Genomic DNA, 113242 nt, shown 5'->3' with positions numbered 1-113242 from the left:
GGCTCGACCTGTGTTGCGGCTCGGCCCGCGCTCTCTTCGAGGTATCTCGCCACCTGGGGGACGAGGCGGAGATCGTCGGTGTCGACCTGGTCGACTTCTTCGCCGGGCCGTCGCGCCCGCCGAGGCTGCGGCTGGTCACCGCTTCGATCACCGGCTGGGAGCCTGAGGAGCCGTTCGACCTGATCACTTGTGTCCACGGTCTGCACTACGTGGGCGACAAACTCGGTGTCCTGTCCCGGGCCGCCGGCTGGCTGGCCGAGGACGGCCTGTTCGTCGGCAACCTCGACACCCGGAGCGTCCTCATGGAGGACGGCGTGCCGGCGGGGCGCCGGCTGGCCTCGGCGCTGCGGGAGGCCGGGCTGGACTACGACCCCCGGCGCCGCCGGATCACCTGCCGGGGCCGGCGCGTCGTCGACCTTCCCTACCGCTATCTCGGCTCCGACGACCGCGCCGGGCCCAACTACACCGGCCAGCCCGCGGTCGACTCCTACTACGCCCACGGTTCGTGAAACCGGGCTCGGGCGCCATGGTCCGAACGGGTAGCGTCTGATCTTCAGGCGTACACGGCCTTGCGTGAGCCGCTGTCTTGGCCGTCAGAACCCGAGTTCGTCCAATTTTGGATCATGGGGCCGAAGGCGATCAAGCACGAAGGAGGGGTTTTCCAGCGCTGAATCTCCTTCAGTCGAGGCAGCCTCCAGCGGTCACTCGTCGAGCTACGTTCGACCTCGACGCCCGGTTAACCAGGCCATTCGGTGAGTCCGTAAACGTCCAAGGCTGCTGATGTCGCCGCCTCGACATCGCGCTTCTGGAAAGCATCGATCAGCTGTTCTTTTTGTGCCTCGGTAAGTGCCGCAGGATCCGGAACGGGGATGCGTCGGAGGTATTGAGCTTGAAAGCGGAGTGTCTTGCCGCGCATCTTCACCGCGTATGCTTCCACGAAAGATTCCGCCACTTTGGACAACAGGAGCCCGCCAAGGGCTTCCAGGTCCCAGACATCGGAAGTGATGAAGTAGAGATTATGGTGTGGGTAATAGCCATCCTCGCCGCCTTTGTCAAGAACTGGATGGCTACTGAGCTTCATGTCGGGAAATAGAAGCTTTGGTCGCTGCCTGAGGCCAGGCTCAACCTTATCAATTGTTTTGTACCATTTATCCGGGCTCTTTCTGGCGACATAGCGACTTCTAAGGTCAATGGCGTTCCGTGTGAGGTACCTGCGAAGCTTCGGATACTGCTCAAGATCCACTAGATTGCCGGTGGCATCCCACGGGTTGACCAGATAATGCCCGGACCACTCAAGCCGACCGCTGGTCGTGTCGCGGACCATCGACATCCGAAGAAGCCGATCAGTCTCGACGAGATCGGGATCACGGGTGATGAAAACCTTGTCGGCTCCGGTCGCGATGCCGATTCCCACTCGCACCCCAGGCGTTTGACCGAGGGTCGTGAATCGCTCCGTAAGATCTTCGAGGACCGCGAGGCGCGCGGGCGAGCCCGACGGCCACATGTCATCACCTGAGAACCAATGGGGCATCCTCGCAACCTCGAAAGTCTCCTTTCTGAGGGGCTGATCTTCTCGGCGGTCGATCCATGAGAGGAGATCCTGAGCCGCAGCCTCTCCGAAGCGGCTTGTCGTATCAGCGACCACCGCAGAATTTTGAACGCCTCGACGCAGAATCGTCACAGCCGGGTACGCCGAGACCTGTTCCTCGAAGGCGTCGACGTCGTGCATGGTGATGCAGGCGTCCAGCGCGAACTCATCACCTACGAGCCTGCGGAGCTCCCTGCCGTACTGGTTGCGCATCCACCGGTCCGCGCAGATGAAGCCGAGCCGGCCCCCGGCGCGGAGGGAGCGGAGAGCGGCCTCGAAGAAGCCGACATAGATGTCCGCCCGCCCCACCATCGTGGGCCAGAGAGCTCGGTAGAGATTCATCCGCTCCTCGGGGAGATCCTCCAGACGGATGTAGGGCGGATTGCCGACGACGACGTCCACCTGAGTGTCCAGAGGTTGTTCAAGCAGGTAGTCGGCTCGTCGCACCCAGGTTTGAGCCACATGGGAAGCGCTGTCAGATGCCCAGCCTTCCGCTGTGAGGACACGCTCGACGAGAGCTCGGGACGCCGCCACGTTCCGAGGAAGAAGGTCGGATGCCATGACGGCCTCAAGAGCGTCTGTGATGTCTCGCTCATGCTTGTGGCATGAGTCGCTGACGCGCTGGGCGATCATGCCGAGGAACGCCCCGGTACCGCATGCGGGCTCGACGAGCCGTAACAAGGAAAGATCTTGATCGGGGCGATAGCCGACGAGGTCAAGGATCAACCCGACGATCCAATCGCGAGTGAACACCTCTCCGTGCTCCACCGCCTCGTCTGGTATGTCGGCCAGTGCGGCGCGAGGTACGGGGTTGATGGCCAGGGCAGGAGTTCTCACGATGTCACCTTACGGGGGTGTGGTGATCCACGGTCGCGCACGTGACCGTGGTTGGCCGGAGTGCGACCGAGAGCGGATCGGGACGAGTGGACGAACCGCCGCGATGCGGAGCTTCTCCCTGTTACCTTGATCGGATTCAAGCCCCCGACCAGGAGTAAGGAGAGCGCCGGCGGTGCGCGAGGAAGAAGTCCGGAAGGCGGTCGAGGAGTTCTGGTCACAGAGGAAGGATCAGATAGAAAAACTCGAAGATCAAGGAAAGTCCGGTGGAGGTGCTCGCGCTAACGGCCACATGGGGGGCTTCACGAAACTGGTCGCTCAAGAATTCATCAATGCCGGAATCCCCGTGGATTGCATTAAAATGGGACAACCCTACTTGCCCGGCTACTATCGGGTCCGCAAGCAGTGGGATCTGGTGGTCGTGCGGGAAGGTGTTCTTGTTGCGGCGATCGAGCTCAAGTCGCAGGTCGGCAGTGTCGCGAAGAACATCAACAATCGATTCGAAGAAGCTCTCGGGACCGCGACGGACACTCATGCGGCACAGGCCAAGAACGAAACCTACGGCGAGGTTCCGCCCTGGCTAGGGTACGTGTTCGTGTTGCAGGAAACAGCCGAGACCGAGCAGAAGGGTCGCTCGACAAAGGCCCTTTTCCCAGCTGATCCGATATTTGATGGAATGTCCTACAGTGAGCGCTATCAGGAGATGGTCAGGCGATTCATCGGGGAGCGTGTCTACCAAGCCAGCTGGTTCGTCACCACCAAAGTAACTGACAATGGAATCGTATATAACGAGCCCTTGGCCACGGCCACGGCAGCGGCATTCGCCGTACAGATCAGAGGGCAGGTCGAATACGTGAAGACCGTTCTCGACGCGATGCGCTGAGTCTCGGATACGACGGTCCGCGGCCTACGGATGGGAATTGGGACTCATGGTGAAGAAGCTGCTCGTCCCGCTCTGGAGGCTGACCAGCGGCTCACTCCAGTGGCGCGTCAACTGGCTTCGGCACGCCACGTTCATGGTCGGGGTGACCGGCATAGTGCGCGACCAGGACGGCAACGTCCTCCTGCTGAAGCACCGCTTCTGGCCGGAGGGCAGGCAGTGGGGTCTCCCGACCGGCTATGCGAACCGGTCGGAGACCTTCGAGGACACGGTCCGCCGCGAGGTGTGGGAGGAAACCGGGCTGAAGGTCCACGTCGGAGAGCTGGTCCGGCTGAAGAGCGGCTACCGGCTGCGCCTGGAGGTGGCCTACGAGGCCGAGTTCGCCGGCGGCACGCTCAAACTCGACGATTTCGAGATCTTGGAGGCGGGGTGGTTCACCCCGGACGACCTGCCGGTAGAGCTTCAGGAGTCACACCGCCTTCTCATCCAGCGCGAGTACGTCTAGCCTCCTCCGCGGAAAGCCCCCCGGACCAGGCGTGGCACGAGGCGTCCCCGCGCTGGATGAATGCCGTGGCCGGTTCGTAGAGGCGCTGACGCGTTCGCACGAGTTGTCAGACGTGCAGGACACCGTTCGGGTTCCTGGCATCCCGTTCGCCGCCGGATGGACATATCGCCGAGGCCGGGCCGACGCGTGCCGGGATGAGCGTCCCGGGTTCCCGGTCGACGGCTTCGAATGACGGGCAACCGCGGCCAATTCGTGTCGGTATATGCAGACAAGTCTACTTTGTTGGGATATTGCTAACCCTGGCCCCGATAATCGGATTCACATTGCCGTGTTGCCTTTCCGGGTGACCGTGTGCCATTTACATTCGAACACGACGCACCGAATAGCCAGCATGAATAGCTGTCAAAAGATTGCATTCACTGGCAAATCGGGCGCGACATGGAGATGTGAACGGGTGGCGCGCTGTAGCGGATGAGCAGGGAGTCCACGTTGAGTTGGACGGCGGCGCGAACCGGCGCGCGAGAGGTACGGAAAACATGCGGCGGGTAGCGGGCGCACAAGATTTATCGAACGCAAAGAATCCCTGCCCACGGCTCCGGAAAGCGTGACGTGAATCAGAGATGTCGAATGACAGGGAGAGGGAAATGCAGCAGGAAATCGGAACAGAATCGCGTCGGGGAGTCGAGCGTGACGCCGTACGGCGGTTGCGCCTCCTCGCGGCGGGGCTCGGCACGGCCCTGCCTCTGATCGCCTTTGTCTCGGCACCGGCCGGGGCCGCCGCGACACCCGGGGAACCCGCCCCCACCCCCGCCAACAACTGCGTCGTCGACGTGATCGGAGGATTGAACAAACCGGGGACGGAGCACTGCTTCCCCACGTTCACCGAGGCGATCCGGTTCGCCACCGACGGCGCCGTCACCGACGCTCCGCCCACCGCCGTCGAAGGTGTGGACGACCCCGTCCTCGACGCGCTGCTCGGTAGCAGTGAGAAGTCGGTCAGCGCCAAAGCGGCTCCCGCCGCCAACGGGGCTCTGATGATAATCGGGATCGAGTATGAGCACATAAACTACCGGGGCGCCTCATACACCTTCCGAGGCTCCCGGACATGCACCGGCTCGACCGCTGACATCGACTACTCGTTCAATCTTCCGCGGCACTGGTGGGACCGCATCTCCTCTTTCAAGAACTACTCCAACTGCTTCACCAACCACTATGCCTATACGAATTTCCTCCCCCCGGCGACCGGTTACCTGAATGACCGGGCGGTCATGCCGGTCATCAACGGCCGCAACTTCAACGACGACGCGCGATCGATCAGGTGGAGCTGACCGGCAGTGCCTTGCCGGCCCGAGCAGCGGTCCGCACAGGCCGCCGCTCGGGCCCGGCCGTGTTCCTGGAAAAGGTCCTCCCACCGGGAACACCGGGAACACCGGGAACACCGGGAACACCGGGAACACCGGGAACACCGGGAACACCGGAAACGCGGAGCACAGGGGGTAAAGGGAGCACCGGGAAAGCGTCTCGGATCCAGGCGGGTGGCTACTCGATGACGATGGAGTCGACCCGGTCGGGATAGAAGGCGACGTGGTCCTTGATCTCGGCGACGGCCGGGTGCGGCGACTCGTAGAACCACACCGCGTCCACCGCCTGCTTCCCGTCCACCGTGACGGTGTAGTAGCTCGCGTCGCCCTTGAACGGGCAGTAGGTGGCGGTGTCGGTCCGCTCCAGCAGCGAGCGGTCGACGTCGTCGATCGGGACGTACTGCACCGGCGGGTACGCCGCCTCCCGCAGCGTCAGCGCGCGCCGCGAGTCGGCGACCACCTTGCCCCCTATCGAGACGACGACCCGGGCCGGGTTCGCCGTGATCGTGATCGGATGACTGGGGCTGGGCTGCAGGATGGGCTTGTCGGTCATGGCAGGACCCCTTTCTGTCATGTCCAGTCTGCCGGACCGGTGTGCCCGCGCCCTCGCGCCCCCCGCGCCCTCAAGTCCCCAGGGTGAACATGGGCCGGACACTTCCGCGCATCGTTCACAGATCACGCAACAGGCTCCAGTATCCGACGTCCGGCACCATGCCGAGTGCCTTGTTGGCGCGGATGATCGGCGTGTTGGATTCGTCGTTGTGGGTGGTGACGCTTTCGGCCCCGGTCCGCTGGGCGTACAGAAGTGAACCCGCCTTCACGGCCGTTGCCACTCCCCGCCCCCGGAAGTCGGGATCGGTGCCGGTGAAACGCACGTACCAACTTCGCCCCTGCGGTATCAGGATGCTCATGCCCTTGTGCCGGACGGACCCGGCATCGGGTGAATCGGCAAGCAGATACACGCTCCCGGGCGGGAATTGCAGAAGTCGTGCGCGAACGTCGACAGGGCGGTTTCCGTACGGGAGGGGAAGCCCGATCCTGCAACGTGTGAAGCACTCAAGGATCAGGTCCTCTTCGGAGGCCATGGTCGCTCTCCGGATGCGTACCCCGGCCCGCTCGGCCGTCTCGGCCGCCCGCGCGGCCAGCGAGTACCCGGAGCCGGTCAGGTCGAAGCGGAAACCCAGGCTGTGATGCGCGACCGTGAAACCATGACGTTCCGCGAACGCGCGCCCGCGAGGCAGGTCGTCCCGGATCGAGCAGGTCGCCGTTCCGCCCCTCAGGAGTCGCAGCCCGGCCTCCACCCGCTCGGCGAGTGCCGAGCCGACACCGAGACCCCTGGCGCCCGCGTCGACGGAGATCAAAGCCGAGACGGTTTCGGGAAACACGGGATCCGCCGTGAGTTTCGCCGCGCCCACGACGGCATCCGCTCTTGTGGCGACAATCGCGAGAAGAGGCGCGGCGGCCGAATCCCCGGTCAGCTCCGACAGGAGAACGTGGCGGACATCGTGGGCGCTCGTCTCGTTCAACAATTCGACGGCACGGGAAAGGTCCTGCGGGCCCATGGGGCGTATCCGGTATTTCTGATCACTCACGGGAAATTCTCTGTTCAGTCTCGATATGGAGACTCGCCGCAGGGGGAGCCCTGGTCGCGACAGCCCTTCCGAGGGGCTTCCCCGGGCATGCGGCAGAACCTTCCGAGGGGAAAGCGAGTCGAGGGGTGAGGCCGTGGCAGGCGGCCACGATCCAGCACATCACCCCGAGCTTCGTTCACGGGGCTCGAAACAGGTCCTGAGCGGGCAGGTACCGGCAGGGCCACCCAGGAGAAGGCGCGCCCGCAGGGCGTGTGCTCGAACGCCGGACATGGGATCGGCGGGCCGTCGCCGAGGCGACAACATGGACACCCCTCAACCTGTCGCCGAGGTGGCCATACGCACACCCCTCAACACGCGCGGCCGACTCGCGCCTGAAGCGTTTACCTGCTCTGAAGCGTCTACCTGCCGCGGTCCGCCGGGCGGCGGAAGACGCCGTACCACCAGGTCAGTGCCATCTCGCGGGCGAACGCGGCGTCGCCGCCGGGATCTCCGGCGGTCACGTGGTCGACGAGGGCCCGTTCGCCGCCCATGACGATCACCCGGGTGGCGCTCACCGGGTCGAGGTCGGCGGGGGCGCGGCCCGCGTCCTGCTCGGCGCGGAGCACTGCGATCGTCCAGTCCGTGAACTGGTTGACCTCCTTGCCCCAGAAGTCACGCACGGTCGCGTCGTAGGTGGCGACCTCGGCGATCGCCTGCCGTACGGCGGCGTGTTTCCGGTAGACCTTCACCACCCGCAGGAAGGCGTCCGCGAGACGTTCGGCGCCGTCCGACGGATCCCACGCCGAGGTGAGGTCGAACGAAGAGGCCATGAGCTCGGTGGCCAGACGCATGAGCAGGTCGATCTTGTCGCGGAAGTGGCTGTAGAAGGTCGAGCGGGCGACGCCGGCCTCGGTGGAGATCTGTTGCACGCCGAGCTCGGTGAAGTTCGCGCCGTTGATCAGAAGACGCTGCGTCGCGGCCAGGATCTCCGCCTCGGCCGAGGTGGGACGGCCGACGCCCGCGGTGCGTCGTCGGGTAATCGAAGGCATATCCGGATCCTAGGTCGTCGCTCGGCGGCGAACGGCGCGCTACACCTCGTCCGGACATCGTGTAGCGTAATTTTCGGACACGATGTCCGGACGCAGTGACCGAAAGGGCGCGAGACGCCCGGCCGCCTGCCGTGGACCGGACGTACACGCGAAGGAGTAGCTGGTGAAATATCGTCTGCTGGGACGTACCGGGGTCTGGGTCTCGGAGATCTCCCTGGGCGCGATGACGTTCGGCGGCAAGGATCACCCGGTGTTCCACAACCTCGGGGCACTCGGGCAGGAGGAAGCGGATCGGATCGTCGGCACGGCACTCGACGCCGGGATCAACTTCGTCGACACCGCCGACATCTACGCCGACGGCGAGAGCGAGGAGATGCTCGGCCGGGCGATCGGGCAGCGCCGGCGGGACGTGGTGCTCGCCACCAAGCTGTTCGCTCCGGTCGGGCCGGGGCCCAACGACCAGGGGCTTTCCCGTCTGCACGTGATGCGGGCCCTGGAGGACAGCCTGCGCCGGCTGCGGACCGATTACATCGACCTCTATCAGATCCACAACTACGACCGCCTGACGCCGCTCGAGGAGACGCTGAGCGCGCTCGACGACGCGGTACGACAGGGCAAGGTCCGCTACATCGGCTGTTCCAACCTCGCCGCCTGGCAGGTCAGCAAGGCGCTGGGCATCTCCGCGCTGCACGACCAGGCGAGGTTCGTCTCCAACCAGATTCAGTACTCGCCGGCGACGCGCGACGTCGAGCGCGAGCTGGTGCCGTTGGCGGAGGACGCGGGGCTGAGCCTGACGGTGTGGCAACCGCTTCTCGGCGGATTCCTCACGGGCAAGTTCGACCGCGGCGGGGTGACCACCGAACAGGACTCCCGCCGGGCCCGGAACGGCTTCGACTTCGTGCCGTTCGACGAGGAGAAGGGTTTCAAGGTGCTCGACGTGCTGCGGACCGTCGCCGCGCGGCACGAGGTGAGCCCCGCCCGGGTCGCGATCGCCTGGCTGCTCGCCCAGCGCGCCGTCACCAGCGTCATCGTCGGCGCGCGCAAGCTGGAACAGCTCACGGACAACATCGCTGCCAGTGACCTGACGCTCACCGAGCAGGATCTCGCTGAACTCGACGAGGCCGGCCGGCCGCCGGTCGCCTACCCGAACTGGATCCAGGAGTGGTCCGCCCAGGGACGGATCCCGGCCGGAAGCCTGGCCTGACGCGGCGCCTCGGGTGACAGGCGCGGGGGAACGGTCCGGCCTGACACCCGGAGCCCGCTCCCGGGTCGCCCGGCGACCGGGAGAGCGGTCAGGCCGGTCGCGCCGGTACGGAACCCCGGGGCGTCCGCATCATACGGACGGCGAGGAGGCTGGCCCAGAAGAAGCCGGTCGTGATCGAGATCCGCTGGAACAGGCCGCCAAGCTCGACGAATCCCTCGGTCTGGGAGAACCCCAGGCCGGCGACGACGAACGTGCCGATGAACACCAGGCCGCTGATCCCCGAGTAGACCGCCCAGCCGGGCTCGCCCCAGCCGGCGAAGCGCCGGGCGAACACGAAGCACGCGGCGGTCAGCGCGGCGAAGACGAGCAACGAGAACGGGAGGTCGTGAAGCCGGCCCTGCCAGGTGTGCTCTCCCTGCGCGGGCGAGCCGGGCGGGTAACCGCTGACCGGGTCGGTCGGGAAGACACCGGCGCCGATCAGCCCGATCGCGTACAGCCCGATCAGCAACGGCCCCCAGGTCGAGTGCCGTCCCGAGGCGGACAGGCCCCGGCGCAGGCCGACGGCGAAGACGAGCATCAGCAGGCCGGTGACGACGAAGTTGGCGACCTGCGCCCACCCGGACGGGCCGAGGGCCAGGGAGCTGACCGGATGACGCATCGGGTCGTAGTCGGGGCGGACGGCCCCCTGGACCAGGAAGGCGATGACGAACAGCGGTCCGCCCACCGCCCCGCACAGGTAGGAGAGATTGACTCGCGGCGCTTTCGGGGTGTTCGCCGGGGTATGCATCGCACCTTTCTAGCAGGGATCCCCCGTTTCCAGCAGGGATCTCCCGGCTGTCCGGATGAAGACGCCGGCGTTCGTACGGGGGAGGAGCCCGCCGGGTCAGGCGGGGCCGACACCGGAGATCTGGTAGCGCGCCACCTCGGCGTCGCGGATCACCGCCTCCTGGTCGTCGCCCGGCCCGGAACCCCGGAAGGCGTCGAGGGCCTTCTCCGACTCCCACCGCTCGTAGACGTTGATCCGGCCGGCGTCGACGAGGTCGGCGCCGAGCGTGAAGTCGAGGCAACCGGACGAGGCGCGAGCCTGCTCGACCACGCTCACGCACCCCCGGAGGTAGCCGTCACGAGCATCGGGGTCGACCCGGATCCAGCCTGAGACAATGATCATGACGTCAGGGTACGGTCCGCCACCGACAGAACCGCCGCCACGCGCGACCGGGTGATCGGCAGGCGCCGATCTTTCCGTGCCGTTCGCGCATATCAGGCGTCCGCCGGGCACGTAGGATTCGACGGCCGGGCAGGCGAGGCGAGAACGAGGACACGAGGACGTGGTGTGAGCTTTGATCTCGGAGTCTGGTTCGGGACCGAACCGATCACCGCGCGGGAGGCCCTTCTCCGGTATCTCGCCTGGGACGAGAGCGGAGCCGCCCCCGGTGAGCCGCGCCCGGAGGTGGCGGCCTTCTACGAGGAGCTGACGGCGCTCTTCCCTGACCTGACCGCCGAGAACTACGGCACCTCGCCCTGGTCGGAGCCGCTCACCGTGGGTGAGGACTTCGTGCTGATGAACGCCGTCTTCCCCCGGGCCGGAGAGGTGTGCCGAGCGGTCCTGGAAATGGTGCGTCGCCACCCCCTGGTGCTCTTCGAACGGTAGGACCGCGTCCTCATCCTTCGGCGCTCTGTTGCCGAGCAGGCGGACCGGTTGGTCGACTCGCAGTGACCGCCGCGTGCGCCGGTCAGCGGCTGACCGTGTCGACCGCGTCGGCCGGGCGCAGCAGGTCCAGGTCGGAGCGGCGGGGCAGGCTCTCCCAGTCGCCGTCGGCGGTGACGGCGAAGGCTCCCGCGGCGCCGGCCGTGGCCAGGCGCCGCTCGGGGGCCGCCCCGGCGAGGGTCTCGGCGATCCAGCCCGCGGCGAAGGCGTCCCCGGCGCCCACCGGGTCGAGCTCGACGACCCGGTGGGGCTCCGCGCGCCGTACGGCGCCGTCGGAGAGCTCGATCGCGCCGAGGGCGCCGCGCTTGATGAGGACGTGACGCGGGCCGAGGGCCGACAGGGCTCCGGCCAGGGTGAGCGGGTCGTCCCCCTCGACGACCAGCCGGGCCTCGGCCTCGGTCGCGAACAGGACGTCCACGGAGGCGACGGTCTCGCGCAGCGCGGCGGACGCCTCGGCGGGCGTCCACAGGGCGCGGCGGTAGTTGACGTCCATCGACACGATCGCGCCCGCGTCGCGGGCCTCGGCGATCGCGGCCCGCACCGCCTCGGCGGCGGACGCCGACAGCGCGAGCGTGATGCCCGTGACGTGCAGCACGCGTGCCGAGCGGATCAGCGAGACGTCCAGGTCGGAGGGGCGCAGCCGGGATCCGGCGCTCGCCGAGCGGTAGTAGCGCACGTCGACCGTCTCGGCCGTGCGCCTGCTCTTGATCATCAGGCCGGTGGGCGCCTCGGGGTCGACCCGCATCCCCCGCACGTCGACCCCCTCGCCGGCCAGCGTCGAGCGCAGCAGCTCGCCGAACTCGTCGGCGCCCACCCTGCCGATCCAGGCCGCGCGCCCGCCGAGGCGGGCGACGCCGATGGCCACGTTCGACTCCGCGCCGCCCACGCCGAGCCCGAAGTCGCGGGCGTGCCTGAGCGGGCCGGTGCGCCGCGCGGTGAACAGCGCCATGCTCTCACCGAGCGTTACCAGATCAGTCATGGAAAACGGGTCCTTAGGGAGTCGGCGGGCGGACTTCGTCGATCATCGGGTCGACCCGAGCTTACGGCGGTGCGGTGGACGGGGTTGCGGCTGCCGATGCGCGAGGCCATGCGCACGTTGGTCTCGTTCTCGACGAAGGACGGGCACCCACCTGGTTCCGTTTCTCCTCACTACCGATAATTTTTGCCTGGACCAGGGCAGAACTGTCCCTCGGGATGGTTGACAGGCCAAAATTGGTCCGTGGTCAGGATCGGATCGGTAGAGATGAGCGATTGTGAGAGTGAGCGACTTCCGCCAGTTCTGGGCCAGCTGTTCGCCGACGGAGCCGACGGGAGCGAGGGCGGCGACGGAACCGGCGGGGGCAGGGGCAGGAGGCTCTCGGTGGAGCTGCCGCCGGGGGACGTGGTGTGGCCCGACCCCGGTTACGCCCAGCTCGCCGTCCGTCGCCGTCCGGCGTTCTGGCTCAGCGAGGTGGCGGTCTCCGGCGAGTACTGGGCGCGGCTGAGGGCCCAGCACGAGCGGTCGGGCCTGTGGCCGGTGCTGCTGGAGGACTCCGTCCAGCCCTGGTCGGCCGGCCAGATCGCCCCGGACACGGCCGGTCAGATCGACAATTACCACGCCGCCGCGTTCATGGCCGAGGTGTGGTCCGACTGGATCGCCAAGGCCAACCTCGACCAGCTCGAACTGCTCGAGCCCTTCGGACCCGAGTGTCCCGGCCCGGCCCCCCCGGGCAGGCTCGCCGCCGACCCCGGCGTGGTCGCCGACTGGTACGCCGGGCTGGTGGCCGAGCGCAGGACCCCGCTCGGGCTCGTCGCGGTCGAGCGCGGGGCCGACGCCCTCGCCGTCATGGGCTGGCAGGGCGCCCTGAACCACAACGAGTGGATGGTCCCGCTCGCGGCCGTCGTGCGCAGCTGGGAGGACAGGTTCGGGGTGCGGGTGGTCGGGATGGGTTTCAACACCCTCGACCTCAGCGTCGCCGCGCCCCCGACCACCTCCGAGCACGCCCTGCACGTCGCCGCGGAGCACTGGACGTTCTGCCCCGACAGCATCATCCAGGGGGCGGGGAACCTCATCGACTACGCCGAGCAGATCAAGGGCAGGAACGCCTGGTCGTTCTGGTGGGACTGAGCGGGGCCGGGCGGGACCGATCGGCCGGGGACGACCCGCGAGGCGGGCTCCCCTTGAGCGAACCTTTGCGCAAAGGAACCGGCGGGCCGGGGGAGGGCTCACGGGGCGCGCGTTCTCCCGCGTGGATCTTCCGTGGATCTCCGGACGCGGGGCCTGGAACGGGGACAGGAACGGGGTTCCGGGGCTGGACACCGAGATGGGGGAGACATCCGTGCTGGTAGGACAGGTGTTGGCCTGGCGGGGCGATCGATGAGGCTTCCTTGAAGCTTGTAGGTAGATCTTCTGGGGTTTTCATGGTGTTTGCTTTGCTTTGTCCGGTTTGGGTGGGTAGTGTCCACAGTCATCGGTAGGCGACCTGCCCTTCACAAGAGGGAGCGGCCGGCCGACGTCGAATCCCGAGGGCCCCACAGGGGCCCCGGAGCCGGGGAACCACTTTTCCGGGGTGAATCCGCCGCGACCACGCGGCGGTAGGGCAACTCCACCGCCCGAACCCGTCAGCTAACCCGGTAGACGAGATGGAGAGGAGATCCCCTCATGGATCACCGCGTTACCACGTCGGTGCAGCCCTTGTCCGTGCCGACCACCTGAACTTTTCCCCCCTTCCGCCGACATCCCCCGTTCCCCCCGGACCTTCTCGCCGCGCCTGATCGCGGCACCTTCCAGATCGTGCTCCGCGTAGCGATTGCCCGAGATTCCGGCTACGCCCCCTTTTCCGACGAGCGCGTCCCCGCCCGTGCACCCCTTCGGTGTGTCGCACGTGGCTGCCCCGTTCCCTCGCGAAAGAGCCTTTTCTCCATGCGCCCCTTCTTTGGTTTGCACAAGAACGGCCTGAGCAAGTTCACCTGGCAGAAGAACAAGCCCCGCGGAAGCCGCCTCGCAGCCGCCGCCCTGGTCGGCGCGAGCGTCCTCGCCGCCACCGGTGTCGCGGTGGCGCTGCCCGCCTCCACCTGTTTCGCCGCCACCGCCGACCCCGAGGTCGGGGTGGCGAAGGCCAGCGCCGAGTCCGTCCTCCTCCAGGGCGCGACCACGGCCTCCTACTTCTGGGACGACTCCTCCGGCCGGGCCGGTGACACGGGTCTGCCCGCCAGCGGCCGGCCGATGCAGAAGGGCATGATCGCCAGCCCGAGCTGGCCCCTGCTCACCGAGGGCTACATCATCTACAAGGGCAAGAAGGCCAAGTTCTTCGTCGGCGACCGCGGCCCCGGTTCCCCCTCGAACCAGGGCATTATGATCGACATCGACGCCAAGACCTTCGCCGACCTGACCGGTGGAACGTTCAACGCCGGCACGCTCGGCGTGGACGGCAACGGCGGGATGGGCCACATCGACATCCAGTACGTGGTCACCAAGTGGGGTAACGGTACGGGGATAAAGAACCACCCCGTCGCGTTCTCCACCGGTGCCTGGAGCCGCAGGGACACCAGCCCGGCCAAGCCCCCGACGGTCGTCTTCGCCAAGGCCCAGGAACTGGGGATAGGCGTGCAGACCCAGCTGGTGAGCGCCGCGGCGCGGCCGTGGGCCGGCAAGCCCAAGGTCATGGTCGAGCCCGCCTCCTGGCACGCCCCGGCCGGCGTGGCCGTCGCCGGTGCCCGCGCCGCCGAGATCGGCGCGGGGAAGGGCTGAGCCGGCGCCGCCGCCCTCCGGAGACCCCCGCCGGAGTCCTCCGGGAACGCTCAGAAAAGACGCAGAAAGGACTCCGGTGCGGTCCGTGCCTCCCGGGGCACGGACCGCACCGGAGGATCAGACCTCGAGCTTCTCCTCGATGCCGCGCAGGGTGTGCCGCGCGAGCGCGAGGTTGGCCCGGTTCCGGTCGAGAGCCAGGTAGAGGAACAGCCCTTTGCCACTCCGGCCCGAGATCGGGCGGATCACGTGGTACTGCGTGCCGAGCGTGATGAGGATGTCCTCGATGCCGTCCTTGAGGCCGAGCGACTCCATGGTCCGCATCTTGGCCTTGACGACCTCGGTGTTACCCGCGGCCGCGATCTGGAGGTCGAGGTCCTTGGACCCGCCGAGCGCGCCCAGCGCCATCCCGCTGTTGTAGTCGACGACGACCGCGCCGACGGCACCGTCGATCGCCATCATCTCCTTGAGCGAGATGTCCATGTTGCCCATTGCTGTCTCCGATCACTGGGGTATCGATGTGCGCGAGCCGGCGGCGGCCAGTCTGGCCGCCGTCTTGCGGCCCTCCAGCCGGAGCAGCCCGAGGTTGGTCCCCGGGCGCGCCAGGACTGTGAGGACGATCTTGGGTCCGGCGGCGTAGAACGCCGCGTAGCCGTTGGTGCCGGAGATCAACGTCTCCTCGAAGGTGCCCTTGCCGGCCATGCTCGTCATCCGGCGGCTGAGAGCCAGCACCGCGGAGGAGAGCGCCCCGGTCTGCTCGGTGTCCCTGTCCAGATCGCTCGCTATCGTCAGACCGTCGACGCTGCACGCGATGCTCCCGTTCACGTCGGGTACGCGTTCTCGCAGCGCCGCCATCTCGCGCCGTATCTCCTCACGCAGTTCCACCGGCATCCTCCTTCCGATCAGCTTCAGCGTCCGCAGCCTTATCGGCATGTGACCGGGCTCAAGTCGCTCAAGTCGCTCAAGTCATGGCCTCCAATGCGTTCCTGAGCCGGATGAGCAGGCTGACGTCGGCCGGGTCCCCGTTCGCCCTGGGGAGCCAGTCCGACGTCTCCGGAGAACCCGTGCCGGCCGCCGGGATCTCCGTGGCACCCCTCGTCCGCCTGGGCAGCGGTGCCGGTGCCTCGGGAGTCCCGGGAGTCCCGGGAGTCTCTGCCGGAGCGGGCTCCGGGAGGCGGAGCAGCCCGGACGAGGCGAGCTGCCGTACGGCGAGCAGCACCGAGTACGCGGGACGGCCCAGCTTGCGCGCCAGGTCGGCGGGGGTCGCCGTGGAGTCGGCGCCGACGAGCACCTCCCACTGGAGCGAGCTCAGCACCACCCGCTGGGCGCCGATGCGCCCGAGCGGGACGACCGGGAGCGTGTCCAGCTCCGCGGACGGCCAGGTCTGTTCCAACTGCGCCTTCCTTCGCTCGCACTCCCGGAGCAGGCCGGTCGCGTCGAAGTACCACTGCGGTCCGAGCCAGTGCCGCTCTCCCCGCCGGAACCTGGGCCGGTGCCCGGTGGCCTGCAGCAGGAAGTACGCGGCGTCGAGCACCGCGCTCAGCACGCAGAACTCCAGTTCCCCCCTGGTGAGCAGGCCCCGCGCGACCAGCTGCTCGCCCCCCGACGGCTGGGGGGCCCGCGCGTCAGGTGGCCGGCGGCTGGCGGCCTGCCTGACCTGCCGTACGGCGTGGGCGGATATCCCGCGGCAGGCGCCCAGCAGGTCCTCCAGCCGGGGGGCCGCCGCGCTCTCGGCGTAGGTCACGCGACCGTCGGTGAGGTAGATGACCCCCGCCTTGCCGAGTCGCAGGGAGCCGGTGGCGTGGTCGCCGGCGAGCCCGCTGAGGATGTTCTCGACGTTCGGCATGATTTCACGTCGATATCAGACGGCCGGAAAGGGCCTGGAGTCGGTGGCGGGCCAGTGCCAGGTTCGAGCGTTCGAGATCGAGCCTGACATAAATGACCAGAGGGCCGTCGAAAAGCGTTTCCAGCGGCCGCAGCAAATGGTGGCCGCCGTCCGTGGTGATGATCATGTCGTTGATCCGGACCGTACCGCCGGGCGAGGCGAGGGCGAGCCCGTCGAGCGTCGCGCGCAGGGTCTCGCTCAGCCCCGCGGCCAACCTCTCCACGTCGGCGTGGCGGCTCGCGCCGCCGGTGGCCACCGCGGTCCCGCTGGTCTGATCGATGAGGATCGCGTCCAGGGCGCCGGGGATGGCCATTACCTCGGTGAGGCAGTCTTCGATTCCGAGCACGTGCTCTCCCTCGCCAGCGACTTCAAGCGTCGCCCGGTCAGCGTAGGGACACCTCTCGGTAACCGAACTTCCTGGCTAGGGCTTTGATAGGAGAAGGCGTACGATTCTCCAACCGAGTAGGAAGTTACATACCCTGGGTGGAAATCAACCCGTTGGGTCGTCGGTGATGAGTGCCTTTTCGTCCGGCTTGAAAACAAGAATGTTCTTCACGTAGGAATTCACCGCGGCGGGCAGCCCGACGTCGTTCCCGGCCTCCTCCGACATGTACCAGCGGTGGTCGAGCACCTCGTGGAAGAACTGGGCGGGCTCCAGCTTGCCCCGCAGCTCCTGGGGCACGGCCAGCACCGTGGGCTGGAAGACCTCGGCCAGCCAGCGGTGGGCCACGATCGCCTCGTCCTCGTGGCGGAGGCCGTGCGACACGCGGAAGGAGTCGAGGTCGTTGAGGAGGCGCCTGGCCTGGTTCTCCTCCACGTCCAGGCCGGTCAGCCGCAGCAGCCTGCGCTGGTGGTGCCCGGCGTCCACGACCTTGGGCCGGACGATCAGCCGCCCGGTGCCCGCCTTGCGGCGGACCATCATCTCCGCGACGTCGAACCCCAGGGAGTTCAGCCGGCGGATCCGCTGGTCGATCATGTGCCAGTCGACCTCGTCGATGATGTCGTCGGAGGTGAGCTCGCTCCAGAGACGGTGGTAGCGGCGGACGACCGAGTCGGCGATCTGCTCGGGGTCGATGGAGGGGTGCAGCAGCTCGCCCGCCTCCAGGTCGAGCATCTCGCCGAAGATGTTGGTGTGCGCGACGTCGATGTCGTACAGTCGCTGGCCCTCGCTGAGCATGGGGTGCAGCTCGCCGGTCTCGGCGTCGACCAGGTAGGCGGCGAAGGAGCCCGCGTCCCGGCGGAACAGGACGTTCGACAGCGAGCAGTCGCCCCAGTAGAAGCCGCTGATGTGCAACCGCACGAACAGCACGGCCAGGGCGTCGAGCAGCCGGTTGAGCGTCTCCGGCCGGACCGTCCCGGACATGACCGCGCGGTAGGGCAGGGAGAACTGCAGGTGCTGGGTGACGAGCGCCGAGTCGAGCGGCTCGCCGTTCGCGTCGGTCCGCCCGGTGACCACGGCCACCGGCTCGACGGACGGGGTGTCCATCCGGCTCAGATCCCACAGCAGGCGGTACTCGCGCTTGGCGTAGTACTCGCTGATCTCCTTGATCGCGTACACCTTGCCCGACAGGCGGGCGAAACGCACCACGTGCCGGGAGATGCCGCGGGGCAGGGAGACCAGCCGGTGCTCGGGCCACTGCTCCAGCGGGACGTCCCAGGGCAGGCGGATGAGGTCCGGATCGCTCGGGGCGCCGGTGAGCTGGAGGGGCATGCGGTCAGTCCTCGCGACGGGAAGTCCGGCGGTGTGCCGGTCGGACGGGTGGTCGTGCCGTGGTCAGTCCTCGCGGCGGGGGAAGGCGGGCGGGTCGAAGGCACGCCGGACCACGTCGGCGAGCTGCTCCTCGGTGAGCACGCGGGGCTCGCCGACGCCCTTGGCCCGTACGTAGACCTCGCAGAGCCACTCCAGCAGCCGGGTCGCCTCGAAGGCCCCGTCCAGGTCGTCGCCGATCGTGACCCCGCCGTGGTTGGCCAGCAGCGCGGCACGCCTGTCCTTGAGGGCGGCCCTGACGGAGGCGGCGAGCTCGGGGGTGCCGTAGGTGGCGTACTCGGCGACCCTGACGGTCCCGCCGAGCAGCAGGACGTTGTAGTGGATCGGCGGCAGCTCGCTCATGGTCGTGGCGACCACGGTGCCGAAGACGGAGTGGGTGTGCACGACGGCGCCCGCGCCGGTGGCCGTATAGACCGCCAGGTGCATGGGGGTCTCCGAGGACGGCCGCAGGTCGCCCTCGACGAGGTGGCCCTCGATGTCGACGACCGGGCAGGCCTCGGGCTCCAGCCGGTCGAGGGAGACGCCACCGGGCGTCACTGCGACCAGGTCGCCCGCGCGCACGCTGAGATTTCCCGCGGTCCCGACGACCAGTCCGGTCGCGGCGGCCCGGTGGCCGTACTCACACAGCAGTCGGCGCTGCTCGGCCAGCAACATGTCCCCAAAAGTAGGGGGTTGCGGTATCAGGCGGCAAACCCTCATTATCTGGTCTAGACCGGTTGTTGCTCCTCGATGACCGGGGAGCATGGTTCCTTTACCTTTCCATCGGCCGCGCGTCAACGGTTTGCCGGGAAATATCGGCTACTGTGTGCCGTTCTGTCATTGGATTGTACTTCCCTGGCGTTTGGTTTCTACCGGATATGTCGCGAGGACATCACGGCTCGGTCTAGACCGGATACGAGCTCTTGACGGTGGACTCCGGGGGTACGTACCTTCGGGCAAACGTTTAGGAAACTTTCCTAATTGATCCCCCGTTCAGGAGGGTTACATGTCCAACTCGGCCGGTACGCCCGGAGATATCACCCGGCGGCAGATGCTCCGCCGGATCGGCATGAGCGCTCTGATCGCCGGCCCCGGCGCCGGACTGCTCACCGCCTGCGCCACCAGTGGCGGCGCGGCCCCCGCGGCCCCGGCCTCCGCGGCCCCCTCGGCGGGCGGCGCGGTCTCCGCGGCGAACCCGTTCGGCGTCGCCGCGGACGCGCCGCTTGAGGTCGTCATCTTCAAGGGCGGCCTGGGTGACAGCTACGCGACCGAGGTCCACGAGCCGCTGTACAAGAAGGCGTTCCCGCAGGCGCAGATCAAGCACGTCGCCACCCAGCAGATCGCGCAGACCCTGCAGCCGCGGTTCGCCGGTGGCGACGTCCCCGACATGATCGCCAACTCCGGCACCGACCTGATGGACAACGGCGCCCTGCAGCAGGAGGGCCAGCTCCTGGAGCTCACCGAGCTGTGGGACGCCCCCTCGATCGACGACCCGAGCAAGAAGGTGCGAGACATGGTCGCGCCGGGCACCGTCGAGTCGGGCCTCATCAGCGGCAAGCCCTACCTGATGAACTACGTCTTCTCCGCGTACGGCCTCTGGTACGACTCCGCGCTGTTCGAGAAGAACGGCTGGACCCCGCCGAAGACCTTCGAGGAGTTCAAGGCGTTCGCCGAGAAGGCCAAGGCCGCCGGGATCACCCCCTTCGCGTACGCGGGCAAGAACGCCGCCTACTACGCGTACTGGATGATCCTCATCTCCGCCGCGAAGATCGAGGGTAACCAGATCCTGGTCGACGTCGACAACCTCGTCGACGGTGTCTGGCAGCGCGACGCCATGAAGCAGTCCGCCGCGGCCTGGGCCGAGATCGCCAAGTACATGGACAAGTCCTTCGAGGGCCTGATCCACACCGCGGTTCAGCTCCGCCAGAACGAGGGCAAGGTCGCCTTCTACCCCTCCGGTTCCTGGCTGGAGAACGAGCAGAAGGACCAGACCCCGGAGACCTTCAAGTACGCGCTGGCGCCCACCCCCAGCGTCACCGCCGCCGACAAGATGCCCTACGAGGCCATCCGCGCCGCCGCCGGCGAGGCCTACATCGTCCCCGCCAAGGCCAAGAACCCCAAGGGCGGCCTGGAGTACCTGCGCATCATGCTCTCCAAGGAGGGCGCGCGCGGCTTCACCGAGAAGTCGGGCAACATCACCGTCGTGACCGGTGCCGCCGACGGCCTGGAGCTGTCGCCCGGCAACGCGAGCCTCAGCGCCGCGCAGACCGCCGCCGGCCAGAACATCGTCACCTTCAGCAGCTTCGAGAACTGGTACAAGGAGTTCGAGACCGAGCTGCGCAAGCAGACCAACGCGCTCATGTTCGGCCGCATCTCCGCCGACGAGTTCTGCGAGAAGATGCAGAAGGCCGCCGACAAGACCAAGGCCGACTCGTCCATCACCAAGCAGAACCGGACGGTGTAGCTCCCGATGCGGCAGGGCAAGTATCCGTTCATCGTCGGCTTTCTCGCCGCGCCGGTCCTTCTCTACGTGGTCTTCGTGATCAGCCCGTACATCCAGGCTTTCTACATCTCGATGACCAACTGGAAGGGCATCTCGGCGAACCCTCAGTTCATCGGCCTGGAGAACTTCACCAGGCTCTTTGACGACGAGGTCTTCTGGGCCGCGGTGCGCCACCACGGTGTTCTGTTACTTGTCATGCCGCTGGTCACGATCGTGATCGCCCTGTTCTTCGCCTTCCTGCTCAACCTGAGCGGCGGGCAGCGGGGCGGCCGGATGACCGGGATCTGGGGTTCGAAGGTCTATCGTGTGATCTTCTTCCTGCCCCAGGTCCTGGCCGTGGCCATCGTCGGCGTACTCTTCCAGGCGATCTACAGCCCGGAGCGGGTCGGCGTGGTCAACGGTCTGCTCGACAAGATCGGGGTGGAGCCGGTCGGATGGCTGATCGACCCCGACCTCGCCCTGTGGACGATCATCAGCGTGATGGTCTGGCAGGCCGTCGGCTTCTACGTGGTGCTCTTCTCCGCCGGGATGTCCTCCATTCCGGCGGACGTGTTCGAGGCCGCCGCGCTCGACGGCGCGGGCCGGTTCACCCTGTTCTTCAGGATCACGATCCCGCTGCTGTGGGACACCATGCAGGTCGCCTGGGTCTACCTCGGCATCGCCGCCTTCGACGCCTTCGCCCTGGTCCAGGTCCTCTCGGTCGACCGGGGCGGGCCCGACAACTCCACGACGGTGCTGCCGATGGAGATCTGGCGCACGGCGTTCAACTTCTCCAAGTTCGGCTACGCGTCGGCGATGGGCGTGGCGCTGTTCTTCATGACCATCACGTTCGCCGCCCTCACCCTGCGCGTGACCCGGCGCGAGAGGATCGAGTTCTGATGGCCACGGACACGGCGCGCAAGCCCGACGCCACCCGCCCCTCCGCCCCCGCGCGCGCCGGGCGCCGCGTGAAGAACCCGCTCGGGGTCTTCGGCGCGCTGTCCCACGTCGCGCTGCTGGTCTGGGCGATCCTGATCGTCGGCCCGATCGTCTGGACGTTCCTGGCCTCCTTCAAGACCAACGCCGAGATCTTCGGGGACGCCATCACCCTCCCGGCCTCCTTCGGCTGGGACGCCTGGGGCCGGGCCTGGGAGAAGGCGCACATCGGCCAGTACATGCTGAACACCGTCTTCGTGGTGGCGTGCAGCACGGCGGGCACCATGCTCCTGGGCTCGATGGCCGCGTACGTGCTGGCCCGCTACACCTTCCCCGGCAACAGGCTCATCTACTTCCTGTTCGTGTCGGGCATGACGTTCCCCGTCTTCCTCGCACTGGTCCCGCTGTTCTTCGTGGTGAAGAACCTCGGCCTGATCGACACCCACCTCGGCCTGATCCTGGTCTACATCGCCTACTCGCTGCCGTTCACCGTCTTCTTCCTGTCGGCGTTCTTCAAGACGCTGCCCACCTCGGTGGCCGAGGCGGCGATGATGGACGGCTGCTCGCACACCCGGACGTTCTTCCAGGTCATGATGCCGATGGCCAAGCCGGGCCTGATCAGCATCACGATCTTCAACATCCTGGGCCAGTGGAACCAGTATCTTCTGCCGATCGTGCTGCTCTCCGGCAACGTCGAGAACAAGTGGGTGATCACCCAGGGTGTCGCCAACATCTCCACCAGCGCCGGGTACGAGGCCGACTGGCCGGGCCTGTTCGCCGCGCTGAGCATGGCCATCATTCCCGTCATGATCATTTACATCATCTTCCAGCGCCAGATCCAGTCGGGCCTCACCTCCGGCGCCGTCAAATGACCGGATCCGGTCAAAATACGAGCTCCGGCGAGTAATCCCAGGAGTGTCGTCGGGAGTCGTTCATATTCGGAACGACTCCTGTCCCCTCCCCACGGAGAACCCGACACATGGCCCTCCTCGACCAGGACTTCCCCTTCCCCTTCTTCGGCGCGGGGGAGGCGAGCTACTACATGTGGGCCGAGGTGCACGTACGCTTCGCCCGCCAGCCGAGCACCTCCCAGCGCGCGGTCATCGTCGACACCGTCCCGGCGCCCCTGCGCGGGGCGCTCGACTGGTGCGAGGGCCGCCAGCTGATGGTGGCCAGCGGCCTGTTCCTGCACGGCACGGTGGTCCGCTCCTACCCGGTCGCCCCCGGCGAGTCCGACCGCATCGGCGACGACGGCTGGATGTACGCAGCCCCCTCCCGGATCGCCGCGCTCAACGCCGACATCGAGAGATGGCTGCTGCGCATCCACCGGGAGTGCCCGATCCTGGCGGCCTACCGCGCGGAAGACCCCGACAGCGGCGGCACCCGCCTGTCGGACTGGCACGAGTGGAGCCTCGCCCGGATGCCCGGCCTGCTGCCCGAGCTGGAGCCCCTCCTCGACCAGGCCAGCCACGCCACCTCCATGGCCCAGGGCATCATGGCCATGGCCCGCCGCGCCGGAAGCCTGCCCAGGCTTGGCGTCTTCGCCGGAGACATGATCTCCTGGGGGGATGAACCTGCTTGACGACTCCGCGGTGGACGAGCGGCTGACCGGCCTGCCCGAGTGGCGGCGCGAGGGCGACGAGATCCGCCGCACGATCACCGCCACCGACTTCCCCGCCGCGATCCGCATCGTGGACGAGATCGCGGTCGAGGCCGAGAAGCTCGACCACCACCCCGACATCGACATCCGCTGGCGCACCCTCCACCTGGCGCTCAGCACGCACAGCGCGGGTGGCCTGACGGAGCTCGACTTCACCCTGGCCGCCCGCATCGACGAGATAGTCTCGGCCGGCGCCTGAACCGCTCCTCGGCCGATCATGACCGATCCGGGACACGGGCCGCGGGAGTTCGGCCGGACGCCGTCCTCGCCCCTCGCGGAGCTCGACGACCCCCGGCTCGCCCGCGCGGGCGTACGCGTGATCCTGAAGCGCGACGACCTGATCCACCCGCTCCTGCCGGGCAACAAGTGGCGCAAGCTCAAGTACAACCTCGCGCGGGCCGCCGAGCTGGGCCACGAGACCCTGCTCACCTTCGGCGGTGCCTACTCCAACCACGTGCGGGCCGTCGCCGCGTCCGGAGCCCGCTTCGGGTTCCGGAGCGTCGGCGTCATCCGGGGCGAGGAGCACCTGCCGCTCAACGACGTGCTGGCCTTCGCCGCGCGCTCGGGGATGCGGCTCGTCTACATGGATCGCACCACCTACCGCGCGAAGGGCACCGCGCCCGTGGTCGAGGAACTCCACCGCAGGTTCGGCCGGTTCTACCTGCTGCCCGAGGGCGGCAGCAACGAGGAGGCCGTCCGCGGCTGCGCCGAACTCCCCGGGGAGATCGACGTGCCGTTCGACGTCGTGTGCTGCCCCGTCGGCACCGGGGGCACGCTCGCGGGCATCGCCGCGGGGCTGGCCGCCGGGCAGCGGGCCCTGGGCTTCTCCGTCCTGCGGGGAGCGCGGTTCCTGGCCGACGACGTCGCCAGGCTCCAGGTGGCCACCTACGGCGAGGTGTCGGCCAACTGGACGATCGACCACGACTTCCACGCCGGGGGCTACGCCAGGCGCGCTCCCGGACTGGACGCGTTCGCCGACGACTTCGCCCGCCGGCACGGGATGTCGCTCGACCGGATCTACGTGGCGAAGATGATGTGGGGCGTCTTCACCCTGGCGGAACGCGGGGCCTTCCCCAGGAACACCACGGTCGTCGCCGTGGTGACGGGTCCGATGGAGACGGCTCCGTCCTCCCGCCCCGCGCGGGCCGACGACGACGGGCGTCTCCGGCCCCCGCCGTGAGCTCCGCCTTCCCGCGCGGCGCGGGGACCGTCCGGCCCCCGCCGCGGATCTCCGGGACGGCGTGGCCTGGAGTGGTCAATACCGAGCGTGGTCGTATGATCACTAGATATGGTGGGCGCTGCTCTTCTCCGGCCCGGTCAAGGAGATCGTGGATGCGCATTCTGGGAGTTCTCGCCGCCGTCGCCCTGCTCTGCGCGGGCTGCGGCGAGCAGGTCGCCGCGCCCCATCCGGCCGGGCACAGTCCCAGCGCGGGTCCGAGCGCCGAGGGGATCCGCCTCGCCGGGGGCGGCACGTTCACCAGTCCCGCGCCGCGCGCCACCGTCATCGTCTACGACACCGCGCTGGTGCCCCCCGGAGCCTCGGCGCGGGTCACCGTGGAGTCGGGAGCGGTGCTCGCCACCGCCAAGGTCATCGTCAAGGGCATGCTCCACAATCGCACCTACGGGGCGCACCTGCACGTCAACGCGTGCGGTTTCAAACCGGAGGACGCCGGGCCGCACTACCGGCACTCCCACACCCAGGCGAGCGCCGAGAACGAGGTCTGGCTCGATTTCACCACCGACGTCCGGGGCGACGCCATCGCCACCACCACCCAGGACTGGGCGCTCGTCCCGGGCCGGCTGCCCAGGTCGCTCGTGATCCACGCCAAGCCCACCCGCACCACCGGCACCAAGGCAGGCGATGCCGGCCCCCGCGTCGCCTGCGTCACCCTCACCGAACGCTAGGCCCGGCACGGACCCGGCATGAGCCCGGCGGCGGGCCCCGGTGCCGGGGTCATGGCGCCCCCGGCCGCGATGTTCCGATCCGCGCCGGAGGCCGGGCTCCGCATCGGGTCCCGGAGGCCGGGCTCCGCGCCGGATCCCGGCCTCCGGGCCGCGTGTTCCGCGATCAGGCGTGGCCGGCGGGGATGGTGCCGAGACGGCCGGCCTGGTAGTCCTCGAACGCCTTCGCCAGCTCCGCCTGGGTGTTCATCACGAACGGCCCGTAGTGCGCGACCGGCTCGCCGATCGGGCGGCCGCCGAGCACGATGACCTCCAGGTTGGGGCTGCGGCTCTCCTGGGTGCCTGCCGCCGAGAGCGTGATGGTCTCGCCGTCGGTGCCCAGGCCGGGAAGGTTGCCGAAGCCGTCGAAGACGGCCAGCTGGCCCGACTCGATCGGCTGCCGGTCGCCGCCGACGGTGCCGCGTCCCGACAGGACGTACGCGAGCGCGTTGAAATCCTTGCGCCAGGGGAGCGTCAGCCGGGAACCGGGGCTGAGGGAGGCGTGCAGCAGGGTGATCGGCGTCCGGGTGGAGCCGGGGCCGGTGAACTCGCCGACCTCGCCCGCGATGAGGCGGACCAGCGCTCCGCCGTCGTGGCTGCTGAGCAGCACGACGTTGGTCCTGCCGATGTCCTGGTACTTCGGCGCGACCATCTTCTCGCTGCCCGGCAGGTTGACCCAGAGCTGGATCCCGTGAAACAGGCCGCCCTTCTGGACCAGCCACTCCGGGGGAGCCTCCTTGTGCAGGATGCCGCCACCGGCCGTCATCCACTGGGTGTCGCCGTCGGAGATCGTGCCCCCGCCGCCGTGCGAGTCGGCGTGGTCCATCACGCCGTCGATCATGTAGGTGACGGTCTCGAAGCCCCGGTGCGGGTGCCAGGGGGTGCCCTTGGGCTCGCCCGGCGCGTAGTCGACCTCACCCATCTGGTCCATCATGATGAACGGGTCGAGATACTGGGACTTGATCGTCGCGAGTGCCTTGCGGACCGGGAAGCCCTCTCCCTCGAATCCGCTCGGTGCGGTGGTGACGGCCAGCACCTGGCGCTCGCGGGTCGCGTTCAGCGGCTGCGGCAGGCGGGGCAGGGTCAGCGGGTTCTCTACGGTCACGGCCGGCATTGCGGGTTCCTTTCGGCGATGTTCGCCGGTGATAACTCAGTTGATGTTTCAACTATTCCATGACGGACGAGGCCGTGACAACGAAGTGCCACGGCCTCGCCGGCGAAGCCCGCCCGCCTGCCCGCCCACCTGCCCGGCCGCCTGCCCGGGGGCCACCTTCCGGCGGCTGTTCACCGCCGCCCCTGGAAGGGACTACTTTCCGGTGGCCAGCGCGAAGCCGCCCCGGCTCAGCGAGATCAGCTCGGGGGCCGTGACCCGCTCGTCCAGCGCGCCGGCGGGGTCGCTGGTCAGCGCGGTCACGACGTAGGTCCTCCCCCCGGCCGAGCGGGCCAGGTACGACAGGTCGAAGACCCCCATCTCGGAACCGCCCTTGGCCCAGACCAGCGGCCACTTCTTCTCGTCGAGCCCGAGGCCGACGTCGTTGGCGGACATCACCGCGCTCACCTGCTTGCCGCTCAGCTTGAGAAGCCCCGCGTAGGCCCGGCAGACGTCGCGGGGCGAGCCGAACCACTCCAGCGTGTCGATCTCCCTGGGCTTCTGCCAGAGCACGATGTCCGACAGCGACTGCCCGGCGACCGTGTCCTTCAGGTAGGCGCGCTTGCCGGCGGTGTCGAGCGCCAGGTAGGCGCGGGCCTGCGCGGGGTGGTTCACGCCCTTGAGCAGGAAGACCTCGCGCGTGGTGAGGAAGGGGAGGTTCCGCTCGGGATGGCTCGACCACCGCCGCACCTTGGCCTCCACCGCCTTGCGGCCGACCGTGTGGATCAGGACGTCGGTGGCGGTGTTGTCGCTGATCGAGATCATCAGCTTGGCGGCCTCCCTGACCGTGGTGGTGCTGCCGTCGGGGCGGCCCGTCAGCCCGTCCTCGCCCAGGCTCTTCCACTCGGGCTTGATCGTGATCTTGGTGTTCCAGCTCAGCCCGCCGTCGCGGATCTTCTCGGCCACGGCGCCCAGCACGTACAGCTTGAAGATCGAGCCCAGCGGCCGGACCGTGTCCGGCGCCACGGCGTGCGCGACGTCGCACCTGCCCCGCGCGTCGATCTCGGCGGCCAGGAAGCCCACCCGCGGCGCGACCTCGCGGAGCCGGGCGTTGAATTGCTTCCAGCTCTTGGGAGCGGCGGGCACGGAGGGCTCGGGGGGCGTCAGCCCGAGCAGGTTGATCTTCCCGTCGCCGTCCACCCCGAGCTGCAGGGCGAACGCCTGCTCGCCGATCACCCCGGTCCCGGCCAGCGCGGACGGCGTCTCCTTGGTCAGCTTCTCCAGGCGGAACCCCTTCGACGCCTTGAGGAAGGCGTTGACGCCGTTGACCGTGAGCGACGACAGGTAGCCGGAGTTGAGATGCTCCTTGAGCTCGCTCTCCGCCAGCGGTGCCCGGTCCGGCGCGCCGAGGAACCAGCGCAGCTGCCGGCCGGCGGGGCTGTCCGGGATCTCCGGCTCGGCGAAAGGTCTTCCCGCCGTGACCGTCCCAGCCGTGACCGCCCTCGCTGTGACCGCCCCGGTCGTGACCGCCGACGCGGGGACGGCCAGTGGCAGGGCCGCCACCGGAACGGCCGTGACGGCGACGGCGGCGGCGAGCAGGCGCTTCGATCGGAACGGCAACCGCATGAGATGCTCCTTGGGATGTTCTCCGGCGTTGCGGCCATCTCCCCGATGGCCCTCATCCGAAACTAGGAAGCGTTCCCGGCTCGCGACACCCGGCGGTCCTCCGTCCCGCCGGTGCGGTGAACCGCACCGGATGTGCGGACAACCCCCTGGACGGCGGAGCCTGCGGCAGGTCACCCTACGTCCCATGACGTCCACGGCTTCCCGAACCGTTCCGGCACCCGCGTCACCGTCGGGCCCGCCGGGCCCGCCGGGCCCGTCGGCGTCCGCCCTGGTCCGCCCCCTCGCCGTGTCCATGGCCGCGGTGTCGGTGGTCGGGATGGTCGCGGGCGGCGTGCTGGAGGCCGGTATGTCCGTGCCGTTCAGCCAGTGGCTGTTCGTGGTGGCCTGCGCCCTCCTGCCCTCGGTCGGCCTGCTCATCGCGGCCAGGCGCCCCGACAACCCCTACGGCTGGCTGCTACTGGTCACCGCCGCCTGCCTCGGCCTCGGCTGCCTCGGCGTGGGCGTCCTGGTGGCGTACGGCGACGCTCACGGCCCCCTCGCCGTAGCCGGCGCGCTGCTCACCTCGCTGTTCTCCGGCTTCTACGGTCTGAGCTGGGTGTTCATCCCGCTGATCTTCCCCGACGGCAGGTTGCCCTAGCCGCGCTGGCGTCCGGTCGCCCGGATCGCGGGGGCGGCGATCCTCCTGCACTGGCTGGGCATCCTGCTGAGTCCCGACGAGGTCTACGCCTCGACCTTCTCGTACGGCAACCCGCTGGGGCTCGAAGGCACGGCCGGGCTGCTCGCCGCCCTGGTGGGCGGGTTCGGGCAGCTGGTGGTCTTCCTCGTGGCGCTGTCGGTGCTGGCCTCCCTCGTACTGCGCCGGAGGCGCGGCACCCTCGTCGAGCGACGCCGCCTCCGCTGGATGATCCTCGGGATGGTGGCCGCCCTGGGCGGCTCCGTGACAACAATGATCTTCGGGCAGGGTGGCCAGGCGGTGAGCTGGGTCGGCGTCGTGACGGCGGTGGCCGCGCTGCCCGCGGTGATCGCCACCGTCGTGTTCCGCCACAACCTGCTCGACATCCGGATGGCGGTCAGGGGCTCCAGGCTCTTCCTGGTCTTCGACCTCAGGCCGACGGTGGACGAGCTCCTGACGGAACTCGGGCCGGGCCTGGAGGAGGCGGACCCGGTGGAGCAGCTGGGCAGGCTGGCGGAGGCCGTACGGGCGGGCCTGGAGACGCGGTGGGCCGCCGTGACGCTCGCGGACGGCACGCGGGTGGTGGCGGGCAGGGAGGACGGGGCACAGCAGCAGCTCATCGCGCTGATCGCGGGACTGGAGCTGGCCCGCGCCACCGGCGGTGGCCCCGGAAGCCTGGCTCTCCTGCGTGAGCAGGCCCGCCAGACCCTCGCCGACCTGCGGTAACTGGCGGCGGGCATCCACCCGTCCGTGCTCAGCCAGGGCGGCCTGGCGGAGGCGGTCGAGGAGCGTTGCTCGCGGCTGCCGGTGGCCACGACCGTGACGGCCGATCCGGCGCTCCGCTCGCGGCGCTTCCCCGACGAGATCGAGGGAGCCCTGTACTTCACGGTCAGCGAGGCCGTCGCCAACGCGCTCAAGCACGCCGAGGCCTCCAGGATCGAGGTGCGGCTGGCCTGGTCCGGCGGGCGCCTGCGGGCCACGGTCTCCGACGACGGCAGGGGCTTCGAGCGGGGCGATCCCGGCCGCGGGGGGCTGAGCGCGCTGGCCGACCGGATGGCCGCGCTCGGCGGCGGCCTCGACGTCTCCTCGGCGCCCGGCGAGGGCACCCTGGTCGGCGCCTGGGTTCCCGTGCCGGGCTGACCTGCCGGGCTGAGGGGCCGGGCCGGAGGGGCCGGGCTGATCTGCCGGGCCGGAGGGGACGGCGAGTGGGTCAGCCGAAGACCGCGGGCGGGGGGACGGGGATGACCACGGCGTCGCCGTCGTTCAGCGGGCGGGCTCCGGCGATGAAATTGACGATGTCCTCGCCGTGCACGCAGCGGGCCTGCGTGAGCCCGCCCGCGGCCCTCCGGGTCAGGTCGGAGACGGGCAGGGGCACGCGGGAGGCGGCGACGATGAGGTTGCCGAAGCGGCGTCCCCGCATGACGCCGGGCTCGGCGAGCAGCACCACCTGGGGGAAGGTGCCGCGGACGGTGGCGAGCACCCGGCGGGTGAAGGCCAGCCCTTTGCCGTCGGCGACGTTGATCAGCAGGGTGCCGCCCGCGCGCAGGACGCGGGCGACGTCCCCCATGTACTCGGAGGTGGCCAGGTCGATCGGCATCGTGGCACCGCTGAAGGCGTCCAGCACGAGCAGGTCCGCCGAGGCGTCGCCGAGCCCGGCGGTGGCGGTGCGGCCGTCGAGGATCCTGACCTTGAGCCGGGGCACCGACTTCAGCCGGAGCTGGTCCCTGACGAGCTGGACGAGCCCCTCGTCCGGCTCGGCGACGACCTGCCGAGATCCGGGACGGGTCGCCGCGACGTAGCGGGGCAGGGTGCAGGCGCAGCCGCCCACGTGCACGGCGTCCAGCGGACCCTCGTCGAGGAGGTCGATGACGTCGGCCATCAGCCGGACATACTCGAAGTCGAGGTAGGTGGCGTCGTCGAGGTCGACGTACGACTGCGGCACGCCGTCCTTGGAGACGACCCAGCCGGAGGGCCGGTCGAGGTCCTGCAGGAGATCGACCTCGCCGAAGGTCACCGGATATCGTCCCGGCATCGGCTCCCGCGCTTCCCGCCTGCCCATCGGTCCGGTCCTCTTTTCCCTGATGCGAACCCGAAGGGGAAACCATATGCGCAGCCGCGACCGGTTGACGCCATGTAGGACAGTTGACCTTCTCCCCTCCCTGAAGGGAGGGGATTCCCAGGGTCGCCCCAGAGGTTTCCTGTTTCATCGGGCCGTGCCTCCCCGGAAAACTCCGGGACCGGTCTTACCGGCCCTCCGCAGGCGTTTTCTACCTGCTGGTGCCGAAGCGCCTGCTGGAGCGGCACGTTCGACACCTCGCGCAGGAACTCCAGGTGCGGGTCCTGCTTCCACGTGGTCAGCCAGTTGGCGGTTTCCACGTACGAGGTCGAGACGCGCTCGTCGGTGTAGCGGCGGTTGCGTTCGGCCAGTGCCTTGTTCCAGATCAGCCGGACACACCCGAACGTGCGGACCAGCAGATCCGCTTGCTCGGGGGTCGGGTGGAAGCGGTGTTTGAAGGCCCGCTTCACGATCCGGGACACGCTTGACGCGATACCGCATGATCATGTTAAGCGTGCCGGCCGGTTCCGGCCCATCTCCGCCTGAACGGCGGAGCCTGCGGCCTTTATGAACGAGATCACAACCTACGGCTGCGTAACTTACGCTAGCGTAGGTTCATGGCCCCGATCCTTGCCGAAACGCTCGCAGAGTCCGTCAAGCCCCGTCTTCGCGGCTGGTTGCACGCCGGGGCGCTACCCGTGGCGCTCGTCGCGGGATTCGTCCTCGTCGCGCTGGGGCCCACCCTGGAGGCGAGGCTCGCCGCCGCGATCTACGCGATCACCTCCGGCCTGCTCTTCGGCATCTCGGCCACCTACCACCGCGGGACGCTCTCCCCGCGCTCGGAGGAGGTGCTCCGGCGCCTCGACCACGCCAACATCTACCTGATCATCGCGGGCACCTACACGCCGTTCGCGCTGCTCGCCCTGGACGGGGCGGCCGGCGCGGTGGTGCTCGGCGTGATCTGGACCGGCGCGACCGCCGGGGTCCTCTTCCGGGTGCTGTGGACCGCCGCCCCCCGATGGCTCTCGACCGCGTTCTACATCGCCCTCGGCTGGACGGCCGCCTTCGTGCTGCCCCAGCTCGTGGAGGGCGCGGGGGTGGTCGCGGTGGTCCTGCTCTTCCTCGGCGGGGTCCTCTACACGGCGGGCGGGGTCGTGTACGGCATGCGCCGGCCCGACCCCTCTCCCCGCTGGTTCGGCTTCCACGAGGTCTTCCACGCCTTCACCGTCGCCGCCTACCTGGCGCAGTACGTGGCGGTCTCGCTGGTGGTCTACGCGGCGGTGTGACGCGCCAACGGGCCCCGTACCGCCTGGCCCGCCCGGTTCGCTCAGCTCGCGGCGAGGGCGAGGCGGCGGGTCGCGAGCTCGGCGTAGAGCGCGGCCCCGTCGGGCAGCACCGCGTCGTCGAACCTGGCCTCGGGGGCGTGGTTGTAGGCGGCCCTGCCAGGATCGACGTCCGCCGGGCAGGCGCCGAGTGCCACGAAGGCCGACGGCACCTGGTCACAGACGAACGAGAAGTCCTCGGAGCCGGTGAACGGCTGGGGAGCCTCGACGAAGCGCCGCTCGCCGTAGACCTCGCGGATGGCCTCGCCCGCGAAGCGGGCCTCGGCGCCGTCGTTGACCGTGACCGGGTAGCTCACCTCGTAGTCGGCGTCCACCTCCAGCCCGTGTGCCGCCGCGATGCCCCTCACCAGGGTCACCGCCCGTTCCTGGACGCGCGCGTGCGCGGCGGCGGAGAACGACCGGACCGTGGCCTCGAAGCGGGCCTCCTCGGGGATCACGTTGTCGGCGCTGCCCGCGTGGAAGCTGCCGACGGTGACGACCACGGGGTCGAACACGTCGAACCCGCGCGTCACCATGGTCTGCAGCGCGGTGACCATCTCGCACGCCGCGGGGATGGGGTCCTTGGCGCGGTGCGGGGAGGCGCCGTGGCCCCCCGCGCCGCGCACGGTCACCGTGAACCTGTCCACGGCGGCCATGATCGGGCCGCTCCGGGTCACGAAGACGCCCTGGGGGAGTATCGAGCTGATCACGTGCAGGGCGTAGGCCGCGACCGGGCGCTCGCCCGTCACGTCCAGCACGCCATCGTCGATCATGATCTTCGCGCCGCCGGGGCCCTCCTCGCCGGGCTGGAACATGAAGACCACGTTCCCCGCGAGCCGGTCGCGCCCGGCGGCCAGCAGGTGCGCCGCGCCCGCCAGCATGGTGGTGTGCAGATCGTGGCCGCAGGCGTGCATCCGCCCGGCCATCCGGGAGGTGACCGCGGCGTCGCCCCGCTCGGTGACCGGCAGGGCGTCCATGTCACCCCTGAGCAGCACGGTCGGACCCGGCTGGGAGCCGCGCAGCACGGCGGTGATCGAGCTCAGCCTCTCGCCGAGCCGTATCTCCAGGGGCAGGCCCGACAGCGCCGTCAGCACCTTCTCCTGCGTGCGTGGCAGGTCGAGGCCCAGTTCCGGCTCCCGGTGCAGGGCGTGCCGGAGGCGGACCAGCTCGTCCCGCATGTCGGCTGCGGATTCGCGAAGGGACATCGGGCTTCCTCCTGGCAGTCGTACGGCCTTATCGCACGATAGGCCGATTTAACCGGTTTGTGGGCTCGAGAGGGGTGATCTTCGGGAAGGGAAACGGTCATCCGGGGAGGCCGGGTCGCACGGTTCCGGGTCCGGCTCCGGCCCCGGCTCTGGGTCCGGCTCCGGCTCCGGCTCTGGGTCCAGGTCCAGGTCCAGGTCCGGGTCCGGGTCCAGGTCCGGGCGCACGATCCCACGCCCGGGATGCGCTGTCCCGCGCTTGGACATCCGTGCTCTGGCCGCGCGTACGCAAGAAAATCTTCACAAGAATCGGATCTAGCGCGTAATGTCTCCGTGTAGATGTGTCAATGACGGGGGATCATCTTCTCGGACCACCGTGGAGGGTACATGGACGTTCATGGCCGTCTCGCCCGTCATCTGCTCGTCGACGGCTACCGGCTCGTGCTGGACCTCGAACGGAGCCGGGGGTCTCGCCTCGTCGACGCCCACACCGGCCGAAGTTACCTGGACTTCTACACCTTCTTCGCCTCGGCGCCCCTCGGGGTGAACCCGTTCGACGACGATCCGGAGTTCCTGGCGCTGCTCGGCAGGGTCGCCGCGAACAAGCCCGCCAACTCCGATCTCTACACCACCCACCTGGCCGACTTCGCCGAGACGTTCGCCCGGGTGCTCGGCGACCCCGAGCTGCCGCACCTGTTCTTCGTGGAGGGCGGCGCCCTCGCCGTGGAGAACGCGCTGAAGTGCGCCTTCGACTGGAAGAGCCGTCTCAACGCCTCGCGGGGACGCTCCCCGGAGCTCGGGACCAAGGTTCTCCACCTCACCCGCGCCTTCCACGGGCGCAGCGGCTACACGCTCTCGCTGACGAACACCGACCCGATCAAGACCGACCGCTTCCCGAAGTTCGACTGGCCCAGGATCGAGGTGCCCGCGATCCATCTCGGCGACGTCGAGGCGGCCGAGGAGAGATCCCTGGCCGCGGCGCGGGCGGCCTTCGAGCGCCACCCCCACGACATCGCCTGCTTCATCGCCGAGCCCATCCAGGGCGAGGGCGGCGACAACCACATGCGGGCGGAGTTCCTGCTCGGGATGGAACGGCTCTGTCACGAGTACGACGCCCTCCTCGTCATGGACGAGGTGCAGACCGGCGCGGGGACCACCGGCACCCCCTGGGCGTACCAGCAGCTGGGCCTGCGCCCCGATGTAGTGGCCTTCGCCAAGAAGGTGCAGGTGGGCGGGATCATGGCGGGCCGCAGGGTCGACACGGTTCCCGGCAACGTGTTCCAGGTGAGCGGCAGGATCAACTCCACCTGGGGCGGCGGGCTGGTCGACATGGTCCGTTCCCGCCGGATGCTGGAGATCGTGGAGCGCGACGGCCTGATCCCGCGCGCGGGCAGGCTCGGCGCCGAGCTCCTCGCGGCGCTGCGGGAGATCCAGGAGAGCTACCCCGACCTGGCGGAGAACGCGCGCGGGCGCGGCCTGATGTGTGCCTTCGACCTGCCGGACGCGGTGGAGCGCGATCTCCTGGTGGCCCGCCTGCGGGAGGAGGAGGGCGTGCTGGTCCTGCCGTGCGGCGAGCGGTCGGTACGGTTGCGGCCGGCGCTCTCGATCACCTCGGAGGAGCTGGGGGAGGGCACGTCCGCCATCGCCCGCGCCCTGGAGGCCTCCCGCTGCCTGCGCCTGTCCGCCTAGCGGTACCGGGGTTCCCCGCGCCGGGCTAGTGGGGCTGAGGTTCCTCGCGGGCCGCCCGTTCCAGCCACAGGTCGATCGCGGTGACCCGCGAGTCGACGCCGAGCTTGGCGTAGATCCGGTTCACGTGGTTCTTCACGGTCTTCTCGCTCAGGAACAGGTGTTGGGCGATCTGCCCGTTGGAGCGACCCGTCGCGATCAGTTCCATGACCTCGGTCTCACGCCTGCTCAGACCCGTCACGACTCTGGGCTCTGCGTCGAACGGGGCATCGTCGACTCTCATCCGGCCTCCGTGGCTGCAACACGGTCAGGTCGCCGAAACCCCCGATCCTAACGGCGTAGCGATAGCAGCGAGCATAACCTGCAATATCCACTTTTGGTGGGTAATGAGGCTGGAAATGAAGAACGACCGGTCCCTGGGGACCGGCCGTTCTCGTGGGGTGAGCGAGGGGACTTGAACCCCCGGCATCTAGGACCACAACCTAGCGCTCTGCCAACTGAGCTACGCCCACCATCGCCGCCGCAGCAGCACATGAAAAGTGTAGCGGTCTTTGGGAGTCGTTTCGTACCGGGTTTCTCGTGAAACGCTCAAGCTCTGTGCGTGGACACGCCCTCGGCCAGTTCCCTGGCGGTGGCGGAGTCGGGGCCCGGCTGGGGCACGAAGACCGCCGCGCGGTAGTAGCGCAGCTCCCGGATGCTCTCGACGATGTCGGCCAGCGCCCGGTGGCCGCCCTGCTTCTCGGGCGAGGCGAAGTAGACCCGGGGGTACCAGCGCCGGGCCAGCTCCTTCACCGAGGAGACGTCGATCATCCGGTAGTGCAGGAACGCGTCCACGGCCGGCATGTCGCGGGAGAGGAACGACCGGTCCGTGGAGATGGAGTTGCCGCACAGCGGGGCCTTCTTCGGCTCCCGGACGTGGCCCCTGATGTATTCGAGCACCATGGACTCGGCCTCGGCCAGCGTGACACCGCCCTCCAGCGCGTCCAGCAGGCCGGAGGCGGTGTGCATCTCCCGCACCACCTCCGACATCTGCTCAAGGGACTCGGGCGGGGGCTTGATGACCACGTCCACCCCCTCGTCGAGCTGGTTCAGCTCGCCGTCGGTGACCACGCAGGCCACCTCGACAAGCGCGTCACGTCCAAGATCGAGCCCGGTCATCTCACAGTCGATCCAGACCAGCAGGTCACTCATAGCCCTCAGGGTAGTACTCACTTCACGAGAGCTTGAATGACTTGATCACCTTGTCTGCCACGGACAGACCGAGATTGTCCGGTACGGTGACGTAGGCCAGCGCCGGACGCCTGCCCTCGCCACGGTCGACGATCACGAACGCGGCCCGCTCCCGCTTCCACTTCCAGCCGTTGACCTTTGCCTGCTCGGAGAAGTCCAGGTCGAAGACGAACAGCCAGGCGTCCCTGCCGCTGACCTTGACGGCCTTGTCCTCGACGATCTTCCGGCGGTGCGGGGGACTGTAGAAGGCGGGCTCCATGAATTGCAGCAGCGTCGTGGCGACCGAGCGCATACTGCCGACGCCCTGGTAGCCGAACCGGTCGGGAAGCTCGCCGGTCAGCACGTTGCCGAGCCAGTTGCCGCCCCTGCCGTCGAAGTTCTCCTGGGCGACGGCGACGGCCGCGCTGGTCCAGACGAACCCGAGCCCGCCGCCGACGCTGGGGGGCACCTCCCACGGCTCGCCGGGCATCTCGTACGACAGGCCGGTCACCGGGTCCGTGACGCGCCCGTCCACGACCTGGGGCAGCGGCGGCGCGCTCTGTGAGGGCGCGGGCGTCGCCTCGGGGGTCGGCTCCTGGCTGGGCTCCAGGGGTGCGGTGGGAGGCGGCGTGGGGAGCCCGGTGGGCTCGCCCGCGGTGTTCCTGCGCTCGGGGTTGATCAGGTACATCGCGGCGACCACGATCACGACGATCAGGATCAGCGCGCCGCCGCCGCCCAGGATCCACGGCAGAGGGCCGCTCTTGCGCGGCGGCGGCCCGGACGGGTAGCCGTCGTACGGCGGGAGGGGCATCTGCGCCGTGTGGCCGTTCGGCGGCCCGCCCCACTGCGGCTGTCCCGTGCCCGCCGAGACCTGCTGGTGCACGGCCGGACCGGACCACTGGCCGGAGGGGCCGGAGGGGCCGGGGGAACCTGCCCCCGGGGGTCCTTCCGGCGCGGGGCGCGGCCCCATCTGCTGGGGGCCGAGCCCGGCCGGATGCGGCCCTGTCTGCCCGGGGCCGGGTCCTGCGGAGTGCGGCTGGAGGAAGGGGCCGGTCTGTGGTCCCGGCGCCGCGCCCTGCCCCGTGGGAGCGTCCGTCTGATGGGTGGCGTCGGTCCACTCACTGCCGTCCCACCACCGCAACAGCGGTGAGCCGTAGGGGTCGGGGTACCAGCCGGAGGGGGTCTGCGTGGTCATGGCCGCCAGAGTAGTAAGAACGGCTTTGTGCCGCATTGTGGACCTTGGTGATCACTCATGAACATTTGTAGGTGAAGGTGGCTCTGTCCTGAAGCTTCTTCCCCTCGGGGACCGGAGTGAGCAGCATCAGGGTGGCGGTTCCCTTGAAACTTCCCTCGCCCTTGACCGTCCACTCCAGGCTCACCTCGTGCGAGGTGTCCCCGGACGCGATCCGGTCGGTCTGCGCGATCGGCTCCTTGCGGTCGCTCCGCTTCCACTGGTAGCGGACCTCACCGCCCGCGCCGTTGGTGGACAGCACACCGGTGATCTTGACCGTCGTGTCGCACCCCTGCGCCTTCCTTGGGGCGCTGACGTCCACCTTCGTCACCTCCAGCGGTGTCGCCGAGCCCCGGAACAGCCAGATCGCCAGCGCGCCCACGACCATCAGCGCGAGGATCGCCGAGGCGAGGACCGTACGGCCGCGCCTGCGCCGCGCGCGGGGAGCCGCGGCGGCGGCGAGCCTGCCGGACGGCAACTCGGTCTGCTGCTGGTCCCGGCCGGCCCGCCACAGCTGGGCGGCCGTGGTCTCCGACGGCACCCCGGGACCGAACCGCATGACCACGTCCTCGGGCCGGCGCTCGTCACCCCCCGCGCCGCGCCGGTCGCCGGCCCCCGCGGCGCGCGGATCACCGGCCTTCGGGACGTGCAGCAGCGTGACGATGTCCCCCTCGTCGGGGGCGGGCCGCGCGGGGGCCGGATGCCCGCCAGTAGCGGGCGCCTCGTGCCCCGGCCACCGGTGCAGGGTGGCCACGAGCCTGTCGCGGGTGGTGAACCCGGACGGCAGGACGTCCCGCCCGGCGAGCAGCGCGTCGCGCGCGGGAGCGAGCCCCCTGATGGAGGCCGTCGCCGCCGCCCTCTCCAGTAGCCCGGCGGCCCCGCGGTCGGCCGAGGCCCAGGTCGCGGCCAGACCCCGGGCGAGCGACGCCCAGGCCGCCACGTCGCGTTCCGGCGCGGGAGAGCGGCCGAGCAGGGCGTCGGCCAGCCCTCGCTCCGCGAGCAGCGCCGACCCGTCCGAGGCGATCACCACGGTGCCCGGGTGGAGCTCCCCGTGGGCGAGCCCGGAGGCGTGCACGGCCAGCAGCGCCTGCGCGGTCTCCACCAGGACGGTGGCCGCGCTGCCCGCGTCGGGCCGGGGCGACCCGGGCGAGCCGGACGACAGCAGGTCGCCCACCGTCGGGCTGACCGGCTCCGAGGTGATCAGCCAGACCTCGTCCCTGGCCGTGATGAGGTCGGCGATCGGGACCAGCCCGGTCGTGCCGCTCTGCGTGAGCCTGCGGTCGGCGACCACGGCCGCGACCAGCCGCTCGCGCGCCGCGGGATCGGCGACCAGCCGGGGATCGAACCTGAGCGCGCTCCCCGGCCGCCCGTCGGCCGCGACGGCCGACGACCAGATTCCCAGGTCGTCCGCCCAGGTACGGCCGGTCAGCCGGAACCCGGCGGCGCCTCCCCCGGTGCTCATATCGCGATCGTTCCCCTGTCTACCGGCGTTTCCGGTGCCGTCCCGCCATGCCGCGCTTGACGGCCAGTGTGAACGGTATGGCACCGCTCGTCACCAGGCCCAGCGCGAGGAAAGCGGCCGGGGTCGCCTCCGCGGACGGCAGGGGCGAGGCGGTGAGGCGCGGAGGCGGTGAGGAGGCCGAGGGCGAGGTGCCCGGCGACGAGTCATCCGTGCCGGTGGGAGTGGGCTCCGGGTCCGGCGTATGGGTGGGCGTCGCCCGGGGCGGAGTGGGTGTGGGCTGGGTCGGGGCGGCGGTCGGCGAGGCCGGCGGGGTCGACGGCGGCCTGGTCGTGGGGCGGTTGGGGTCGCGGGGGCCGTTCAGGGTGGAGCTGCCCTCCGGGGTGGGGGTCGGAGACGGTTCCTCCTCCGCCGGCTTCCTCGTCGGCCGCGTGGTGGGCCTTCTGGTGGGCGTCGCCGACGGCGTGGGCGTGGCGGCCGCCGACGTCGCGGTGGGCGCCACGGGCGGAAGGCCCGAGGTGGCGGCGGTGCTCGGGACCGGGGTCGGGGTGGGCGTCGGCGTGGCCGCGGACGGCGACTCCTCCACCGGCTCGTCGGTCTCGTCGATCTCGTCCCCGGGAATGAGCGTCTCCAGCTCCGAGGGGGTCGGGCTCTGCGAGGTGACGGAACTCTGCGACTGGATCTCCGTGGAGCCGCCCGAGCCGACCAGCACCGCGGTCAGCCCGCCGATCACCGCGATACAGCCGACGCCGATGAGGATCTTGACGCTCAGCTTGCTGATCGAGGAGGTCTTCTCCCAGCCGTCGCCATCGCCGCCGTCTCCGTCGAGCTCGGTCATGGCCAGCGAGGTGTCGGCTCCGGGGACGGGCACGTCCAGCGGGAACATCGCGGCCAGCAGCCCGGCGACCCCGGCCAGGCGGCGCCGGCCGCGCTCCTGCCAGTCGGGGCCGTAGGCGTCGGCGGCCACCGCCTCCAGCTCGGTGAGGAAGGCGCTGGCGGTCGGCGGCCGGTCGGCGGGGTGCTTGGCCAGGCCGCGCTCGACCAGCCCCTGCAGGGCGGTGGGCACCTCCTCGACCGGCGGAGGCATCACCTGGTGCTGGCGGGCCAGCGCGGCGATGTTCGTGGCCCGGAAGGGACGGGCGCCGGTCAGGCACTCGAAGAACACGACGGTGGCGGCGTAGACGTCGGTGGCGGGCCCGGCGGGGCCGCCCACCCACTGCTCGGGAGCCATGTAGGGCGGCGTGCCCGCGGGGGTGTCGCCGTCGCCGGAGCGGACCGCGATGCCGAAGTCGACGAGCTTGCTCCTCCCGTCGGCCTCCACCATCACGTTCTCGGGCTTGAAGTCGCGGTGCACCACACCCGCCGAGTGCGCGGCGGCCAGTCCCAGGAGCGAGCCCTTGAGCACGAGCAGCGCGGCCTCGGGGCCGGTCGGCCCCTCCGAGCGCAGCAACGCCCGCAGGGCGACGCCGTTGACCAGTTCCATGACGATGGCCGCGCCGTCGCCGGTCTCGACATAGTCGTACAGCCGGACGGAGTGCGGGCTGCTCAGGGTGTTGAGCACTCGCGCCTCGTGCCGGAAGCGGGCCACGAACCCGACGTCGCTCCTGAGCTCGTCGGACAGGTACTTGATCGCCACCATGATGCCGTCGGCGTCGTGCCGAGCCATCACCACACGCCCGGCCGCACCGGCGCCCAACTCGCGGATCTCGGTGTATCCGGGGACTCGCCAGGCCGATGGCGTGCCGTACATAACGGTCTCCTCAGTTGTCTGGGCCCCCACCCATAACAGACGGACCGTAGCCTAGCGATAGATAACCGCATTCCGCTCATTAACCGTGAATCAGTCTCACGGTACGGAGCTGATCAGTGGTTATCCGCTATGCGCGGCTCGATTCCCCCGGTGAGGCCGGCGAGGAAGGTATGACCGAAATACCAATTTTCGGTCTTGCGCTGCGGGCGGCCGACGGTTTCGCGGTGGCCCGCGCGGTGCGGGTGACCGTTACCTGCGGTCCGGGGCGCGCGGTGCGGGTGACCGTCGGCCTCGGAGTGGGCTTCTGCGTGGGCCTGGAGGTGGGCGCGGCCGTTCCGGGCACCGTCGGAGCCGGCCTCGGGGTACGCGTCGGCCCGGCGCACGGGGAGGTCTCACCGCTCGCGCCGCTCGCGCGGCCCGAGGGGAGGCCGGTCACCACCACGTTCCAGGCGGCCCCGCACCCCACCCGGGGAAAGCCGAACCTGACCGTACGCGAGTAGCTCGTCGCGCCCGACAGCGGCACGACCGTCCTCCGTACGGCCTGACCTGCGCGGAAGACCACGCGCAGGCGTACCTGCCGGGCGTTCGCGGTGTCGACCGAGACCGCCACCAGGGCCGCGCCCCGCGCGTTGACACGGGCCCGCACCACCTCCACCCGGCGTACCCCCACTTCGGGCGGCGCGGTGGAGGGACCGGTCGTCGGCGTCGGCGGGGAGGACGGTGGCGCCGTCGGCGCCGTCGGTGGGGAGGACGGCCGGGGTGTCGGCCCGCCGGGCGTGCCGGTGGCGGGGGGAGCGCTCGTCTCCCCGGCGGTGGGGCCGGTGGAGGGGACGCTCTCCCCGGTGGGTCCGGACGACGAGACCGGTTCCGCGGACGCGGGAGGGGAGAAGGTCGCGGAGGAGGGCGCGGGCAGGGACGGCGACACCTGGCCCCGCGTGCCGGGCGAGGGGGGCAGGGGCGGCGTCGCGGCGGCCACGTCGATCGTGCGAGGTCGCTCGGGCCCTCCCGAGGCGAGGGCGTACACGCCGGCGCCGCCCGCGACCAGCATCACCCCCGCGGCGCCCGCCGCCACCCCGGCGGACCTCGACCGCAGCGTGCGCAGCACCGTCCTGAACAGCGTGGTCCCGGCCACCGGGCCGGGGGCGGCGGGCGGGAACAGCAGGGGAAGCAGCGCCACCAGGGCGGCCAGCCGGGCCCGCCCGCGCTCCTCCCAGTCCTGCCCGTAGCCCGCGACCGCGACGCTCTCCAGCTCCGCCAGGAACTCCCCGGCACCGGCCGGCCGGTCACCGGGCCGTTTGGCCATGCCCCTGGCGACCAGGGGCCTGACCGGCTCGGGAACCTCGTCCACCGGGATCGGCGCGGTCATGTGCTGGTGCATCAGCACCACCCGCTCACCGGAGCGGTACGGGCGGTGCCCGGCCAGGCACTCGAAGAAGACCGCCGTCGCGGCGTAGACGTCGCAGGCGGGGGAGGCGGGGGCGCCCGCCCACTGCTCGGGAGCCATGTAGGGCGGGGTGCCCGCGGCCCGGCCGCCTTCTCCCGCCCGCACGGCGATGCCGAAGTCGACCAGCTTGCTGGTGCCCGTGGTCTCGACGAGCACGTTCTCCGGCTTGTAGTCGCGGTGCACCAGCCCGGCCCGGTGAGCGGTGGCCAGCCCCGCCAGCGAGCCCTTGAGCACGGTCAGCGCCGCCTCGGGCCCCGTCGAGCCGTGCTCGCGCAGCAGCTCGCGCAGGGAGACGCCGTTGACGGCCTCCATCACGATGGCGGCGCCGCCGGGCACCTCGATGTATTCGTACAGCCGGGCCACGTTCTCGTCCGCCAGCTCCACCAGGAGCCTGGCCTCCTCGCGGAAGCGGGCGAGGAAGCCCGGGTCGTTTCTGAGCCACTCGGCCAGGTATTTGATCGCCACCTGGGTGCCCGACTCGTCGTGACGGGCGAGGACCACCCGCCCGCCGCCGCCCGCGCCGAGTTCGCGCAGCTCGGTGTAGCCGGGGGGTGTCCAGCCGATGGCCGTCATGGCCGCCTCCATGGTTCGGGCCGGATAGGGGCCTCGGTATGGAGACGCGTGGCGCGTGGGGCGGGTTTGCCGGAGAGGTTTACCGAACGGGCATGATTCGCGACGCGATGTGCTCGGGCACGGCCAGGTCCCAGCTCAGCGCGGGATCGGGCTCGGGCGTGCCCCAGACCTGGTGCAGCGGCAGGACCCCGGCCCAGATCGGCCGCGCGTAGTCCTCCTCGTCGTCGACCGGCGGGCCCTGGCGCACCTTCACCGATGCCTCGGCGAGGGAGAGGGCGAGCACCATGGTCGCGGCGAGCTCCTTGCCGGTGGGCCTGCGGGTGGCGTCCCACTGGCCGGGGGCGAGCTGTTCGGTGATCGCCCGCAGCCCGGCCAGGCGCTCCTCGGCGTCCACCACCCGGCGGGGGCGGCCGTAGACCATGGCGGAACGGTAGTTGAGCGAGTGGTGGAAGGACGAGCGGGCGAGCACGACGCCGTCCACGTGGGTCACCGTGACGCAGACCTCGTCCGCGTTGCGCAGGGAGGTCGCGCCGGTGGAACCGTGCAGGTAGAGGGTGTCGCCGATCCGGCCGTAGCCGGTGGGGACCACCATGGGGGAGCCGCCGGCCAGGATGCCCAGGTGGCAGACCAGCCCGGCGTCCAGCACCGCGTACAGGTCCTCCCGGGAGGTTCGCCCCCTGTCCTTCGCGCGGTTGAGGGTGGTGCGGGGAGTCGAGGAAAGCGTCGAGGGCGTCGAGGGCGTCGAGGGCATGACACTAACCTAGGAAGAAGTGGATACCGGGAACACGTCCACTTTCACACGCTTACAGGAGACCACTTTGCCGCGACCCTCCGTCGACCTGCCCGTATCGGTGGACCGTGAGGCCGGTACGGCGCTCGCCGTCCAGCTCGGCGACCGTCTCAGGGACGCCATGCGCGGCGGCGCCCTCTCCTCCGGAGAGCGCCTGCCCTCCACCCGGGCCCTCGCCCGCCAGCTCGCGGTGAGCCGCACCGTCGTCACCGAGGCCTACCAGCAGCTGTACGCGGAGGGCTGGCTGGAGGGGCGCCACGGCTCGGGCACCTACGTGGCCGACATGGCGGTTCCCGCCGAGGGGAGGGCCCCCGCTCCGGCGGCGCCCGTTCCGTCGCCGGTCGGCGGGCACGGGCACGGGAACGGGCACGGGCACGGGCACGGGCGGAGGATGATCGACCTGCGTCCGGGACAGCCGTGGGTCCACGACTACGACAGGGCGGCCTGGCGCAGGGCCTGGCGAGGGGCGGCCGACCTGCCGCCGGCGAGCGATCCCGACCCCCGAGGCCTGCCGAGGCTGCGTGCCGCGCTGGCCGAGCACCTCCGCAGGACCAGGGTGATCCCCGTCGGGCCGGAGAACATCATGGTCACCCGGGGCACCGGCAACGGGCTCGACCTGGTCGCCGCCACCCTCCTGCGGCCCGGTGACCGGGCGGGCGTCGAGGAGCCCGGCTACCGCGTCGCCAGGAACGTCTTCGCCGGGCGGGGCGCCGAGCTCGTGCCCTGCCCGGTCGACGAGGACGGCGTCGTCGTGGACGGTCTCCCCGACGACCTGCGCGTCCTGTACACCACCCCCGCCCACCAGTACCCCCTCGGCGGGCGCCTGCCCATCCCGCGCAGGGAGCGTCTCCTCGCCTGGGCCCGCCGCACCGGCGCGGTCGTCGTGGAGGACGACTACGACGCCGAGTTCCGCTACGACGTCGCCCCGCTGCCCGCCCTGCACGGTCTCGATCCCGGCCGGGTGGTGCTGCTGGGCAGCCTGAGCAAGGCCCTGTCACCCGACATCGGCGTCGGCTGGCTGGTCGCCCGCCCGAGTTTCGTCGAAGCCCTCGCCGTGACCAGGGACGCCCTGGCCGACCGCACGAGCGGCCCGGCCCAGCAGGCGGTGGCGGTGCTCCTGGAGAAGGGGGACCTGGATCGGCACCTGCGCCGCACGCGCCTGGAGTACGCGCGCCGCCGCGCCGTGGTCGTCGACATCCTCGGCTCCGGCAGGGTCACGGGCGACACCGCGGGCCTGCACGTCATGGTGGAGTTGCCCGAGGACGCGGTCGAGCCCCTGGTCGAGGCGGCCCACGCCCGGGGCGTGCTGCTCGACTCGATGGCCCGCCACTACTACGGGCCGCGGCTGCGGCACGGCCTGGTGATCGGCTACGGCTCCGCGTCGCGGGCCGACCTCAGGCGAGGTGTCTCGGTGGTCGCCGAGTTGATCGGCTGACCGGTCCCCGGGGCCGCCCGGCGCGGTACGGGAACGGCCGCGCGTCCTGCGGGGCGAACGGTCACCGGGTCCGCCGCGGCGTGGGACCGTTCCCACGCCGCGGCGGCGAACCGGCTCACGCCTGCATGGACGTCCGAAGGCGGCCGAACGTCTTGAGGGCGCGGTCGGCGGTGGTGCGCAGCAGCGGGCTGGCCAGGACCGTGCCGCGCGCCTTGCGCACCGGCACGCGCAGCATCCAGTGGACCCCGGCGCCTGGGCTCAGCCGGGCGATCCGGCCCTCCGCGACCTCGTACTCGCCGTTCTTGAGCTTCTCCTTGTACTCCTTCTCGCCGCGGCCCATGTCGATGACCTGGATCCCGGCCTCGGCGGCCTTCTCCGCCATGGCCAGGTGGTGGATCAGACCGGGGGAGTATTTCGCGAAGGCGGTGTCGTAGGCGGGGAACCAGCCCGCGAGGGTGGTCCCGGTGCGCAGCCCGAAGTGCCCGGCGACCGGCTTGCCGTCCGCGTACAGCATGTCGAGGACCCCGCCGAAGTGCTCGGTGTCGGTGGCGAGGAACCGCTCGACCAGCTCCACGATCCACGGCCGGGCGAACCGGTCGGTGCGGCCGGTGCGGCGGTACTGCTCGGTCTTCCAGCCGAGCAGCGTGCGCAGCGGCGCCAGGTCGGTGGTGGCGTAGTCGTGCCGCAGCGGCCCGGCGTCGCGCTGGAGCTTGCGGCTCTTGTACGCCGTCGAGCGGTAGGTCTTGCCGGAGGTCACCTTGATCGTCTCGATGTACGGCTCGTAGCCGTCACGCAGATCGATGATCGGCGAGGGGTATCTGCAGTGCCCCGGCTGGAGCAGCGGCTGCCCGGCGATCAGGTGGTCGAACTCGTAGACGGCCAGGCCGCACTCCCTGATCAGCCGTTGCGCGTCGATCTCCACGTCCTTGGCGTGCACCAGCCCCTGTGCATCGGTCAGGCCCGCGGCGACGGGCATGCCGATGCCCATCGGATGGCGTTCGAAGGGGAAGAATCCGACCACGTCCGACCCGTCGTGCAGCACCGCCACCCGGACGCGTTCCTGGAGCGCGCCAACGGTGACGGTGAACTCAGGAGACAGGAAGGGATTGTCGAAGGCGGGGTCGGCACCCTGGAGGGTTCTCCATCGGTCGATGTCGGCCGGGCCGAGGTCACGGGGCTGAACGATTGAGACGCGCATGAGCTCCTACTGGGATGTGCGGGGTCCCCTACGTCACCCGATGAAGGATGTCGCAGAGCCCAAGCATGCTGGTAGGCACGTAATGTAACGATAAAGGACAGAACAGAGCTCGGGTGGTGTCGACCGCAACGTTTCGGGATCTCATTGGGCGACCCCGGCTGGCGCCGCTGACCCGAGTGACGTTCTAATGGTTGGCCATGAGCACCCCTGGCATCGACTGGCCACGCCTTGTCGGATGGATCGCGGCCAATGTCCCGGGCGTCGGTGAGCCTACCGGGGTCTCCATGATCGCGGGCGGCAGATCCAACCTGACGTACGTCGTCGAGACCTCCGGGCGCCGCCTGGTGCTGCGCCGCCCCCCGCTGGGGCACGTGCTGCCGACCGCCCACGACATGCGGCGCGAGTGGCGGGTGATCTCGGCTCTCGCGCCGACCTCGGTCCCCGTGCCCGAACCGGTCGCCTTCTGCGACGACCAGGACGTGATCGGGGCGCCCTTCTATCTCATGGGACACGTGGACGGCGCGGCCGTGCGGACCCAGGAGGACGCCCTGGAGCTCACCCCCGCCCAGACCCGGCGGCTTTCGGAGCGGCTGGCCGAGGTGCTCGCCGCGATCCACGCGATCGACTACAGGGAGGTGGGGCTGGGGGACTTCGGGCGTCCCGAGGGATACATGGCCCGCCAGCTGGAGCGCTGGGGGCAGCAGTGGGAGCGGTCGAAGACCGCCGAGCTGCCCACGTACGACCGCCTGGTGGCCCGCCTGCGCGAACGCCTGCCCGCGCGCTCCGCCTCGACGCTGGTCCACGGCGACTACCGGCTCGACAACACATTAGTGCGGCTCTCCCCGGATCCCGACATCCTCGCCGTCGTCGACTGGGAGATGTCCACGCTCGGCGACCCGCTGGCCGACCTCGGCCTCACCCTTACCTACTGGCAGGACCCCGGTGACGAGGAGCGCGCCTCGGTCCCGGTCGCGGCGGGCGTCACCGTGGCCCCTGGCTTCCTCACCGCCCGCGAGTTCGCCGCCCACTACGCCAAGGTCTCCGGCGCCGACCTGTCCGACCTGGACTTCTACGTGGCCTTCGGCAACTACAAGCTCGCCGTCATCGTGGAGGGCATCCACGCCAGGTTCAAGCAGGGCAAGACCGTCGGCGAGGGCTTCGAGCACATCGGCGCGGCCGTCCCCACGCTCGTCGACCGGGCACTGAGGGTCCTGGGAGGCTGAACGGCCGCCCGGTGGTCCCCGCGCTCGCGCGGCCGGCGCCGGGATCCGCGGCCGGGGGGCCGGGTGGGCGGGCCGGGTGGGCGGGCGGGGCCAGGCGGGCGCACGGGCGGACGGCAACTACCGTAGAAGTTTCAAGCGTCATGCAAGCCGCCACGGATACGCTGGCGGCGCGGCCGGTAACGCTTGCCTGTGAACCATGCCGGGGCACCGTCACGTCCGACGCCGCTATGGAACGCTACATTCGTTGACCTGCGAGGATCGAGGAAATTCGGTGATACCGACTAACGGACGGCACCAGCGACGGCGCCCGGCCTGGCCGGTCGCACTGGGGGCGTTGGTCGTGACGGCGGCACTCGTGGTCGGCATCATCGCCTATGCCGCCAAGCCGGACGTTCCGCGCGGACAATCCATGACAATGGCCCCAACGCAGGCGGCACCCGTGCTGGAGGCACCCCCCGTCGTCCAGGACTGGCCGCGCTGGGGCATCACCCACACGGAGTTCAGCGCCGACAACGAGGGCAGCGAGGTCACCGAGGCCGCCTCCCACATGCTCAGCCGGGTCCCGATGCTGCAGAACCAGCACATCATGGGCTGGGGGGCGGGCAACCCCGAACCGGCGCCCGGCAGGAACGACTTCCGTGACCTCGACCGCCGGATCAGGTTCATGTCCGGCTCCCAGGCCATCCCGATCATCACGCTGTGCTGCTCGCCGGACTGGATGAAGGGCGGCAGCTCGGGCAGGACCGACTGGACGCAGCTGGAGACCGCGCCGCGGCCCGAGCACTTCGACGACTACGCCAAGCTCGCCGCGACCGTCGCCAGGCGCTATCCCACCGTCAAGCACTTCATGGTGTGGAACGAGCTGAAGGGCTTCTGGAACACGGCCCAGAACCGCTGGGACATCGAGGGCTACACCGAGTTCTACAACAAGGTCTACGACGCGCTGAAGGCCGTCGACAAGGACATCAAGGTCGGCGGGCCCTACGTGTCGGTCGGCAGCACCAGCACCCCCGAGCAGGGGGCGGAGGTCCAGGGACCGTGGGGGAGCATCGTCCAGCGCGACCTGGAGGCGGTCGAGTACTGGATCGAGAACAAGAAGGGCGCCGACTTCATCGTCGTCGACGGCGCCTCGGTGACCAAGGAGGCCGGGGCCTTCCCCGACGAGTTCACCGCCCTGGGCAAGTTCGGCGCCCTCACCCGATGGCTCCGGGAGAAGAGCGGCGACCTGCCGGTCTGGTGGGCCGAGTGGTACGTCGAGCCCATGAACAGCGACTGGGAAGAGGATCACCGCATCGCCGTCCACACGGCCGCGATGATGGAGTTCGCCACCAGCGGCGTCACCACCTCGCTCTTCTGGAACCCCCAGCGCAAGTCCACCGGTGACGATCAGGCCTGCCCCGGCTGCCTGTGGCACCCGACCACCGGTGTCGAGATGCCCATGGCGGGCATCATGAGCGGCTTCACCAAGTGGTTCCCCCTCGGGGTCCCGCTGGAGGCGGTGACCTCCTCCAACGCGCAGGTGCGGGTCCTGGCCCAGGAGCGCCAGCTCGTGATGGTCAACACCACCGCGGCAGACGCCGTCACCGTCGTGGACGGCAAGCAGTTCCAGCTCAAGCCGTACGAGGTCAGGTGGAGCGAGCGCGCCGGAGCCTAGCGGCGCCGGCGACGGCGTCTAGGCGTCGTCGCCCGGGGAGCGGGCGGGCCTGCGCCGGTTGGTGAACCAGCGCAGCAGCCACTCCACCGGCCCGTAGCGGTGGCGGCGCAGCCACCACCGGCTCCAGACGGCCTGCGCCGCGAAGATGCCGACGCCGATCGACACCACATGGAACGGGCTGACCTGGTCGACCAGGCTCAGCCCGTAACCGGTGAAGATCAGCGAGCTGATCAGCGACTGCCCCAGATAGTTCGTCAACGCCAGCCTGCCGGGCGCCGCGAGTGCCCCGGCCAGCCGCGGCGCCGCGGGCAGCAGGCGCAGCAGGGTGGCGGCGTAGGCCGCGGCCAGCAGCGGCGCGGTGACCAGGTTCACCGTCTGGCCGACCATGTGGTACGCGTGCCCGCCCCCCGACCAGGTCGAGTGCGCGTAGACCAGCGCCCCGGCGAGCCCCGCGGTGAACCCCGCCCACTGCAGCCGCCGCAGCGTGGCCGTGTGCCCGGACAGGTCGGTCAGCAGCCGCAGCTTGCCCAGGGCCAGTCCGACCAGGCACGCGGCGAGCACCGTGGGCCCCTGGAAGAAGACCCGCAACACGAAGATCTTGGCGAGCTTGTGCAGGTGCTCGTTGATGATCATTGACGCGGAGCCGTGCAGGGCCCGGTCCGACACGGCGGCCTGCGCCGCGCTCTCCGACACGGCCTCGGAGGCGTCGGTGCCCAGCGCCGCCAGCACGGCCAGCAGCAGCACCCCCACGGCCAGCGCCACCGTCATCGCGAGCGCGGCGATCATCGCGGTGCGCGGGGTGATGTGCCGCACCGTCAGCAGGACCAGCCCCACGATCGCGTACGTCGCCAGGATGTCACCGGGGAAGAGCAGGATCCCGTGGGCCAGGCCGAGCAGGAACAGCCCGCCCAGGCGGCGCAGGAACCGGGGGACGAAAGCCGCCCCCGACCTGTGGGCCGAGTCGATCTGGAGGGTGAAGCTGTAGCCGAACAGGAAGGCGAACAGCAGATAGAACTTGTTCTCGAAGAGCACCGAGACGACCCAGCGCACCTCCCAGTCGAGCGGCGCGGAGAACGACGGCGCCGCCAGCCCCGCCATCCGGTATCCCGAGGCGAGATAGGTGATGTTGACCACCACGATGCCGAACAGCGCGAAACCGCGTAGCGCGTCGACCGCCGCGATCCGCCGCCCTGTGACCTCGGTGGAGGCCCCCGCCCGGCCACGGGGTCCCTCTGCGAGCATCTGACCGTCCTTCGAGCAGTTCGAGACGTGCGCCCCCCGGCGAACGGTGCTCAGTATGGCGCGCGCCGATCGTCCGCCGAGAGACTTTGTCCTTTACTGAGGTCAGGAGCCGATGACGATGAACCTCTCCGCGATCACCCCTACGGCCAGCACGAACGCGGGCACCGCGACGAGCAGGATGCGCCTCCTCGTCCTCCTCGTCCTGGTCGTCTGATCGCGGCCGCGCAGGAGGAACACCTCGTAGCCGAACAGCGCGATCCACGTCACGCCCAGCGCGCCCAGGCCGATCGGCGTCCACGGAGAGGTCGGGTCGCTGCCGCCGGTCGGTACCCCCGGCTCGGGGATCTCGGCCCCCTCGGGGTAGGTCTTGAGCGTGTAGACGGCGGCGTCCTCACCGTTGAAGACCCGTTTGAGCTCCTTGTGGGCGTCGAGCGCGGCGCGGAACCGCGGCGCCCAGTCCGTGGGGAAGCCGTGGTTGAGCTGCAGGTATCCGGCCTGCCCGCGGGTGGCCACCAGATAGGTGTTGGGCGGCGACACCCGGAGCTTGTCGATCACCGAGGAGAGCTGGGCCGGGTTCTTGTCCACCAGCACCTGCTGGTAGGAGATCTTGTCGAAGTCGCGTTCGCCCCACGGGATGCTCGGGGTGACCTCCTCACCGAGCAGCGGGACCAGGTAGAGGACGCGGGCGCTCGGCTTGTCGTGGTCGTAGACGTAGTGCATCGCCGCGACCTCGCTGGCGGAGACCCGCTCGAACTGCTCGTTGCCGTACCGTGCGACCAGGAAGACCATCGCCAGCACCATGGCGCACCCGGCGGCCAGCAGCAGCGAGATCCGCCGCGTCAGCTCCGGGTTGAACCGGATGTTGCGCTTGCGGATCGGCACCGTCTCCTCCGGCGCGTCCTCGGTGCCCGCGGGGAGGTTCGGGAAGAAGGCGTACGCGGCCAGGATGCAGGCGCCGGGCAGCGCGAACAGGTAGATGCGCAGGCCGATCTCGCCGCCGTAGTTCTGCAGGCCGAGGGCGAGCACCGGGATGCACAGCAGCAGCAGGGCCGCGCGGTCGCCGACGCCGCGCCGCAGGCGGCGGAACAGGCCGGCGGCGGCCAGCGTCAGGATGACGCCGCAGATGCCCAGGCGGGCCATCAGGACGAGCGCGTGCTTGGGATCGCTGCCGTCGATCCGGTCGCCGGTGTTGCTCTGGAGGTTCTCCAGGATCCGGCCCAGACCGCCGAAGAGCTGGTCGATGTGCCCGCTCCAGAAGGCGACCGTCTGGTAGCTGATCCACGCCAGCACCATCAGGCCCAGGAAGAAGGGCAGCCCCCAGCTGAGCGAGGAGCGCCGCAGCAGGATCAGGCCGGTCAGCGCGCCGAGCATCATGAACGGCGTGATCTGGTGCGAGGCGGTCGCGGTCGCGAACAGGCCGATCAGCACGATCAGCATGATGGCCCGGTCGTAGACGCCGGTGGAGTGCGGCAGCTCGCCCGGCGTCAGCCCGTCCAGGCGGGCCAGCAGCCGCCGGACGAACCCCTTGGCCGGCATCGGTTTCTCGCGGGGCTCCACCTTGCCGAACCAGCGCAGCACGATCGCCACGAAGGCCAGGTAGATCGCGTACGTGAAGCCCTGGGAGGAGAAGTAGTCCTGGCCGATCCACTGCACGATGACGAACAGCAGCGCGGCGAACCAGCGGGCCCGGGTGGTGGCGACGACCTGGCGCAGGATCAGCACGAACGGCAGGAGGTACAGCAGGTTCGACAGCAGCGGCGTCCACCGCATGATCGTCGTCAGGTCGGTGACCCCGGCGGCCTTCGTGATGAACCCCACCAGCGCGAAGAACCCTGGCCACGCCAGGCGGGCGTCGAGGAGGGCGGAGGACTCGCCGGTGCGGTTGATGTACTCCACGAAGCCCGCGTGGACGTAGGCCGTGTGGAACCTGGCCTCGTCCTCGATCAGGGCGGCCGCCCCGTGCAGGGCGAAGGTGATCGCCGCGATCTGGAAGAGCAGCAGGAACTTGCGGTCGGTGTTCTGCGCGATCGTGACGAAGAACGCGACGAGCATCAGCAGGATCGCGGCGAACGCGGTCGGCGGCATGGCCGAGATCAGGCCCACCCCGTCGATGTCGTTCAGGTCGACGCCCCGCAGCGGGCCCGGCGCGACGCGCAGGGCCAGCACGTACATGATCAGACCCTCGATGGTGAGGACCGGCGGCAGCCACACCATGGCCGACCGCATCACGGCCTGCAGGCGTGAGGGCCTGGCGGCGGGCGTCGCGGACGGGGCCCCGGTGGCGGTCGCCGCGGACGGAGGCATGGCGCTGGTCGCCGGTGCCGCCTTTCCCGCTCCCTTCCCGGCTCCCTCTCCCGCCCCGGAACCGGTCCCCGAGCTCCTCTGCGTGCCCTGTGGGGCCTGGTGGGCCGCTGGGGTTTCTGTGACCTCGGGGAGGGGCTTCGAGACTTCCAGGGGCTGCCTGGGCGCCCCGGCGGACCTTCCCCGCGGCTCTTCGCCAGGAAGCTCGGCGGACTCCCAGGGGTCGGAGGGCCGCGAGGGCGCTGGGGGCGCTGGGGGCGCTGAGGGCGCTGAGGATTCCGCGGCCGGCGGGGGCTCCGAGGGTTCCGAGGGCCTCCGAGTGGTGGAGGCGGGCTTGAGGAGTGGCGCGGCCCGGCCGGGCAGGCGCATCTCCGCCGTGGTCTCGAATCTGTCCTCGTCCTCGTCCTCGGTGGGCGCGGGCGGGACCTCGGCCGTCTCGGCCGACTCGTTTTCGGAAACGCCGGCCGGGGGCGGGGCGACCGGGCGGAGGGGGAGCCTGATGACGGCGGTGACTTCGGGGTCGTCGCCGTAGACGCTGTCATCCGGCGCGTCGCCCGCTTCGTCTGCGGCATCCGCGGCGTCCGCCTCGTCCAGGGCGTTCGCGTCGTCCGTGCCGCCCGCGTCGTCCAGAGCATCCGCGCCGTCTGAGGCGCTCGCGGCATCCGCGATATCCGCCTCGTCTGAGGCGTCCGCGTCGTCCAGAGCATCCGCGTCGTCCGCGTCGTCCGCGTCGCCTGTGGTGTCCGTGGCGTCCGCGGCGTCCGCGTCCGGCGGCGTGCCGTCGTCGTCCGCGTCGTCGCGCGGGTCGCCCCCCGAAGCCTCCTCGCCGTCGGACGTCTCGCCGCCGGGGCTCTCGCCGTACGGGCTCCCGTCGGGCGTCTCGCCGTCCGGAGCCTCGCCCTCGGCGATCTCGTCATCCGGGAGCTCGTCGGGAGCCTCGTCGTCAGGCGCTTCGAAGGGCGCCGTGCCGGTGGGCTCGCCGTCGGACCCGGCCCGGGTTCCGTCCGAAGGCGCGGGGTGGGTGGGATCGATCTCCCCGACCTCGGCGGTCTCCGCCGCCCCCGTCGTCGTCACGTCATTACCTGCCCGTTGCCTCACGTCTAACATCATGGCGGCTACGCGGACCAGGGTGTGACGAGTCACCGCGGAGATCCGTCATGTCCGGGCGCTTCGCGTAGATCGTTGAGAAGCGGTGCGGCGGCCGTTCTCCGGCCGGGCGGCCCCTCTCCCGACGCCTCCGCTCCCGGGAAAGGGGGCGTCGGACGGAGCGAGGACCGCCGGTCACACCGGGTCGGCCACCGGTGCGCGACCCGCCCCGCGGATCGCGCGTCTCCCGGGGCGTGGCCGGTGGCTCACGCCTGGCCGCGTACCTTGCGCAGACCGTATCGTGTGCGCCTGACGACGGCGTATCCCTTCGTCAGCATTCGTTCCCTCATGTAGATCAGCGGGACCTGGTTTCCCTCGACCGCCCGGCTGAACATCTTCATCGACGTGCCCTCGGCGACGGTCAGGCGCGGCAGCGCGAGCACGTCGTGCCGGTCGGCGGCGATGGCGTTGTTCACCGCGCAGGCGGCCCAGTATCCGGCCTTCCTGACCTCGCGCCGCACGCGCACGCTGGAGTAGCCGTACGGGTAGGCCATCGTCGAGACCAGGGAACCGATCTTGTCTTCCAGCAGGGCCTTGTTGCGCCGCAGCTCCTGGCGGAGCTCGTCCTCGGGCAGCTGGTCGAGCTGGGGATGGCTGTGGCTGTGCCCGCCGATCTCCATACCGCACGAGGCGGCCTCGCGGGCCTGGCTCCACGACAGCATCGTGTCGAGGGGCCTGCCCGCCGCGTCCTTGCCCGCGTCGCGGACCCACCCGCTGGTCAGGAAGACCGTCGCGGGGAAGTCGTAGCGTTCGAGCAAGGGCAGCGCCTCGCTGTGGAAGTCGGCGTACCCGTCGTCGAAGGTCACCACGACCGGCCGCTCCGGGATGGAACGGCCGTTGTTGTTGTGCAGCGAGGCGACCAGGTCGGCCACCGTCAGCGGCGTGAAGCCGTTCTCCTTCAGGTAGGCCAGCTGCTCGGCGAAGGCCGAGGGGCGTACCGCCAGCGGCTTCGTCTCGGCGTTGGGCCGGTCGGAGACCGAGTGGTACATCAGGATCGGTACGCGGATCATGACGCACGCACCCGCTTCATTTTCAGTCGAAGGGAGCCGACGATGTAACCCCAGGTCGTCCAGGCGAGGCCGACGACGATCGCCCCGGCCCTGCCGAGGCCGGACAGGTCACCCCGCAGCGCCTCGCCGACCCCGCGCAGCGCGCCCAGCGGCAGCGCCTTCAGCGCGTGGGCCCGCTCGCTCGACAGTCCGTCGCCGGCTCCCACGCTCTGGGCGACCAGCGCCTTGGACAGGCCCTCGGCGAAACAGCGTGAGCGGAAGTAGGCGAACGTCGAGCGCACGGGCGGCACCTTGTGGCCGATCACCGCGGCCGGTTCGAACAGCATTCCCGACCCCGGCATCCGCTGCGAGAGCCGGATGCAGAACTCGGTCTCCTCACAGCCCAGCGGGCGGGGCTTGCGCCCCTGCACGCTGCGCCCGATGCCGGTGTGGAACCCGCCGACACCGCCGATGACCTCCCTGCGGAAGGCCGCGTTGCCGCCCATGACGTTGCGGATCCGGGCTCGTTCCGTGGGCATGCCGAGATAGCTGCACCCCACGGTCCAGTCGAACTCGTGGGGGTACCAGCCGGGCCGGTGCCCGATGCCCCACAGCGGCCTGGTCAGCCCGCCCACCCCCACGATGGTCGGGTCCTGGAAGCCCTCCTCCAGTGCTTCCAGCCAGCCAGGCTCCGCGACGGCGTCGTCGTCCAGATACGCCACGATGTCGCCGGAGGCGGTCGCCGCACCGGTGTTCTTGCCACCGGACAGCCCCTTCTCCTGAGCGTTCTCCACCACGATCGCGCCGGGATACTCCTTCTTGAGCCTCAGGTGGAGATCCGGGTTGTAGTCGACGACCAGGATGATCTCGTGCGGCGCGTGCGTCTGGTTCTCGACCGACTCGACGGCCGCCCGGATGTCCTCCCAGCGGTCCTCGGTGTAGACGCAGATGACGACACTGCTTCTCATGGTTACGCGGCACCCTGGTCGGCGGCCGGGGCGGCGGCGGCCGGCTCGTGAACGACGGGAGCCGGGTTGCTCCGCCACTCGCGGATGATGGTCTTCAGCACCCGGATGCCGTCGCGGACGGCGTGCAGGTTGCTCTCGCCGTGGATGCGGCAGCGCTCGTGGCTGGGGACCTCGTGAACCTTGAGACCGGCCTTGGCGGCGCGGACGTTCATCAGGGTCTCGATCTCGAAGCCGTCGCAGTCGAGGTTGAGGACGTCCAGGTGGCGGGCCCAGAAGGCGTTGTAGCCGTAGCACAGGTCGCTGTAGCTGGTGCCGTACATCCTGTTGACCAGCGCGGTCAGTGTCTTGTTGCCGAACTTGCGGATGAACGTCAGGTCGTCGCTGCCGCCGCCGGAGGCGTATCGCGAGCCCTTGACGAAGTCGGCGCCGGTGACCAGCGCGCCCACGAACTGGATGATCTCGCGGCCGTCCGTGGACCCGTCGGCGTCGATCATCACGATGATGTCGCCGGTGCAGGCGGCGAAGCCCGCAGAAAGCGCGTCGCCCTTGCCCTTGCCGGTCTGGTGCACCACGCGGACGTTGGGACGCAGCCTCCTGGCCACGGCGACGGTGTCGTCCTTCGAGTTGCCGTCGACCAGGACGATCTCGTCGATCCACTGCGGCAGCGTGGCGAAGACGTGCGGAAGGTTCTCCGCCTCGTTCATGGCGGGGACGACGACGCTGACGGTGGGGGAGATCGCCATGTTGGGCGTGATGGGGGTGAACCGCTCGATGGGTGGCACCGCCCTCAGCGGTGGCTTGTTGTTGTAGTGCTTGGTGATCTCGGGACTCATTGTGACGGATGTCCTTCCGGGCGGTCGGTCGTCAGGGGTGACTGGCGGACGGACCCGGGGCCTTCGCCGATCGGGACGACCGGCGGAAACGGCGAATGCGATGAGGGATGCATGCGAGGGTCCTGGCGGGTGGTGTGGTGATGAACGGGAGCGGTCTAGCCCACTCCCCATGGTTCCTTGACGACCGGAGTGCCTGATTGGTTCTGCGCGGGGGAGCGCATACGGCCGAAACCCTTCAACACACGGTCGGCAAGCCTGTACAAATTCGGGCGATCTGTAACGATCGTTCGTGCCTTGTTGACCGGGGTGCGGCCGATCCAGTGGACGGCGGCGGCCGGGGAGGGACGCGACACGCGGCCTTCCGCGACGAAGAGGTCACCGCTTTTCAACCAGCTCTTGTACTCGCGTCCGCCCTTGCCCATGTCGACCTGCTGCAGCCCGGAGTTCGCGGCGTGCTCGGCCATGTGCAGGTGGTGCATGATGCCGGGGGAGTAACGCGCGAACTCGGTGTCGTAGGCCGGGAACCAGCCCACCAGGGTCGTCGCCGTCCGGAGGCCGAAGTGGCCGGCGACGGGCCTGTCTCCGGCATAGACCATGGTCAGGACGCCCGCGAAACTCTCGGACCTCGCCGCGTGCATCTCGTCGAGCAATTGGACGATCCACGGCTGGGCGAAGCGGTCGACCCGGCCGGTCCTGCGGTACTGGTCGGACTTCCAGTTGGTGAGCGTGCGCAGCGTGCCCGGGTCGGCCGAGTACCACTCGAAGCGGATCTCGCCCTGCTCGCGGCCGAGCTTGCGCTCCTTGTAGCGGACCGTCTTGAGGTTCTTCGGCGAGTTGGCCTTCACCTGCTCGATGTAGGTCTCGAACCCCACGCTGAGGTCCATCACCGGAGCCGGTCGCACGTCCGACTCGTACGGCGCGAACGTCGGCTGGCCGGGGACCAGGTGGTCGAAGTCGAAGACGGAGAGCTTGCAGGCGCGCAGCAGGGTCCGGACGTCCAGCTTGAGGCCGGGGACCGAGATCAATCCGTGGCAGGTGGTCAGGAAGCCGCCGAGAGGCTTGCCGATCCCGAAGCTGTGGCGCTCGTAGGGGAAGAACCCCACGATCTTGCCACCGTCCTGGATGACCGCGACACGGACGTAGTCGCGCAGCCGCCCCATGGCGAGCGTGAACTCCACGGAGAGGAAGGGGTTGTCCAGCGACGGATCCGCCACCTGCAACTCCCGCCATCGTGAGATCTCGGGCTCCCCGAGGTCCTCCGGGCGAACGATGACGATGTTCACCTTGACCTGGCCCCCTGTTCGGTCTGCAAGCTCCCGCTCCCCCGATACAACACGCGTAGTACGTATATGAAGCCGCCGAGCACCGCGATCGTCGCGACTCCGGCACGGGGCGACCATGCGTCAAAGGTAAGCATGGCAGCGGCCAGGAGAACGTTCACAACCAGGCTCGCTGCCGCACCCACTGATAGTGCCGCAAGCGGGTCACGATCACGCAACAGTCCTACCACTGCGGCGCCCGGAACGACCAACAGGAACAGGGGCGTAAGGAACAAGCGTAACGGAGTGTCGATGTCGGCCAAGGCGATCACGGCTCCCGCGGCACAGGCGAGAGTGAGGGCCCAATTGAGCACCCTGCGTTTGATCGACATCTCCGAGCTCCTGGTTGGTAATGATGTGACTGATCGCGCTCTTCATGTGACCAATCACTCAACATGGACGTCAATGCCGACGCTCGGCACCAGTCCATGGTTTACCTGATCCACGGGAGAAGTCTCGGTGTTAGGTAAAACGAGATACGGGAATCAGTCCGTCGCCCCCTCGGAGCTCGCTCCGGCGGAAGGGGTGGGAGTCGGATCGGGAGCCGGCTCGTCCTGGGGCGTGGAGGCCTCGGACTCAGGGCTTTCCCAGGAAATCGCGCATCCGGCGTTGCCCCCGGCGGACCTGAACGCGACCCGCCCGGCGCCGCTCTCCGACGGATCCTTGGCGGTGACCCAAATCACGCTGCTCGCGCCCGGCCTCAGCCGCCCCTGCGCGGGGTGGACGTCGAGCCCGCCGGAGGTGGTCGCCGACCACGAGACCGTGGCGTTGCGTGCCGCGAGCCGGATCTGCCCGGCGCCCTCCCCGATGTCGCCCGGGCACGAGACGCTCAGCCGTCCGGCCGCGGGCGGTTTGGCGGCGGTGCGGGTGGGGCGGGGCCGCCCCGCCGTGGGGGCGCGGCTCGGTGCCGGTCGCGCCGCGGTGGCGGTGGGGGCGGCGGGAACGGGTGTCTCGGTCCTCCGGCTCCGCTTCGGCGTGGGCGTCGGCGCGGCCTCCGCCTCCGGATCCTCCGGTGGCGAGCCGGCCTCCGGCTCGGGGCCGGGCTCCAGTGTGATCAGCGCGGGCTCCGTCCCCGGCGCGGTCCGGGGGTCCCTCAACGCCCCTCCGGCCAGGTCCTGCCCGCCCACCACGACCACCGCCCCGGTGGCGGCCAGCACGCACACCACCGCCAGCAGCACCGGCCCCCTGCGCCCGCGCCGCCGCCGTCGCTGCGCCGGCGGCGCCTCCGTCCTCCGCTTCCCCTCGCCGGGGGGCGGCGGTGTACGCCGGACCCCGGGGTCTCCCGCCGGTGGCGTGCGTCGTACCCTTGAAGCCTCCGCCGGTGACGTGGGCCAGACCTCGGTGCCACCGGCCGGTGGGGTGGGCAGGGCCTCACCGCTCTCGGGGGACTCCCCGGGCCACGCCTCGTCGGGGGACGACGCGGGCCGCGATCCGCCGGTCGCGGATGGCGCGGGCCACACCTCGTCGTCGGGAGACGACGTGCGCCAGACCTCACCGTCGGGAGACGACGCGGGCCGTGACTCGCGGGCCGCGGATGGCGCGGGCCACACCTCGTCGTCGGGAGACGACGTGCGCCACGCCTCGCCGTCCGCGTACGGCGGGGTGCGCCAGGTCTCACCGTCCGGGGACGGCATCGGTGACACCTCGGTGTTCGCGGGTGGCGTGGTGCGCCACGCCTCGCCGTTCGCGGGGGGTGCCGGCCAGGCGTCGGGGTTCGTCGTCGGGGCCGGCCACGCCTCGGCGCTCACGGCCGGTGCCGGCCAGGCCTCGACGTCCACGGGAGGTGGCGCGTGCCGCGCCTCGCCGTCCGCCGGCCATGACGCGCGCGGGGTCCCGGCGTCCGTCCACGGTGCCGCGCGTCCGGGCCCGCCGTCCGCCGGCGACGCCATCACGTACCTCGGCGCCGTCCCGATCTCGGGGTGGCGCGGCAGGCTCTCCGGGGAGCGTGTCCCGGTGTCCGCGTGTCCCGCCCGCTTCTCCCCGTACCGCGCCTCCGTCCCGGCCGGCCACGCTCTCGCGTCCGGGTGCGACGTCCCGGGGTCCGCGGGAAGCGCCGCGTGCCGGGAGCGGGTGCCCTCGGGGGGCGTGCTCCCCCCGCCCGAGGGGGAGCTCTCGTCGCGTGCCCGCCTGCCGCCCGCGCCCTTCCTGCCACCCCACCGGCGGCCCCCCGAGCGCCGATCGGCCGCGACGGGGAAACCGGCCTTGTCGAAGCCGTTCCCGGCGACGATGGCGGCGCGGTCCTCGCGCGCCTCCGGGTTCACGCAGGTCTCGATCACCCGGCGGCGCAGGGAGAGCGGAGGGTAGGCCAGGGGGACCAGGTCCAGCAGCCGCCCGGCCGAGACGTGCCGGTCCCTGCGCTCGACGCAGACCTCGCAGCGGCCGATGTGGGCCGACAGCCGCCTGCGTAGCAGCGTGGTGAGGGGGCCCTCCCACGAGTCCACCATCGCCGACAGGTCGGGGCAGTGCGCCCGGCCGACCTTGGCGAGCACCACGGCGGCGGCCGCGTTCTCCAGGTGGTCGCGGGCCCGGCCGAGCCTCGCCGTGACCTGGCGGGAGGTCAGCCCCAGCACCGCGCCGACCTCGCCGCTGCCGAGGTCGTGGCGGAGCGACAGTTCGAGCACCTCGCGCTCCTGCCCGCTCAGCTCCGCCATCGCCTCGTGGACCAGGGCCGCCAGCTCCCGCTCGCCCGGGTCGTCGTGGACGTCGGGCGGCGGCGCCGACCCCCGCGGGCCGCCGCGCCCCTCGTCCGCGCACCGGATCCGCACGAGCGCGTACAGCCACGCGCGCAGGCGGCCGGGCTCGCGCAGGCGGTCCACGCCGCCCTGGGCCGCGACCAGGGCGTCGTGCACGGCACCGGCGGCGGCCTCACGGTCGCCCAGCAGCGAGTGGGCGTAGTCGTTGAGACGTTCGGCATAGGAGTCGTAGAGGCTCGCCGGCGCCGTTGTGTCGGCACGCCGCAGCGCCTCAACGAGTTGTTGATCGTCGGTTCGGCCGACGGTCGGCCATCCGGGCACGGACATTCCTCCCCCGCGAGACGGGCTCGTTCACGGGTTTCACCACTCACCCGTTCCAGCCCACACGCGTAGGACGCCACCTCCCGGCAACCGGTTGACCAAAGGGGTTCATATCATGCCGACACGGTATGACCTGGGAAAACTGCTACGGCTGGTGCCAATGTGACACCAGCCGTACAGGATGAAGGTGAGGGGGAAGGGTCAGTCGCAGTTGGGAGCGCAGAGCCGGCGCTTCATGCCCTCCAGGAAGAACTTCCTGACCTCCAGGATGTCCTTGGCGATGTACGCGTCACCGGCGGTCGCCTTGGCCAGGGCGTCCATCTGGCGCTTGCCCTTGGGGGCGTCGGGGCCGAAGGCGATGATCAGGACGCTGACCGGCTTCTCCGGGTCGAACTGCTCCTTGAGCCGCTTCAGGATCTGCTGGTTGCTGATCCCGCCGTCCGGGTCGTCGTTGCCGGCGCCGTCGGTGAGGATCAGGACCGTGTTGATCTTGTCGCTCTGGTACTCGTCGGTCATCTGCTTGTAGGCGGCGGCGAGGGTGTCGTTGAGACCGGTGTCGCCGGTCGACTTCGCCCGGGTCGTGATCAGCCTCTGGTTGATCACATCCCTGCGCAGGACGCCGTTCATGTCCTCGGTGAGCGGGCCGACCGGGACCGTCTCGCGATAGTCGACCCCCTGGCCGTTGAGATGGGTGGAGAACTCCCACAGTCCCATCTCGCTCTTGGCCGGGAAGAGCTTCATGCCCTCGACGGCGATCCTGCTGATCGCCTGCATCCGGGTCAGCCCGGTACCGGGCACCGGCAGGGCCATGGTGCCCGAGACGTCCAGCAGGGTGATGAGCCTCGTGCCCAGCTTGATCCGGGACCAGGTCTGGGACATCCTCGCGACGGTCTTGCCGTCGGGCGGCTCGATCGCCTGCGGGGCCTTGGCCTGGAAGCCCTCGGAGCCGGAGATCGCCTTGCCGCCCTTGCCGTCCGGGGTGCGGAACCCCTGGTCCTGCAGCGTCTTCCTGGACGCCTCGCTGCCCAGCTCCTTGCGGAACGCCTCGGCGGCCTGGCGCACGGCGGCGTCCTCGGCGGTGACCACCACCGGGTAGTCGAGGTTGATGGTCCCCTCTGCCGGATAGAGCGGCACGGCCGGGACCTCGGGCTTCTTGGACTTGTTGAACGCCCAGACCCCCTGCTCCGAGGAGATGCCCAGCGGGGCCTTGCTGCCCTTGACGCCGAGGCTGGCCAGCAGCGCGTCCTGGTCGCGGACCGTCGACGTCGACCCCGACAGGCTCTTGAGCGCGCCGACCAGCTGCTCCTCGCCCGCGCCGGAGGCCGTGGCCACCCCGGCGGCGGCCAGGAGCGCGCCGAGCCCGGCGGCGTTGAGCGAGGGATCCAGCACGAGGACGCGCACCTTGCGGCCGGGCCCGTCCACGTTGGCCACGTTGGCGGCGCTGATCATGCCGCCCCAGCTGGCCTCGCCGAAGCTCTTCTTCAGGTTCGGCACCACCGAGCCGGAGGCCACCATGACGATGGGGGAGCGGGCGATGGACTCGCCCGCCTCGGGCACCTCCTGGTTCCTCGCCCGCAGGTTCGTTACCCACAGCTTCGAGTCCGGGATCCACATGTCCATCGCGGCGGCCTTGCCGCCGCTGAAGGAGGAGGCCACGGTCGCCGAGGCGCCCTTGGTCACCGTGACCGTGGCGCACCTGCCCTCGATGTCGTGGGCCGCCTTGTTGAAGCGCCCGGCGATCTGGGACAGGGCGGGCTGGATGTCCGGGGAGGCGGTGATCCGCAGCGGGAGCGCCTCGCCCCCGCACGCCCCGGCGCCGCGGTCGCGGTTGATGACCACGAACGCGGCGACGCCGAGCAGCACCGCGAGGGCGACGGACCCGGCCAGCGGGACCAGTACCTTGCCGCGTCCCCCGCGCCTGCGTCTGGGCTGCGGTTCCCTGTACGGGGTGTAGCCGTCCTCGAGTTCATCCGTCCGGTGACGTCCGCCCACGATGTCCTCTTTGGTGTCGATGTCATGGAGCTAGCGGGTCACCCTATCGGGAGGTCGTCCGCAATATTCACGGAACTGTACTGGGAATGGTTACTGGGGCAAAAAACGCATTTCGGTGCCGCTGTTACCGTATGTGTCGATCATTGAGCCCTGCGTCCGCGCGGGCCGCCGACGCCCGGCGGCGGCGGAGATCACCTGGTCGGGCGGCAGAAACAACGGAAGATCGGCAACGGGAGACAGGCGACCGGCGGCCGGTGGAACCGGATGGCCGGTGACGGGAAAAGGCGATCGACGGCAGCACCGGCGGCGATCGACGGCAGCACCGGCGGCGATCGGCGGCAGCACCGGCGGCGATCGGCGGCAGCGGACGCGGCGATCGACGGCCGGTGGTCGGGGAGCCCTGTGGCGGCGGTCGGGGAAGGGCGGTCAGTGGCAGCAGGAGTGCCCGCGCCACGCCCTGAGACCCTCGCGCGCCGCCACCGCCGCCAGCAGAACCGCCATGGCGGGATCGATCCACCACCACCCGGCGGAGTTCAGCGCGAGCCCCGCCAGCACCCCCGCCGCGAGCAGGGCGCACAGGAGGTTCTGCGTCCCCTCGCCCGCGGTCGCCGCCGAGTGCAGCCGCACGCCCAGCCGCCGCTTGGCCATTCCCAGGAACGGCATGCCGACCACGCTGGCGGCCGTCACCACGATCCCGAGCACGCTCGGCATGGCCCGGTGACCCGCGTCCAGGTCGTGCGCCACGTGCAGCACCAGGTAGGGGGCGAGGATCCAGAAGCTGATCGCCACCGCCCTGCGGGCCCGTGCCTCGGCGTGCGCGGACCCGGTCCTCGCCCCGGTGAACCGCCAGACCACGATCAGGCTGGCCGCCGCCTCCACCAGGGCCGACACGCCCCAGCCGATGAGGGCGACCGAGTGCGCCCCCAGACCGGCGGCGATGCCGAGCACGCTCTCGACGCCCAGCCAGACCAGGGTGGCCAGGGAGAGCGCGCGAGCCCTGCGGGCGTCACGCAGCCACTCGGCGCTCGGCGGCGCCAGCACGATCTGATCGGTCACGACGACCTCCGGATACCGCTCGACAGCGCTCGGTAATCTATATGTCACGGAGTGTGGAAGGGGGGAAAGCGGCAAAGCTCCACGCGGTGACAGCGGCGTGTTCCCACGAGGCGGCCGTGCCGCAGGATGAACCTGTTCAGCAGATCGTCGGAGGGAAACCCGTGCCGTTCACGCCCAGTCACGTCGCAGCCGTGCTGCCGATGATCTCCTCGGAGCGAGTACGCCGGTTCCTCGACCCCTGGGCCCTCGCGCTGGGGGCGATGGTGCCCGACCTGCCGATCTTCTTCCCGTTCCTGCCCGACTACATGATCTGGCACTCCCTCAGGGGCGTCCTCACGATCGACCCGTTCGCCGTCGTCGTGCTGCTCGCCGTCTTCCACCTGGTGCTCCGCGACCCGCTGACCGCGCTCCTGCCCCCCACCCTCGCCGGGCGCGCCGCCTCGCTGACCCCCGGCATGTACGGGCTGCGGCGGCTGCCCGCCGTCATCGCCGGAGGCGTCGTGGGCGCCCTCACCCACAAGCTCTGGGACTCCTTCACCCACTCGTACAGCTCGGCCCTGTGGGGCTGGAGCTGGCTGGACACCCGGGTGGCGGGAGTGATCTCCCTGTTCCGCCTGCTGCAGTACACCTCCACCGTGATCGGCCTGGTGGTCGTCCTCTGGTGGGCCTGGCGCGGACTGGCCGGGATGGAGCCGCGGCCGGTGCCCGAGCGGCTGCTCCTGCCCGCGGGCGAGCGGGCGGCCGTGCTCCTGGCCACCGCCGTGTCGATCCCGCTGGGTGCGGTCGCCTGGTCGGTGGCCTTCCCCCCGGGCAGCAGTGCCGAGCTCGTGACGAGGCTGGGCGCGGGGGTGGTCGTCGGCTGCTCCGCGATGCTGCTCGTCTACGCGCTGATATGGCAGCTCAGGCGGGTCATGGCAGTATTCGAGGGTGCCTGAAGCCATCGACCCCTACCTGGCCGACTACGCCAACCTGCGCGACGTCGAGCTGCGCAAGAGCATGGAGGCCGAGCACGGCCTCTTCATCGCCGAGGGGGAGAAGGTCATCCGCCGCGCCGTCGCGGCGGGCTACCCCGTGCGCTCCGTCCTCCTCACCTCCCGCTGGGCCGAACCCCTCGCCGACCTCCTCGGCCCGCTCGGCGACCGGGTCCACGTCGTGGACGACGCCGTCATGGAGGACGTCACCGGCTTCCAGGTCCACCGAGGCGCCCTCGCCGCCATGGAACGCCTCCCTCTGCCCTCCGTCGGGGAGATCCTGGCCGGGCGCGGGACGGGAAGGGCTCCCGCCGAGCACGTGGCGCCCCGGCGCGTCCTGGTCCTCGAAGACCTCGTCGACCACGGCAACGTCGGCGCCATCTTCCGCTGCGCCGCCGCCCTGGGCGTGGAGGCGGTCATCCTCTCGCCGCGCTGCGCCGACCCTCTCTACCGGCGCTCGGTGAAGGTCTCGATGGGCGCGGTCTTCGCGATCCCGTACGCCCGGATGGCCGACTGGTACGCGGGCCTGGCCGAGCTGCGCGGAGCGGGCTTCCAGACGCTGGCCCTCACCCCGGACCAGTCCGCCACCCCCATGGACAAGGTCACCATGGCCGGCCGGGTGGCCCTGCTCCTCGGCTCGGAGGGGGACGGGCTCTCCTCCCGCTGGCTGCGCGAGGCCGACGAGGCGGTCTGCATCCCGATGAGCCCGGCCGCGATGGGCCTGGGCGTCGACTCCCTCAACGTGGTGGCCGCCGCCGCCATCGCCTGCCACGGCCTCATGCGCGCGGGCTGACGGGTTCCCGCGCCGCGGGGCGGCGCGCGTCCACCTCGATCTCGATCTTCATGCGGGGGTCGGCGAGGCCGCACACGAGCATCGTCGCGGCCGGGCGGATCTCGCCGAAACGGCGGCGCAGGGCCGGCCAGCAGGGCTCGAAGTCCTCGCGGTCGGGCAGCATGTACCGCACCCGGACGACGTCGGCGAACGAGCAGCCCGCCCTGGCCAGGGCCTCTTCGATGTTGCGCAGGCACTGCTCGGCCTGCTCGACCACGTCGTCGGAGATCGTCATGGTCGCGTAGTCGTAGCCGGTCGTCCCGGACACGTGCACCCGGTCGCCGTCGACCACCGCCCGCGCGTATCCGATCCGCTCCTCGAAGGTGGAACCGCTCAGGATCGCGAACCGCTCAGTCATACGGACAACCGTAGGTCCTCCCGTCCGGTTCGCGCACGGTCGTCTCCCGGGCCCGCGTCTCGGCGGGCGCGGGCCCGGACGTGCCGGAGCCGTCGCCGGTCCGGCGGGCCGGATCGTCCGGGCTACGGCAGGGAGAGGAGATAGTCCGGCCAGTTGCCGTGGTGGCTGATGTCGGGGGCCTGCTCGGTGGCGTACGGCTCGCAGAGGAATCCGTGCACCGCGCGGCCGTCGGCGAGTTCGATCGTGCCGAGGCCGAGGGGCGGGGCGGTCTGTGTCAGGAGGACGCCGAGCGCCGATGGGCTCAGGTCGTACAGCTCGACCTCCACCTGGACGCCGCCGGAGGTCGAGCGGACCAGCCCCGGGCGAGGCATGTCACCGTCGTCCAGGGCGTAGAGGCGGTAGAGGGGAGCCGTCAGGGCGGTCCCCAGGCCGGTGGCGCCGAGGGAGGTGAGCCGGCCGTGCAGGGGCTGGCCGGAGCGGTGCGCGCCGACCACGGCGAGCACCGCCCGCGCTTCCGGAGCGTGTACGGCCGAAGGCCGAACGCCCGGTCCGGAGGTGGCCGTCGATCGCGTGTCCGGGACGGGGACCGCGGGGCCGCCGGTCAGGCCGTGGAAGGCGGCGCCGAGACCGGCGAGGAGTTCGTCGGAGCCCGCCGGTCCCAGGAAGGTGACGCCGTGCGGACGGCCGGTGGTCGTCGTTCCGGCCGGTACGGAGATCCCGGCCAGGTCGAGGAGGTTGGTGAAGGTGGTGTAGTGGCCGAGGACCGCGTTGCGTTCGATCGGGCTCTCGAGCATCTCCGCGACGGTGAAGGTGGTGGGCACGGTCGGGACCGCGAGGACGTCCATCGAGGCCCATGCCCGCCGGGTCTCCGAGTCCAGGGCGCGCAGGCGGTAGAGCCCCTCGAAGGCGTCCACCGCGCTGAGCGCGCCGCCGCCGGACAGCACCTTCAGGGTGACCGGGTGGACCTCACCGGGGTTGCGGGCCACGAAGTCGCCGACTGCGGCGAGCCGTTCGGCGAGCCACGGTCCCTCGTACAGCAGCCGTCCCGCGGCGAGGAACGGGTCGAGGTCGACGGGGACGAGCCGGTGACCGAGGCCGGTGAGCCGTTCCGCCGCCTCCGCGAAGGCCGCCTCGGCGGCGGTGTCGCCGAAGAACTCCGGTTCGCGCGGCACCCCGATTCGCAGGGAGCACGCCGAAGGCGGCACAGGACCGGGGACGGGGAGCGCGCGTGACCAGGGGTCGGCGGGTTCGAAGGCGGCGATGACGGACAGGACGGCGAGACCGTCGGCGGCCGAGCGGGTGAAGACGCTCGGGCAGTCCAGTGACGCGCACGCGGGCACCACGCCGAGCGTGCTGACCAGGCCACGGCTCGGCTTGACCCCCACGGTGCCGGTGAGCGCGGCGGGCACCCGGCCAGAACCGGCCGTGTCGGTGCCGATGGCGAACGAGACCAGGTCCGCGGCCACCGCCACCGCGGAGCCCGAGCTGGACCCGCCGGAGATCAGGCCCGGTACCAGCGGCGACTCGCACGCGCCGTACGGGCTGCGGGTGCCCGACAGACCGGTGGCGAACTGGTCCAGGTTGGTCTTGCCGACGAGGAGGGCGCCCGCCGCGAGCAGCCGTTCCACCAGCGGCGCACCGCGTTCCGGGACATGGGAGTAGGCGGGGCAGGCTGCGGTGGTGGGCAGCCCGGCCACGTCCACGTTGTCCTTGACCGCGAACGGAACGCCGTAGAGCGGAGGACGGTCGTCCGGGTCCGGCCAGCGGCGGGCCAGCTCGGCGGTGTCGCCGAGCAGGTCCGCCGCCGGGCGCAGGGTGATCCACACATGGTCGTCACCCCGCGCCGCGATCCGCGCGAGCACCTCCCCCGCGACATCGGAGGGGCGGGCCGTCCCGGAGCGGTAGAGGCCCGAGAGGCTCTCCAGGTCCAGGCGGAGCGTGCTGTTCGTGCTGTTCGTGCTTTTCGGGGCGGGGTGGGGCGTGCTGTCCGGATCAGGCGGAGGATGCATGTGCCTTTCCTGTGTGTACGTGGTTCCCGGTACCCGACATGGCGGCGCGGGGGCGCGGATCGGTTCGCGAGAGTCGTCGGCGTACGGCGTGCCCCGCGAGCCGGTGCCGGCCGGTTCGCGGGGCACCGCTCACGAGGTGGCGGGGGCCGCCGGCGAACCCGCGGCGACGGGTCTCGCGGCGGCCGGCTCGGGCGCGTCGGCGGCGACCGCCGTCTCCTCCGACGGCCTGGGCTTGAGGAAGATGAAGGCGAGCAGGATCAGCCCCGCGAAGAGGTAGCCCAGGGAGACCTGGCCGTTGGCGTTCCACTCGACCCGTTCACCGTGGATCAGGCCGATGAAGGCCAGGGCCGCGCCGGCGAAGGCGTACCCGGCGGCCCACAGGAACGACCGGTCGATGATGAAGGCCGTGATCGAGCCGAGCACCAGGCCGGCGAGCACGGCGCCCCCGCCGAGCAGGGCCGTTCCCTCGTAGACCGTCCCGCTCCGCGCGATCGTGTCGTACCCGACCTCCCGCGCGCTGGTCCCCGCGGCGGCGAGCGCGTTGTCCATGTAGCCCTGTGCCCAGGCGGCGATGTTGGGAATGATCGCGATCACCACGGCCACCGCGTGCGCCTTCGGCACCGACTGGAACGCCTGGGCGCCGATGAGCAGGCCGATGTAGAGCAGGATCGGCACGATCGCGGGCGCCGGCAGCACCGCGCCGAGCAGCGCGAACATGCCGAGGAAGCAGAACAGTGCGATCACGACGCCGCTCGCCATCGAGTAGCTCGTACGGCCGCCCGCGGACTTCCACCCGGGGTGGCCGATGTAGACGGCGGGCGGGAACGGCGAGCCCAGCATCGAGCCGACCACCGCGCCCGCGCCGTCGGCCAGGAGCACCGAGCGCAGGTTGTACGAGTCGCCCGCGGCGGCGGCGCTCTCCACGTTGCTCATGCCCTCGGTGAAGTTGTAGATGCCCAGGGGGATGGCGGTGGCCAGCAGCGGCGAGACCTGGCCGAGCCCTTCGAGCAGGCGGTCGATGTTCAGCGACGGCAGGCTCACCGCGATGTTCTCTGCGGCGGCGCCCACGTCGGCGGGGTTCATGTAGCCGCCGATCCAGGCGATCGCGGTACCGGCGAGGAGCGCGGCGAGCCCGACGGGGATGTTGCCCGGCAGCCTCAGGTCGGTGAAGAAGCCGACCATGATGATCACCAGCACCGGCAGCGCGATCCAGGCCGCCTCCCACATCTGCGCGGCGGGCCGCATCGAGATGAAGGCGATCGAGATGCCCGCCAGGGTGCCGAGCATCGCGGCCCTGGGGGTGAAGCGGCGGATGTACGGGCCCACGAAGGCGCCGATCAGCACGATGACGCCGATGATGAAGCACCAGGCGAGCCCCGCCACCCAGGCCTGCAGGGGGTTCCTGGTCGCCAGGTAGGTCGGCAGCATGATCACGAACACGACGATGAACATGTGCGGGACGCTGGGCCCGTACGGCATCGCGCACACGTCGGTGCGGTTCTCGCGGCGGGCCAGCCGCCGGGCGAGGTAGGTGTAGTACACGTTGCCGATCAGGAGCTGGATGCCCATCGCCGGGAGGATGACGCCGAAGACGTCGGAGCCGGGCAGGTGGACGACCCCGAGGCAGAGGCCGCTCAGCACCAGCACGTTGACCATCACGTTGAAGCCGAGGCCGAAGAAGGCGTTGGTGTCCCCGCTGACCCACCAGGGGAGCTTGAGTTTGACGGGGCCGGTTGTCGTGGTCATCGGTCAGCTCCGTGTTTCGAGTGCCTTGAGATAGCCGCCGGAGGGGGCGACCCAGCCGAAGATGCCGCCCTGGGCGGCGATCATTTCGAGCCCGTACCGCTGGAACTCGGCGAAGTACGAGCCCACGCAGTCGGACAGGACCAGGCACTCGTAACCCCGGTCGTTCGCCTCGCGGACGGTGGTGTGCACGCACACCTCGGTGGTGACACCGGTGACGATCAGGCTGCGGATGTCCGCCGCCCGCAGGGTCCGGTCCAGGTCGGTGGCGTGGAAGGAGCCCTTGCCGGGCTTGTCGACGACCAGCTCGCCCTCGGCGGGGGCCAGCTCGTCGATGATGTCGTGGCCGTACTCGCCGCGGATCAGGATCCGTCCCCTGGGGCCGGGGTCCCCGATGCGCAGCGACGGCGCGCCGCGGCCGAGCTTGGCGGGCGGGCAGTCGGACAGGTCGGGCAGATGCCCCTCGCGGGTGTGGATGACGGTCATCCCCGCCGCGCGGGTGGCGGCCAGCACCTCCTGGAGCGGCGGGATGACCCGCCGCAGCATGGACACGTCGTTGCCCAGGGTCTCCCCGAAACCCCCGGGCTCGACGAAGTCCCGTTGCATGTCGATGAGCAGCAGCGCTGTGTGTCGCGGATCGAATCCGTATGCGTACGGCTCGGCCTCGACGAGAAGCGGATCGGACACGTTGACTCCGTTCCTCGGATCCTCCTTTTGTCGATTGTCGACAGAATTGTGTCAGTGGTTTTCCCGCCCGGTTACGCTTCTGTTAGCGGCTCGGACCGGAGCGTGATCGCACCGCCCGGCACGCCTCCCCGGTGGCCGTGCGTCGGCCGGGACGGTCGCCGAGCTCGATCAGGTTCCGGCCGGGATCGCGGAGGTGGACGCCGGTCGCCGGGCCCGGGACGCGCCCCTCGGCGGAGGTGTTCATCCGATGTAGGTGCGCGCCCCGTGCCGGGACAGGGCGTCGAGCGCGGTGGCCGGGTCGCCGGAGGCGATGGCCTCGAAGAGCCGCCGGTGCCGCTCCACCCCCTCGGACGGGGCTCGCTGCTCGGCCTCCCTGCGCAGGTTCGCGGCCATGTAGAGCTGCAGCTTCAGGATGACGGGCTCGTACGCCATCAGCAGCTGGCGGTGGCCCGCGAGCGCGACGAGCGCGACGTGGAAGCGGCGATGCGCCTCGTTCTCGCTGAACGGGTCGTCCAGCCGCACCGCCGACGCCATGCCCTCCAACGCCTCGGCCAGCGCGGTCATGTCGTGAACCCCGGAGAGCGGCAGCGCGGTCTCGACCGCGTAGCGTTCGAGCACGTCGCGCAGCCCGAACAGCTCGTCCACGTCGCCCCCGGTCAGCTCGGTGACGCGGGCTCCCCGCCGAGGCAGGTGCTCCACCAGTCCCTGCTGCCCGAGCGATCGCAGCGCCTCGCGCAGCGGCGCCCGGCTGATGCCGAACCGCTGGGTGAGCTGCTCCTCGATCAGCCGCTCGCCCGGCGCGAGGGCGCCGGAGAGGATCTCGTGACGGAGCCGCCGCATCGAAAGCTCGACCAGGCTGGGGTGTTTCAGCTCCCCATCGGGTTCCACCCGTCCAACTCCTCTCGACGTGTGGAACAAACTCTCTCAGAGTTCGGCCGGATTCCCGCGCGCGGGATGGCGGCGCGGCCGGGGGCGGCCCGGTTCGCGCGCTCTTCGCGTTCGTGTCCGAGGCGTGTCCCCGGCATGCTCGAACACGCCTCGGAGCCGGGAGCGCCCCGCTCCCGCCGTCCTCACAGCTCGGTCCTCACAGCTCGGACGGAGCCTGCTCGCCCGCCCATTCGAGGAGTCGCGTCGCGCTCTGGAAGCGCCGGTCGGCGTTGGACTCGCCGAGGATGACGCCGACGAGCCGGTGGCCGTCGCGGTCGGCGGCGAAGGACAGGCAGTATCCGGCGGCGCTGGTGTAGCCGGTCTTCAGGCCCATGACCCCGGGCGTCTTGCCGAGCAGCTTGTTGGAGTTGGTCCAGGAGTGCGCCCGGTGCACCTTGGACTTCGCCACGACGTGGCGCCTGGTGGACGCGATGATCCGCAGCAGCGGGTCGCGCAGCGCGAGGTCGGCCAGCTTCGCCTGGTCCAGGGCGGTGGAGTGACCGGGAGCCGGCTTCGGCAGGCCGTCGGCATTGGCGTAATGGGTGTCGACCAGCCCCATCGAGCGGGCCGTGGCGTTCATCTTCGCCACGAACTTCGCGTTGCCTGGACCGTAGACACGGGCCAGGGCGTGGGAGGCGTCCGCCCCCGAGGGGAGCATGACCGCGTAGAGCAGGTCCCTGACGGTGAGCCGCTCCCCGGCACGCAGGGAGGCGTGGGTCGCGCCGTTCGCCGCCGCGTGCCGCACGTCCGCCGCCTGGATCGTGACGGTGTCGTCCGGCTTCGCCTCCCTGAGGACGACGTACGCCGTCATGACCTTGGTCAGGCTGGCCACCGGCATCCGCTTCCCCGCCTGCCTGCTCAAGTGGATCGTTCCCGTGCCCGCGTCGTACAGGTACGCGGCCCGTCCCGGCACCGAGGGCACGGCGCGCCGCTCCGCCGCGGGCGCGGAGATGAGGGCGAGCGCGCCGGACGCGGCGGTGAGGACGGACGCGCGGGGCGCGGACGGCGCGGTGACCAGGGCGGACGCCATGGCCCCGGTGCTCGGGACGTGCGCCGGAGACCTGCCGGGCGGCGCGGGTGCCGAGGACACCGCGGCCAGAGCGGGCACCGCGGACACGGTGGCCAGGGTGACCGCGGTGACCAGCGCGGCGCGGGCTATGAGGCGTGTTCCCCCGTGATGCATGCGAGCCATGCTGACAGAGGTCACCGTTGATATGCGGAAGTTGGCGGTTTGGCTATGGAAAAGTTGACATCGGTGCCGTGTGCGGACGTGAAGGGACGATCGAGGGAACGGTCTCACCCGGCACATCCGGGTTCGCGCGGCCCGCGGGGCCGCCGTGCGTTCCCCGCCCGGCCGGTGCCTCGCCCGGCGTCCGGGTTCGCGCGACCGTCACGACCCGCGGTTCAGGCCGCGGTGGCCAGTCTCTCCGCCTCGCGGCGGGCGGTCCGGTGGCGGCGCCAGCGGACGAACCCGACGACCACCGCGACCGCCACCAGCGCGGCCAGGCCCGCCAGGAGCGGCGACCGCGCGGCCAGCCCCAGCCAGCCCCAGATCACCGAGTACAGGCCGAAGGAGGTCACCGGCACCCAGGTCAGACAGCCGAGCGCGCTGGCCACGACGTACCAGGGGTAGGAGATCCGTAGCACCCCGGCCACCCAGGGCAGCGTGTGGCGCAGCCCGGGCACCCAGAAGCAGGCGTAGACGGCGAGCGCGCCCCACTTCCTGACGACGTTCTCGACCCGGGTGATGTTCTCCTGGCCGATCTTGGCGCCCAGCCGCGAGGTGTAGAGCCTGGAGCCCAGGACGTGGCCGATCCAGTAGTAGGCCTGGAACGCGCCGAACAGGGCCAGGCCGCCGACGATCACCCAGAGCCACAGGGGCATGCCCAGGAAGGACGCGGAGGCCGGGTCGGGGATGCCCGCCACAACAGGTCGCACTCTGAACATCACCCCCACGGTCGTTCCACCTGCCTACCTCGATATTAGGGGAGGCTTACCTGAACCGGCAGACCGGCGCCCTTCCGGCGACCCGGTTGCAAGCGGACGTCAACTCCAGGGCAAGAGCCGTGGCGTACACCTGGGATGTAACGAAGAAAGGTGTCTGTCATGAGTCCGCGTAGCAGTGTGGCGCCGATGGTGGCGAGTGGAACCGCGAGTGCCGTCAAGCTGCTCGTCGCCACCCTCGCCTTTGCCGGAGCCTACCTGGGGGTGGAGGCCACCCACGGCACCCAGGCCCGGATCCCGGCCGGCGCGGCGGCGCAGGCGCCGGTGCGGACGGTGGAGCTGTCGTCGCGGTCGATGCCGGCCACGGAGCGGGTCCCGGCCGCCACGGAGCGGGTCTCCTCCGCGAGCGAGGTTCCCGCCGCGGGCACGGCCCCCGGCACGGTCATGGCCCCCGGTACGGTCACCGTCAGCGCGCTCGAGACGCTCGGTCCCTGCGACAGGCTGTACCAGGTTCAGAGCGTCGTCGGCAACGACGACCCCCGGGCCACCGTCTCCTACGGCTGGCGCCTGGAGCGCTGGAGCCCGGGCACCCGACGCTGGCAGACCTACCTGGGCACCGGGTCCGGCTTCGGCGGCGAGAGCCAGACCGTCGAGTGGCAGCCCAGGATCGTCAACAACCCCGGCTGGTACCGCGTCGTGCTGTCGGTCTCCGGCGACGCCCCGCTGCGCAGCAAGAAGTTCCTCGTCAGCTGCTGATCCGCCCGCTCCGCGCCTCTTCCCCGGCGTCTGTCCCTGGGAAACGCCCCCACGGGAAGCGCCCACCCGGGAAGCACCGACCCGGGGAAACGCCGTCCCTGGGAAGAACCGACCCCAGGAGAGGCCGGCCCGGGGAGGCGCCGGCCCGGGAGGCCTCAGCCGCCGAGGGAGCGCTGTGCCGCCTCCACCCACCGGCCCACGCCGACCCGCTCGGCCACCGCGAGGGCGTTCTCGTAGTGCGGCTTCACCGCGTCGGCGAAGCCCAGCCGCAGCGCCAGATCGCCCAGGGTCAGGGCGACCGGCCAGAGCGCCACCACCCCGGTTCCGGCGCCCGCGATCCGGTCGGCGAACGGCTTCAGCGTGTCGTACGCCTCGATCATCCGCTCCCGGTCGTCCAGCAGCATGCCCGCCAGGGCCCGCCAGATCATCGCCAGCTCGTAGAGGAAGTCGGGGCGTACGGGCGTCTTCACCGCGATGACGGCCCGCGCGTCGCGGTGGTGGCCCGCCGAGGCGAGGGCGACCGCGTAGGCGTCGAGGGTCCACTTGGCCCCGCGCTGGTGCGCCTCGGCCAGCGGCTCGACCATCTCGGCGGCCCGCCCGTTCACCAGGTGCAGGCAGAACGTGGTGATCAGCGGCAGGTCCTGGCGGCCCTCCAGCATCCCGGCCTTGGCGGTCAGCCGGGCGGCCTCGCGGTAGGCGCGCTCCGCCCCGGCGAAGTCACCGGCGATCATCAGGCGCTGCCCGGCGTACCAGGCGACCACCGAGGCCGGCGCGGACAGGCCGTACTGCCTGGCCAGCCGCTCGGCGGCGGCCACGTGCGCGTCGGCCTCGGCGAACGCGCCCGAGGCGGCCGCGCACTCCATCAGCACCAGGTGGGCCAGCGCCTGCACCGAGATCTGCCCGGTCGCCTTGCCGACCTCCAGCAGTTCCCTGCCGATGACCTCGCGCTCGCCCACCGGGGTGATCCCGTACGACTGGCGCAGCCGCCCGCTCAGCGCGGTCGCGAGCAGGGCGGGGTCACCGGAGCGGCGGGCCAGCTCCTCGGCCTCCAGCGAGGCCTGCTCGCCCCGGGGGGTGGCCGACCCCTCCAGCTCCAGCGCGAGCGTGGCCAGCAGGCTCGCCCGCAGCGACTGCTCACCGGCGGGCAGCTCGACCAGCGCCTGCTCGGCGACGTCGACGATCTCCCAGGCGGTGCGGGTGAAGTCGCGGGCCATGCCCTTGTGCGGCACCGCCAGCGAGGCGGCCACCCGGGCGGTGAGCTCCAGGTTGCCCAGCGGCAGCGCCGCGTCCATCGCCTCGCGCCGCCGCCTGCGGGCCGCGGCCATGTCGCCGCAGAGCGCCAGCGCCTTGATCAGCCGCAGGGTCAGCAGCAGCCGATCCCTGGTGCTGTCGGGCGTGTGGGTGATGCCCGACCTGTCGAAGGCGGCGATGGCCTGCTCCCACAGGGTGGCCGCCTCGCGGTGGGCGAAGCGCCGCTCGGCCTGTTCGGCGGCGAGCCCGGCGTAGTGCACCGTCTTGCCGGCGGTCTCGCTGGTGCCCGCCGAGTCGTAGTGGTGGGCCAGCGCGGCCACGTCGCCGGGGTTCCTGCGCTCGATCACCGAGGCCACCGCGGCGTGCAGCCGGGAGCGGCGCAGCCGGGAGGCGTCGGAGTACAGGGTGTCGCGGACCAGGTCGTGGTCGAAGCGCAGCATGCCGGGGCCCGGCTCGGTGACCAGGCCGGCGAGCAGCGCCGCCTCCACCGCGTCGACCACGGCCTCCTCGTCGCCCGAGACGTCGACCAGCACGTCCACGTCGACGTCCCGGCCGATCACCGCGGCCTGCAGCAGGATCTGCTGGGCGGTCGCGGGCAGCCGGGAGATCCGCCTGCGCAGCACGTCGCGGACGCCGGAGGGCACGCCGGAGATCACCTCGGCGGCCGTCGCGCGGTCGCTCACCGCCTCGGCGTCGAGCAGGCGCACCGTCTCGCGGACGAAGAAGGGGTTGCCGCCGGTGCGCTCGACGATGCTGTTGACCGCGTCCTCGTCGACCTCGCGCACGCAGGTCGCCCTGACCAGCTCGGCCACCGCCTTGGTGTCGAGCCCGGTGAGGCCGACCCGGACGGGACCGAGCCTGGCCAGCGCGGCGAGCACGTCGGCCTGCTGGTCGCTCAGCTCGCTGTCGCGGCAGGTCACCACCAGCAGCACCCGGCTGGTGGCGAGCAGGCTCGGCAGCGCGCGCAGCAGCGCCAGCGTCTGGTCGTCGGCCCAGTGCAGGTCCTCAAGGGTGAGCAGGATCGGCGTCTCCTTGGCGACGGCGGCGAGGTAGCCGCCCACCGCCCGGTGCAGCCGGAACCCGCCGGAGGCCTGGTCGTCGTCGGGCTCGGGGGCCGCGTCGTCGAGGAGCGGCGCCAGCAGCGAGGCGTACTCGCCGGGCCCGGCCGCGTTCACCAGGGTGCGCAGGATCTCCACCCACGCCCAGCCGGGAGGCGTGGCGCTGCTGTCGGGACAGGCGCCCGAGGAGATGCCCCACCCGTCGTCGGACAGCCGCCTGATGAGCTGGCGGACGAGGGTGGTCTTGCCCGCGCCCGCGTCGCCGCTGATGATCGCGACGGTGAACCGGCCGGTCCTGGCCGCGGCGGTGGTCAGCCTGCCCAGCTCGGCGTCGCGGCCGACGAACGGCTCCGGCTCCAGCGGGGGAAGCTCCACCTGGGCCACCGTGGGCCTGGGCGGCCAGGTCTCCGCGGCCACCTGCTGGCGCTGCCTGCCCGGCGGCGGGGTGGCGAGCTGCAGGCCGGGATCCTGGGACAGGATGTCGGACTCCAGCTTGCGCAGCGCCGGGCCCGGGTCGATGCCCAGCTCGTCGGAGAGGATCGTGCGCGCCCGGCGCAGCGCCGCCAGCGCGTCGCCCTGCCGCCCGCAGCGGTACAGGCCCAGGGCGAGCAGCCGCCAGCCCTCCTCGCGGAGCGGGTGCTCGGTGGTCAGCGCCTCCAGGTCGGGCACCGACTCGGCGGGCAGGCCCATCCGTAGGCCGCTGTCGGCGTGCCGCTCGCGGGCCACCAGGCGCAGCTCGGTGAGCCGGTTGACCTCGGCCTCGGCCCACGGCTGGTCGGCGAAGTCGGAGTACGGGGTGCCGCGCCACAGGCCCAGGGCCTTCTCCAGGCGGGCCCGCGCGGAGGCGGGGTCGTCGCCCTCCAGGTGCTCCCCGGCGGTGCGGACCAGCGTCTCGAAGCGGAGCGCGTCGACCTGGTCGGGAGCGGCGCGCAGCGCGTAGCCCGAGGCCACGGTCACCAGCAGCCGGTTGGGGCCCCCGCGCGGACGGCCCGGCTCCAGCACCCTGCGCAGCCGGGAGATGTAGACCTGAAGACCCGACTGGGCGCCCTTGGCCGCGTCGTCGTCCCACAGGTCGTACAGCAGGGAGTCGACGGGAACGACCTGCCCGCGCGCGACGAGCAGGCGTGCCAGGACCGCACGTTGACGAAGCCCGCCCAGGTCGAGCTCGTCCTCACCGGAATACGCCTCGACCGGGCCGAGAACTCGGAAAGCCACCATGTCAGCCGCCACGCTATGTGGGCCTTCCAATCGCATACAAGGTATTTCCCAATCTAGCGGCTGATCGACTCCTTTTCAGGGGCCGGAGTGGCGTTCTCACGCCTGCGCAGGAACGTCCACACCCCCAGCGCCAGCCCGCCGAAGGGGATTTCGACAGTGTAGGTCCAGAACCCGAAAAGCAGGGCGGCGGCGGTGGCGGAGTCCAGCGGAGCGCCGAAGAAGACCAGTGCGCCGATAGTTCCGGCCTCCATTATTCCGGTACCGCTGGGAGTCACCAAAGCGGTGGTCAAGACCCTGGACAGGGCGAAGGCGGCGATCGACTGCGCCAGGCCGGGGTAGGCGCCGGTCGCGTGCAGGCAGACGACGAGGATCAGCCACTGGAAGCCGAGGAAGAAGATCATGCCCAGTGTCAGCCCGGCCCAGCGGCTCCGCACGATCTCGGAGGTGTCGGCCCGCAGCTTGGCCAGCGCCCCGGAGGCGGCGTGCCCGCCGGGACGGATCCGGCCGGGGAGCAGCCGGGTCAGGGCGTCGAGGCCGCGGCCCAGCACGTTCGCGGCGCGGTCCCAGTAGAGGGCGACGGTCACCACGGCGACCAGCGCCAGGATGGACAGCACGCCGACCCAGCCCGCCCTGGTCACCGAGGGGCTGAGCGGCTGCCCGCTGAACAGCAGGGCCACGATGCCCGCCGCCGGCAGCAGGAAGCGGAACAGGGTGTTCCAGATGCCGGTGGTCAGCGTGGAGACCAGCACCGGCCGGGTGGGAAAACCCCACCCCCTGGTCATCGCGAACGTCATCGCCACCCCGGCCGCGCCGCCGAAGGGGAGCAGGTTGCTCACCGCGCTGCCGCTCGCGTTCAGCGTCAGGGCCTGCAGGTGGGTCAGCCCGGGAAGGGAGGCGGTCAGCACGAAGGTGTAGGCGAGGAGGCTGAGCAGCCAGACGGCGGCCATCAGCGTGACCTCCCGGGGCCCCAGCGAGGCGAACTGCGCGCCGATCTGCGCCCAGGAGACGTGCTTGCCCGTCAGGGCCGCCACGACCTGAGGCATGAAGAACACGAGCGTGGCGGCGAGTGCCAGCGACACGACCGACAGCCCGACCTGGAGCAATCTGCTCTTCATGTGACACGCCCGCTCTTCATCCGGCACCCCCGGTCAAGTCTGCCGGTCCCGTTCTCATCCTTTCGGAGGAACTTCGAAGGGGTGCCTCAGCCGGGAGCCCAGGGGGGCGTCCCGGCGGACGTACCACTCGGTGCCGAAGACGAGACGGTACAGAGGCTGGGGGATCTTGAGCATCACCCCGAGCGTGCGGGTGTCGGCGCCGGTGGCCTGGGAGGCGTGGGCGGCCATGCTCGCCCGTTTCTGGCGGGCGAAGCGCCGCACGGCGACCCGGTGGGTGATCACCTCGCCGGGGGAGTACGCCCGTTCGAAGGCCCGGATGTCGAGCTGCGGGTAGAACCTCCTGGCGAGCCGCAGCCCCCGCAGCAGGGGGTCGCGGTTGACGGTGGCCTCCAGCACGATCGGGGTCTTCGCGATCTCGGCCGCCCGGCCGCCGACCCGGTGCACCTGGACGTGGTCGGGGTGGCCGTAGCCGCCCGCCGGGTCGTAGGTCGTCAGCAGGTCGGCCTTCTCCTCGGTGAGGATGGCGGCCAGCCGCCGGGCGGCCTCCTCGGCGTCGGCGTCGATGAAGGCGTCGTCGGGCCGGTCGCCGGCGACCCCGCCGCCGGGCGCGAGCCCGGAGTCGCCGTAGCCGAGGTTCACCACGCGGGCGCAGCCGAGTGCCGCCGCCGATTTGTACAGCTCGGCCATGCGGGCGGCGCCCAGCGCCTCACCGGGTTCGAGGTCGGCCTGGCCCCGCTCTCCCGAGGTCGCCACGACGAGCACCACCCGGTGGCCCTCGGCGGCGAGCATCGCCATGGTGCCCGCGGTGAGCAGGGCCTCGTCGTCGGGATGGGCATGAAAGAACACTGCTGTCTTGACGCTGCTGATCAGGCTCACTCCGTTCGCGCGACTCGGACGCGCCCACGCGGGGCACGCAGGCATGATCTCACGCGGGTCTACGCTGGCACGGTGAGGATCCTCCACATCAGTGACTGTTATCTGCCGCGTCTCGGCGGGATCGAGGTGCAGGTCGCCGATCTGATCCGGACGCAGCGGGAGGCGGGTCACCAGGTCGAGGTGGCGACCGCCACCCCGGGGGAGAGCCTTCCCGGGGTGCACAGGATCGTCGCGAGACTACCCTTCGACCTGCCGGTCCACCCCTTCGGGACGGGACACCTGCTCCGTCTGGTGAGAGCGCGGCGACCCGACGTGGTGCACGTGCACACGGGCGCGGTCTCGCCGTTCGCCTGGATGGGCGTGCGGGCGGCGACCCGCGCGGGCCTGCCCGTGGTCGTCACCGTGCACAGCATGTGGGACCCGGTCACGCGGGCGGTCTACCGGGGACTGCGGCTGCTGTTCGGGTGGCACCGCTGGGGGCTGGTGGGCACCGCGGTGAGCGAGGCCGCCGCGCTGCCGATCCGCGCGGTGGCTGGGCCCGGCGTGCCGGTGCACGTGGTCTCCAACGGCCTGGACGTCTCGGGCTGGCGCTCAGCGCCCCTTCCCGCGCCTCCTTCGCGGCCTCCCGCCGATCACGTACGCCCCGAGCCGGCCGGGGATCCCTCGTGGTCCGAGCCGGAAGGCGGTCCGGTACGGCCCGAGCCGGTGCACGTCGTCGCGGTGGGGCGGCTCGCGCCCCGCAAGCAGCCGGTCCGGTTGCTGAAGCTCCTGCGGGAGGCCCGTGCCCAGGTGCCGGGGGAGACGCCGATGCGGGCGACCGTCGTCGGGGACGGCCCGGCCCGGTCGCAGATGGAGCGCTATCTGAGGGCCAACGGCATGACCGGCTGGGTCTCGCTGCCCGGCCGCTACAGCCGCGACCAGATCCGGGAACTGCTCGCCTCGACGGACGTGTTCGTCGCCCCCGCGCCCCGCGAGTCCTTCGGGCTGGCGGCGCTGGAGGCCAGGGCCGCGGGGGTGCCGGTGGTGGCGCGCGCGCAGAGTGGGGTGGCCGACTTCGTACGGCCCGGCAAGGAAGGGCTGCTCGGGAGGAGCTTCGACGACCTGGTCGCGTCGGTGGCCAGGCTGGTCCGCGACCGCGAGCTGCGCGAGTCGATCGCGGCGAACAACCGGGAGACCGAACCCGTCCGCAGCTCCTGGCCCGCGGTGCTCGAAGGCTTCGGGCGCTGCTACGAGCAGGCCCGCGCCGCCAGGACCTGACGTGCCCCGCCTTGCGCGGGCGAGGGCCGGCGGTCGCGTGGGCCGGGGCCGGGCGGTCGGGCGGGCTGGGCGAGGCGGGGCTGAGGCGGGGAAACGTGCGAGGCCCCTGCCGCGCGGTGGCAGGGGCCTCGGTGGAACCCGGTGGAACCCGGTGGAACCCGGTGGAGATGGTCGGTACGGCCGCCGCACCGCACTGCCCCCCGCAGGCGGGGCGGCGGCCGTACCCGGAGTGCCTCCTGTCACCAGGAGGCACGAGTCCGGTGGACGGGTTCGTCCAGGAGCGGGCCCTTAGGCGCAGGCCGCGGCGAGCTTGGTGCTCGCCTCCTGGGTCTTCGTCGCCAGCGATCCCGCGGCCGTGGCGGCCGCGGCCGGGTCGTTCGGGTCGATCTTGACCGACTCGAAGGACGCGGCGAGGTCGTTGAGGGCGGTGGCCACCTCGCCGTCGGCCGTGCCCGCCAGCGCCTTGAGGTCGGCGGCGAGCTTGGCGGTGGCGTCGTTGTACTTGGTGAGGTCACCGGCGCTCGACGTGGCGGCGGTGGTGAAGTCCGCGAAGGGCTTCGACCACGCGGCCTCGGCGCAGACCGCGCTGTTGGCGGACGACCCGCCGCAGGCGGCGGTCATCGATATGAGAGCGATTCCCGCGGCGGCGATGGCGATGCGGCGGGAAGAGAGGGCGCGGAACATTTCTGCCTTTCATTGCATTTCGTGACAGTTGGAACTGTAGGCAGGGTTCCTTGCGGATCACTTTCATGACGCTTACAGCAGTGACTCGTGTGACCTGACGTGATTTCGCCCCCACGGTGGGTAAGGGCGGGGTATGGCTGAGGCGATCGTCGATCCCGGTTCCGGTCAGCACTCGCTCAAGCGGGTCATCGGGCGCAAGGTGCTCCTTCTTTTCGTGGTGGGCGACATTCTCGGCGCGGGCATCTACGCCCTGGTCGGGAAGGTCGCCGGACACGTCGGCGGGGCGCTGTGGGCGCCCTTTCTCGTGGCTTTCGTGCTGGCCGCGCTGACGGCGACCGCCTATGCCGAACTTGTCGGCAAATATCCTCAAGCAGCCGGTGCCGCGCTTTATGCGAATAAAGCGTTCAATATTCCCTTTGTCACTTTTATCGTGGCGTTCGCGGTGCTGATGAGCGGGATCACCTCGGCGAGTGCGGCCGCGCGGGCCTTCGGCGGCGACTACCTGGGGGAGTTCGTCACGCTGCCGGTCGTCGTCGGCGCGTTCGTCTTCCTTGGCCTGATCACGCTGGTGAACTTCGCCGGGATCTCCGAGTCCATCAAGGTCAACGTGGTGCTGACGATCATCGAGGCGTTCGGCCTGCTGGTCATCATCGCGATCGGGATCTTCGCCCTGGTGTCCGGTGACGGCGACCCGGCGCGGGCCCTGGAGTTCCACCCGGCCAACGGCGCCTTCCTCGGCGTCCTGGGAGGTACGGCCCTCGCCTTCTACGCCCTGCTCGGCTTCGAGGACTCGGTCAACCTCGCCGAGGAGGCCAAGGAGCCGCAGCGAGACTTCCCCCGCGCGCTCTTCGGTGGCCTGACCATCGCGGCGATCATCTACATGGGGGTCGCGTTCACGGCGACCATGCTGGTCGACACCAAGACGCTGACGGACTCGTCAGGCCCGCTGCTCGAGGTCGTCAAGGTCGCCGGGCTGGCGTTCCCGCCCAAGTTGTTCGCCCTGATCGCGCTGCTCGCGGTGGGCAACACCGCGCTGATCAACATGCTCATGGCCTCGCGCCTGGTCTACGGCATGGCGCGTGAGGGGATCGTGCCGCGGGTCTTCGCGGCGGTCCATCCGACGAGGTCCACCCCGTGGGTGGCCATCGTCTTCACCGTGGGTGTCGCGGCGGTGCTGGTCGCCACCGGCGACGTGGGCGGCCTGGCCGACACCACGGTGCTGTTGTTGTTGTGCGTCTTCACGCTGGTCAACGTGGCCGTGCTGCTTCTCCGTAAGGACCGGGTGGACCACGATCACTTCCGGGCGCCGAGCTGGATGCCGGTCCTGGGGGCGGTGGTCTGTTTCGTCCTGGTGCTTCCGGTCACCGGCAGGGGCGTGGACGTCTACGTCCGCGCGGGAGTACTGCTCGTGATCGGAGTGGCCCTCTGGTTCGTCAACCGGCTGTTCCTCTCAGAAGGGCAGCGCTCGTCCTGAGGGCGTACGGAGGTCCAGGGCGACGGGTTTCCGGGGCGGCCGGGGCTTTTGGAGGATAAGAACCTTTTTCATGTGATACTCCCTCTTTGTTGGAGTTTGAGAGAGACTACGTCACCTGACCGACTTTTTCACGGATTTTTTACCAAGCGCGTGCAGGTCTGGGGTGGGGTCAGGGGTTCTAGGGGTCACGTGAGCGCGCGGATCCGGGCGGTGTCCAGAGCGGAGGTCTGCCCTCCGGCGTCCCGGTCGTGTCGTCGAGGGCTCTGTCGTGGCGTTTGGGAGTAATAGCCCGCCATGTCCGCACAGTAAGCGGCTCATGTTTCCGGCAGGGACACCGTGTGTTCCAAGTCCGCGACCTCGGCGCCGCGCGAGGCGGCCGGGGCCGCGACCTCGGAGACGAGATCGGGAGACGAGATCAGCGGCGAGTATCAGCGGCGGGCTCGGCGGTGGGCTCGGCGGCGAGCATCAGCGGCGGAGCACGAAGGCCTTCTCGTCGTCGCCCACGCCGACCGAGCCCACCGCCCACAGCGTGCCGGTGCCCGGCACCCGGGTCAGGCCGGTGCCGCCGACGTCGTCGGTCTCGTCGTACTGCTGGGTGGTGGTGTAGGTGCGGAACAGCGGACCGTACTCGCGTGACCAGACGGTGCCGTCGAAGCGGAGGATGAGCACCTGTCCGGCGTGATCGGCGTCGACGCCGCTGATCCACAGGTCACCGGGGCCGGAGGCGGTGACCCCGTGCAGGTTCCCCCGGGAGACCGGCACCTCGACCCGCGTCCAGCGGGTCCCGTCCCAGCGCAGGACGAGCGGCCGTGTCTCCTCGCCGCCCGCCCGGGTGTCCGGCGGCGTCTCCGCCCGGGCGCTCGGCCCGGTCTCGCCCTCCGGTCGCGCCCCCGGGGCGGCGGAGATCTGCCCGACCGCCCACACCTCCGACGGCGAGACCTGCCAGACCTGGCTGAGCCGGCCGCCGGGGATCGGAGGCGTCTCCAGGCTCTCCCACGATCCGGCCGTGCCGTGCCAGACCAGCGGGGTCCGGGTCTCGCTCGTTCCCACCGCCCAGACGTGTCCCGCCCCGGAGGTGATCGCCTCGAAGGTGCCCCCGGTGCTCAGCGCGTTGCGGAACTCGCCGCCCGCCCACTCCAGGACGACCGCGCCGGAGGGGCCGTTCGCGGTGAACCACGCGTCGCCGCCGCTCGCCGTGACGTCCGACAGCCGGTAGTCCTCGGCCACCCCGAAGGGCCGGTGCGGAGCCCACGCCCGCCCGTTCCAGTGCGCGGCGAGCGCGCTCGGGCCGTTGCCCACCACCCACACGTCGTCGGGCCCGGCCGCGCCGACCCCCTCCAGGTGATGGGCTCCGGCCCCCTCACCCAGGGGCATCTCCCGCCAGCGACTCCCGTTCCAGCGGAGGACGGCGGGCGTGCCCTCCCTGTCCTCGGCGCTGTCCTGGTATCCGACGGCCCAGGCGTCGCGGGGCCCGGTCGCCGCCACGTCGAGCAGCGCCGTACCGCCCGACAGCTTCGCTGCCCCCACGGCCGTCCACTCGGCGGACGCGGCGATCGCCCCGGTCGCCACCGGACTCGCCGAGGGGTCCCGCGGCGCGGGGCCCGGGGAGGTGGAGCCTGGGGAGGAGGGGGTCCGCGAGGCCGTACCGCCCGGCGCCGGTGTCGCGCTGCACGCGGCGGTCAGGAGCGTTCCGACGACCAGTACCGCCACCGGGCGCGCTTTCAGCATGCCACCATTGTTCCGCATGCCTCCGCCGTCCGGCCGTGCCCGCGATGATTAGAACCGCCTGGCTGGGGCACCGGGGACTTAGGCGGGAGAGGATGCCGATGTCGAAGGCTGAGGAGGACGCGAGATTCCGCGTCCGAGCCGACAAGCACAGCCATTTCACCGCCCTGCACGCGGTGGGGGCACTGGACTACGGGTCCTCCCCGCTGCTGAAGGAGCAGGCCGACGCCGCGTTGGGAACGACGGACCACCCGCGCCTGGTGATCGACCTCACCGAGGTCACCTTCTGCGACTCCACCGGATACGGCGTGCTCATGTACGCCCTCACCCGCGTCCGCAGGGTCGCGGGCTCCCTCGTCCTCGTCGGCCCCTCCACCGTGATGAGGCAACGGCTGAGCCGTCTGGGGGTGGCGGAGTTGTTCGACACCCGGCGCACGGTCGAAGAGGCGGTGGAGGCGTTTCCCGAGACGACGTGAACGGCCGGGCTTCTCCGCACCAGGGCGATCCGTGCCGTATGGGACAGTTATTGTTGCTTGGGCAAAGGGTCGGTCAGAGGGTTGGTCATGTTCGTGGGAGATGAGCCGGGGACGGTCTTTACCGCCACATCCGGACTGCACGGTACGACACTCGTCGTACGGGCGAGTGGAGAGCTCGATCATTACCACACGTCCGTGCTCCGCGAGGAGATGGGAAGGGCATGGGACTCCCTGCCCTCGCCGATGCTGATCCTCGACCTGTCCGCCCTGACCTTCTGCGACTCCTCCGGGATCGGCGAGCTGCTCCAGGTGCGCCACCAGGGCCTGAGCAGGGGGGTGCGGGTCATCCTCACCGGCGTTCAGGGCAATCTGGCCAGGCGGCTCCACCTCGCCGGCCTGATCCAGGTGTTCGAGGTGTTCCCCTCCGTGGCCGACGCGCTCGAGGTCGCCTGAGGCCCTTGCGGCGGCCCTGCTCTCCGCACCGCCTGGGGCTTCGTGGTGCTCGAGTTCTCTCCGGGACCGGCCTGTCGCGCTGCCGCCTGTCGAAGACCGGCATCCGCCTCGCTCCGTTTCACCGCCACCGGGATCCACTGTCCGTAGAAGGTCTCTTCTGCTCTCCGCATGAAGATCGACTCTGTTCTCCGCATGAAGATCGACCAGATCAGGGGCCTGATAATGAGCTCGCAATGCGGCCGCGCCATGTAGATTCAATCTAAGTAAGATTTGATATTACTAAGGTGGGATCGATGGAGTTCGCCGGGAGGGCTCTTGACCTCGACCAGTTGGACGCACAGCTGCGGCTCGTGCTGGAGGGGAAGGGGGGAACGCGAGGCCGGGCGGTGATCGTCACCGGTCGCAGGCGAGTGGGCAAGTCACGCCTGGTGCAGGAGTTCTGTAACCGTTCCGGCCTGCCGCACATCGTCTTCCAGGCGACGAGAGGGCGCAGTCCCGTCGCGGAGCGCGGCGACTTCGCCGAGGCCATCGCCTCTTCCGGACTCGCGGGTGGCGAGCTCGTCCAGGGGGCCGTGCCGCAGGACTGGAACCACGCGCTGCGGGCGCTGATGCTGGCCTCGGCCGACGAGACCCCGTGCATCGTCGTTCTCGACGAGGTCCCATGGTTGATCGAGCAGGACGGGGAGTTCGAAGGAGCGCTGCAGACGATCTGGGACAGGTATCTGTCCACCCGGCCGATCCTATTGATCCTGGTCGGAAGCGACCTGTCGGTGATGGAGTCCCTGCAGGAGTACGGCCGTCCGTTCTTCGGCCGGGCCGCTCATATGACTTTGAAGCCACTCGGCCTCCACGACGTCGCCGGCATGACGGGGCTGCCCGCCGCCGACGCCGTGGACGCGTTGCTCATCACCGGAGGATTCCCCGAAGTGGTCCGGTCGTGGGAGCGAGGTGTGGCCAGGATCGATTTTCTGCGCCACAGTCTCGCCAGCCCGCTGTCCGCCCTTCTCGCCTCCGGGGAGTTGTCCTTGCTCGGAGAGTTTCCGTCGGCGACCCATGCCCGAGCCGTGCTGGAGGCCATCGGGGCAGGAGAGCGCACCTTCAGCGCGATCGCCGCCAACGTGGGAGGAGCGACGCCGTTGCCGTCCGGCACCCTGGCGCCGATCCTCACGAACCTGGTCGCCAAACGCGTGGTAGCGGCCGACCTTCCACTCTCCGATCGGCCTGACACCAAGAACAAGCGGTACCGGGTGGCTGACCACTATCTCCGGTTCTGGCTCGCGTTCCTGCAGCGGGCCATTGCCGACAGCGAGCGAGGCCGACCGGATCTGGCGTTGCGGCGAATCGAGCGTTCGTGGACGACCTGGCGAGGCCGCGCGGTGGAGCCGCTCGTACGCGACTGCCTGGCCAGGATGCTTCCAAACGGCGAATGGCCGGATACCGAGGTCGTGGGCGGGTGGTGGAACAGGCAGAACAATCCCGAGATCGACCTCGTGGGCGCAGACCGGGAGCCTGCCGCGAGCCGGGTCCACTTCATCGGATCGATCAAGTGGCTTGACGCGCGGCCCTTCGACCGTCACGACTACGACGCTCTGGTTCGGGGCTCTGCCGCCATTCCCGGTGTGACCGTCGACACGCCGAAGGTGGCGGTGTCCAGAGCAGGGTTCGAACCAGGACTTCCGCTGGCCGCAGCCTGGACGCCGGAGGATCTACTGGCGGCGTGGCGGCACTGAGAGAACTGTCCGGCATCCGCGCGGGTCAGGCGGTGGCGTGGGTGGCGTGCTCCTGCCGCAGCCGGATGCCGCCGCCGCGTCCCTCGCGCTCGCGGAGAATGGTGCGGAGCACCCGCAGGCCGTCGCGGACGGCGTGCAGGTTGCTGGCGCCGTGGATGCGGCTGCGCTCGTGGCTGGGGACCTCGCGGATGACGAGACCGGCCTGGGCGGCGCGGATGTTCATGAGGGTCTCGATCTCGAAGCCGTCGCAGTCGAGGTCGAGCGCGTCGAGGTGGCGGGCCCAGAAGGCGTTGTAGCCGTAGCACAGGTCGGTGTAGCGGGTGCCATACAGCCGGTTGGTCATCTTGGTCAGCACCGTGTTGCCGAGCGAGCGGATCGGGCTGATGTCGTCCGAGCCCCCGCCGGGGGCGCAACGGGAGCCCTTGGCGAAGTCGGCGCCCTCGACCAGCGCGGTCACGAAGGCGTGGATCTCCCGGCCGTCGGTGGACCCGTCGGCGTCGATCATGACGATGATGTCACCGGTCGCCGCGGCGAAACCCTCGGTGAGAGCGTTGCCCTTTCCCTTGCGGGTCTGGCTGACGACGCGCAGTCCCGGACGGAGGGCCTTGGCCACGGCCACCGTGTCGTCGGTGGAGTTGCCGTCGACCAGGATCACCTCGTCGATCCAGGATGGCAGGGTCGCGAAGACATGGGGGAGGTTCTCGGCCTCGTTCATGGCGGGGACGACCACGCTGACACTGAAGGCGAAGGGGGCGCTGTTCATGGTCCCAAGGTCTACCGAACCGCCTGCAGAACGCTTGAAAGCCTCTTGCAACCCCGTATGTGACGGAGGATCGTGCCTGTTGACCTCCCCTTGGGAGCGGCGAGAAGGTCTCTTCGCCAACCGTTCCCGAAGGGGAGGCGCGACCCGATGTGGATCGCAGGGGGTCGTCAGAAGGGGAGCGTACGACCCGAGGGGCTGCGCAGATCGAGCGGCACCGGTTCACGGGGCGGACGCGGACGTTGCACGACCAGGATCCTTTTCACGGTGCCGCTCCATTCTGGGCTTGATCACCGGGTGTTACCCATGCCAGGCCCAAGAATCACCTATCTCCGTATCACATGAAGAACACTGGCCACACGCTCCGCGGCCGTCGCGACGTCCTCCGCGTGGCCGATGCGCCCCGCCCAGGACAGCCAGAACCACCACTCGCCGTCCTCCTCGTGGGCGGCGAGCACGTCCTCGGTCCTGGCTGGGGCCATGGGGTTGATCACATGAAGCCGTGGATAAAGCCCTGCGGCCGACCTCAGCCGCACCTGGAAGGCGTGTGCCTCCAACTGGGCGGCCAACCGACGCAGGTGGTCGATGCCCTGGCCGTGCTCTGCCATCATCCGGATCACTCCTGGCGGACACTCGTGACTTGCTTCTTTGCAGAGTGCGGTTTTGCGGCACTTGAGGCAATCGGTCCTTCCGCAACCCCCCTCGGGAACAGTGGAATAGACCGGAAAGTCGCTGATGTTCCGTGGAGAAACCGCGAATAAAAGGAACGTCGCGCACAGCTGCGTTTACGCTGAGGTGCGTGTTTGTTAATGTTGTGTAAACAGCGACCGGGAGGGGTGCCGTGGCCCGAGGTGAGCATTCCCCCGCGTGCGCGCGACGGTGGCGGGAGCAGGCGGCGTCCAGGCAGTGGACCCACTGGCAGACCGCGCAGGCCATCCACGGCTGCTGCGGAGCGAGCCTGCTCAAGGCACACCGCCTGGCCAGGGGATGGTCGGCCAGGCAGTCCGTGCAGGAACTGGAGGAGCTCTGTGAGCGCCAGGACCTGGGCGAGGCGCGGGCCAGCATCGACCTGCTCAACGCCTGGGAGAACAACCGGGCACGGCCGCGCCCGCAGACCATCGATCTACTGGCTCGACTGTACCGCGCGAACGCCGTAAGACTGGGCCTGGCCGGAGATTACTGCGAGGACGGCGGGGGCACCAAGGTCGTGGTCGTCTCCGGCGGTGAGGCTCGCGCGCCGTACCAGACCGAGGAACGGGAACGGTCCGAGGACGACATCGAGCGGCGGGCGCTGTTCCACCACGCCCTGCTCGGCTCGAAGTCCGTGATGACCGGCCGGCTGCTGGCCGAGGTCGAGCGGACCCGCCAGGACCTGGACCGTACGCTCGCCCTGGCCACCGTCTCCGAGGAGCAGCTCGACCGGCTCGACGAGCAGGTGCTGCGCTACCGGCGCGAGTACATCAGCAGCGCGCCGCTGCCGATGCTCTACCGGCTCATGCTGGAGCTGTCGGACGTCCGGACGCTCTCGCTGGCCCGCCAGCCCGCGATGGCCCAGCGCCGCCTGCTCAACGCCACCGTCATGCTGGCGCTGCTGTCGGCCGACGCGCTGATGAAGCTCGGCGACACCCGCCAGGCCCACGCTTGGTACGGCACCGCGCGCAACGCCTCCGACGACATGGGCGACGTGCGGCTGCGCGCTCTCGTCCGGGCGCAGCAGGCGATGCTCCCCTACTACTACGGCGACCTGGCCGAGACCGTGCGGCTGGCCCGCGAGGCCAGGATGCTCGCCGGCAGCGCGCCCAGCTCCCCGGCGGCGCTCGGCGCGGCGGCGGAGGCGCGGGCCCTGGCCCGGATGGGCGAGCACAAGGCCGCCAGGATCGCGCTCGCCGAGGCGGAGCGGATCTTCGCCAGGATGCCCCCCGAGGGCCACGACCACCTGGCGTTCCGCTTCTCCGAGCGGCGGCTGCAGTTCTACCGGATCGGCACCCTGATCGAGCTGGGCGAGGACGTCGACTGGAACCCTGGGCCCGCCGGGCCCTCGATGCCGTACGCCATCGACCCGGTCCTCCTCCTGCTCGACCAGGCCGCGCACCTGGTCCGCGACGGCAAGATCGACGATGCCTGCCACCTGGCGGAGAAGGCGCTGCTCCAGGTCCCGCCGGAACACCGCACCTCTATCGTGCTCAACCGCGCGCGGGCGCTGCTGTCGGAGGTGCCGCAGACCAGGCACAGGGCGGCGGCGGTGCGACGCCTGAACGACCTGGTCACCGGCGCGGCACCGGTCAGCTGATGAACGCGCTCGCCGAGGAGGCGTTCACCGTCCTGCGGGAGGTCTGCGAGGACCTCGGCATCGACCACAGGGACGCGGAGTTGCTGCGGGTGCGCAGCAACGCCGTCTTCAAGCTGCGCAGCGAGATCGTGGTCAGGATCGCCACCGCTCCCAACGCGCTGACCCGGCTGCCGCTGGTCCTCGCGGTGGCACGCTGGCTCGCCGAGCAGGGGTTTCCCGCGGTGCGCCCGGCCGACGAGATCTCCGAGCAGCCCGTGGTGCACGAGGGCAGGGTCGTCACCTTCTGGCACTACGTTCCGGCCAGCGGCCGTCCCACCACCACGGAGCTGGGCGAGATCCTGCGCAGCCTGCACCTACTGCCGGTCCCGCCGGTGGCGTTGCGGCGTTTCGTCGACCCGCTGTGCGAGGTGCGCCGGGCCGTGGACCGGTCCGAGGAGCTCACCTCCTGCCAGCGGGCCTGGCTGCGCGACCGCATCGCGGAGCTGACGGAGCGCTGGTCGGACCTCGGCGTGGAGGACGAGCCGGTGCTGCTGCACGGCGACGCGTGGATCGACAACCTGCTGCGCTGCACGGACGGCCACGTGGTGCTCTGCGACTGGGACGGTGTCGCGGTCGGCCCCCGCGAGTGGGACCTGGTCCACACCTACCACGGCCAGCGGCGCTTCGGCCTGACCGCCGCCGACGTGGACGCCTTCGCCGACGCGTACGGCAGTGACCTGCGTTCCTGGCCGGGATACTCCACTCTCATGGAGGTCAGGGACATCTACGCGGTGGGCATCCACATCCGCAACGCCGCCGCCGACCCGTTCTCCCGGCGCGAGCTTCCCCGCAGGCTGGATTCCCTCACCCGAGGTGAGCAACATGCCCGCTGGTACATGGCCGAACCCGTTACTGTCTCCCAGTAAAGATCTTAAAACGGGGGCATAGTATGCCAAAGGTCACTCTGCGTAATACCTTCCACGTTCGCAACACCCCGGAGGCGCTCCACGCCCATCTGAGCCAGCCGCAGAGCTACGTGGGGCTCTCGCCGATGGTGGTCGCTGTCAAGGACGTCGAGCGGGGCGAGGCCGAGACCCGCTACACCTCGGTGGAGCGGTTCAGGTTCTTCGGCCTCGTCAAGTACGACAACATGATCAAGGTGACGTTGCGGAGCACGCCGCGGACCGTCGAGGGTGAGGTCGACAGCCCCGGCGGGGTGCGCCTGGACTACCGGTTCACCCTCAACGAGAAGGACGGGGGCACCGAGGTCGAGGACATCCTCGTGGTGCACGCCTGGGTCAGGCCGCTGCTGGGCTACGCCGCGAGGAAGGCCCGCGAGGTACAGCTCGCCCGCGCCGGGATCCTCGCCTCCCGCCTGGGTTCCGCTCCCTAGACTCCGTCCCCCGGGTGTCCCCCGGGTGTCCCCCGGGTCGCGCCCCGGGCTCCTTCCCTGGATGCCGTCTCCCGGGTTCCGCCTCCCGGGTTCCGTCACGGCCGGCGCGGCGGGATCCGCGGGCCAGGACCTAGGCTGGGGCGCGTGAGGGCGCCCACGGTCACCGGGAAGGTCATGGCCATCCTCGGCGCGTTCCTGCCGGGAGACGTGCGGCTGACGCTCACCGAGATCTGCCGCCGGGCCGAGCTGCCGCCCGCCACCGGCCACCGGCTGGTCAAGGAGCTGGTGGAGGGCGGGTTCATGGAGCGGCTCCCCGACGGCTCCTACCGGGTCGGGATGCTGCTGTGGCAGATCGGCGCCCAGGCCGCGGAGCCGAGGGAGCTGCGCGAGCTCGCCCTGCCGTACATGGAGGACCTCTACGCCGCCACCCGCGAGAACGTGCAGCTCGCGGTGCTCCGCGACGACCGGGCGCTGTACCTCGAGCGACTGCGCGGGCCCACCTCCGTGCCGGTCGTCTCGCGCGTGGCGGGGGAGTTGCCGCTGCACGCGACCGGGGTCGGCAAGGTCCTGCTGGCCTTCGCGGATCCGGAGACGGTGGAACGGGTGCTCGCCAGGGAGCTCACCCCGCACGCGCCGAACACGGTGGTGGACCCGGCGCGGCTGCGTACCGAACTGGAGGAGGTCCGCAGGACCGGGATCGCCCGCACGCAGGAGGAGATGTCGGTGGGCACCTGCTCGGTCGCGGCGCCGGTACGGGGGGCGGGCGGCCGGGTGGTGGCGGCGCTGTCGCTGGTGACCTGGCGGCACACCGCCGATCCGCGACGGCTGGCACCGGCCGTGCTGTCCGCCGCCGCCGCTCTCTCCCGCGACCTCGCCGCCGCTCCCCGCTGAGCGTTCGCGGCCGCCTCGCGCCGCCCGTCTCCCGCCGGCGGTGTTTCCCGCCACCGGCCTGACGGCTCCCGTACCTCCCGCTCCCGCAGGACGTTCACGGCCACCGCCGCTCCCGCGGGGTGGGGTTTTCCGCTGAGCGGAAGGGGGCGGTATGCGAGGGCGGACGGTACGGAATGCTCGGTGCATGCGAACTCAGGTCGGGATCGTCGGCGCGGGACCCGCCGGGCTGCTCCTCTCCCATCTGCTCCACCTGCGGGGCATCGACTCGGTGGTCCTGGAGGCGCGGAGCAGGGAGTACGTCGAGCAGCGCGTGCGAGCCGGGGTGCTGGAGCAGGGCACGGTGGACGTGCTCAACGAGGCGGGCGTCGGCGACCGGATGCGCGCGGAGGGGCTTTTGCACCACGGCATCGAGTTGCGCTACGGCGGGGCCGGGCACCGCATCGCCTTCGAGAAGCTGGTCCCCGGGCGGGCCATCACCGTCTACGGCCAGCAGGAGGTCGTCAAGGACCTCATCGCCCGGCGGCTGGCCGACGGAGGAAAGATCCTCTTCGACGTCCCCGACGTCGCGCTGCACTCGCTGGAGCAGGACCCCTACCTCACCTTCCAGGGCGAGCGCCTCGACTGCGACGTGATCGCCGGGTGCGACGGCTTCCACGGCGTCTCGCGGCCGTCGATTCCCGAGGGCGTCCTGTCGGTCTTCCAGCGCGACTACCCGTTCGCCTGGCTCGGCATCCTCGCGCGGGTCCCGCCGTCGTCCGAGGAGCTGATCTACTCCCACAGCGACCGGGGCTTCGCGCTGCACAGCATGCGCTCCCCGGAGATCAGCCGCTTCTACCTCCAGGTCCCCCCGGACGCCTCGCTCGACGACTGGCCGGACGAGAGGATCTGGGCCGAGCTGCGGGCCCGCCTGGAGACGGTCCCGGGGTTCGCGCTGGCCGAGGGGCCGATCATCTCCAAGGACCTGTCGGCGATGCGCTCGTTCGTCGCCGAGCCCATGCGTCACGGCAACCTCTACCTCGCCGGGGACGCCGCCCACATCGTGCCGCCCACCGGCGCCAAGGGGCTCAACCTGGCCGTCGCGGACGTCCGGCTGCTGACCGCGGCCCTGGCGGAGTTCTACGCGACGGGCTCCACCGGACTGCTGGACGCGTACTCCGACGGCTGTCTCAAGCGCGTCTGGCGCGCCCAGCACTTCTCCTGGTGGATGACGACGCTGCTGCACACCTTGGACGACGACGACCCCTACGGGCGGCGCCTGCAGACCTCCCACCTCGACTACGTCACCTCCTCCGATGCCGCGGCGACCACGCTCGCGGAGAACTACGTCGGCCTGCCCTTCGACTCCGGAACCCTCCCGTGACTCCCGCCGGCACGCACCCGCGCCGGCTTGTTCCCCGCACCGACTCATCCCCGCATCGACTCACCCCCGCACCGACTCGTCTCCGCCGGCCGCGGCACCGTGCTGCGAGTGCTCCGGACGGGCCGCCCCTCGGGGGCCCGCCCCCGAGGGGCGGAACCCTGAGGGGGAAGGCCCTACCTTTGCGGGCTTTCGCGCAGTTCAGAGGCATATAACGGGGAATATCCCCGATGGGTGGGCACTACCTCGTCCCGGGGACCATCCGGGACCGTTCAGGGGCGGCCGGGGGCTGTCTCCGATACTCCGTGATCTTGCTCGTCGCCATCGTTGAGGCATGGGAAGCCAGGCGTTCACGCGGCACACGATGATCCTCGGCGGCTACACGGCGATCGGCGCGGGAGCCGTCACGATGCTGGGACTGCACATGGTCACCGGTCTCGATCCGGTGCACACCGTGATCAGCGAGTACGCGTTCGAGGCGGACGGCTGGCTGCTGCCCCTGTCGCTCACGCTCTTCTCCGTCGCGGCGACCATCATCGGGGCCATGCTGGCCCGTCGCGGCGAGGATCGCGCGGTGGCCCTGCTGGTCGGGACCTGGGGTCTGTGCATGCTGCTGATCGGCGCCTTCCCGACCGACGAGCCCGGCGTACCGCTGTCGATGTCCGGTGGCATCCACAGGTACGCGGCGTTCGTGGCCTTCCTCACGATGCCGATCGCCGGGCTGCTCCTGGCCAGGCGGTACGCGACCAGCCCGTACGCCCGTCCGGTCCGGCTGCTCAGCCTGGCCGCCCTGGGCGTGCTGGTCCTGGTGGTCCTCCCGTACGTGGTGCGGATGCTCGGTGTGGACCTGACCAACGACGACATCCCCGCCGGGGTGATCCAGCGGCTGGTGGTGGGGTTCGAGGTGGCGGTGCTGGCCATGCTGGGGCTGGTGGCCGGTGCCAGGCACGGCCGCGTCCACCGCCCGTTCCCGGCGACCGCCCGCGCCTGACCGTTCCCGGTCGAAGGTTCCCACGCGGTCCGCTCGGCCTGACCGTTCCCGGTCGAACGTTTCCGCGCGGTCCGCTCCGCGTGGCAGGTTGACGGTCCCGGTGCCCCGGCCTACCTTCTCAGGAAGCGACCGCTCGGTACGTAACCGTCGGCCGGTCGGACCACCCCCCGGAGGACGCGCATGCCGGTCGTGAACACCGTCAGAGGCCCCGTCGACGTCGCCGACCTGGGCCAGACCCTCATGCACGAGCACGTCTTCGTCCTCTCTCCCGAGCACGTCGACAACTACGGCAGGGGCATGTGGTGGGACGAGGAGCACCGGGTGGCCGACGCCGTCACCAAGCTCAGGGCGGTGGCGGCCAAAGGCGTGAAGACCGTCGTCGACCCGACCGTGTGGGGACTGGGCCGCTACATCCCGCGCGTGCGGCGGGTGGCCGACCAGGTGCCGGAGCTGAACATCGTCGTCGCCTCCGGGATCTACTCCTTCGACGAGGTCCCGCACCAGTACGAGCACCGGGGCCCCGGCCTGATGATGGACGTGCCCGAGCCGATGGTCGAGGACTTCTCCCGCGACATCGTCGAGGGCATCGCCGACACCGGGGTGAAGGCCGCGTTCCTGAAGTGCGCGATCGAGAGTAAGGGGCTCACCCCCGGCGTCGAGCGGATCTGCCGGGCGGTCGCCCGGACCCACCTGCGGACCGGCGTGCCGATCACGGTGCACACCAACCCCTCCACCGGGAGCGGGCTGGTCGTCCTGGACCTGTTCCTGAAGGAGGGGGTCGACCCGGCCAAGGTCGTGCTCGGGCACTCGGGCGACTCCAACGACCTCGACCACCTGATGCGGCTGGCCGACACCGGCGCGACGCTCGGCATGGACCGCTTCGGACTGGACGCCTACAACTCCACGGCGTCCCGGGTCGCCACCGTCGTCGCGCTCTGCGAGCGTGGCTACGCCGACCGGATGGTGCTCAGCCACGACAGCGCGTGCTTCATGGACTACTTCGGCGCGGCCTGGGACGACGGCATACCGCTGGCCGCGCCCAACTGGCACTTCGGCCACATCCACGACGACGTGCTCCCGGCCCTGCGGGAGGCCGGGGTGAGCGACGCGCAGGTGGACCAGATGCTGATCGACAACCCTCGCCGCTACTTTTCCTGACTTTTCGTTATTTGTCGTACGGCTGCCCTACGCTCCCGGAAAGTCGATCAACCGAGAAGGTGGAGCATGGCCGCGCGGAGCACTTACCTGGAACTGTCCGAGGACGGCGGGAGCTCGCACAAGTTCTACGAGGTCGTGGTCGACGGAACCGAGGTGACGATCAGATACGGCCGCATCGGCGAGTCGGGCCAGTCCAAGGCGTCGGCGTTCGCCAGCGCGGCGAAGGCCGAGGCGGCCGCCGCGAAGAAGATCAACGAGAAGGTCCGCCGGGGTTACGCCCCCGCCGTCCAGGGGGTGCGTCAGCGCCGCGCGGTCACCCGGCGCAGCGTGGAGAGCACCCGCTCCACCGCCACCCAGGCGCCGGTGCTGTGGCGCTTCGCCAGCGGCGCGGCGGCGTTCGGCATCTTCGTCGACTCCGAGCGCTGCTGGGTCGGCAACCAGCGCGGCGACGTCTACACCGTCACCCACGGCGGTACCGTCACCGGCCGCTTCAAGCTGCCCGACGGGGTCAAGTGCATCGTCGGCGACGACTTCTGGATCTACGCGGGCGCCGACGACGGCAAGGTCTACGACCTCGGCGGCAAGGTCCCCAGGGTCGCGTACGAGATCGCCGAGGACGTCGACATCTACTGGCTGGACATCCACGACGGCGTGCTGGGCGTCTCCGACCGCGCGGGGCGGATCACCACCATCGACCACGAGGACGAGTTCCAGTGGGCGCGCATGGGCAGGGGCGACTCGGCCTGGATGGTCCGCTGCGACGACGAGGCCGTCTACCACGGGCACTCCACCGGGGTGGCCCGTTACGACGCCGCCGACGGAACGCCGGTCTGGGAGACGCCCCTCACTGGCGCGGTGCTGTTCGGCTGGCAGGAGGCCGACTCGGTCTACGCCGGAACCTCGCGCTCCGCCGTGCATCGCCTGCGCAAGTCGGACGGCGCCTCCCAGGCGGTCTACCGCTGCGACGCCACGGTCTTCTCCTGCGCCACCGCCCCCGGCGGCCGGTACGTCTTCGCCGGTGACAACCACTCCTCGATCTACTGCTTCGACCAGAGCGGTGAGCGCCTGTGGAAACTGGCGACCGGCTGCGGCTCCGCCTTCTCCATGCAGTATCTCGACGACCGCCTCTACATCGTGACCACCGACGGCACCCTGGCCTGCATCGACGCCACCGAGGAGGCGATCAGGGCGGCGCAGGACGGTACCGTCCCCGAGGCCGTGGACGTCAAGGCGTCCGCCGGGCTGGCGGTGGTGGAACCCGCCACCGCGCTGGAGACCGTGGTGTTCGACACCGTCCCCGACACCGGCGACGGCGTGGTGGTGGAGTGCTTCCGCGAGGGTGAGCGGCTCCGGGTGCGGGTGGTCAGCGAGGGCTACGACGTGCGGCGCAACGTGCAGTTCCCCAAGGGCGTGCGCGAGGCCGGGGCCCGCTATCTCGTCGAGGGCGTCCGCTTCTCCGAGCGGGGCGGTTTCTACCGGGCGTACGGCGACATCAGGCGCCTGCTCTGATCTTCCCGCCGGACGGTCGGCGGCAAAACTAACGAGATTTTGTCAGATACTGCCCCTTCCTGACCTCTCTCCCGAGTGGATGTCCTAGCGTCCGATACATGGTGCACGACTTCCGCGGTGCGGCTCCGGCGGGGACGGGGAAGAAATCCCCAGGTGAAGGCTCGGCGCGCGAGGGATTCGCGCGGGAGGGCGCGGCGCGCGGCGGGGAGAGCGCGGTCGCCGTCGTCGTGGAACTGAACGTTTTCCCGATCAAAAGCGCGGGCGGCACCCCCCTGGCCGGCGCCGAGCTGACACCGACGGGGCTGCGGCACGACCGCGAGTTCATGCTGGTCCGGCCGGACCTGCGGCACCTGTCGCAGCGGGAGCTGCCCCGGCTGGCGACGCTGCGGCCCGCGTACGACGGCACGGAGCTCGTCGTGGGCGCGCCCGGGGCGGTGACGCCCCTGGTCCACGAGCCGGTGGACGGGCCGGTGCTGGAGGTGACCGTGCACGGGAAGCCCTGCCAGGGCGTGGACCAGGGAGAGACGGCCGCCGCGTGGTTCTCCGACCTCCTCGGAGCGCCCTGCCGCCTGGTCCGCTTCGCCGGCACCCGGCCCACCTCGCGGGGCGGCGGCACGCTGGCGTTCGCCGACGCCCACCCGCTCTCCGTACTGTCACGCGAGTCCCTCGACGACCTGAACCGGCGCGTGGACGGCCCGCTGCCGATGGACCGGTTCCGGCCCAACATCGTGCTGGAGGGCCTCGGCCCCTACGGCGAGGACGCGTTGTCCACGCTGCGCGTCGGCGCCGCCGAGATCGAGCTCGTCAAGCCCTGCGCGCGCTGCGTCATCATCAACGTCGACCAGGACTCCGCGCGCAAGAACGGCGAGCCTCTGCGGGTGCTGGCCGGCTACCGGACCCGGGTCTTCGAGGGCGATCGCGGCGTCATGTTCGGCAGGCTCGGCATTCCGCGCGCCCTCGGCACGATCGCGGTCGGTGACACGGTCACCGCGTCGTGAGCGACGGCGAACGGGAGAAGCCCGTCGCGGGCCGGAACCGAGGGTGCGGGTTCCGGCCCGCGACGGGCCGGGTCAGGCCGGGTAAGGCCAGGTCAGGCGGGGTCGGTCAGGTGGGGGCGTTCCACTTCTGGTTGGCGGTGCCGGTGCAGGTCCAGATCTGCAGGCGGGTGCCGTTGGCGCTGGACTGGCCGGTGGCGTCCAGGCACTTGTTGGCGGCCGGGTTCACGAGATCGCGGGTCGCGGCGTTGTAGGTCCACCGCTGGGCGGTGGTGCCGTTGCAGTCGTACAGCTGGATCTGCGCTCCGTCGGCGGTGGAGGCGGCGGTGACGTCCAGGCACTTGCCGAGGGCGCGCACGGTGCCGTCGGTGCCCAGGGTCCACTGCTGGGCGCCGGTGCCGTTGCAGTCGTACAGCTGGATGGGGGTGCCGTTGGCGGTGGAGGCGGCGGCGACGTCGACGCACTTGCCGCCGATACCGGTGATCTGTCCCGTACGGCCACCGCCGCTGGGCGGGGCGTAGACGCGGACGTAGTCGACGGTGAGCTGCTGGGGGAAGGTGGTGGAGGCGTCGGGCGAGCCGGGCCAGTTACCACCGACGGCGAGGTTGAGGATCATGAAGAACGGGTGGTCGTAGACCCAGGGGTTGCCCCGTGTGTCGGCGGGGGTCTTCCTGGAGTACTGGACGCCGTCGACGTACCAGGTCACCGCGCCGGGTTCCCAGTCGACGGTGAAGGTGTGGAAGGCGTCGGCGAAGGCCTGGCCCGCGGGGAGGTTGTAGCTGCCGCTCAGCGGATTGGCCCCGAAGTAGCCGGGGCCGTGGAGGCTGCCGAGCACCTGCCCGGGGACGCTGCCGACGTTCTCCATGATGTCGATCTCGCCGTTGGCGGGCCACTGGGCCCCTCCGGTGCCCAGCATCCAGAACGCGGGCCACATGCCCTTGCCCCGGGGGAGCTTCATCCGCGCCTCGAAGCGGCCGTAGGCGCGGGTGAAGGTCGCGGCGGTGGTCAGCTTGCCCGAGGTGTACTCGCACGAGCCGTACCAGCAGCCGAGTCCCGCGGGGTTGCCCTTGCGCGCGGTGATGACCAGGTTGCCCGCGCCGTCGTGGGCGATGTTCCCGTTGCCGTCCGTGTAGTACTGCCGCTCGTTGTTCCCCCAGCCGCCGCCGCCGACGTCCCGGCGCCACTTGGTGGTGTCGGGGCCGGTGCCGGAGGCGGCGTTGAACTCGTCCGACCACACGAGGGGGCCGGGGGCGGGCGCCGCCAGGGCCCGCTGGGCGGCGGGCTGGGCGGCGGTGCTCCGCGCGGCGGTGGCCTGGGCGCCCGCCGGGGAGGGGACGAACGTGGCGGAGCCGAGGGCGAGGAGCGTCGCGGCCAGGAGGCCGCCGAGACGCGCGCGCCGCGTCCGCGAGCGGCCCTGTGAGTGGTCCTGTGAGTGGCCCTGTGAGTGGTCCTGTGAGTGGTCCTGTGAGTGGCCCTGTGAGTGGCTCCGCGAGTGGCGGGGGCCGGGAAGGGGCGCCGGGCTGGTGGAGATCATCGGCTGTTCCTTTCGATCCGGTGTCCGCTGGAAGCTGGAAGGACTGGAAGGGGGCGTCACGGTCTAGAATCCGGCCGTGATGCGGGTGAACTCCCAGTTGGGCTGGGAGATGCCGCTGCACTCGGAGCCCGCGTCGCCGCCAGGGCAGGGGCGGTCGCGGTTGACCGCCCAGTAGGCCAGGCGGGTCAGGCCCCTGGCCTTGGCCCAGTCGCGGATCTGGGTCCAGGCCGCCACCGTGGTCAGCTCGCCCTGGTCGGACAGGCCGTTCATGCCGGAGATGCCCATCCGGGCGTACGCCTGCGCGTCGGTCCAGCCGTTGGCGGCCTTGAGCGCGTTCTTCAGGCCCTCGGCGGAGCTGACGGTGGCGTTGTAGATGTTCGAGGCGCCGAAGTTGAACGGCATGATCGTGTAGTTGTCGATCGGGACGTTGAGCGCCCTGGCCTGGTTGATCAGGCGGACACCGGTCGAGCTCGGGCCGTTGATCCCGGTACCGAAGGTGACGGCGATCTTGACGTTCGGGTTGTTCTGCTTGACGATCTTCAGGCCGTTGAGGATGCGGTCCTGGACGGTGAAATTCTCGAACTCGTCGGTGTTCTCGATGTCGAAGTCGACGACCGCCGGGCCGACGGCGTCGATGACCTGCTGCACCGCGCCGGCGTAGGCGGCCGGGGTGGAGCAGTTCGGGCCGAGCTTGTTGCCCGACCAGCCGCCGAAGGAGACCTGCACGCTGCCGCCCGCGGCCTTGATCTGGTTGATCGCGGCCTGGTCGGTGCCGCCGGTCAGCGGCCTGGAGCCGTCCCAGCGCGGGGTGCAGCCGCCGCCGGACAGGATGAACGCCATGGTGAAGGACTTCACGCCGGTGGTGCTCATGATCGTCGCCGGGCTCGGCGGGTTGCCCCAGCCCATGTAGAGATACGGGGCTCCGGCCATCTTGCCGGCCGGCGGGGGGTCCGTGGGCGGGTTGCCGCCGCCGTCGCTCGGGGCGTTCCACTTCTGGTTGGCGGTGCCGGTGCAGGTCCAGATCTGCAGGCGGGTGCCGTTGGCGCTGGACTGGCCGGTGGCGTCCAGGCACTTGTTGGCGGCCGGGTTCACGAGATCCCGGGCCGCGCTGTAGGTCCACTGCTGGGCGGCGGTGCCGTTGCAGTCGTACAGCTGGATCTGCGCTCCGTTGGCGGTGGAGGCGGCGGTGACGTCCAGGCACTTGCCGAGGGCGCGCACGGTGCCGTCGCCGTTGCGGGTCCACTGCTGGGCGGCGGTGCCGTTGCAGTCGTACAGCTGGATGGGGGTGCCGTTGGCCGTGTTGGCCGCGGCGACGTCGACGCACTTGCCGCCGATGCCGGTGATCTGCCCGGTGGCGGCGGCGGCCGGCGTCGCGGTCGTCACGCCGGCGAGGGCGAGGACGACGACGGTGAACATCCCGCCGAGCGTGGTGGGAAGCGACATGCGACGGCGCCGGCGAGGCGACTGTCCGGTGTCCATGCGCGGATTTCCTTCCGTCTTGGGGAGTGACGTACGGGTGACGCCACGCCCCGGTGGGGACGCGACGCGCGCGTGACGTCACGACCCGTATCAGGGGGTGACATGCGGGTGGTGCCGGACGCGGCGAGTGTGCTTTCCGCGAGCGGCCGCACGGTGGCCCGGGGGCGGGCCCGCCCTGCGGCGGCACGCGCTGCTCGGCGCGTCCTGGGCCCTGCCGCGACGGATACGGCAGGGAGAACGGGAGCCTTCACGGGCGGGGGGCGGCCAGTGCGCCCCACACCCGTGACGGGGTGTGGTCAGGGCGGCGGGGCGAGCGCGATCACCACGCCCGCCGCCGTCCGGCGTCAGGGAAGCGAGTCATGGGGGTCCCTTCACGGCAAGGTCTCGCTTGCCCGGGACCTTAAGCCAGCCTTCATTCTCAAGTCAATACAAGGAGTAAAAAAAGCGTCGCGGCTTCGGGTCCCGGATTGTGCGGAGCGCTGCGAACTGGCGGTAAAAAGGAAAGTTTATTTACGGTGGAACCCCTGAAGGGAACGTTCCATGAGGCCTTGCTGTCAGGATCTCCTGTCAGAGAATTCCGGGACGGCGGCCGGAGAGGCGCGTGCGAGGCTCCGCGCCCGTGGCGGGACGGCGTCCCGACCATCCGCGGCGTGACGTTATTCAGTGTCCTTTCCGACTTTTCGTATGGTGTGATGTCCGGTACGTGGCGAGCCCTCGCGCGCGCCGCCCGCCGATCGACAGTGGGGTTTCACTCATGCTTCGTGGAGACAGGGTCCTGCTCAGGGCCATCACCAAGGAGGACCTGGTCCCGCTCCACCGGTTGAACGACGACGTGGAGACGGCGGCCGGAGCGACCACGGCGCCTTGGGTTCCCGAGACGATCGACCAGGTCATCGCCCACTACGAGCGGCGCCAGGCCGATCCGGCCAACGTCGGCTTCGCCATCCAGTCCCTTTCCGGAGATCTGCTCGGATCCGGCAACGTCTGGGGGATCGACACCCTCAACCGCAACGGGCACCTGGGCATCTCGCTGCTTCCCGAGGCGCGCGGCCACGGCTACGCCCCCGACGCGCTGAGGCTTTTGTGCGACTACGCATTCCGTATCCGCGGCCTGAACCGGCTGGGCCTGGAGACGCTGGCCACCAACAGCGCGATGATCGCCGCCGCCGAGAAGACCGGCTTCCGGCGCGAGGGCACGCTCCGCGAACACGCCTGGGTGGCCGGGTCCTTCCTCGACGAGGCGCTGTTCGGCCTCCTCGCCTCCGAGTTCCACGACCCGCGCACCACGAAGGACCTGTGAGCGATGAAGACCTGGCTTCCGATCGGCCTCGGCGTCCTGCTCGTGCTGGCGGGCGGCCTCTGGGCGCTCCAGGGTCTCGGTTACGTGGGCGGCAGCTCCATGAGCGGTGCGCGGGAGTGGTTCTGGATCGGCCTGGCCACCATCGTTGTCGGTCTCGTCCTCGCCGTCTCCGCCTTCCGCCGGGGCCACCGCCCCCGGTGAGCGTGGCCGGTGCCACCGGCCGCCGTTCCCGCGCCGGCGACACGGCGCCAGATACCGGTCGGCGGCGGGGGCTCCCCACGCCTGGCATTCGTACGGTGACCCGGTTCAGGTGAACCCGGCCGGACAGGAGGGCTCGGGGGTCACCGGCAGGGCCACCGCCGCGCGAAGGCGGTGGCCCTGCCGGTCCCGATGCCGCTCGGGTGCCCGCTGTCGTCGCGGCACCCGATCCGCGCACCCGCACGGGGCGGTGTGTCCCGTGCGGGTGCGCGACGGGTGCCTAGCGCTTGCCTCCGGAGCCGTCGAGCCCGGCGCGGCGCAGCGCGTCGGCCATCGCGCCGCTCGGCGCGTTGCGCTGCCGGCCGCCGCCCTCCTGGCGCTGCCGGTCGCCGCGGCCCTGCCCGCCCTGTGCGCCCTGCCCGCCGCGACCCTGCCCGCCACCGCGCCTGCCGCCGCCGTCGCCCTGGCGCTGCCCGCCGCCCTGCTGGTCGCGCTGGTCGCGCGGCCCTCGGGGGCCCGAGGGCTTGACGTCGTCCTCCAGTCGGAGGGTGAGCGAGATGCGCTTGCGCGGGATGTCGACGTCGAGCACCTTCACCCGGACGATGTCGCCGGGCTTGACCACCTCGCGCGGGTCCTTGACGAAGGTGTGCGACAGCGCCGACACGTGGACCAGGCCGTCCTGGTGCACGCCGACGTCGACGAACGCGCCGAAGGCGGCGACGTTGGTGACCACGCCCTCCAGCAGCATGCCGGGCGTGAGGTCGGAGAGCTTCTCCACGCCCTCCTTGAAGGTCGCGGTCTTGAAGGCGGGACGTGGGTCACGGCCCGGCTTCTCCAGCTCGGCGAGGATGTCGGTGACGGTCGGCAGGCCGAAGGTGTCGTCCACGAAATCCTGCGGGCGCAGGGCCCGCAGCGCCGTGCCGTTGCCGATCAGGGACGCGAGGTCGCCGCCGGTGCTCTTCAGGATGCGCCGCACCACCGGGTACGCCTCCGGGTGCACGCTGGAGGTGTCGAGCGGGTCGTCGCCGCCGCGGATGCGCAGGAAGCCCGCGCACTGCTCGAAGGCCTTCGGGCCGAGCCTGGGGACCTCCTTCAGCGCCTTGCGGGAGCGGAACGGGCCGTTGGCGTCGCGGTGCTGGACGATGTTCTCCGCGAGCCCGGAACCGATGCCGGAGACGCGGGTGAGCAGCGGCGCCGAGGCGGTGTTGACGTCGACGCCGACCGCGTTCACGCAGTCCTCCACCACGGCGTCGAGCGAGCGGGAGAGCTTGGTCTCGGCGAGGTCGTGCTGGTACTGGCCGACGCCGATCGACTTGGGATCGATCTTGACCAGCTCGGCCAGCGGGTCCTGGAGCCGCCTGGCGATCGACACGGCGCCGCGCAGCGACACGTCCATGCCGGGCAGCTCCTGCGAGGCGAACGCGGAGGCGGAGTAGACGGAGGCCCCGGCCTCCGACACCACGACCTTGGTCAGCCCGGGAACCAGCTTCACCAGCTCGCCCGCGAGCTTGTCGGTCTCGCGCGAGGCGGTGCCGTTGCCGATCGAGACGAGCTCCACGTCGTGCTTCTTCGCCAGCGCGGCGAGGGTGGCCAGCGACTGGTCCCACTGGCGGCGCGGCTCGTGGGGGTAGACGGTGTCGGTGGCCAGCACCTTGCCGGTCGCGTCGACCACCGCGACCTTCACCCCGGTGCGCAGCCCGGGGTCCAGCCCCATGGTCGCGCGGCTCCCGGCGGGCGCGGCGAGCAGCAGGTCGCGCAGGTTCGCGGCGAACACGCGCACCGCCTCCTCCTCGGCGGCCTGCCACATGCGCATCCGCAGGTCGATGCCGAGGTGGACGAGGACGCGGGTGCGCCAGGCCCAGCGGACCGTGTCGGCCAGCCATGCGTCGGCGGGCCGTCCCTGGTCGGAGATGCCGAAGTGGTGCGCGATGCGGCCCTCGTAGGTGCCGGTGGGCTCCTGCTCGGGCTCCAGGGTGAGGGTGAGGATCTCCTCCTTCTCCCCGCGGAACATCGCCAGGATCCGGTGCGAGGGCAGCTTGGTGAACGGCTCGGCGAAGTCGAAGTAGTCGGAGAACTTGGCGCCCTCCTCCTCCTTGCCCTCGCGGACCGCCGCGACGAGGCGGCCCTTCGTCCACATCCGCTCGCGCAGCTCGCCGACCAGGTCGGCGTCCTCGCCGAACCGCTCGACCAGGATCGCGCGGGCGCCGTCCAGCGCGGCGGCCGCGTCGGCCACCCCCTCGCCGACGAACGCCTCCGCCGCGGCCCGCGGGTCGACGGACGGGTCCGCGAGCAGGCCGTCGGCGAGCGGTTCGAGCCCCGCCTCCCTGGCGATCTGCGCCTTGGTCCGCCGCTTGGGCTTGTACGGAAGGTAGATGTCCTCCAGGCGGGCCTTGGAGTCGGCCGCCAGGATCTGCGCCCGCAGGGTGTCGTCGAGCTTGCCCTGGCCCTGGATGGACTCCAGGATCGCGGTGCGCCGCTCCTCCAGCTCCCGCAGGTAGCGCAGCCGCTCCTCCAGCGTGCGCAGCTGCGTGTCGTCGAGCATCTCGGTGGCTTCCTTGCGGTAGCGGGCGATGAACGGCACCGTGGCCCCGCCGTCGAGCAGGTCCACCGCCGCACTCACCTGTCGCTCGCGCACACCCAGCTCTTCGGCGATCCGCTGATGAATAGACGTGGTCACGATCTCTCTTCCTCTGTGATGGCGGTCTCCAAGCTACCGCCTCACCCCCTGGAGGGCCGGAGAGCCGGAGGGATGAATCACCTGAGAGCAGGAAAAGAACCGTGCGGTCGTACGGGGAGCCGCGAAGTCAGGGCAGTACCTCGAAGGTGGGGGTCAGCCGGGTCCACTCGACGGTCGCCCCGGCCGCGTTGCCGCCGGGGGTGCCGGTCACCCAGTGCGTGAGCTGGGGACTCTCCCTGCTGTCCTGGATCACCCAGGTCGCCCCGGTGTCGATGCCGTCCCTGAACAGCCGGGCGGTCCCCGCGCTGTCCACCCGTACCCTCCAGGTCGCCGTGCGGCCGGCCGTGTCCAGCGAGTACACCTTCTCCCAGACGGCGGAGCCCTTGCGCATCGTCCAGACCCCGCTGCGCTGCACGGTCAGCATGAGCCGCCTGGCGCCGTTGGCCACCTTCGCGCCGAGGCACACACCGTTTCCGGTACGCGGGTCGAGCGCGCTGTCGTCGTCCACCCGGCCGCGGAACTCCAGGGTGAAGTCGCATCCCTTGGAGGCGTCGAGGGGGAAGGACGCCCGGGACGCCGCGGTGCCGGTGCTCGCGAGCCGGAGCCCGCCGCCCGCGATCCGCGCGCCGCCGTCCAGCGTCCAGCCCCTCGCGCCGGCGCCCGTGGTCCAGTCGCCCGCGGCGAGGGGCGCGCCGGAGACGGGACGGGAGATGTCGAGCCTGGCGACCTTGATGTTGGTCTGGTTGTGCTCCCAGACGACGAAGAACCGGCCGGGCTCGTACTCGTCGGCGCTGGGGTAGACGTCCCACCCCCGGGCCGCGCCGCTCGTCAGCCGGGGGCCGTCGGCGAAGAGCCGCGCCGGCTCCCAGGGCTCGCCGGGCCGCCTGACCTTGTAGTAGAGCACCTCACGATACTGGTCGGGCTTGCTCGTCGAGGAGCCGGTGAACGGCCCGGCCAGCGTGTTGAAGATGGCCAGGTGGCGGCCCGCCGAGTCGCGCGTGAAGAACGTCTTGACGTAGTAGTTGGGCAGGTCCGTGTCCAGTCTCAGCGGCGACCACGTCAGCCCGCCGTCGGTGCTGGTCGCCGTGGCGCTGTGGGCCGCTCCCGAGCGGTAGCGGGCGTCGCGCGCCGCCGCCGAGGTCCCGCTCCTCAGGTCCAGGGCACGGGTCACCATCACGAGCGTCCCGGGGTCGTCCTGGGAGAGCGCGATCTGCGGCTCCTCGACCGCCACCCCCGGCGGGTTCTCCGCGATCCCGCCGGAGGTCCAGGTCACCAGGTCGGCCGAGCGCAGCACGCCCGCCTTGTTCGTACCGCCCGAGTGCCGCCAGTACGGCACCAGCCACACACCGCCGAACCGCAGCGGCCTGCCCGCGACGACCACGCCCCTGGCGTTGTCCGGCACGTCGACGGTGACGGGGAAGGCGGTCCACGTACGGCCGCCGTCGGTGCTCCTCCTGACGGCCAGCGAGGTGGGGAAGCCGTCGACCTCGCCCTCCCTGTCACGGTCGCGCTCGACGGAGATCACGCCGAGCAGCGCGTACAGCGTGCCCGCGTCGTTGAGGAGGATCACGTAGTGGTAGCGGGTCGTCGCGGTGGCGGCGGCGAGCGTGCCCACCGTCCACGTCAGGCCGCCGTCCTGCGAGCGGGCGTACATGATGGAGCCCTGGTCGGTCGGCGCCGGGTCCCGCGCGTCCCGGACCCCGGCCCGCCAGGCGACCACCAGCCGCCGGTGGTCCAGGGCGACGATGTCGGGAACCCTGTTGCCCTCGTGGGCGAGCTCCCCGTCGGGACTCCTGTCCACCGTGCCGTACACGGTGACGGGAGGGCTGACGTCCGATCCGACGATCTCGGTTTCCGGCCACGGCATGGATCACAGCGAACAGGGGGCGGATGGACGGGAGGTTACCGGGGGGTGACGCCCGCACGGCCGTCGTCCCGCACCCGGGAATGTCCGGTGAATGAAAACCGTTATCATCGGCATCGTGCGACCCGCCAACCCGAGAGGAGCCGACCGTGGCCAGGAACGAGGTGCGCTCAGTGATCAAGCTGAGGTCGACCGCGGGCACCGGTTTCACCTACGTGACCCGCAAGAACCGGCGTAACGACCCCGACCGGCTCACCCTCGTCAAGTACGACCCGATCGTCCGCCAGCACGTTCCGTTCCGAGAGGACAGATAGCCATGAAGAAGGGCATCCACCCCGACTACCGCCCGGTCGTCTTCCGCGACCCGAGTGCCGGTTTCGCCTTCCTGACCCGTTCGACCGTCGGCAGCCGCAAGACCGTCGAGTGGGAGGACGGCAACGTCTACCCGGTGGTCGACGTCGACGTCTCCTCGGCGAGCCACCCCTTCTACACCGGGCGCAGCCGGGTCGTCGACACGGCCGGGCGCGTCGAGCGCTTCAAGCAGCGCTACGCCAAGCGCTGACACCGGATCGGACCGGCCGGCCCTGCTCGGGCCGTGCCGGTCCCGTCAGCCGCAGGTGATCTCGGTGAAGGCCGGGGGAGTGGCGGCGGCTCCCACGAAGCCGATGTCGGAGACGGTCTCCCCCGGCGGCAGCGACGGCTTCTCCGTAGGAGCATGGATCATCGCGACGGGACCGCTCTGCATGTGGGTGCCGTTCCAGGACTGCCTGAAGGTCGCCTCGCGCGGCTGCATCCACTGGATGTACCAGTCACGCATCGGCTGGTCGGTGGTGTTGCTGATCGTCGCGGCACCCCGGTAGCCACCCGGCCATGACTCCACCAGGGTGACCGTCGCCCGGCACCTCGCGGAGGCCTTGGCGGTGGTATCGCGCTTGGAAGTCGCGTGAACGGACGTGGGGGGCGAGGACGCCGGGGATGCCGGGGTGTCCCCGTGGACCGACGGGGACGCCGGGACGGCGCTGTGGGGGGGCGAGGAGGGCGGGTGCGCCATGGCGTGCCCGCCCTCCGGCGTTCGGCCGGCGCAGGCCGCCACGATCAGGGCCGCCGCCGCTCCGAGCGAGACGAGACCCAGCAGTGGAGCGATCTTCGTGGTGGGCGGCACGGGACTCCCTTCCGCCCTTTCGCGAGGGCGCGGCGGTCGTGGGGAGGCGGTGGTCCTGCGGTGGTCCTGCGGTGGTCCTGCGGTGGTCCGGCGGTCTTTCCGTTCCGCCGGTGCGGGGCGGGGGTGGTGCGGGACGGACGAAGACGGGCACGCGTCGGTCCCCGCCGGTATGTGCCGGCGGGGACCGCGTCCCGCTAGGGGCTGCTACAGGTGACGGAGGGGGAGCCGCTGGTTCCCGTTCCGGTGAATCCGAAGGTGGTCGAAGCACCACCCGCTATCGTCCGGTTCCACTCGACGTTCTTGGCCGTGACGGTGGACCCGGATGTGGTGTGCGTGGCGCTCCACAGGCTGTTCACCGTGCTGCCGCTGTTGAGCGTCCATCTCGCCGTCCAGCCGTTGAAGGCGGCCGTGCCCGTGTTTCTCACGGTCACCTCCCCCTGGAAGCCGCCCGTCCAGGTGCTGACGGTCCGGTAGGTGGCGGCGCACGCGCCGGGTCCGGGCGTCGGGGTCACGGTGGGAGTTGGGGTGGGGGTGGGGGTCACAGTGGGGGTGGGAGTGGGGGTGGGCGTCGGGTCATTGCCCGTCCGGCCGACACCGGTCACCTCGCCGTTACCGCCGTCGAAGACGACGTCGGAGCAGTTGTAGAACGTCTCCGCGCTGTCGGAACGCTTCCACACCGAGTAGATGATGTGCCGGCCGGACTTGCCCGACGGGAGCCTGGCGTTCCAGTAGTAGTGGGCGTCGTTGGTGCCCGGCGAGCCGACGCTCTGCGGGTGGTCGGCCGTGTGGAACGGCTCGCTCTCCAGGTCGTCCCAGGTCAGCGCCCGGTTGGGGTTCCAGCCGTCCTTGGTGATGTAGAGGTAGAACCAGCCGGGGTGCGCGGCCCACTTGTTGTACTTGAACTGGATGGACGCGCCCGAGGTCAGGTGCGTCACCGGCCAGTTGGCGCTCGGGAGGTCGAACCCGCTGTATCCGGGGTTGCCGCCGCTGCACGCCTGGCCGTCGGGGATGAACCCGCGGGTTCGCCCGGCCCCGTCGGACCTCAGCAGGCTGAACCAGTTGTACAGCGAGTTGGCCCCGCTCTGGGCCACCGCCGCCGAGCACGCCTGGTTGATCGGCACGATGTTCCCCTGCGGGGAGAGACCGTCCTGCCAGCAGAAGAAGGTCCTGCTGCCGGGCGTCATCATGGCGCCGTGCGCCGAGGCCGGTAGGGGAACGAGGACGACGGCAAGAAGCGCGGTCATGAACGTGACCACACCGGCGACAGCCATACTTCGCCATTTACTCACAGAATTACCCTCCCTTTCGAGGGGTGACGAGTCGCTGATCAATGGCGGTGAGGCGCTCACGCGAGACGGACTCTAGGTCGCCGATCCCGGCGTGTAAACGGAGTGTTTCCTCCGTGGTGCGGCAACGGCTCGTCGTACCAGTTCAGGGCGGGTATGCGGGGGTTTCGCGAGATGAAAGGTTCACGGCCGGAGCGTGTCCCGGCGGGGTTTTCACGCGCGGGCTCCCTGGAGACGGGAGAACGCCGTACGACAGAACGGAAGACCGGCCGGAAGGGCGTTCCGGCCGGTCTTCGCCGTGAGGGCGGGCCCGGGACGCATTCCTTTCCCGGTATGGCTACCGCTTCCCGGTACGGCTACCGCGTGCTTCCCGCCGCGACCTTCTCCAGCGCGGGGCCGGAGAGCCGGTACCTGTCCCATTCGTCGACGTGTTCCGCGCCGATCGCCCGGTAGAAGTCGATGGCCGGGGTGTTCCAGTCGAGCACCGACCATTCGAAGCGGCCGTAGCCGCGCTCCACGCAGATGCCCGCCAGCGTGGCGAGCAGCTTCTTGCCGTACCCGCTACCCCGGTGCTCGGGGTGGACGAAGAGGTCCTCGAGATAGATGCCGTGGGTGCCGAGCCAGGTCGAGTAGGAGACGAACCAGATCGCGAACCCGGCGATCCTCTCCCCGTCGACGGCGATGTGGCAGAACACGCTCGGGGAGGGGCCGAAGAGCGCCTCGTGGAGCATGTCGGGGGTGGTCTCGACCTTGTCCAGCGCTCTCTCGTACTCCGCGAGTCCGCGGATCATGTCGATGATCGCCGGGACGTCGTCCGGCGTTGCGGGGCGAATCATGCTCGAAGTCTAGGCGCGGGCCGAGGACGAGCCGAGCCTTAAAAGGGATTTTCGATGATAAAACATGTTATATGGGGTCGCTTGGCTGGACGGGGGCTCCCTCCCGTAAGTTGTCTGCTGATCGAAGTGCGGGTCGTTGAGAGAGGTGGGTCCCATGTCGACAGAGCCCAACGGGGAGCGGTTGGCGGAGCTCAGGCAGGCGTTCGCGGCCATCGACACCGATGGCGACGGGTTCATCACGGAAAGCGAGTTCCGCGAGCACTTCCCCGCCCTGCCCGCCGAGGCCATCGGGTCGCTGAACCAGAACGGCGACTCCGACGGCGACGGCCGGTTCTCGTTCGAGGAGTTCGTCCGCCTGGTCGCTCGCGACTGATCCGCCTCCGGCACCCGGCAGCGGCCCCCTCGCCCGCTGCCGGAACCGGCGGCCTCCTCCGGGAGCGGATGCCGCCGTACCCACCTTCCGGGTGTCTTCGTCCAGGACCTCCGCACGCCACCGGCGATCGGGATCAGCGCGAGACGGGGACGACCCCGTCGGAGACCTCGCGCAGTGACTCCTCGACGGTGGAGTCGATGGGGAACGCCTCTCTCAACCTGGTCAGGTCGAGCAGGCGGCCGAGAAATCCGTGCACGCCGACGAGGCGCAGCCAGCCCTTTCGCTCGTAGGCGCGCCGCAGGCTCGTCAGCAGCACCCAGATGCCCGTGGAGTCGCAGAATTCCAGCCCCGTCGTGTCGACGACGAGGCAGACGTGGCCGCGCCTCATGAAGTCCGCGAGCCTCTCCTCCAGCAGAGGCGCCGATGACTTGTCCAGATCGCCGATCAGGGTCACCACGGAGAAGTGTGGATGGGTGTCCACAGTGACGGATAGTCGAGTCATATCGCCCCGCTGTCTACGGCAGTTGGCGACAGCGCCCTGTCGGGAGCCGTACGAAGGACGGGTGCCACTGGCCCCACCGTACGCCCGTGGCTCATGACAGTTCAACAAGTGATTACGAACAGCCGGTGGTCAGGAAGGCCGGTGACCGGACGCCGCGACCTGTTCCCGCCACCTGGCCCGGACGTCGTCCTCCCAGGTCGGCGCGGTCGAACGGGCCTCGACTCCCTCCCCCCGGACGCCCACGCGGAGTGACGGGCGAGGACCCGTGGCGGGGCACCGTTTGCCCTGCCCGCCCCCGGGCACGCCAGGGGGATGGGAACCACTGATCCGGCGGTGCTCACCGTCAACGCGGGATCGTCGAGCCTCCAGCTTCACCTCGTCCGGGACGGACAGGTCCTGCGCACCGAGCACAGCGAGCAGAGTCCCGATCCCGGAGCGGCCGAGCGGGCGATCGCGGACTTCCTCGACGCAGCCCCCGGCACCGGCCTCGCCGCCGTCGGCCACCGCCTCGTCCACGGAGGCGAGGCCGTACGCGAGCCGACGGTCGTGGACGACGGCGTGCTGGAGGCGGTACGGGAGTACGCCGACCTCGCCCCGCTGCACGTGCCGCCCGCCCTCGCGCTCGTCGAGGCCGCCCGGCGCAGGCTGCCCGACGTCCTGCACGTGCTCTGCCCCGACACCGCCTTCCACGCGGGACTTCCCGACGCCGCCGCCACCTACGCGCTGCCCGCCGAGTGGAGGAGCCGCTACGGCCTGCGCCGCTACGGCTTCCACGGCCTGTCGTACGCCTGGGCGCTGGGACGGGCCGCGGAGCTGCTCGAGCGGCCCGAAGGAACCCTGCGGGTGGTGCTGGCCCATCTCGGCGGAGGCTCATCGGTGTGCGCCGTCCGCGAGGGGCGCAGCGTGGACACCTCGATGGGGTTCACCCCGCTGGAGGGGGTCCCGATGAGCAAGCGGTCGGGGAGCGTCGATCCCGGCATGCTGCTGTGGCTGCTGTCCGGTTCCCGGCTCACGCTCGACGAACTGCGCGAGGGCCTGGAACACCGGTCGGGACTGCTCGGGCTCTCTGACGGCAAGTCGGGCGACACCCGGGAACTCGTCGCCTCCGGGGATCCCGCCGCCGCGCTGGCCCTGGAGGTGTTCGAGCACCGGGTGAGCCGGGAGGTCGCCGCCGCCGCGACGAGCCTGGACCGGCTCGACGCGCTCGTGTTCACCGGGGAGATCGGCTGGGACCAGCCGGAGGTCCGCGAGGCCGTCTGCCGCAGGCTCTCGCTGCTCGGTGTCGAGCCGCCCGCCCGTACCGACCTCGACGCCGACGGCACGGTCAGCGCGCCCGGCGCGTCCGTGCCCGTGCTGGTGGTCCGGCCGAGAGAGGAACTGCAACTCGCCAGGGAGACCCTCGGCGCGCTCGGCCGGCACGCGTGAGGATCCGATGCGGGGTCCGGCCGCCGTTCGGGGAGCCGTTCGGGGAAGGTGGGGAGTGACCATGACTCGTGATCTCGTCAGGGGCGCCGAGAGCGGCGTCCTCGCCACCGCGGCGATGAGCGCGGTGATGCTCGCCGGAGACCGCGCGGGTCTCATGAGCGACCAGCCGCCCAAGAGGAT

The 113242-nt window shown here is 70.6% G+C and carries 104 protein-coding genes, 1 tRNA gene and 1 riboswitch (2 of these 106 running past the window's edge); of the genes, 47 read left to right on the top strand and 58 right to left on the bottom strand.

Annotated features, from left to right (window positions below; translation table 11 throughout):
* Positions 1-509, top strand: partial view of a class I SAM-dependent methyltransferase gene (locus ACTOQ2_RS04290; RefSeq protein ID WP_440098365.1) — the 3' portion only. It extends 169 nt beyond the left edge of the window; only the last 509 of its 678 coding nucleotides appear in the window; its start codon lies beyond the left edge, outside the window; its stop codon occupies positions 507-509.
* 227 nt (positions 510-736) lie between these two features.
* Here ACTOQ2_RS04290 and ACTOQ2_RS04285 read toward each other — a convergent pair whose 3' ends face one another.
* Complete coding sequence (locus tag ACTOQ2_RS04285) at positions 737-2425, bottom strand: Eco57I restriction-modification methylase domain-containing protein (RefSeq protein WP_440098364.1); 1689 nt, start codon at positions 2423-2425, stop codon at positions 737-739.
* A 172-nt stretch (positions 2426-2597) separates the two neighbouring features.
* On the opposite strand from ACTOQ2_RS04285, the gene ACTOQ2_RS04280 reads away from it, so the two are divergent.
* From ACTOQ2_RS04280 to ACTOQ2_RS04270, 3 genes are all read left to right on the top strand, one after another.
* A complete protein-coding gene (locus tag ACTOQ2_RS04280; protein WP_440098363.1) occupies positions 2598-3305 on the top strand; it encodes a PaeR7I family type II restriction endonuclease in 708 nt (235 codons plus the stop codon).
* 46 nt (positions 3306-3351) lie between these two features.
* Entirely contained in the window at positions 3352-3807 is a 456-nt protein-coding gene (locus tag ACTOQ2_RS04275; RefSeq protein ID WP_440098362.1) for an NUDIX domain-containing protein, read from the top strand.
* Positions 3808-4451: 644 nt separating this feature from the next.
* Positions 4452-5135 carry a hypothetical protein gene (locus ACTOQ2_RS04270; protein ID WP_440098361.1) on the top strand — a complete coding sequence of 228 codons (684 nt, stop codon included), beginning with the start codon at positions 4452-4454 and terminating at the stop codon, positions 5133-5135.
* Positions 5136-5346: 211 nt separating this feature from the next.
* Here ACTOQ2_RS04270 and ACTOQ2_RS04265 read toward each other — a convergent pair whose 3' ends face one another.
* The 3 genes from ACTOQ2_RS04265 to ACTOQ2_RS04255 form a co-directional block, all read right to left on the bottom strand.
* Positions 5347-5721 (bottom strand): DUF427 domain-containing protein, encoded by a 375-nt coding sequence (locus tag ACTOQ2_RS04265; protein WP_440098360.1) that lies wholly within the window; start codon positions 5719-5721, stop codon positions 5347-5349.
* 115 nt (positions 5722-5836) lie between these two features.
* Entirely contained in the window at positions 5837-6760 is a 924-nt protein-coding gene (locus ACTOQ2_RS04260) for a GNAT family N-acetyltransferase (RefSeq protein ID WP_440098358.1), read from the bottom strand.
* Between the two features lie 398 nt (positions 6761-7158).
* Positions 7159-7788, bottom strand: coding sequence for a TetR/AcrR family transcriptional regulator (locus ACTOQ2_RS04255; protein WP_440098357.1), 630 nt, complete (start codon positions 7786-7788; stop codon positions 7159-7161).
* 163 nt (positions 7789-7951) lie between these two features.
* On the opposite strand from ACTOQ2_RS04255, the gene ACTOQ2_RS04250 reads away from it, so the two are divergent.
* A complete protein-coding gene (locus ACTOQ2_RS04250) occupies positions 7952-8992 on the top strand; it encodes an aldo/keto reductase (RefSeq protein ID WP_440098355.1) in 1041 nt (346 codons plus the stop codon).
* An 88-nt stretch (positions 8993-9080) separates the two neighbouring features.
* Here ACTOQ2_RS04250 and ACTOQ2_RS04245 read toward each other — a convergent pair whose 3' ends face one another.
* Both ACTOQ2_RS04245 and ACTOQ2_RS04240 read right to left on the bottom strand, forming a co-directional pair.
* On the bottom strand, positions 9081-9779 hold the full coding sequence (locus tag ACTOQ2_RS04245; protein WP_440065738.1) for a DUF998 domain-containing protein: 699 nt from the start codon (positions 9777-9779) through the stop codon (positions 9081-9083).
* Positions 9780-9875: 96 nt separating this feature from the next.
* Entirely contained in the window at positions 9876-10160 is a 285-nt protein-coding gene (locus ACTOQ2_RS04240; RefSeq protein ID WP_440098354.1) for a putative quinol monooxygenase, read from the bottom strand.
* Between the two features lie 165 nt (positions 10161-10325).
* Between ACTOQ2_RS04240 and ACTOQ2_RS04235 the strand changes: the two genes are divergently transcribed.
* A complete protein-coding gene (locus ACTOQ2_RS04235) occupies positions 10326-10643 on the top strand; it encodes a hypothetical protein (protein ID WP_440065740.1) in 318 nt (105 codons plus the stop codon).
* 82 nt (positions 10644-10725) lie between these two features.
* On the opposite strand, the gene ACTOQ2_RS04230 is transcribed toward ACTOQ2_RS04235, so the two are convergent.
* Entirely contained in the window at positions 10726-11679 is a 954-nt protein-coding gene (locus ACTOQ2_RS04230) for a sugar kinase (protein ID WP_440098353.1), read from the bottom strand.
* A gap of 264 nt (positions 11680-11943) precedes the next feature.
* Between ACTOQ2_RS04230 and ACTOQ2_RS04225 the strand changes: the two genes are divergently transcribed.
* Entirely contained in the window at positions 11944-12807 is an 864-nt protein-coding gene (locus tag ACTOQ2_RS04225; RefSeq protein WP_440098352.1) for a DUF4253 domain-containing protein, read from the top strand.
* A 376-nt stretch (positions 12808-13183) separates the two neighbouring features.
* Positions 13184-13335, top strand: a riboswitch (cyclic di-AMP (ydaO/yuaA leader).
* Between the two features lie 267 nt (positions 13336-13602).
* Entirely contained in the window at positions 13603-14430 is an 828-nt protein-coding gene (locus tag ACTOQ2_RS04220) for a hypothetical protein (RefSeq protein WP_440098351.1), read from the top strand.
* 117 nt (positions 14431-14547) lie between these two features.
* Here the strand turns inward: ACTOQ2_RS04220 and ACTOQ2_RS04215 are convergent, their stop codons facing one another.
* The 6 genes from ACTOQ2_RS04215 to ACTOQ2_RS04190 form a co-directional block, all read right to left on the bottom strand.
* A complete protein-coding gene (locus ACTOQ2_RS04215) occupies positions 14548-14919 on the bottom strand; it encodes a hypothetical protein (RefSeq protein ID WP_440098350.1) in 372 nt (123 codons plus the stop codon).
* Positions 14920-14931: 12 nt separating this feature from the next.
* Positions 14932-15318, bottom strand: coding sequence for a roadblock/LC7 domain-containing protein (locus ACTOQ2_RS04210; protein ID WP_440098349.1), 387 nt, complete (start codon positions 15316-15318; stop codon positions 14932-14934).
* A gap of 70 nt (positions 15319-15388) precedes the next feature.
* Positions 15389-16273 (bottom strand): hypothetical protein, encoded by an 885-nt coding sequence (locus ACTOQ2_RS04205; RefSeq protein WP_440098348.1) that lies wholly within the window; start codon positions 16271-16273, stop codon positions 15389-15391.
* A 4-nt stretch (positions 16274-16277) separates the two neighbouring features.
* Positions 16278-16658 carry a roadblock/LC7 domain-containing protein gene (locus ACTOQ2_RS04200; protein ID WP_440098347.1) on the bottom strand — a complete coding sequence of 127 codons (381 nt, stop codon included), beginning with the start codon at positions 16656-16658 and terminating at the stop codon, positions 16278-16280.
* Between the two features lie 144 nt (positions 16659-16802).
* Positions 16803-18023 (bottom strand): DUF4032 domain-containing protein, encoded by a 1221-nt coding sequence (locus ACTOQ2_RS04195; protein ID WP_440098346.1) that lies wholly within the window; start codon positions 18021-18023, stop codon positions 16803-16805.
* A 63-nt stretch (positions 18024-18086) separates the two neighbouring features.
* On the bottom strand, positions 18087-18734 hold the full coding sequence (locus tag ACTOQ2_RS04190; RefSeq protein ID WP_440098345.1) for a class II aldolase/adducin family protein: 648 nt from the start codon (positions 18732-18734) through the stop codon (positions 18087-18089).
* 331 nt (positions 18735-19065) lie between these two features.
* On the opposite strand from ACTOQ2_RS04190, the gene ngcE reads away from it, so the two are divergent.
* The 7 genes from ngcE to ACTOQ2_RS04155 all read left to right on the top strand — a co-directional run bounded on the left by ngcE (position 19066) and on the right by ACTOQ2_RS04155 (position 25042).
* The gene (ngcE, locus tag ACTOQ2_RS04185; RefSeq protein WP_440098344.1) at positions 19066-20523 is read left to right on the top strand and encodes an N-acetylglucosamine/diacetylchitobiose ABC transporter substrate-binding protein; all 1458 of its coding nucleotides are present in this window, start codon (positions 19066-19068) and stop codon (positions 20521-20523) included.
* Positions 20524-20529: 6 nt separating this feature from the next.
* Entirely contained in the window at positions 20530-21441 is a 912-nt protein-coding gene (locus ACTOQ2_RS04180) for a carbohydrate ABC transporter permease (RefSeq protein ID WP_440098343.1), read from the top strand.
* A complete protein-coding gene (locus ACTOQ2_RS04175; protein ID WP_440098342.1) occupies positions 21441-22349 on the top strand; it encodes a carbohydrate ABC transporter permease in 909 nt (302 codons plus the stop codon). Before ACTOQ2_RS04180 ends, ACTOQ2_RS04175 begins: the two co-directional genes overlap by 1 nt.
* A 107-nt stretch (positions 22350-22456) precedes the next feature.
* Positions 22457-23059 (top strand): hypothetical protein, encoded by a 603-nt coding sequence (locus ACTOQ2_RS04170; protein ID WP_440098341.1) that lies wholly within the window; start codon positions 22457-22459, stop codon positions 23057-23059.
* Positions 23046-23336 (top strand): 4a-hydroxytetrahydrobiopterin dehydratase, encoded by a 291-nt coding sequence (locus ACTOQ2_RS04165; RefSeq protein WP_440065755.1) that lies wholly within the window; start codon positions 23046-23048, stop codon positions 23334-23336. The genes ACTOQ2_RS04170 and ACTOQ2_RS04165 overlap by 14 nt, the downstream gene beginning before the upstream one ends.
* An 18-nt stretch (positions 23337-23354) precedes the next feature.
* Entirely contained in the window at positions 23355-24317 is a 963-nt protein-coding gene (locus ACTOQ2_RS04160; protein WP_440098340.1) for a 1-aminocyclopropane-1-carboxylate deaminase/D-cysteine desulfhydrase, read from the top strand.
* 152 nt (positions 24318-24469) lie between these two features.
* Positions 24470-25042 (top strand): superoxide dismutase family protein, encoded by a 573-nt coding sequence (locus ACTOQ2_RS04155; RefSeq protein ID WP_440098339.1) that lies wholly within the window; start codon positions 24470-24472, stop codon positions 25040-25042.
* A 163-nt stretch (positions 25043-25205) separates the two neighbouring features.
* On the opposite strand, the gene ACTOQ2_RS04150 is transcribed toward ACTOQ2_RS04155, so the two are convergent.
* Together ACTOQ2_RS04150 and ACTOQ2_RS04145 are read right to left on the bottom strand one after the other, a co-directional pair.
* Positions 25206-26192, bottom strand: a complete 987-nt coding sequence (locus ACTOQ2_RS04150) for a pirin family protein (RefSeq protein WP_362687463.1) — start codon at positions 26190-26192, stop codon at positions 25206-25208.
* 192 nt (positions 26193-26384) lie between these two features.
* The gene (locus ACTOQ2_RS04145; RefSeq protein WP_440098338.1) at positions 26385-27794 is read right to left on the bottom strand and encodes a serine hydrolase; all 1410 of its coding nucleotides are present in this window, start codon (positions 27792-27794) and stop codon (positions 26385-26387) included.
* Positions 27795-27978: 184 nt separating this feature from the next.
* On the opposite strand from ACTOQ2_RS04145, the gene ACTOQ2_RS04140 reads away from it, so the two are divergent.
* From ACTOQ2_RS04140 to ACTOQ2_RS04130, 3 genes are all read left to right on the top strand, one after another.
* Positions 27979-28431: a hypothetical protein gene (locus ACTOQ2_RS04140; RefSeq protein ID WP_440098337.1), complete on the top strand. Its 453-nt coding sequence runs from the start codon at positions 27979-27981 to the stop codon at positions 28429-28431.
* A gap of 153 nt (positions 28432-28584) precedes the next feature.
* On the top strand, positions 28585-29193 hold the full coding sequence (locus ACTOQ2_RS04135) for a hypothetical protein (RefSeq protein ID WP_440098336.1): 609 nt from the start codon (positions 28585-28587) through the stop codon (positions 29191-29193).
* 24 nt (positions 29194-29217) lie between these two features.
* Positions 29218-29607 (top strand): sensor histidine kinase, encoded by a 390-nt coding sequence (locus ACTOQ2_RS04130; protein WP_440098335.1) that lies wholly within the window; start codon positions 29218-29220, stop codon positions 29605-29607.
* Positions 29608-29677: 70 nt separating this feature from the next.
* Here the strand turns inward: ACTOQ2_RS04130 and ACTOQ2_RS04125 are convergent, their stop codons facing one another.
* Both ACTOQ2_RS04125 and ACTOQ2_RS04120 read right to left on the bottom strand, forming a co-directional pair.
* Positions 29678-30526 carry a spermidine synthase gene (locus ACTOQ2_RS04125; protein ID WP_440065760.1) on the bottom strand — a complete coding sequence of 283 codons (849 nt, stop codon included), beginning with the start codon at positions 30524-30526 and terminating at the stop codon, positions 29678-29680.
* A complete protein-coding gene (locus ACTOQ2_RS04120) occupies positions 30478-31005 on the bottom strand; it encodes a helix-turn-helix domain-containing protein (protein WP_440098334.1) in 528 nt (175 codons plus the stop codon). The genes ACTOQ2_RS04125 and ACTOQ2_RS04120 overlap by 49 nt, the downstream gene beginning before the upstream one ends.
* Before the next feature lie 135 nt (positions 31006-31140).
* On the opposite strand from ACTOQ2_RS04120, the gene trhA reads away from it, so the two are divergent.
* Positions 31141-31809: a PAQR family membrane homeostasis protein TrhA gene (gene trhA, locus ACTOQ2_RS04115; RefSeq protein ID WP_440098333.1), complete on the top strand. Its 669-nt coding sequence runs from the start codon at positions 31141-31143 to the stop codon at positions 31807-31809.
* A gap of 41 nt (positions 31810-31850) precedes the next feature.
* On the opposite strand, the gene ACTOQ2_RS04110 is transcribed toward trhA, so the two are convergent.
* Positions 31851-33050, bottom strand: a complete 1200-nt coding sequence (locus ACTOQ2_RS04110) for a M20 metallopeptidase family protein (RefSeq protein WP_440098332.1) — start codon at positions 33048-33050, stop codon at positions 31851-31853.
* A gap of 384 nt (positions 33051-33434) precedes the next feature.
* On the opposite strand from ACTOQ2_RS04110, the gene lat reads away from it, so the two are divergent.
* Entirely contained in the window at positions 33435-34736 is a 1302-nt protein-coding gene (gene lat / locus ACTOQ2_RS04105; protein WP_440098331.1) for an L-lysine 6-transaminase, read from the top strand.
* A gap of 25 nt (positions 34737-34761) precedes the next feature.
* On the opposite strand, the gene ACTOQ2_RS04100 is transcribed toward lat, so the two are convergent.
* From ACTOQ2_RS04100 to ACTOQ2_RS04065, 8 genes are all read right to left on the bottom strand, one after another.
* The gene (locus tag ACTOQ2_RS04100) at positions 34762-35016 is read right to left on the bottom strand and encodes a helix-turn-helix domain-containing protein (protein WP_362687442.1); all 255 of its coding nucleotides are present in this window, start codon (positions 35014-35016) and stop codon (positions 34762-34764) included.
* A 153-nt stretch (positions 35017-35169) separates the two neighbouring features.
* Positions 35170-35245 (bottom strand) — tRNA-His (locus tag ACTOQ2_RS04095).
* A 76-nt stretch (positions 35246-35321) separates the two neighbouring features.
* Positions 35322-35924 carry an oligoribonuclease gene (gene orn / locus ACTOQ2_RS04090; protein WP_440098330.1) on the bottom strand — a complete coding sequence of 201 codons (603 nt, stop codon included), beginning with the start codon at positions 35922-35924 and terminating at the stop codon, positions 35322-35324.
* Between the two features lie 22 nt (positions 35925-35946).
* Positions 35947-37137 carry a DUF2510 domain-containing protein gene (locus tag ACTOQ2_RS04085; protein ID WP_440098329.1) on the bottom strand — a complete coding sequence of 397 codons (1191 nt, stop codon included), beginning with the start codon at positions 37135-37137 and terminating at the stop codon, positions 35947-35949.
* A gap of 55 nt (positions 37138-37192) precedes the next feature.
* On the bottom strand, positions 37193-38635 hold the full coding sequence (locus tag ACTOQ2_RS04080) for a hypothetical protein (RefSeq protein ID WP_440098328.1): 1443 nt from the start codon (positions 38633-38635) through the stop codon (positions 37193-37195).
* A gap of 19 nt (positions 38636-38654) precedes the next feature.
* Entirely contained in the window at positions 38655-40382 is a 1728-nt protein-coding gene (locus tag ACTOQ2_RS04075) for a serine/threonine-protein kinase (protein WP_440098327.1), read from the bottom strand.
* A 127-nt stretch (positions 40383-40509) separates the two neighbouring features.
* The gene (locus ACTOQ2_RS04070; RefSeq protein ID WP_440098326.1) at positions 40510-42399 is read right to left on the bottom strand and encodes a protein kinase domain-containing protein; all 1890 of its coding nucleotides are present in this window, start codon (positions 42397-42399) and stop codon (positions 40510-40512) included.
* Between the two features lie 79 nt (positions 42400-42478).
* Positions 42479-43150 carry a pyridoxamine 5'-phosphate oxidase family protein gene (locus ACTOQ2_RS04065; protein WP_440098325.1) on the bottom strand — a complete coding sequence of 224 codons (672 nt, stop codon included), beginning with the start codon at positions 43148-43150 and terminating at the stop codon, positions 42479-42481.
* A gap of 67 nt (positions 43151-43217) precedes the next feature.
* Here ACTOQ2_RS04065 and pdxR point away from each other — a divergent pair, with 67 nt between their 5' ends.
* On the top strand, positions 43218-44624 hold the full coding sequence (gene pdxR, locus ACTOQ2_RS04060) for a MocR-like pyridoxine biosynthesis transcription factor PdxR (RefSeq protein ID WP_440098324.1): 1407 nt from the start codon (positions 43218-43220) through the stop codon (positions 44622-44624).
* A gap of 115 nt (positions 44625-44739) precedes the next feature.
* Here the strand turns inward: pdxR and ACTOQ2_RS04055 are convergent, their stop codons facing one another.
* The gene (locus ACTOQ2_RS04055) at positions 44740-45822 is read right to left on the bottom strand and encodes a GNAT family N-acetyltransferase (RefSeq protein ID WP_440098323.1); all 1083 of its coding nucleotides are present in this window, start codon (positions 45820-45822) and stop codon (positions 44740-44742) included.
* A 197-nt stretch (positions 45823-46019) separates the two neighbouring features.
* On the opposite strand from ACTOQ2_RS04055, the gene ACTOQ2_RS04050 reads away from it, so the two are divergent.
* The gene (locus tag ACTOQ2_RS04050; protein ID WP_440098322.1) at positions 46020-47045 is read left to right on the top strand and encodes a phosphotransferase family protein; all 1026 of its coding nucleotides are present in this window, start codon (positions 46020-46022) and stop codon (positions 47043-47045) included.
* A gap of 415 nt (positions 47046-47460) precedes the next feature.
* Positions 47461-48699, top strand: a complete 1239-nt coding sequence (locus ACTOQ2_RS04045; protein WP_440098321.1) for a GH39 family glycosyl hydrolase — start codon at positions 47461-47463, stop codon at positions 48697-48699.
* Positions 48700-48717: 18 nt separating this feature from the next.
* On the opposite strand, the gene ACTOQ2_RS04040 is transcribed toward ACTOQ2_RS04045, so the two are convergent.
* The 9 genes from ACTOQ2_RS04040 to ACTOQ2_RS04000 all read right to left on the bottom strand — a co-directional run bounded on the left by ACTOQ2_RS04040 (position 48718) and on the right by ACTOQ2_RS04000 (position 63559).
* Complete coding sequence (locus ACTOQ2_RS04040) at positions 48718-49941, bottom strand: DUF418 domain-containing protein (protein WP_440098320.1); 1224 nt, start codon at positions 49939-49941, stop codon at positions 48718-48720.
* A 102-nt stretch (positions 49942-50043) separates the two neighbouring features.
* The gene (locus ACTOQ2_RS04035; RefSeq protein ID WP_440098319.1) at positions 50044-53316 is read right to left on the bottom strand and encodes a hypothetical protein; all 3273 of its coding nucleotides are present in this window, start codon (positions 53314-53316) and stop codon (positions 50044-50046) included.
* 278 nt (positions 53317-53594) lie between these two features.
* Positions 53595-54398 carry a polysaccharide deacetylase family protein gene (locus ACTOQ2_RS04030; protein WP_440065777.1) on the bottom strand — a complete coding sequence of 268 codons (804 nt, stop codon included), beginning with the start codon at positions 54396-54398 and terminating at the stop codon, positions 53595-53597.
* Positions 54395-55345 (bottom strand): glycosyltransferase family 2 protein, encoded by a 951-nt coding sequence (locus ACTOQ2_RS04025; RefSeq protein WP_440098318.1) that lies wholly within the window; start codon positions 55343-55345, stop codon positions 54395-54397. Before ACTOQ2_RS04025 ends, ACTOQ2_RS04030 begins: the two co-directional genes overlap by 4 nt.
* Positions 55346-55347: 2 nt before the next feature.
* On the bottom strand, positions 55348-56178 hold the full coding sequence (locus tag ACTOQ2_RS04020; protein WP_440065779.1) for a glycosyltransferase family 2 protein: 831 nt from the start codon (positions 56176-56178) through the stop codon (positions 55348-55350).
* Between the two features lie 155 nt (positions 56179-56333).
* Positions 56334-57461, bottom strand: coding sequence for a GNAT family N-acetyltransferase (locus ACTOQ2_RS04015; RefSeq protein WP_362687360.1), 1128 nt, complete (start codon positions 57459-57461; stop codon positions 56334-56336).
* 521 nt (positions 57462-57982) lie between these two features.
* Positions 57983-60511 (bottom strand): sigma factor-like helix-turn-helix DNA-binding protein, encoded by a 2529-nt coding sequence (locus ACTOQ2_RS04010; protein ID WP_440098317.1) that lies wholly within the window; start codon positions 60509-60511, stop codon positions 57983-57985.
* 201 nt (positions 60512-60712) lie between these two features.
* A complete protein-coding gene (locus ACTOQ2_RS04005) occupies positions 60713-62503 on the bottom strand; it encodes a substrate-binding and VWA domain-containing protein (RefSeq protein WP_440098316.1) in 1791 nt (596 codons plus the stop codon).
* A 426-nt stretch (positions 62504-62929) separates the two neighbouring features.
* Positions 62930-63559 (bottom strand): hypothetical protein, encoded by a 630-nt coding sequence (locus tag ACTOQ2_RS04000; RefSeq protein ID WP_440098315.1) that lies wholly within the window; start codon positions 63557-63559, stop codon positions 62930-62932.
* A 161-nt stretch (positions 63560-63720) separates the two neighbouring features.
* On the opposite strand from ACTOQ2_RS04000, the gene ACTOQ2_RS03995 reads away from it, so the two are divergent.
* Positions 63721-64494 (top strand): DUF4184 family protein, encoded by a 774-nt coding sequence (locus ACTOQ2_RS03995; RefSeq protein ID WP_440098314.1) that lies wholly within the window; start codon positions 63721-63723, stop codon positions 64492-64494.
* On the top strand, positions 64487-65323 hold the full coding sequence (locus ACTOQ2_RS03990) for a TrmH family RNA methyltransferase (protein WP_440098313.1): 837 nt from the start codon (positions 64487-64489) through the stop codon (positions 65321-65323). Before ACTOQ2_RS03995 ends, ACTOQ2_RS03990 begins: the two co-directional genes overlap by 8 nt.
* On the opposite strand, the gene ACTOQ2_RS03985 is transcribed toward ACTOQ2_RS03990, so the two are convergent.
* From ACTOQ2_RS03985 to ACTOQ2_RS03955, 7 genes are all read right to left on the bottom strand, one after another.
* Positions 65307-65720 (bottom strand): RidA family protein, encoded by a 414-nt coding sequence (locus ACTOQ2_RS03985; RefSeq protein WP_440098312.1) that lies wholly within the window; start codon positions 65718-65720, stop codon positions 65307-65309. The genes ACTOQ2_RS03990 and ACTOQ2_RS03985 overlap by 17 nt on opposite strands.
* Positions 65721-65842: 122 nt before the next feature.
* Positions 65843-67729: an allophanate hydrolase gene (gene atzF, locus ACTOQ2_RS03980; protein WP_440098311.1), complete on the bottom strand. Its 1887-nt coding sequence runs from the start codon at positions 67727-67729 to the stop codon at positions 65843-65845.
* 129 nt (positions 67730-67858) lie between these two features.
* Positions 67859-69475, bottom strand: coding sequence for a hypothetical protein (locus tag ACTOQ2_RS03975; protein WP_440098310.1), 1617 nt, complete (start codon positions 69473-69475; stop codon positions 67859-67861).
* Between the two features lie 3 nt (positions 69476-69478).
* Positions 69479-70159, bottom strand: coding sequence for a cysteine hydrolase family protein (locus tag ACTOQ2_RS03970; RefSeq protein ID WP_440065790.1), 681 nt, complete (start codon positions 70157-70159; stop codon positions 69479-69481).
* A 240-nt stretch (positions 70160-70399) separates the two neighbouring features.
* Positions 70400-71047, bottom strand: a complete 648-nt coding sequence (locus ACTOQ2_RS03965; protein ID WP_440098309.1) for a GntR family transcriptional regulator — start codon at positions 71045-71047, stop codon at positions 70400-70402.
* Positions 71048-71243: 196 nt separating this feature from the next.
* Positions 71244-72269 carry a serine hydrolase gene (locus tag ACTOQ2_RS03960; RefSeq protein WP_440098308.1) on the bottom strand — a complete coding sequence of 342 codons (1026 nt, stop codon included), beginning with the start codon at positions 72267-72269 and terminating at the stop codon, positions 71244-71246.
* Positions 72270-72490: 221 nt separating this feature from the next.
* Positions 72491-73033 carry a DedA family protein gene (locus tag ACTOQ2_RS03955; RefSeq protein ID WP_440098307.1) on the bottom strand — a complete coding sequence of 181 codons (543 nt, stop codon included), beginning with the start codon at positions 73031-73033 and terminating at the stop codon, positions 72491-72493.
* A 159-nt stretch (positions 73034-73192) separates the two neighbouring features.
* Between ACTOQ2_RS03955 and ACTOQ2_RS03950 the strand changes: the two genes are divergently transcribed.
* Positions 73193-73786, top strand: coding sequence for a hypothetical protein (locus tag ACTOQ2_RS03950; protein WP_440098306.1), 594 nt, complete (start codon positions 73193-73195; stop codon positions 73784-73786).
* A 155-nt stretch (positions 73787-73941) separates the two neighbouring features.
* Here ACTOQ2_RS03950 and ACTOQ2_RS03945 read toward each other — a convergent pair whose 3' ends face one another.
* Genes ACTOQ2_RS03945 through ACTOQ2_RS03935 form a run of 3 tightly spaced genes read right to left on the bottom strand, consistent with a single transcriptional unit; the run spans position 73942 to position 79304 of the window.
* Positions 73942-77313 (bottom strand): BTAD domain-containing putative transcriptional regulator, encoded by a 3372-nt coding sequence (locus ACTOQ2_RS03945; protein ID WP_440098305.1) that lies wholly within the window; start codon positions 77311-77313, stop codon positions 73942-73944.
* 53 nt (positions 77314-77366) lie between these two features.
* Positions 77367-78428 (bottom strand): lysylphosphatidylglycerol synthase transmembrane domain-containing protein, encoded by a 1062-nt coding sequence (locus tag ACTOQ2_RS03940; protein ID WP_440098304.1) that lies wholly within the window; start codon positions 78426-78428, stop codon positions 77367-77369.
* Between the two features lie 54 nt (positions 78429-78482).
* Entirely contained in the window at positions 78483-79304 is an 822-nt protein-coding gene (locus ACTOQ2_RS03935; protein ID WP_440098303.1) for a PIG-L deacetylase family protein, read from the bottom strand.
* A gap of 72 nt (positions 79305-79376) precedes the next feature.
* Here ACTOQ2_RS03935 and ACTOQ2_RS03930 point away from each other — a divergent pair, with 72 nt between their 5' ends.
* Complete coding sequence (locus tag ACTOQ2_RS03930; protein WP_440098302.1) at positions 79377-80561, top strand: glycosyltransferase family 4 protein; 1185 nt, start codon at positions 79377-79379, stop codon at positions 80559-80561.
* Between the two features lie 288 nt (positions 80562-80849).
* Here ACTOQ2_RS03930 and ACTOQ2_RS03925 read toward each other — a convergent pair whose 3' ends face one another.
* Positions 80850-81245 (bottom strand): hypothetical protein, encoded by a 396-nt coding sequence (locus tag ACTOQ2_RS03925; protein WP_440098300.1) that lies wholly within the window; start codon positions 81243-81245, stop codon positions 80850-80852.
* Between the two features lie 133 nt (positions 81246-81378).
* Here ACTOQ2_RS03925 and ACTOQ2_RS03920 point away from each other — a divergent pair, with 133 nt between their 5' ends.
* A complete protein-coding gene (locus tag ACTOQ2_RS03920; RefSeq protein ID WP_440098299.1) occupies positions 81379-82719 on the top strand; it encodes an APC family permease in 1341 nt (446 codons plus the stop codon).
* Between the two features lie 465 nt (positions 82720-83184).
* Here the strand turns inward: ACTOQ2_RS03920 and ACTOQ2_RS03915 are convergent, their stop codons facing one another.
* Entirely contained in the window at positions 83185-84447 is a 1263-nt protein-coding gene (locus ACTOQ2_RS03915; RefSeq protein ID WP_440098298.1) for a hypothetical protein, read from the bottom strand.
* 98 nt (positions 84448-84545) lie between these two features.
* Between ACTOQ2_RS03915 and ACTOQ2_RS03910 the strand changes: the two genes are divergently transcribed.
* From ACTOQ2_RS03910 to ACTOQ2_RS03900, 3 genes are all read left to right on the top strand, one after another.
* Positions 84546-84920 carry an STAS domain-containing protein gene (locus ACTOQ2_RS03910; RefSeq protein ID WP_440098297.1) on the top strand — a complete coding sequence of 125 codons (375 nt, stop codon included), beginning with the start codon at positions 84546-84548 and terminating at the stop codon, positions 84918-84920.
* Positions 84921-85007: 87 nt separating this feature from the next.
* Positions 85008-85373, top strand: coding sequence for an STAS domain-containing protein (locus tag ACTOQ2_RS03905; RefSeq protein ID WP_440098296.1), 366 nt, complete (start codon positions 85008-85010; stop codon positions 85371-85373).
* A gap of 293 nt (positions 85374-85666) precedes the next feature.
* Entirely contained in the window at positions 85667-87103 is a 1437-nt protein-coding gene (locus tag ACTOQ2_RS03900; protein WP_440098295.1) for an ATP-binding protein, read from the top strand.
* 25 nt (positions 87104-87128) lie between these two features.
* Here ACTOQ2_RS03900 and ACTOQ2_RS03895 read toward each other — a convergent pair whose 3' ends face one another.
* Both ACTOQ2_RS03895 and ACTOQ2_RS03890 read right to left on the bottom strand, forming a co-directional pair.
* Entirely contained in the window at positions 87129-87866 is a 738-nt protein-coding gene (locus ACTOQ2_RS03895) for a glycosyltransferase family 2 protein (protein ID WP_440098294.1), read from the bottom strand.
* A 323-nt stretch (positions 87867-88189) separates the two neighbouring features.
* Positions 88190-88474, bottom strand: a complete 285-nt coding sequence (locus ACTOQ2_RS03890) for a hypothetical protein (RefSeq protein ID WP_440065807.1) — start codon at positions 88472-88474, stop codon at positions 88190-88192.
* 230 nt (positions 88475-88704) lie between these two features.
* Here ACTOQ2_RS03890 and ACTOQ2_RS03885 point away from each other — a divergent pair, with 230 nt between their 5' ends.
* From ACTOQ2_RS03885 to ACTOQ2_RS03845, 9 genes are all read left to right on the top strand, one after another.
* A complete protein-coding gene (locus ACTOQ2_RS03885) occupies positions 88705-90153 on the top strand; it encodes a helix-turn-helix domain-containing protein (protein WP_440098292.1) in 1449 nt (482 codons plus the stop codon).
* Positions 90153-91058, top strand: coding sequence for a phosphotransferase enzyme family protein (locus ACTOQ2_RS03880; protein WP_440098291.1), 906 nt, complete (start codon positions 90153-90155; stop codon positions 91056-91058). Before ACTOQ2_RS03885 ends, ACTOQ2_RS03880 begins: the two co-directional genes overlap by 1 nt.
* Positions 91059-91081: 23 nt before the next feature.
* Positions 91082-91525 carry an SRPBCC family protein gene (locus ACTOQ2_RS03875; RefSeq protein ID WP_440098289.1) on the top strand — a complete coding sequence of 148 codons (444 nt, stop codon included), beginning with the start codon at positions 91082-91084 and terminating at the stop codon, positions 91523-91525.
* 144 nt (positions 91526-91669) lie between these two features.
* On the top strand, positions 91670-92416 hold the full coding sequence (locus tag ACTOQ2_RS03870) for an IclR family transcriptional regulator (protein WP_440098288.1): 747 nt from the start codon (positions 91670-91672) through the stop codon (positions 92414-92416).
* A 184-nt stretch (positions 92417-92600) separates the two neighbouring features.
* A complete protein-coding gene (locus tag ACTOQ2_RS03865) occupies positions 92601-93776 on the top strand; it encodes a 4-hydroxybenzoate 3-monooxygenase (protein WP_440098287.1) in 1176 nt (391 codons plus the stop codon).
* 331 nt (positions 93777-94107) lie between these two features.
* Positions 94108-94764 carry a DUF998 domain-containing protein gene (locus tag ACTOQ2_RS03860; protein WP_440098286.1) on the top strand — a complete coding sequence of 219 codons (657 nt, stop codon included), beginning with the start codon at positions 94108-94110 and terminating at the stop codon, positions 94762-94764.
* Between the two features lie 180 nt (positions 94765-94944).
* Positions 94945-95922 (top strand): phosphotriesterase family protein, encoded by a 978-nt coding sequence (locus tag ACTOQ2_RS03855; RefSeq protein WP_440098284.1) that lies wholly within the window; start codon positions 94945-94947, stop codon positions 95920-95922.
* Positions 95923-95988: 66 nt separating this feature from the next.
* Positions 95989-97431, top strand: a complete 1443-nt coding sequence (locus ACTOQ2_RS03850; RefSeq protein WP_440098283.1) for a WGR domain-containing protein — start codon at positions 95989-95991, stop codon at positions 97429-97431.
* A gap of 98 nt (positions 97432-97529) precedes the next feature.
* Positions 97530-98429: an MOSC domain-containing protein gene (locus ACTOQ2_RS03845; protein ID WP_440098281.1), complete on the top strand. Its 900-nt coding sequence runs from the start codon at positions 97530-97532 to the stop codon at positions 98427-98429.
* 106 nt (positions 98430-98535) lie between these two features.
* Here the strand turns inward: ACTOQ2_RS03845 and ACTOQ2_RS03840 are convergent, their stop codons facing one another.
* A complete protein-coding gene (locus ACTOQ2_RS03840) occupies positions 98536-99960 on the bottom strand; it encodes a ricin-type beta-trefoil lectin domain protein (RefSeq protein WP_440098280.1) in 1425 nt (474 codons plus the stop codon).
* A gap of 63 nt (positions 99961-100023) precedes the next feature.
* On the bottom strand, positions 100024-101439 hold the full coding sequence (locus ACTOQ2_RS03835) for a ricin-type beta-trefoil lectin domain protein (protein ID WP_440098279.1): 1416 nt from the start codon (positions 101437-101439) through the stop codon (positions 100024-100026).
* Positions 101440-102193: 754 nt separating this feature from the next.
* Between ACTOQ2_RS03835 and ACTOQ2_RS03830 the strand changes: the two genes are divergently transcribed.
* Positions 102194-102739: a GNAT family N-acetyltransferase gene (locus ACTOQ2_RS03830; RefSeq protein WP_440098278.1), complete on the top strand. Its 546-nt coding sequence runs from the start codon at positions 102194-102196 to the stop codon at positions 102737-102739.
* Between the two features lie 3 nt (positions 102740-102742).
* Complete coding sequence (locus ACTOQ2_RS03825) at positions 102743-102940, top strand: hypothetical protein (RefSeq protein ID WP_440098277.1); 198 nt, start codon at positions 102743-102745, stop codon at positions 102938-102940.
* A gap of 277 nt (positions 102941-103217) precedes the next feature.
* Here ACTOQ2_RS03825 and ACTOQ2_RS03820 read toward each other — a convergent pair whose 3' ends face one another.
* Entirely contained in the window at positions 103218-105614 is a 2397-nt protein-coding gene (locus tag ACTOQ2_RS03820) for a Tex family protein (protein WP_440098276.1), read from the bottom strand.
* Between the two features lie 127 nt (positions 105615-105741).
* Positions 105742-107481 (bottom strand): sialidase family protein, encoded by a 1740-nt coding sequence (locus ACTOQ2_RS03815; protein ID WP_440098275.1) that lies wholly within the window; start codon positions 107479-107481, stop codon positions 105742-105744.
* Positions 107482-107627: 146 nt separating this feature from the next.
* On the opposite strand from ACTOQ2_RS03815, the gene rpmG reads away from it, so the two are divergent.
* Both rpmG and ACTOQ2_RS03805 read left to right on the top strand, forming a co-directional pair.
* The gene (rpmG, locus tag ACTOQ2_RS03810; RefSeq protein WP_329084587.1) at positions 107628-107792 is read left to right on the top strand and encodes a 50S ribosomal protein L33; all 165 of its coding nucleotides are present in this window, start codon (positions 107628-107630) and stop codon (positions 107790-107792) included.
* Positions 107793-107794: 2 nt separating this feature from the next.
* The gene (locus ACTOQ2_RS03805; RefSeq protein WP_362687236.1) at positions 107795-108040 is read left to right on the top strand and encodes a type B 50S ribosomal protein L31; all 246 of its coding nucleotides are present in this window, start codon (positions 107795-107797) and stop codon (positions 108038-108040) included.
* Between the two features lie 45 nt (positions 108041-108085).
* Here the strand turns inward: ACTOQ2_RS03805 and ACTOQ2_RS03800 are convergent, their stop codons facing one another.
* From ACTOQ2_RS03800 to ACTOQ2_RS03790, 3 genes are all read right to left on the bottom strand, one after another.
* Positions 108086-108640, bottom strand: a complete 555-nt coding sequence (locus ACTOQ2_RS03800; protein ID WP_440098273.1) for a cellulose binding domain-containing protein — start codon at positions 108638-108640, stop codon at positions 108086-108088.
* A 194-nt stretch (positions 108641-108834) separates the two neighbouring features.
* Complete coding sequence (locus ACTOQ2_RS03795) at positions 108835-109884, bottom strand: lytic polysaccharide monooxygenase auxiliary activity family 9 protein (RefSeq protein ID WP_440098272.1); 1050 nt, start codon at positions 109882-109884, stop codon at positions 108835-108837.
* 398 nt (positions 109885-110282) lie between these two features.
* Positions 110283-110762 carry an N-acetyltransferase family protein gene (locus ACTOQ2_RS03790; RefSeq protein WP_440098271.1) on the bottom strand — a complete coding sequence of 160 codons (480 nt, stop codon included), beginning with the start codon at positions 110760-110762 and terminating at the stop codon, positions 110283-110285.
* A 154-nt stretch (positions 110763-110916) separates the two neighbouring features.
* Here ACTOQ2_RS03790 and ACTOQ2_RS03785 point away from each other — a divergent pair, with 154 nt between their 5' ends.
* Positions 110917-111135 (top strand): EF-hand domain-containing protein, encoded by a 219-nt coding sequence (locus ACTOQ2_RS03785; protein WP_440098270.1) that lies wholly within the window; start codon positions 110917-110919, stop codon positions 111133-111135.
* A gap of 133 nt (positions 111136-111268) precedes the next feature.
* Here ACTOQ2_RS03785 and ACTOQ2_RS03780 read toward each other — a convergent pair whose 3' ends face one another.
* Positions 111269-111616 carry an STAS domain-containing protein gene (locus tag ACTOQ2_RS03780; protein WP_440098269.1) on the bottom strand — a complete coding sequence of 116 codons (348 nt, stop codon included), beginning with the start codon at positions 111614-111616 and terminating at the stop codon, positions 111269-111271.
* A gap of 333 nt (positions 111617-111949) precedes the next feature.
* On the opposite strand from ACTOQ2_RS03780, the gene ACTOQ2_RS03775 reads away from it, so the two are divergent.
* Both ACTOQ2_RS03775 and ACTOQ2_RS03770 read left to right on the top strand, forming a co-directional pair.
* Positions 111950-113062: an acetate/propionate family kinase gene (locus ACTOQ2_RS03775; protein ID WP_440098267.1), complete on the top strand. Its 1113-nt coding sequence runs from the start codon at positions 111950-111952 to the stop codon at positions 113060-113062.
* 61 nt (positions 113063-113123) lie between these two features.
* Positions 113124-113242 carry the start of a DUF6789 family protein gene (locus tag ACTOQ2_RS03770; protein ID WP_440098265.1) on the top strand. The gene runs 325 nt beyond the window's last position, so only the first 119 of its 444 coding nucleotides appear in the window; its start codon is at positions 113124-113126; its stop codon lies off the right edge, out of view.

It is taken from the genome of Streptosporangium sp. H16 (assembly GCF_051918855.1).
Classification (GTDB): domain Bacteria; phylum Actinomycetota; class Actinomycetes; order Streptosporangiales; family Streptosporangiaceae; genus Streptosporangium.
Note: the sequence above shows the minus strand (reverse complement) of the source record. Positions and strands in the feature narration are given on the sequence as shown.

Coding starts and splice junctions, on each gene's coding strand:
- ACTOQ2_RS04275 (WP_440098362.1), top strand. CDS start 3,352: ATGGTGAAGAAGCTGCTCGTCCCGCTCTGGAGGCTGACCAGCGGCTCA.
- ACTOQ2_RS04270 (WP_440098361.1), top strand. CDS start 4,452: ATGCAGCAGGAAATCGGAACAGAATCGCGTCGGGGAGTCGAGCGTGAC.
- ACTOQ2_RS04265 (WP_440098360.1), bottom strand. CDS start 5,721: ATGACCGACAAGCCCATCCTGCAGCCCAGCCCCAGTCATCCGATCACG.
- ACTOQ2_RS04255 (WP_440098357.1), bottom strand. CDS start 7,788: ATGCCTTCGATTACCCGACGACGCACCGCGGGCGTCGGCCGTCCCACC.
- ACTOQ2_RS04245 (WP_440065738.1), bottom strand. CDS start 9,779: ATGCATACCCCGGCGAACACCCCGAAAGCGCCGCGAGTCAATCTCTCC.
- ACTOQ2_RS04240 (WP_440098354.1), bottom strand. CDS start 10,160: ATGATCATTGTCTCAGGCTGGATCCGGGTCGACCCCGATGCTCGTGAC.
- ACTOQ2_RS04230 (WP_440098353.1), bottom strand. CDS start 11,679: ATGACTGATCTGGTAACGCTCGGTGAGAGCATGGCGCTGTTCACCGCG.
- ACTOQ2_RS04225 (WP_440098352.1), top strand. CDS start 11,944: ATGAGCGATTGTGAGAGTGAGCGACTTCCGCCAGTTCTGGGCCAGCTG.
- ACTOQ2_RS04220 (WP_440098351.1), top strand. CDS start 13,603: ATGCGCCCCTTCTTTGGTTTGCACAAGAACGGCCTGAGCAAGTTCACC.
- ACTOQ2_RS04215 (WP_440098350.1), bottom strand. CDS start 14,919: ATGGGCAACATGGACATCTCGCTCAAGGAGATGATGGCGATCGACGGT.
- ACTOQ2_RS04210 (WP_440098349.1), bottom strand. CDS start 15,318: ATGCCGGTGGAACTGCGTGAGGAGATACGGCGCGAGATGGCGGCGCTG.
- ACTOQ2_RS04205 (WP_440098348.1), bottom strand. CDS start 16,273: ATGCCGAACGTCGAGAACATCCTCAGCGGGCTCGCCGGCGACCACGCC.
- ACTOQ2_RS04195 (WP_440098346.1), bottom strand. CDS start 18,023: ATGCCCCTCCAGCTCACCGGCGCCCCGAGCGATCCGGACCTCATCCGC.
- ACTOQ2_RS04190 (WP_440098345.1), bottom strand. CDS start 18,734: ATGTTGCTGGCCGAGCAGCGCCGACTGCTGTGTGAGTACGGCCACCGG.
- ngcE (WP_440098344.1), top strand. CDS start 19,066: ATGTCCAACTCGGCCGGTACGCCCGGAGATATCACCCGGCGGCAGATG.
- ACTOQ2_RS04180 (WP_440098343.1), top strand. CDS start 20,530: ATGCGGCAGGGCAAGTATCCGTTCATCGTCGGCTTTCTCGCCGCGCCG.
- ACTOQ2_RS04175 (WP_440098342.1), top strand. CDS start 21,441: ATGGCCACGGACACGGCGCGCAAGCCCGACGCCACCCGCCCCTCCGCC.
- ACTOQ2_RS04170 (WP_440098341.1), top strand. CDS start 22,457: ATGGCCCTCCTCGACCAGGACTTCCCCTTCCCCTTCTTCGGCGCGGGG.
- ACTOQ2_RS04165 (WP_440065755.1), top strand. CDS start 23,046: ATGAACCTGCTTGACGACTCCGCGGTGGACGAGCGGCTGACCGGCCTG.
- ACTOQ2_RS04160 (WP_440098340.1), top strand. CDS start 23,355: ATGACCGATCCGGGACACGGGCCGCGGGAGTTCGGCCGGACGCCGTCC.
- ACTOQ2_RS04155 (WP_440098339.1), top strand. CDS start 24,470: ATGCGCATTCTGGGAGTTCTCGCCGCCGTCGCCCTGCTCTGCGCGGGC.
- ACTOQ2_RS04150 (WP_362687463.1), bottom strand. CDS start 26,192: ATGCCGGCCGTGACCGTAGAGAACCCGCTGACCCTGCCCCGCCTGCCG.
- ACTOQ2_RS04145 (WP_440098338.1), bottom strand. CDS start 27,794: ATGCGGTTGCCGTTCCGATCGAAGCGCCTGCTCGCCGCCGCCGTCGCC.
- ACTOQ2_RS04140 (WP_440098337.1), top strand. CDS start 27,979: ATGACGTCCACGGCTTCCCGAACCGTTCCGGCACCCGCGTCACCGTCG.
- ACTOQ2_RS04125 (WP_440065760.1), bottom strand. CDS start 30,526: ATGGGCAGGCGGGAAGCGCGGGAGCCGATGCCGGGACGATATCCGGTG.
- trhA (WP_440098333.1), top strand. CDS start 31,141: ATGGCCCCGATCCTTGCCGAAACGCTCGCAGAGTCCGTCAAGCCCCGT.
- ACTOQ2_RS04110 (WP_440098332.1), bottom strand. CDS start 33,050: ATGTCCCTTCGCGAATCCGCAGCCGACATGCGGGACGAGCTGGTCCGC.
- lat (WP_440098331.1), top strand. CDS start 33,435: ATGGACGTTCATGGCCGTCTCGCCCGTCATCTGCTCGTCGACGGCTAC.
- ACTOQ2_RS04100 (WP_362687442.1), bottom strand. CDS start 35,016: ATGAGAGTCGACGATGCCCCGTTCGACGCAGAGCCCAGAGTCGTGACG.
- orn (WP_440098330.1), bottom strand. CDS start 35,924: ATGAGTGACCTGCTGGTCTGGATCGACTGTGAGATGACCGGGCTCGAT.
- ACTOQ2_RS04085 (WP_440098329.1), bottom strand. CDS start 37,137: ATGACCACGCAGACCCCCTCCGGCTGGTACCCCGACCCCTACGGCTCA.
- ACTOQ2_RS04080 (WP_440098328.1), bottom strand. CDS start 38,635: ATGAGCACCGGGGGAGGCGCCGCCGGGTTCCGGCTGACCGGCCGTACC.
- ACTOQ2_RS04075 (WP_440098327.1), bottom strand. CDS start 40,382: ATGTACGGCACGCCATCGGCCTGGCGAGTCCCCGGATACACCGAGATC.
- ACTOQ2_RS04070 (WP_440098326.1), bottom strand. CDS start 42,399: ATGACGGCCATCGGCTGGACACCCCCCGGCTACACCGAGCTGCGCGAA.
- ACTOQ2_RS04065 (WP_440098325.1), bottom strand. CDS start 43,150: ATGCCCTCGACGCCCTCGACGCCCTCGACGCTTTCCTCGACTCCCCGC.
- ACTOQ2_RS04055 (WP_440098323.1), bottom strand. CDS start 45,822: ATGCGCGTCTCAATCGTTCAGCCCCGTGACCTCGGCCCGGCCGACATC.
- ACTOQ2_RS04050 (WP_440098322.1), top strand. CDS start 46,020: ATGAGCACCCCTGGCATCGACTGGCCACGCCTTGTCGGATGGATCGCG.
- ACTOQ2_RS04045 (WP_440098321.1), top strand. CDS start 47,461: ATGGCCCCAACGCAGGCGGCACCCGTGCTGGAGGCACCCCCCGTCGTC.
- ACTOQ2_RS04040 (WP_440098320.1), bottom strand. CDS start 49,941: ATGCTCGCAGAGGGACCCCGTGGCCGGGCGGGGGCCTCCACCGAGGTC.
- ACTOQ2_RS04030 (WP_440065777.1), bottom strand. CDS start 54,398: ATGATCCGCGTACCGATCCTGATGTACCACTCGGTCTCCGACCGGCCC.
- ACTOQ2_RS04025 (WP_440098318.1), bottom strand. CDS start 55,345: ATGAGAAGCAGTGTCGTCATCTGCGTCTACACCGAGGACCGCTGGGAG.
- ACTOQ2_RS04020 (WP_440065779.1), bottom strand. CDS start 56,178: ATGAGTCCCGAGATCACCAAGCACTACAACAACAAGCCACCGCTGAGG.
- ACTOQ2_RS03985 (WP_440098312.1), bottom strand. CDS start 65,720: ATGACTGAGCGGTTCGCGATCCTGAGCGGTTCCACCTTCGAGGAGCGG.
- atzF (WP_440098311.1), bottom strand. CDS start 67,729: ATGCATCCTCCGCCTGATCCGGACAGCACGCCCCACCCCGCCCCGAAA.
- ACTOQ2_RS03975 (WP_440098310.1), bottom strand. CDS start 69,475: ATGACCACGACAACCGGCCCCGTCAAACTCAAGCTCCCCTGGTGGGTC.
- ACTOQ2_RS03960 (WP_440098308.1), bottom strand. CDS start 72,269: ATGCATCACGGGGGAACACGCCTCATAGCCCGCGCCGCGCTGGTCACC.
- ACTOQ2_RS03955 (WP_440098307.1), bottom strand. CDS start 73,033: ATGTTCAGAGTGCGACCTGTTGTGGCGGGCATCCCCGACCCGGCCTCC.
- ACTOQ2_RS03950 (WP_440098306.1), top strand. CDS start 73,193: ATGAGTCCGCGTAGCAGTGTGGCGCCGATGGTGGCGAGTGGAACCGCG.
- ACTOQ2_RS03945 (WP_440098305.1), bottom strand. CDS start 77,313: ATGGTGGCTTTCCGAGTTCTCGGCCCGGTCGAGGCGTATTCCGGTGAG.
- ACTOQ2_RS03940 (WP_440098304.1), bottom strand. CDS start 78,428: ATGAAGAGCAGATTGCTCCAGGTCGGGCTGTCGGTCGTGTCGCTGGCA.
- ACTOQ2_RS03925 (WP_440098300.1), bottom strand. CDS start 81,245: ATGTTCCGCGCCCTCTCTTCCCGCCGCATCGCCATCGCCGCCGCGGGA.
- ACTOQ2_RS03920 (WP_440098299.1), top strand. CDS start 81,379: ATGGCTGAGGCGATCGTCGATCCCGGTTCCGGTCAGCACTCGCTCAAG.
- ACTOQ2_RS03915 (WP_440098298.1), bottom strand. CDS start 84,447: ATGCTGAAAGCGCGCCCGGTGGCGGTACTGGTCGTCGGAACGCTCCTG.
- ACTOQ2_RS03910 (WP_440098297.1), top strand. CDS start 84,546: ATGTCGAAGGCTGAGGAGGACGCGAGATTCCGCGTCCGAGCCGACAAG.
- ACTOQ2_RS03905 (WP_440098296.1), top strand. CDS start 85,008: ATGTTCGTGGGAGATGAGCCGGGGACGGTCTTTACCGCCACATCCGGA.
- ACTOQ2_RS03900 (WP_440098295.1), top strand. CDS start 85,667: ATGGAGTTCGCCGGGAGGGCTCTTGACCTCGACCAGTTGGACGCACAG.
- ACTOQ2_RS03895 (WP_440098294.1), bottom strand. CDS start 87,866: ATGAACAGCGCCCCCTTCGCCTTCAGTGTCAGCGTGGTCGTCCCCGCC.
- ACTOQ2_RS03890 (WP_440065807.1), bottom strand. CDS start 88,474: ATGATGGCAGAGCACGGCCAGGGCATCGACCACCTGCGTCGGTTGGCC.
- ACTOQ2_RS03880 (WP_440098291.1), top strand. CDS start 90,153: ATGAACGCGCTCGCCGAGGAGGCGTTCACCGTCCTGCGGGAGGTCTGC.
- ACTOQ2_RS03875 (WP_440098289.1), top strand. CDS start 91,082: ATGCCAAAGGTCACTCTGCGTAATACCTTCCACGTTCGCAACACCCCG.
- ACTOQ2_RS03865 (WP_440098287.1), top strand. CDS start 92,601: ATGCGAACTCAGGTCGGGATCGTCGGCGCGGGACCCGCCGGGCTGCTC.
- ACTOQ2_RS03860 (WP_440098286.1), top strand. CDS start 94,108: ATGGGAAGCCAGGCGTTCACGCGGCACACGATGATCCTCGGCGGCTAC.
- ACTOQ2_RS03855 (WP_440098284.1), top strand. CDS start 94,945: ATGCCGGTCGTGAACACCGTCAGAGGCCCCGTCGACGTCGCCGACCTG.
- ACTOQ2_RS03850 (WP_440098283.1), top strand. CDS start 95,989: ATGGCCGCGCGGAGCACTTACCTGGAACTGTCCGAGGACGGCGGGAGC.
- ACTOQ2_RS03845 (WP_440098281.1), top strand. CDS start 97,530: ATGGTGCACGACTTCCGCGGTGCGGCTCCGGCGGGGACGGGGAAGAAA.
- ACTOQ2_RS03840 (WP_440098280.1), bottom strand. CDS start 99,960: ATGATCTCCACCAGCCCGGCGCCCCTTCCCGGCCCCCGCCACTCGCGG.
- ACTOQ2_RS03835 (WP_440098279.1), bottom strand. CDS start 101,439: ATGGACACCGGACAGTCGCCTCGCCGGCGCCGTCGCATGTCGCTTCCC.
- ACTOQ2_RS03830 (WP_440098278.1), top strand. CDS start 102,194: ATGCTTCGTGGAGACAGGGTCCTGCTCAGGGCCATCACCAAGGAGGAC.
- ACTOQ2_RS03825 (WP_440098277.1), top strand. CDS start 102,743: ATGAAGACCTGGCTTCCGATCGGCCTCGGCGTCCTGCTCGTGCTGGCG.
- ACTOQ2_RS03815 (WP_440098275.1), bottom strand. CDS start 107,481: ATGCCGTGGCCGGAAACCGAGATCGTCGGATCGGACGTCAGCCCTCCC.
- ACTOQ2_RS03805 (WP_362687236.1), top strand. CDS start 107,795: ATGAAGAAGGGCATCCACCCCGACTACCGCCCGGTCGTCTTCCGCGAC.
- ACTOQ2_RS03795 (WP_440098272.1), bottom strand. CDS start 109,884: ATGACCGCGCTTCTTGCCGTCGTCCTCGTTCCCCTACCGGCCTCGGCG.
- ACTOQ2_RS03790 (WP_440098271.1), bottom strand. CDS start 110,762: ATGATTCGCCCCGCAACGCCGGACGACGTCCCGGCGATCATCGACATG.
- ACTOQ2_RS03785 (WP_440098270.1), top strand. CDS start 110,917: ATGTCGACAGAGCCCAACGGGGAGCGGTTGGCGGAGCTCAGGCAGGCG.
- ACTOQ2_RS03775 (WP_440098267.1), top strand. CDS start 111,950: ATGGGAACCACTGATCCGGCGGTGCTCACCGTCAACGCGGGATCGTCG.